Here is a 115343-nt window from a genome sequence, read left to right as displayed (position 1 = left end):
TAAATTTATGCACATGGCGGTCGTAACCAATCCACAGGTCAATGGCCTGCTGACCCCAGCTGGTAATGCGGTCAAGTTTGTTCTGTAAGTCGAACACCAGTTTGTCGACAAAGCTCAAATCGAGCCCGGCCATCGTGGCATCCTGAATGCGCATCAGATGCGCCTGCAACAGGTTACCGGCGGCTTCAAGCGTATCTTGTAATTCACGCAGCGTGCCGGAGGTTTCTGACAGAAGGATTTCACAGCTGGAAATGGCCGCGCGCCAGTCTTTATTCAGCAGTGCGGCGATGTCGTCTTTTACGCCCTGCTGCTGTTCGTCCATGATGCGCTGGGTCATGTCGATGCTGTCAAAAATCTCAGCAACGGAATATTTCAGCGGCGCGTAGACATTGCGATGCCAGTGGAAATCATCGCCGCCCTCTTCTGCCGCATCAGCCGCGCGTTTGAGTTCCTGCGCAACAATCGATAACTGCATAGACAACCGCAACGTGGAAAATTCACGCTGGCGGATATAGTAATCTGAAATGCCGATCGCCAGCGGAGTCAGGCGATAAATGGCATTACCGTCTGCCATTTCACTGACAAAACGGTTGAGCAAGCGCTGACGCACCATGTCATTGATGGCGTTATTGGCACGTAGGGTAATGGTTTCGTTAGTCTGCTCAAATCCTTTGCTGACATGACGAAACGCATCGACCAGTTCACCCTCACTCATTTCCCCGTCAAGGCGCTCGCTGTTTAACGTGGCAATCGCCAGAAGAAAAGCCAGCCGCTCCGTTGGCAGCGAAATTGAGAAATCATTTTTCCGTGCCCAGGCGACCAGTTCGGGTACAGTCTGGGAAAATTCACTCATAATTCGTCCTTCAGAATGGGTTTGTGCGCCATCACATGGATGTAGCGTCCCAAACTAACAAAAGGTTCCTGACGGCAATAACGCTGCTCCAGTGCCAAAAGCTCGTCAAAATCCTGCTTATGTTGTTGTCTGTTTCGCAAATAATCGTGGAACACTCTAACACCGGTCTTGCCGCTTATCTGCATTCCCAGTTCTTCCAGCCACTGATAAACCTGCGCAGGTTCCAGCGGATGATCGGGTAACAGGGAGCTTTTTTTGATTTTTGGCACACCCGCTTCGACATGACCGAAGTTGCCGAGGATCATATGCCGCATGACCAGACCGTGAATATTGTAAAACATCAACGATAATGCGCCACCCGGTGCCAGACAATCGACCAGCGCGGCAAGTGCCTGACGAGGTTCTGCCAGCCATTCAATGACCGCATGGAACAATATCAGATCAACCGGCTGTTCCAAATGTTCTGCGATATGCTGAGCCGGACATTGTACAAATTGCATGTTACCGCTCACACCTTTTTCCACCGCCGCGGCCTCGGCGCGCCGGATCATCTCACCGGAGAGATCGCACAACAAGACCTGATGTCCTAAAGCGGCAAGTTCACAGGCCATTTGCCCTTCACCGCCACCCGCATCGAGAATACGTAATGGCCGCTGCGGCAGCGTTTGTAGCAATTCTTGCAGATCCTGACCCAACACAGCCTGACGGATACGTCCCTTAGTTGTGCCGTAGATATTGCGCGAAAATTTTTCCGCCATATCGTCGAAGTTACGATCCTGCATGAAGAGATACCTGTTCCTGATGGTGCAATCTGTTAAAGGGTTTATCTGCGCGACCTGCTATTTTGGCACATGCTGGCATAGAATAAATCATCCTGACGCCGATTCATGCCCGGATGTCGTTTTTTCACCCAAAAGGACCGGTTTCTGATGTTATTTATCCTAAAAAAAACCTTCGGTGGCCTGTTATTACCGTTACCCTTTATTCTGGTTATCATGGCGGTTGCACTGGTTTTGTTGTGGATGACCCGCTGGCAAAAAACCGGAAAAGTGTTTTTTTTACTGAGTTGGTTGCTGTTACTGCTGCTGAGTGTACAGCCGGTCGCGGACAGTCTGCTGCGCCCGATAGAATCCGGGTATCAGACTTATCAGACACCGGCACATACGCCGGTTAAATTTGTGGTGGTTTTGGGAGGCGGTTATACCTACAACCCGGACTGGGCACCGAGTTCTAATCTCATCAACAACAGTCTGCCACGTGTGACGGAAGGTATCCGGATTTACCGCGCAAATCCGGGTTCAAAAATGATTTTTACCGGTGCGCAGGCGATGACGAATCCGGTCAGCAGCGCCGCGGTAGCGGGAAAAGTGGCGCAAAGTTTAGGGGTGCCTGAAAGCGATATTATCCTGCTCGATAAACCCAGAGATACGCATCAGGAAGCGCAGGAAGTGAAAGCACTGATCGCTGATCAGCCTTTCGTGCTGGTAACGTCAGCGAATCATTTGCCCCGGGCGATGGTGTTTTTCCGGCAGCAGGGATTGCATCCGATTCCCGCACCGGCGAATCAGTTGGCGATAGATTCCCCGCTTAATCCGTGGGAACGGGCCCTGCCGCAGGCCTTGTACTTATCGCACAGCGAGCGAGCGTGGTACGAAACACTGGGGCGCTTATGGCAATGGATGACATCACCCGCGCCCGTAACGCAGTAGTTCAGTTCAGCCACGGCAGCAGCTGTTGCCGTGCAAAATCAAACTGGCGGCGATCAAGTTTGCCGGTGTGGATCATGTGCGCAACGGACTCCCACACCAGATACATCCAGCGGCGGGCAAGGAAACTTTCCGAAACCGGCGCTTTTTGCAGATAGCCGAACAGCAACTGCTCGCTCATTCCTTTTTCCCACAGGCGGAATAAATCAAACTCACGCGGTGCCCACAGTACCGGCCCCGGATTGATCATCGCCAGTAACTGATCGCTGCGCGGATCTTTGAGCATACTGCGTAACGACAGATTGCCGTGAACCAGCACCGGCGTGTCGTCAAAATCTTTAAACAGCGCGGGGATACAGATTCGGGAACGAAACAGCAACGTGCGGTCTTCCGGCGTCAGCTCAGGCGCCTGTAAATTCGTTAACGTTGCCCACAGCACTTCTATTCTTTGCGGATACCAGTTTTCCCAACGATTTTCCTGTGTGCTGTCAACAGAACCGACGCAGCCGTGACTGTCGATGCGGTGCCAGGCAAGCATCGCTTCAACAATTTGCTCCTGCAATATTTTCCAGCGTTCCGGCGAACGCGTCGGGGCTTCCGCAGAAACACCGCGCAGACGCTCTATGAGCAGGATTTCCTGATAAGGTTTCTGGTGAGTGGTTACCATGCCGTAGACCGTCGGAACCCGTACCACACCTTCTCTCGCCAGCATCGATAGTTTATAGGCTTCCTGGCCGGCGATACCCTGACAAATAAAACTTTTCGCCAGCAAAGGCATGGCGTAACCCTGCTCATCATAAAGGGAAAAAAGATGGGCATAAGGCTGCTCACTCACACATTCCAGTCGGGACAAACGCTCGCCCAACACAATACTCAATTCGGCTTTTAGCTGTTCCATAACGTATTCGCAGTGACGAAAAAGTTAACGTTCATGATGAAAGCTTCGGTAACGGAATACCCCGTTTCAGATCAAACAAAAACCGGATAATGGGGGCAGAAAAAGGAAGATGTCGCGCAAAAATCGGGGAAAGTATGAAATGAAGAAACGGAATGCCGGGACATTCCGCCTTATTATTTATGGCTCGGGATCTTTATTTATGGCTCAGGATTGCACGCACGCGTTCTAAATCTTCTGCCGTATCCACACCCACGGACGGAATGGCTTTCGCCACATCAACGTGAATTTTTTCACCGTACCACAGTACCCGCAGCTGTTCTAGCAGTTCGATATGCTCAAGCTGGCTCGGTTCCCATTTTACATACTGGCGGATAAACCCTGCGCGATAAGCATAAATGCCGATGTGGCGAAGGAAAGTATCTCCAACGGTTTCCTTAGAAACGGCAAAACGCTCACGTTCCCATGGAATGGTCGCGCGTGAGAAATACATGGCGTAGCCTTTTGCATCGCGCACAACTTTAACAGCATTTGGGTTAAACGCCTCTTCCGCCGTTTCAATAGGCACGGCCAGCGTCGCCATGCCGGCTTCGCTATTTGCCAGATTATCTGCCACCTGGCGGATGATGACCGGCGGGATCAGGGGCTCATCACCCTGCACATTCACAATGATTTCATCATCGGCAAACTGGCATAACTCAATCACTTCAGCCAGACGTTCCGTGCCGGATTCATGGTCAGGACGGGTCAGGCAGACTTCGCCACCTGCCGCTTCGACGGCTTTCGCCACATCGGGGTGATCCGTCGCAACAATCACTCTTTTTGCCCCGGACTCAAGGGCGCGCTCCATCACATGCACAACCATCGGTTTACCGTTAATATCCGCCAGCGGCTTACCCGGCAAACGGCTTGACCCAAAACGGGCCGGAATAATGGCAATAAAACTCATGGATGCGTCTCATCTACAGAAAGCGGACGGGCTTCATTTTCTAATAATACAGGGATACCGTCACGGACCGGATAAGCCAAACTGTCTGCCTTACATACCAGTTCCTGTGATTCTTTATTAAAGTAGAGCTTGCCGTTGCAAACAGGGCACGCAACGATTTCAAGTAAACGATGATCCATAAGTTCCTCCCGGAGGCGAATACACTGCGTGTTGAGCAAGGTGTACCGCAAAAAACATTGGAATACATAAGACAGCGGTCCCAGAGGATAGCATAACCCCTGCCACCCGTTAATCCTCTGTTCGCCCGCGGGAATCAGTTAAAAGTTAATCTAATGTGAATGAAAAATTTCATCAGGGAGCGATTGCGTTGCAGATTTAGTGGGAGTACAATTTTTTTGTGATGCAAGTCACACTATCAACCCCACATAAGAGCTCGAAAATGAAAACCATTAACAAAATCATCGCAATGTTCGCTAACTTCAGTCAATAAGACTGTCGTGACACCTGCAATCATCGTGAAATAACGGCTGCCTGATGCAGCCGTTTCATTTTGCGGGATGACGTACACGATGACTTTTAATGGGATCAAACCGGCCAGTCAGTGCCCCAGAGCGCCATAAGTGCCTCAGGTACATTTCCAGTCAATACCCTTTCAGCTCCCTGCCACTGCGCAAATCGCGTAATTGCGCTCTGAACATCCTGTGCACGCCGGGCGGTGATGGCGATTTGCGGTTCAAGATGCAGACTCTTTACTTCCAGAATTTTTTCTTTGCGATGCATTTTTGCATCGACACGTCCAATCAGTTCGCCCCGCTGTAATACCGGAAGCGTAAAATAGCCGTACTGGCGTTTTGCTTCCGGCGTATAGCACTCAATACGGTATTCAAAATTAAACAGCACCGACGCGCGTTTGCGATCCCACACTACCGGATCAAAAGGTGAAAGCAGCGTAGTGACGGTTGAGCTGATGGGTGATTCTGTCGCTTGTTGCAGCAGAGATAACTGTTGCTGGTGGACGTAAAAAACACCTTCAATTCCTGTAACTTCTACTGGTGTGATTTCGTTATCCGCCAGCAATTGTGCAATAACGGCTTTAGAATTCACACGCTTAAGGCGGTAGTAGTCCGCGAGCCATTCCGGTTTGAATATACCCAGATATTGCGCAGAGCGACGTAGCATCTGGTATTGTGCCGCCTCCTGCTTAAGAGTCTGAGTGGCATCATCCCAGTCAGGCATCACCCGTTCGGACAGGTCGTAAACCCGGTGGAAATTACGCCGTTCTGACACCATCAGTTTTCCTGAAGTGAACAGCGTTTCCAGATGCTTTTTATGAGGCTTCCAGTCCCACCAGCCACTGGCTGATTTTTTAGCTGCGGTGAAATCTGCCGAACGCACGGGACCGTTTTCTGCAATATGCTCCAGCAATGCCTGAATATCTGACTGATGTTCATCAAACCAGGCCTGCGAAAACTTCCAGCCCATTCCCTGTGGATTCAGCATCCTGTGGCGCAACAATCCGTAATCTTCGCTGGGAATAAAACAGGCCTCATGCGCCCAATATTCAAAGATTTTTCCGGTGGAAAGCGCTTCGTCCAGCCATTGCGGGGAATACTGCCCCAGGCGACTGAACAGAACCAAATAAGGGCTGCGTGCCACCACGCTGATCGTGTCTATTTGCAGTAATCCCATGTCACGGATGGTCTGCACAACATCAGCAGCAGACGGTTTCCGGGTAACGGGTTTTAGGAGATTTTGCGCAGATAAATGCAGGGTGCGGGCTGAAGCAAGAGATATAACCGGGTGAGACATATCGGTATCCATGGCAGCAAGTAAACTGTGGATACCGATAGCATATTTTTACCGGAGCGTAAAATTCAGCTCAACGGGGAACAACAAAAAACCAGACTCAGAACGCAATCACATCAGCCGCTGAAGGGCCATGTGCTACGCTGCGGTAAGTAGTGAACTCGACTTTCTGGCCAGCGCTGAGGGATTTATTTCCGGTATTGGCAATGGAGGTACGCTGAACATAAATTTCAGAAGAACCATCAAGCGGACAAATAAAACCGTAGCCTTTTGCCTGGTTGTACCATTTAACTAAACCCATTTGTAACATCATAATTTCTATCCTTTATTTTGGGCATCCATGAACACACTTTTTTATTATTGTTCGGATGCGTTTGCCCATTTCTAAGTTATTTTTTTATAAAAAACCTCTAATGAGCGAATTATTTAACAATTATTTTTACTGCTTAGTATTGAAATCTAACTGACTTCTTCACACTAAAAACCCGCCATTGGGCGGGCTTTATTCTGCTGATATAAATCACGATTCACGTTATTTTTATATCACCACGTCAGCCTCTTATCAGAGAGCAATAACGTTGGCAGCAGACGGACCGCGCGGGCTGTCCTGAATGGTGTATTCTACACGCTGGCCTTCAGCCAGAGTTTTGAAACCATCAGTTGCGATTGCAGAAAAATGTACGAATACATCTTTGCCGCCATCAGCTTGCTCAATAAAACCAAAACCTTTGCTTTCATTGAACCACTTAACCTGACCATTTTTCTTAGACATATTTAAAACCTTTTAACTCAATATAAAATCCTGCCATTCGGCAATGTTAGCCAATAGTTCAGACAATTACTTATGGGGAGGACTTAGAAGGTTCGTCTTGGAAGCGGAATCATCGGGAAAGAGATAACGTCTGGGAGGAACTGCTTTACTCTACACTCATACATAAATAGCGCTGCAACACAGGCTGCACGCATTTACTCATAAGCACTGTGTAATAGCAAGACACCTTACGTAATTATTTTTAGGAAAACAGTGATTTTGAATATTAACCTTTAAAATCAGTCACCTTCAGAGTATATATTTACGTAAATTTTAAATCAGAATGTGAATTTTAATAAAAAATCCGCACTCAGCGGATCTTTTTCAGTATCAGATCGCTGATTTTTTGCAGTAATTTCTCTGCCAGAACACCTTCAATCTTTGCGTCGACAGGAAGATACCACCAGTTGGGCTGAGCAAATGAGCGGCATTTCACCGCGTCTTTTTCCGTCATCAGAAGAACTTGCCCGGATTGTGCCACGCCTGAAAGCTTATCCAGCGTATAGGGTTGATGATCAGAAAATGCGACTTCATTTTGCACGTTCACATCCAGCTGTTTCAGCGTGGCAAAAAAGCGTGGTGGATGTCCGATCCCTGCCATTGCGACAACATTCTGTAGTGAGGCCGGATCACGATGCTCACCGGTCAGCAGATTAATGGCTTTTCCAGGCTGCAGAATCATCGCCAGCTCACCTGAGTGCGCCGTGCCGCCGTTAGTGATTACGGCATCAACGGAGCGCAAACGTGAACGACGTTCCCGCATCGGTCCCGCTGGCAACCAGTGCCCGTTGCCGAAACGCCGGATGCCATCAACCACTACAATTTCAACATCACGCGCAAGAGCATAATGTTGCAACCCATCGTCGGTAATAATGACATCGAGCTCATGCGACGCAAGAAGCGCTTTTACTGCATCTGAGCGAACCGGAGACACCGCAACCGGCGCCCCCGTTCTCTGAGAAATCAGCACGGGTTCATCACCCGCTTGTGCCGTTGATGTTTCTTCACTAAGCAACAACGGATAGCTTTCCGCTTTTCCGCCATACCCGCGTGAAACCACACCGACACGAAAACCGTGCTGTTGCAGCGTTTCCACCAGCCAGATAACCACCGGCGTTTTCCCGTTCCCCCCCGCAGTCAGATTCCCGACTACCACCACGGGCACCGGGGCCCGCCAGCTTTTTTTCAGCCCGGCTTTATAGCTAAAACGAATGAGATTCGAAATCAATCCGTAAAGCCATGCCAGCGGCAGGAGTAATAAAAATAGCGGTGATTTCCCTGACCAGATGCGATCAATCATTGCCCGAATTGCATCCGGTAGAGTTGTGAGTAAACGCCGCGCTCTTCCAGAAGTTTCGCGTGCGAGCCCCGTTCAACGATACAACCATCCTCAATGACCAGGATTTCATCCGCTTTTTCGATAGTCGATAAACGGTGAGCGATAACCAGTGAGGTGCGGTTTTTCTGCAATTCATCCAGCGCAGCCTGAATTGCGCGCTCAGACTCAGTATCCAGCGCAGAGGTTGCTTCATCGAGGATCAGAACTGGCGAGTCACGTAACAAGGCACGTGCAATGGCAATACGCTGACGCTGACCACCTGAAAGCAGAACGCCATTTTCGCCAATGACGGTATCCAGCCCTTTGTCCATTTTGCTGATAAAGTCCATCGCATACGCCATAGTGGCCGCTTTTTCGATTTCTTCGCGGGAGTACATATCAGTTCGGGCGTAAGCGATATTGTTAGCAATGGTGTCGTTGAATAAATGGACGTTCTGGGAAACCAGCGCCACTTGATCGCGCAATGACGACAGGGTGTATTCACGCAAATCATGTCCATCCATCAGGATTTTACCTTCCTGAATGTCATAGAAGCGTGTCAGTAAATTCGCGATGGTCGATTTACCGGAACCGGAACGTCCCACCAGTGCAACGGTTTTCCCTTCTGGCAGCTCGAAGGAAATATTACGCAGTGCCGGAATATCACGACCAGGATAGGTGAAAGTCACATTTTTGAATTCCACGTCACCTTTAACGCGCTTAACTTCCAGTTTGCCTTCGTCTTTTTCCTGTTCCATATCCAGAATGGAGAACAGAGTCTGACAGGCAGCCATACCGCGCTGGAACTGAGAGTTAACGTTAGTCAGTGATTTCAGCGGACGCATCAGGGCAATCATGGAAGAGAAAACGACTGTAATAGTACCCGCGCTGAGGGTTTCCATTACAGACGGGAAGCTCGCCGCATACAAGACGAAAGCCAGAGCCAGAGAAGCAATCAGCTGGATAATCGGGTCCGAGATTGAAGAAGCAGAAACCATACGCATACCTTGCTGACGCATGCGGTTACTGACTTTATCAAAACGCGCGGTTTCCACTTTCTGACCACCGAAGATCAATACTTCTTTATGGCCTTTCAGCATTTGCTCAGCGCTGGTTGTCACCTGCCCCATGGTGTTTTGCATTGTCTTACTGATATTACGGAAGCGTTTAGACACCACACGAATAACAACAGAAACAATCGGCGCAATCACTAAGAGGATCACCGACAGTTGCCAGCTGTAGTAGAACATCATGACAAACAGACCAATGATCGACGCACCCTCACGTACCACGGTCACCAGCGCACTGGAAGACGATGACGCCACCTGTTCTGAATCGTAGGTAATGCGCGAAAGCAAGGTACCGGTAGATTGCTGGTCAAAGAAAGCGACCGGCATTCTCATCATATGACCGAACAGACGGCGACGCATATGCATTACTACTTTGCCCGACACCCAGGAAATGCAGTAGCTGGAAATGTAGCCACTGATACCACGAACGACCATCAGACCGATAACGACCAGTGGCATCCAGAGAAGAATTGAGCGGTCAGCTTTACCAAAACCGTCATCCAGCAGTGGCTTCAGCAAAGACAGCATGAAAGTATCACTGGCGGCGTTAGCGACCAGCGCAATAGCCGCAGCGATAAGCCCGGCTTTAAAAGGTGTGATCATCGGCCACAAGCGACGGAATGTCTGCCATGTGGAGAGATCTTTATCGTTCATCATGCAATATCAACCAGCATCGAAAGAAATAGCGGTCTATTCTACTCATTATCTCCTGATACTCCAAACTGGCGGTGGTACCAACGTGGGTTTAATTGATCGCGTAACCCTTTAATTGTCCAATAATCGTCATAAATGAACAGGCTCAACTGGCCGGATACAGAGGTCGAATGCCAGTCATAGCGCGCTTTGTTGTATCTGCTAACAACTTTATGAGCAGGAAGATGCCATTTATTGAAGCGGGAAGCAGAAGCGAGCGACGTAACCGCTTTAACTGTTCGCAGAAAGGGTGGAGTCGACGATGTGTTGCTCCCATGGTGGGGTACCTGTAACACCGTCGCCTGTAAATCCTGACGCCATTTCATGATGAGAGCCTTTTCTGTTTGCGCTTCTATATCCCCCGTCAACAGCAAACTAAATGCCCCTTCACTGACGCGAATGACGCAACTTTCGTTGTTTCGCGCATCTGCTTCAGGTCGCTCAGGCCACAGCACCTTGAACATCAGCCCTTGCCAGCGAAATTGCTCGCCAGCAATGCATTTCAAATGGTTCTGTCCCGAAATTGAGCTCTCACGAAGCCGGGCATCGGGATACCGGGTTTGTAAGGGCTCCAGTCCTCCCCGGTGATCCATATCGTTGTGACTGATAATTATCTGCTCAAGCTGAATATCTCGCTGATTCAGGAACGGAATAATATTCTGTTCAGCCGCTGAACCCCCTTCCCACCGGTTGCCGGTGTCATACAAAATCCCCTTTCCATTTCTGCTGATCAGCACGGAAAGACCATGACCGACATCCAGCATATCGACCCGCCACCTTTCCGGCGGTATCCTGATTAACCAGGCCACGGAGAGAGCACATAAAGAACAAATTAGTGAAAGAGAGTGTTTAACAGGGAGGAGGCGCCAGCAAATGATTACTGGCCATCCCAAAAGGCTTAACAACAGAAACGACTCACCAAGCGGAGTCCAGCCTACAGCAAAAGGTTTAATCCCCCACATAGCCAGACTCAACGAAGAATCACTGAGTTGCCAGACAAGAGTTTTCGCATTAATCAGCCAGCAAGCCGGCAGTAAATTGGCCAGTAAGGAGAACAAAACTAAGGGGACGGTGATCAGTGAAACAACCGGAACCGCCCACATATTAGCCAGGAAAGAAAAGACGTTAACCCCGTGAAAAATTCCAATTTGTATCGGTAACAGAAGGAATGTCATGCCTGCCTGTAAGTGCCCCCAGCGCAAAAATGACCAATACCACCTATGCTTGAAACGTGCTGGAAGCGGCGCCCACTGGAACCAAAAAACCAGCGATGCCACCGCAAAACAGGACAACCAAAAGCTGTCCGATAGCAGTTTCATGGGATCTAAAAGTAGCAGCAGAGCCGTCCCCCACAGCCAAATTTGCCATGGATGACAACGGATACGAAAAAAACGAAGTATCAGCCACATTGATACCGCCAGTGCGGCTCTTAAAGCCGGTGCATTCCCACCGGACAGCCAGGTATAGGTCAGCAAAAAGGTGCAACTGACCAATAACGGGAAGCGATAATCAATCATTCTTGCCGGCATAACAAATTGCAGACCACGCGCCAGCCACCAGCCGAATAAGGCGGCAATACCAATATGCAGCCCTGATATTGCCACCAGATGCGCAATCCCGGTTCTCTGCAACAGTAGTTTTTCCGGTCCCTGAATTAACCCTTTCTCCCCAAAAGCCAATGCAACCAACACCGGCGTATTTTCTAGTGGCGGCATCCCCTGCTGTACCCGCTGGATAAATTGCTGACGAAGGGTGCTGTTATTATCCAGCAGTTCAGCACTTTGAATTGTGGCTGTCAGGGGAGCATGTTGAGACAGTGCCCAGCGTTGCGCGTCAAAACCGCCTTCGTTGAGCAGACTATGAACAGGACGCAAGCTGACTTTCATCTGCCAGCGCTGACCGGCGCGAAGGTTCTCCCCTCCCTCACGCCACTTTGTCCTGAACATAACAGGTGGAAAGACTCTTTGGCCTTCAAGATTTTCAATTTTGAAAAACTGGGATTGTTCGCTGGCATTCCCCAGATTGATGGTTTGCAGAGTTGCTGTCACATTCCTGGACATCCCCTGCAATGCATTTATCTGCTCTATCTGGATCCCTCCCTGAAAAGCCCCCCAGCTAAAACTGATCAATGCGATTGCTGATACCATTAATAGCTTTTTCTTTCCCCCAGCTAAAAACCAGGCGAGAGCACATAAAGCCGTCAGTACCCCCACAGAAGGTATTTGTGGGAGAAATATCAGTGGCAACATGCCGGTTATGACGGCTGCAGCAGCCTCATCCGTTGAGATTTTTATTTTTTTACTCCCTGACGTATAACCACCAATACTTTCGGTAGCTTTGTAGCTTTCGGTGCCGGAGTATGATTTTTAGGCGCATGGGGGACAAGCAGAAGACAGAATCAATGCGAGACATTACGCAAAATATCGGAGTGAGACTGGTTATGGAGGGTTAATTTTGGCAAAAAAGAGCAAAAAAAACGGCACCCCGAAAGGTACCGTTTTACGTTCGCTATAGGCAGACATTTATGTCAGGCCGAAACCTTAACCATAAATGTTCGCGCGATCACGCAACTCTTTGCCTGGTTTAAAGTGAGGAACGTACTTGCCGTCCAGCTCAACTTTATCACCCGTTTTAGGGTTGCGCCCAACACGCGGAGCACGGTAGTGAAGAGAAAAACTGCCAAACCCACGGATTTCGATGCGTTCACCATCAGCCAAGGTTGCAGCCATATGCTCAAGCATCTCTTTCACTGCATCCTCAACAGCTTTCGCCGGGATATGAGAGTGCTGGCCAGCAAGTCTTTCAATAAGTTCAGACTTGGTCATAATACCTCCAAGCTTTGCAGCTAAACTACCGTTTCGGGGCAACAGAGTTGCCCCCCGTCATTACTCGCCTTTTGCCGCTTTGAACGCTTCAGCCATAGCGTTAGAGAAGTTGCTTTCATCTGGTTTGTTGTTAACAACAGCGATTGCATCTTTCTCGTCTGCTTCGTCCTTAGCACGGACGGACAGGCTTACTACGCGGTTCTTACGATCAACACCGGTGAATTTAGCTTCAACTTCATCACCAACGCTCAGAACCAGAGTTGCGTCTTCAATACGGTCGCGAGAAGCTTCTGAAGCGCGCAGGTAACCTTCTACGCCACCAGCTAATTCAACTGTAGCACCTTTGGCGTCAACTGCAGTGACTTTACCAGTAACAATAGTACCTTTCTTGTTAACAGACAGGTAGTTATTGAATGGATCTTCAGCCAGTTGTTTCACGCCCAGGGAGATACGTTCACGTTCTGCGTCAACTTGCAGGACCACAGCTGCGATTTCGTCGCCTTTTTTGTATTCACGTACTGCTTCTTCGCCTGCAACGTTCCAGGAGATGTCAGACAGGTGAACCAGGCCGTCGATGCCGCCGTCCAGACCAATGAAGATACCGAAGTCAGTGATTGACTTGATTTTACCTTCAACGCGGTCGTTCTTGTTGTGGGTTTCTGCAAACTGCTGCCATGGGTTGTTTTTGCATTGTTTCAGGCCCAGGGAGATACGACGACGTTCTTCGTCGATATCCAGAACCATAACTTCAACAACATCGCCCACGTTAACAACTTTAGATGGGTGGATGTTTTTGTTAGTCCAATCCATTTCAGAAACGTGAACCAGACCTTCAACGCCTTCTTCGATTTCTACGAAGCAGCCGTAATCAGTCAGGTTAGTAACGCGACCAGTCAGTTTAGTACCTTCAGGGTAACGTTTAGCGATAGCGACCCATGGATCTTCGCCCAGTTGTTTCAGACCCAGTGACACACGGGTACGTTCGCGGTCGAATTTAAGGACTTTAACAGTGATTTCATCGCCAACATTAACGATTTCGCTTGGGTGTTTAACACGTTTCCAAGCCATGTCAGTGATGTGCAGCAGGCCGTCAACGCCGCCCAGATCAACGAATGCACCGTAGTCAGTGAGGTTCTTAACGATACCTTTAACTTCCATGCCTTCCTGCAGGTTTTCCAGCAGCTGATCGCGCTCTGCGCTGTTCTCAGACTCAATTACTGCACGACGGGAAACAACAACGTTGTTGCGTTTCTGGTCCAGCTTGATGACTTTGAACTCAAGATCTTTGCCTTCGAGATGCAGCGTGTCGCGAACAGGACGAACGTCTACCAGTGAACCTGGCAGGAACGCACGGATACCGTTCAGCTCAACAGTGAAACCGCCTTTAACTTTACCGTTGATAACACCGGTAACAGTTGCAGATTCTTCGTAAGCTTTTTCCAGCGTGATCCAAGCTTCATGACGTTTAGCTTTTTCACGGGACAGCAGAGTTTCACCGAAGCCGTCTTCAACAGCGTCCAGCGCAACATCAACTTCGTCGCCAACCTGGATTTCCAGTTCGCCCTGTGCGTTTTTGAATTGTTCTGCCGGGATTGCAGACTCAGATTTCAGACCGGCGTCAACCAGTACGATATCTTTGTCGATAGACACAACAACACCACGAACGATGGAACCAGGACGGGTTTCGATTGTTTTTAAGGATTCTTCAAAGAGTTGAGCAAAAGATTCAGTCATGTTGATAATCTTTAGGTTCTTAAGTTTAACGTCCATCTGGCTTCCTGCTGGATGGGGTTGTTTCAAATGCCCCGCTACAGATCCTTGCGGCGAGGTTAAAAAAAACTATAGCCAAAACTGGCACTGAATATTCTTCAGCACCAGATCAAGGCTCGATTACCGGGTTTGTTTTTGCGGCAATCCTAGAATTTCTGTGGCATAAGCCAGCGCTTTTTCGATGACTTCGTCGATGGACATGCTGGTTGAATCCAGCAATAACGCATCAGAAGCAGCCACTAAAGGCGCAATAGATCTATTACGATCACGATCATCGCGTTCTTTGATCTCGGCTAAAAGCCGTTCAAAGTTAACACTAAAGCCTTTTTCCTGCAACTGTAGCATTCTTCTGTTCGCACGCTCTTCAGAACTGGCATCCAGAAATATCTTTACAGGTGCATCAGGGAAAACCACCGTGCCCATGTCACGACCATCGGCAATCAGGCCCGGTTTATCACGGAATGCACGCTGCCGGCGCAATAATGCCTCACGAACGCGGGGAAATGCGGCCGCCTGAGACGCCGTATTCCCAACCGTTTCGGTGCGGATTTCGTTGGTAACATCCTCACCTTCTAAAATAACGTGTAACTGCCCGTCCTGAGCCACAAAACGAACATCGAGGTGTGCGGCAAGCGGAACGAGCGCCTCTTCTGAGACAATATCAACCTGATGATGCAAAGCCGCCAGCGCTAAAACGCGGTAAATCGCGCCGGAATCGAGCAGATGCCAGTTAAAGGCTTCGGCCAGCGCTTTACATAACGTACCTTTACCTGCACCACTTGGCCCATCAACGGTGATCACCGGGGCTAAAGCCGTCATTTTTGTCTCCTTTCGGTGGGGGATACCCGCTTCATTAGCCTCACAGGACTAATTCAGGAGCGGCATTATACGCTGCCTTTACGACAACTGTTACCCCGCATTTTTTCGGTTGCCTAAAAAGCGGACGGTTCTGAGCCTAAAAACAAAAAACGGACATCGTGTGATGTCCGTTCGCTCAGTGGCATTCACAGTGAAAGACTATGCCAGAGTACTGATTCCCGCCAGACGATCAAAATAGTCCGGGAATGTTTTTGCCGTGCATTTCGGGTCGAGAATAGTCACCGGTGTATCCGATAACGCCACCAGCGAGAAACACATCGCCATGCGGTGATCATTATAGGTTCCGATCTCGGCAAACTTCAGAGATTTCGGCGGTTCAACGCGAATGTAATCTTCGCCCTCTTCTACCGTCGCACCCACTTTGCGCAATTCAGTGGCCATCGCCGCCAGACGATCGGTCTCTTTAACACGCCAGTTATAGATATTACGCAGCGTCGTCGGGCCTTCGGCAAACAATGCAGCGGTAGCAATCGTCATCGCCGCATCCGGGATATGGTTCATATCCATGTCGATGCCTTTCAGCTCGCCACGGGTGCATTCAATATAATCATCAGCCCAGTGAATCGTTGCGCCCATTTTTTCCAGTACGTCTGCAAAACGAATATCGCCCTGCATGCTGTTTTTGCCGATACCTGTCACACGTACCGTACCGCCTTTAATTGCCGCAGCAGCCAGAAAATAGGACGCAGAAGACGCATCGCCTTCGACCAGATAAGAACCTGGAGACACGTATTGCTTACGCCCTTTGATGATGAATTTCTGATACTGGTGATTTTCCACTTCAATACCAAACGTTTTCATCAGATTAAGGGTGATATCGATATAAGGTTTGGAAACCAGATCACCTTTAATCTGAATCGTCGTGTCGTTGCCTGCCAGCGGAGCTGTCATTAACAGCGCGGTCAGGAACTGGCTGGAAACGCTGCCATCAACACTGACATCTCCACCACTAAAACCACCGCGCAGACGCAACGGCGGATAATTTTCCTGCTCCAGATAATCAATCTGCGCGCCGCCCTGACGTAGTGCATCCACCAGATGGCCGATCGGACGCTCTTTCATGCGCGGTTCACCGGTCAGCACGACATCCTGTTCGCCCAGGCATAATGCGGCTGCCAGCGGACGCATTGCGGTACCCGCATTGCCAAGAAACAGTTCCAGACCTTTAGCATTGGAAAAAGCGTTGCCCAGACCATCAATTTCGCATTCGGTACGATCCGCCGATAAACGGTGCGTAACGCCCAATTGCGTCAGCGCATTAAGCATATGGCGCACGTCGTCGCTGTCGAGAAGATTAGTCAGGCGGGTAGTGCCCTGTGCAAAAGCAGCCAGTAAAAGCGCGCGGTTAGAAACACTTTTCGAGCCGGGTAAATTGATGCTGCCGTTAACCAGCGCAACGGGTTGTAATGTCAGGGATTCCACTCTTTCTCCAATTCTTCATTTCATAAAATGACCCCGGACATTGAGCCGGGGTCATTTTTAAGGCTTCTTACTTAAGCATTCTGCTTGCCCGAAAGCCAGCACACTTAGCCGTGGCGTTTTTCAAATTCCGCCATGAAGTCGGTCAGTGCTTTAACACCTTCAATCGGCATCGCATTATAAATAGATGCACGCATACCACCAGCCACACGGTGACCTTTAAGTGCATGCAGACCGGCTTCCTGCGCCTGATCCAGGAACAGTTTGTCCAGAGAAGCATCAGCCATCTGGAAAGGAACGTTCATCCACGAACGGTTTTCCGCAGCGACCGGATTACGGTAGAAACCGGTACGGTCGATAGCACCATACAACAGTTCGGCTTTCGCGCGGTTGCGTTTTTCCATTTCACGCAGACCACCCTGTTCTTTCAGCCACTTGAATACCATGCCTGACAAATACCACGCGAACGTCGGCGGGGTATTGAACATAGAGTCGTTCTCAGCCAGCACGGTATAATCGAGGATAGAAGGCAATTCAGTGCGCGCTTTGCCCAGCAGGTCTTCACGAACGATAACCAGAGTCAGGCCGGCAGGACCGATATTTTTCTGTGCGCCGGCATAAATCACACCAAAACGGCTGACATCAATCGGGCGGGAGAGAATGCAGGATGAATAATCCGCCACGACGATTTTATCACCAAAATCAGGCACTTCATCGATAGCGATACCATCGATAGTTTCATTCGGGCAGTAATGAACGTAGGCAGAATCGGCATTCAGCTTCCATTCATTCATTGGCAGAATGCCACGTTTACCGTCGACGGTCGTCGTGACATCAATGACATTCGGTGTGCAATATTTCTTCGCTTCGTTGACTGCGCTGTGAGCCCAGTAACCGCCATCAATATAATCGGCAGAGGATTTATCACCCAGCAGGTTCATTGGCACAGCAGCAAATTGTGCGCGGGCGCCGCCGTGGCAAAAGAGCACTTTGTAGTTCAAGGGAATATTGAGCAGATCACGGATATCCTTTTCGGACTCTTCAGCAACCTGGATAAACTCCTTACTGCGGTGACTGATTTCCATCACCGAGGTACCCAGTCCGTGCCAGTTACAAAGTTCCTGTTCCGCACGACGCAACACTTCAGCCGGGATCATTGCCGGACCTGCACTAAAATTATAAACCTGAGTCATTTCCCCTCACCACTTCTCTGAGACAGCCACATAGTTACCTTTAATTTACCGGTTTTATCATTCGAAACAAGCCATCTGCAACGGTTATTCCTCATGACCTGATAAAGCGCGTTGAGATCTGCGTCACAAGGTTCTTTCCTCCCTGGAAAGCTAATTTAACAGGATTATCTGTTCACACCCGCACAGTGCTCAGTGCCCTCACCCAGGTGATATTCTGACACCGCGGGCAGGTGGCTTTTTCACCTACTTTGAATGACTTAATCAAGCTGCATCGATGGCAGGCATAGAGCCCGCTGGTCAACATCAGGGTTTCGATATCAATGTAGTCTTCGGGTAAAACGGGCAACCCTGGCTCCACATCGTCATCCTGGCGGAAGTAGACGCTCAGTCCGCCATTGGCTTCCAGAAATGCCAGCCGGACCTGGCCGAGATGTTCGACACCTTTCTGCCGCAGCTCCATATAAAACTCGCCTTTGGTAATATTTTCTCTCGCCATGGTTTCCCACTCGAACACACCGTCGCGAATGATGATCAGCGGTTTACCTTCCATCCAGTTCTGGAAATAGCGGCTTTTATCCATCAGCCAGGTGGAAAGACGATACAGCAGAAGAATGGAGAAAAAGACCGCAAACACAGGCAGGAGGGGCACATCATCATAAAAAGTGACGTCACCGGCCGCGGACCCCAGCGTCAGAATAATCACCACTTCAAATAATGAAAGCTGATTAACCCCGCGCCGTCCGGTGAGTTTCAGAAATATAAACACCACCACGAAGATGAAAAAACAGCGGAATGTTACTTCTCCCAGATACTCCAGTGGGAACTTATCCAGTGTCATACGTTTGATATCAAAAGCCTGCATAGACGCCTCACGGGATGAGAAAACAGCGGCTTAGGGACCGCAGATCTACATACAAGCTTAGCGCGTTACAACGCGATTACATTCTTAACACGAATACATGGAGCTAATACGCAAAACCCCGTATCATTGCGCGTTTTTAGCACGCTCAAAAGTGAACTCAATGACGCAAACTTTTATTCCTGGTAAAGACGCGGCGCTGGAAGACTCCATTTCCCGCTTCCAACAAAAACTCACCGATCTCGGCTTTAATATCGAAGAAGCTTCGTGGCTGAATCCGGTTCCCCACGTCTGGTCAGTGCACATTCGCGACCGCGACTGCCCGCTGTGCTTCACCAACGGTAAAGGTGCCAGCAAAAAAGCCGCTCTGGCTTCTGCTCTGGGTGAATATTTTGAGCGTCTGTCGACCAACTATTTCTTCGCCGATTTCTATCTCGGCAAAGACATTGCCAATGGCGATTTCGTCCATTATCCGAATGAGAAGTGGTTCCCGCAGCCGGAAGACGACAGCCTGCCCGCTGGCATTCTGGATGACCGCCTGCACGATTTTTATGACGCCGATAAAGAACTGGTTGCCAGCGATCTGATCGACCTGCAGTCCGGCAATCCTGATCGCGGTATCTGCGCGCTGCCGTTTACCCGCCAGTCAGATTTGCAGACCGTTTATATTCCGATGAACATCATCGGCAACCTGTACGTTTCCAACGGGATGTCTGCTGGCAATACCGCCAATGAAGCGCGTGTTCAGGGGCTTTCAGAAGTCTTCGAGCGTTATGTCAAAAACCGCATCATTGCAGAATCCATCAGCCTTCCAGAAATTCCTGCTGAGGTTCTGGCGCGCTATCCTGGTGTGGTCGAAGCCATCGCCAAACTGGAAGAAGAAGGTTTCCCTATTCTTTCTTATGACGCCTCTCTGGGCGGGAATTATCCGGTTATTTGTGTGGTTCTGTTCAACCCGGCGAACGGCACCTGTTTCGCTTCTTTTGGTGCGCATCCTGATTTCGGTGTGGCACTGGAACGTACCGTCACTGAGCTGTTGCAGGGCCGCAGCCTGAAAGATCTGGATGTCTTCACTGCACCGACTTTCGATGACGAGGAAGTGGCCGAGCACGCCAACCTTGAAACTCACTTCATCGATTCAAGCGGTCTCATTTCGTGGGACATGTTCAAGCAGGACGCAGACTATCCGTTTGCTGACTGGAGCTTCAGTGGCACCACCGAAGAAGAATTCGCCACTCTGATGGCTATCTTCGATAAAGAAGATGCGGAAGTGTATATCGCGGACTACGAGCATCTGGACGTGTATGCCTGCCGCATTATCGTTCCGGGCATGTCCGACATTTATCCTGCTGAAGATTTGCTGCTGGCAAACAACAGCATGGGTGCGCATCTGCGTGATCAATTGCTGGCGCTGCCGGACAGTGATCTGCCAAAAGAAACCTATCTTGAGATGATTACTCAGCTTGATGATGAAGGTCTGGATGACTTCACCCGCGTGCGCGAACTGCTGGGCATTGCAAGCGGCAAAGACAACGGCTGGTACACGCTGCGTGTCGGCGAGCTGAAATCTATGCTGGCGCTGGCTGGTGGTGATTTAGATCAGGCGCTGACCTGGGCTGAATGGGCGCATGAGTTCAACTCTTCTGTTTACACCGATGAGCGCAACAACTACTACCGTTGCCTGCAAACACTGTTGCAGCTGTCTCTGGAAGAAGATCGCGAACCTGCGCAGTACTATAACGCCTTCGTGAAAATGTATGGTCAGAAAGCGGTTGAAGATGCTTCTGCAGCAATCAGCGGCGAAGTGCGTTTCCACAGCCTGTTTGCTGTCGATCCTGAACTGAAAGCATTGCCGGCTCATCAGGCTCTGCTTGGAGCATACGAAAAACTGCAAGTGGCAAAACGTCGTCATTGGTCGAAAGCGTAATCGCACAGACAATCATAAAGTGATTAAAGCCAGCGGGATCCCCTGCTGGCTTTTTTATTTGTACCTTCCAGGCAGGTTCTTCGCTTGCACTGTTCGGTTTATCGGCAAAGGTTTGACTCAGGCATTAAAATGACGTGTAATTCTGCGCGAAATAATGTTCGTTTGTCATTTTCACGATAAAAATATGACACTTATTTTTATACGTTTTTTTATGCACCGAACCAAAGTTAAAATTACAAACTTAAATTAACGATATTAATTAACATTGAGGCCTTATTATTTACCTAAAAGTGAAAATAATTTTGCGCCACCTCAACTTTATTTGTAAAAATTAAAATGTTTTTACACTATAATTATCAATAAGTTAACACTAAAAGCACCCCTTCAGTAGTACATTGAAAACCACCAAAAACCGCCTCGTATGATCCACGTCAATTTTTACGTTATACTGCTTTGCTAGTATCTCGTTGCGCAGTGCATAGCCCTGAATAAGAGAGTTAATGTGAAAGCTGACAACCCCTTCGATCTCATTTTACCCGCCGCTACAGCAAAAGTTGCTGAAGATGCCGGCGTTTATAAAGCCACCAAACAGCCGTTAAAAACATTCTTTTTAGCCATTACTGCTGGCGTCTTTATTTCTATTGCTTTTGCTTTTTATATCACCGCCACTACAGGCACCGGAACAGTACCTTATGGCCTTGCAAAACTCGTCGGGGGCATCTGCTTCTCACTGGGTCTGATGCTGGTCGTAGTGTGTGGCGCTGACCTGTTCACTTCCACTGTGCTTATCGTGATTGCAAAAGCCAGCGGTCGTATCACCTGGGGGCAATTGGCGCGCAACTGGGTCAATGTCTATATTGGTAACCTGATTGGCTGCCTGTTCTTTGTGGCTCTGATTTGGTTTTCCGGTGAATACATGGTCGATAATGGCTTGTGGGGCCTTAATGTCCTGCAAACCGCTGACCATAAAATGCATCACACATTTATCGAAGCCGTATGTCTTGGGATCCTCGCTAACCTGATGGTTTGCCTGGCGGTATGGATGAGTTATTCCGGCCGCAGTCTGATGGATAAAATGTTCGCCATGATTTTGCCAGTGGGTATGTTCGTCGCCAGCGGCTTTGAACATAGCATTGCTAACATGTTCATGATCCCATTGGGCATCGTAGTAAAAAACTTTGCGACACCAGAATTCTGGCAGGCTGTCGGGGCAACACCGGCACAATTCGCAGAACTGAACATCTCTAACTTTATCATCGACAATCTCATCCCTGTGACCATAGGTAACATCATCGGGGGCGGTTTGCTGGTAGGGTTAACGTACTGGGTTATATATCTTCGCGATGAGAAGCACCACTGATACAACGTGGCAGTCTTGTTACGACAGTTTTACTCGTGATTTTTAAAGAAATCCAAATTAGAAGGTAGGTGCAAAATGTCCAAGCTCAATGAAAAATTGACCAACGCATGGCAAGGTTTTAGTGCTGGTGAATGGCAGAATGGCGTAAACGTCCGTGACTTCATTCAGAAGAACTACACACCGTATGAAGGTGATGAGTCCTTCCTGGCTGGCGCTACCGAAGCGACAACCACCCTGTGGGATAAAGTAATGGATGGTATCAAACTGGAGAACCGCACCAAGGCTCCTGTTGATTTCGATACTGACGTTGCCTCTACCATCACTTCTCACGACGCTGGCTACATCAATAAATCTCTGGAAACTATCGTTGGTCTGCAAACTGACGCGCCATTGAAACGTGCTCTGATCCCATTCGGCGGCATCAAAATGGTGGAAGGTTCATGTAAAGTTTATGGCCGTGAACTGGACCCTGCGCTGAAAAAAGTTTTCACCGATTACCGTAAAACGCACAACCAGGGCGTATTTGATGTTTACACCAAAGACATCCTGAACTGCCGTAAATCTGGTGTTCTGACCGGTCTGCCAGATGCATATGGCCGTGGCCGTATCATCGGTGACTACCGTCGCGTTGCGCTGTACGGTATCGACTTCCTGATGGCAGACAAATACGCTCAGTTCCAGTCTCTGCAAGACGATCTGGAAAATGGCGTAAACCTGGAAATGACCATCCAGCTGCGTGAAGAAATCTCTGAACAACACCGTGCTTTGGGCCAGATTAAAGAAATGGCGGCTAAATACGGTTGCGACATTTCTGGTCCTGCGACCAACGCACAGGAAGCGGTACAGTGGACTTACTTCGGCTACCTGGCTGCGGTTAAATCTCAGAACGGCGCTGCAATGTCCTTCGGCCGCGTATCTACCTTCCTTGACGTGTTCATCGAACGTGATATCAAAGCAGGCAAACTGAATGAAGAACAAGCTCAGGAACTGATTGACCATCTGGTTATGAAACTGCGTATGGTTCGCTTCCTGCGTACTCCTGAGTATGATGAACTGTTCTCCGGTGACCCAATCTGGGCAACTGAATCTTTGGCAGGTATGGGCGTTGATGGCCGTACTCTGGTGACTAAAAGCACCTTCCGCTTCCTGAATACCCTTTACACCATGGGGCCTTCACCGGAGCCGAACATGACCATTCTGTGGTCTGAAAAACTGCCAATGAACTTCAAAAAGTACGCAGCGAAAGTGTCTATCGATACCTCATCTGTACAGTATGAGAACGATGACCTGATGCGTCCTGACTTCAACAACGATGACTATGCTATCGCTTGTTGTGTGAGCCCGATGGTTGTGGGTAAACAAATGCAGTTCTTCGGCGCTCGTGCAAACCTGGCAAAAACCATGTTGTACGCAATCAACGGCGGCGTTGATGAAAAAATGAAAATCCAGGTTGGTCCTAAACAAGCACCAATGATGGATGAAGTGCTGACCTATGACAAAGTCATGGAACGCATGGATCATTTCATGGACTGGTTGGCTAAACAGTACGTGACTGCGCTGAACATCATTCACTACATGCACGACAAATACAGCTACGAAGCATCGCTGATGGCGCTGCATGACCGTGACGTTTATCGCACCATGGCATGTGGTATCGCAGGTCTGTCTGTTGCGGCTGACTCCCTGTCTGCTATCAAATACGCAAAAGTTAGCACCATCCGTGACGAAGACGGCCTGGCTGTAGACTTTAAAATTGAAGGCGAATACCCACAGTTCGGTAACAACGATTCTCGCGTAGATGACATCGCTTGTGACCTGGTAGAACGTTTCATGAAGAAAATTCAGAAACTGCGTACCTACCGTGGCGCTGTAGCGACTCAGTCTGTTCTGACCATCACCTCTAACGTGGTTTATGGTAAGAAAACAGGTAACACTCCAGACGGTCGTCGCGCTGGCGCTCCATTTGGTCCAGGTGCTAACCCAATGCACGGTCGTGACCAGAAAGGTGCGGTTGCCTCTCTGACTTCAGTTGCTAAACTGCCGTTTGCTTACGCGAAAGATGGTATTTCTTATACCTTCTCTATCGTTCCAAATGCGCTGGGTAAAGACGATGATGTGCGTAAAGCTAACCTCGCTGGCCTGATGGATGGTTACTTCCACCACGAAGCGTCCATTGAAGGTGGTCAACACCTGAACGTGAACGTGATGAACCGCGAAATGCTGTTAGATGCGATGGAACATCCTGAAAACTATCCTCAGTTGACCATCCGCGTTTCTGGTTACGCAGTGCGTTTCAACTCACTGACTAAAGAACAGCAACAAGACGTTATTACCCGTACTTTCACCAAGTCCCTGTAATAACTCAGCCTTGTAATCTGGTCTGATAAAAGGCTCCACAACGTGGAGCCTTTGTTTCATCTCTCCCTGCCCTGCACTGTCTGCACGACAGTCTGTTTTGCCAGAGCGCTATAGATTATGGAACTCTGGCAAAGCAGTAGCGCCATTGCTGACAATCAACCTTATTAATTGTCTGGTATCATAAACCTGTGGTTTCCAGTTTATCTCTGCCAGGCCAGCACCCGCATATGTAGACTGCTATTCATTGGTCAATATGGAGAATAACCCGCAATGTCAGTTCAAGGTCGCATCCACTCATATGAATCCTGTGGCACCGTTGACGGCCCAGGTATACGTTTCATTGTTTTCTTCCAGGGTTGCCTGATGCGTTGCATGTATTGCCATAACCGCGATACCTGGGACACGCACGGCGGGAAAGAGATCAATGTTGATGATTTAATGAAAGAAGTCGTGACCTATCGCCACTTTATGAATGCTTCCGGCGGTGGTGTGACAGCGTCAGGGGGTGAAGCCATCCTTCAGGCAGAATTTGTGCGTGACTGGTTCCGCGCCTGCCAGAAAGAAGGGATTAATACCTGTCTGGACACCAACGGTTTTGTCCGCCGTTATGATCCGGTAATCGACGAATTACTGGATGCCTCAGATCTGGTCATGCTCGATCTCAAGCAAATGAACGACGATATTCACCAAAATCTGGTGGGCGTGTCTAACCACCGTACGCTGGACTTTGCCCGCTATCTGGCAAAACGTAATCAGCGCACCTGGATACGTTATGTCGTTGTACCAGGTTGGTCAGATGATGATGACTCCGCGCATAAACTCGGTGAATTCACCAAAGACATGACTAACATCGAGAAGATTGAATTGTTGCCATATCATGAACTCGGCAAACATAAATGGACGGCAATGGGCGAGAAATACGGACTGGACGGCGTTAATCCACCGACCAAAGAAATCATGGAAAGAGTGAAAAACATTCTCGCCAGCTACGGGCATAAAGTTATCTATTAAACACAGATATCCAGCCCATTAAAAAGACGCCATTTTGGCGTCTTTTTTGCTTTATGAGACTTAGATTTTCAATGAAACCATACCCAAAATAATTGGAGTTGCAACAAGGCGGCAAGTGAGGAGATCCCGACGGGCTGAAATAAGTCAGTGATTCGGATCCCGGAGCGTAGCTAACGCACTTGCAGCTGCAAGAATGAAGGGTATTACGCTGCTGCCACAGGATTATGCGTATGATCCGCTTTACGCATCAGCATGACCAGATAGACCAGAGAAACCACCGCGATCATCACGAACAGCAGACGATCAGAATAACTCTGCATCAGCATCGCGGTCATTGTCGGTCCCGCAAGACTGCCGATGGTGTAACTCATTAGTAATGCCTGATTCATCGCCACCAGCTCGTCAGCACTCACTTTCTCACATGCCCATGACATCGCCACCGGATACAGTGTGAAGCCCGCACATCCGAGGATGAACAGCGTCGGCGCCATCGCATATCCGCTGAGCATGGCGATACTGCCGAGGATCACACAAAATATCTGGATGCGTAAAACCATCAGGCGACCATAGCGATCGGCCAGGCGCCCTACCGGCCACTGCCCGATAATCCCCGCGCTGACCAGCAATGCCATCCAGTAACCCACATTCGCATCACTCATTCCCTGATGCGTCAGGAACAGCGGCATCAGACCGTAGAGTGAGCCAAGGACAATACCGGAGATAATACAACCGTTTATCCCAAGCCGGGCATTACGCCGTCTGAACATCGGCATCACCGCATGGCGAGGTTGTTCGCTGTCCTGATCCTCAATGTGCGTTAACAGCAATGGCAGCATCGCAATCACAATCAGCGCGGTCACCCAAGGCAGAACGCTGAAGATTGCCGTGGGTACGGTTCCGACGAGTAATTGCCCTGCTACCGTTCCGATGTAATACATGATCATATACGCCGCCAGTAGCTGACCACGGTTTTTGACGGTTCCGCTACGTAACAGCGCACTTTCCACCACCACCCAGATCAGCGCACAGCCAATCCCCGCCACGAAACGTGCCGTTACCCAGGTCCAGAAACTCATTGAAAGCGCCAGTCCTGCGGTCGCGACCGCGAATATGATGCAGGAGAGATAATAGCTACGGTTGAAACCTATGCTTTTTATCAGCCCGCCTGCAAGCAAAGTGCCCACCAGGTTACCGGTAAAATATGATGAACTGACCAGCCCGACCTGCCAGGTTGGTAGCTGTTCATGGCTGAGCCAAAGGGGTACCAGCGTGTTTAAAACGGCGATAGAAATCGTCAGCAGAAGGAGTCCGCACAAGAGCAGAGAAACGAGGCGAGAATAGGCGGACATAGGACGTTGATGACCACAAACAGGAAGAAATTGCGCGCATCATGCCACTGGCGGATTAAAAGTCAATCTGGCAAAAATTGACCTGAGCACAAACTGCAGGGTGATGATTGAAATCGTTAATCAAGCGCGGGTATCAGGAATCATGATGCCGTAATGACATGTTAATATCGCCATGATAACAAACGAGTTTGCATTTACCGCAACCGTTACATTTGGCACCATCAACGTTGGGTTGATTTTGTTGATTAAAAAATATTGCCGTGCGCGGACAGGCAATTTCGCACATCCTGCACAAGTCATCCATGCGTCCAAGACATTGCGGCAAAATTACCGGACGCAAACCGGTATCCATCATGACAGCAGCATCCAGCGCACCACTCTCGCAAGTTGACGTGCAGGCACCACAGGCATCACATTCCGCATACTCAATGGCCAGTGTCGCCTTCCCTTCACAGATACTCAAGATTCCCACCGGACAAGCCTCTGCACAGCGACCACAGCCATCGCAATTTTGCAAAAACAGCGGCTCTGCGACGGCTTGTGGCGGACGCGGACACTGTCGATGCAGCAATGTTTTCTCCGGACTTAACGTCTGTTCTACAGCCTGTTTTGCCGGCGACAATAAACCGCGGAATAATCCACGGCGGCTGACCGTTCTGCTGCTCATCCAGGTCCGGTAATAGCGGGCATCGCGTGGATCGCTCATCTGAAATAAAGATCCACTGCGTTGACTTCCAGACCTTGCTGTTGTTTCCAGCCACAGAGCGTAGATTCCGCCAGTATTGCCACACCAACGTAAAATGGATGTTCAGCATTCTGACGCAACAATTCCAGATAATGCCCTGCCCATGGCAGCAAATGCATCGTCAGAAATTCATTCAACAATGCCGGAGAGTTTTCCGCCAGCCACGCAGACATCATCAGCAGCAAACCAATATGATCCTCTGGTTCTGCCTGTGTCAGGTGCGGTTCAATGCCGTTTTCGCGCATCCACTGGCGCAGAGCTAACGTTGAATCTCCAAACACGACGGATTCTTTGTCCAGATAGACCGAGCCCCACGGTGGCGCAGGGAGCGCGTAAGGGCCTACGAACAGGCGCTGGTAGGCGTCCCCGAGACTTTCTTGCGCCTGATTAATCTGGCTGAAATATTCAGTGACCTGCACTTTGGCATCTTGACTGGCACACGGCCATAAAGGCGCCCAGTCACTGTCTTGCAGTAGCGAAATTAACGGCTGAACTTCAGGGGAGTCTGGCGGATAAAAGAAAATAGCGCCTAAAATTTTACCGGTTAAACTGATTGATTCTGCTGACATAATTCACTCTTCTTACTGGGAACACGCCACCACAGCGACGTGTTCCCTGATAAATCGGATTACTGTTCTTAACCGCTGACGGCCATTCCCACAGTCATATGCAAACCATAGAAAATGGCGCGACCCATCAACTCACCGGCAAATACCAGCACGAACGCCAGAATCATTGATGCCAGTGCCGGACGCTTACGCATAATCAGCGGGCAGAACCAGCAGCCAAGCCCCAGAGCCACCAGCACCAACCTCCAGACGGACAGCGCACCGTATTGCGGGATCAGTGCTGAAGCAGCCTGAACAGAACTGTTGATGCCTGCCAGACTTGCGCTTTGCAGCACAACGACCGCCATACTCACGACCAGCGCGGCAAGGCTGATGACCGGCAACAGGCGCAGCCCGCAACCATTTATGTTCGCACCACGCAGCAGCAGATAACCGAGAACCGGACCACCAATCAGTACCGTCAGGCCGAAATGGAAGAAGGTATACGCATTATCCCAGGTCGGCACGGTATCAATTTCATAAACGCGGCACATCGCATAAACAAAGCCGATACCCGCCAGCATGGTGACGATCAACCAGATTTTGCCCAGTGCACGCGGCATCTTATTAACCATAGCCAGCAGCCAGTAAATCCCGCCTAAGGCAAAGAAGAACGATCCGCTACCGATTTCATTGCTCAGCGGCGAAGCACCCAGCCGGTTCAGCGAGTTAAATGCACGCAGGGGTGACCCCAGATGCAGAACCGAAGCGATAAAAGCGATCGCCATCAGCGCCCACAGGAAGAACATTGAAAGATGTATCCGGCGGGCCTCTTCTTTACTGCGTTGAGTGAGAAGCGCAATAGCCAGCACGATAAACGCACCAACCACACATTGCCCCAGGACCGTAAAGACCATTAAAGGCCATTCATGCCATCCGTTTCCCATCTCAAACCTCCTTCGGGTTAGCCAGATAACCCGTGGTATCGCCTACAGGACGGCAATTCGCATTGGGTTTGATGACAATATTTGGGTGAGTGAAATGTGAAGCCGGCAGCGGAGCCACCTCAGCCAGATCACCGTATTTCGCACGCAGTTCTTCTATTGGCGCCATATCGAGCGCACGCAGCGGGCAGGACTCCACACAAATCGGTTTTTTGCCTTCCGCAATGCGCTCATAGCAGCCGTCGCATTTGGTCATGTGACCTTTGGCTTCGTTGTACTGTGGCGCACCGTACGGACATGCCATGTGACAGTAACGGCAACCGATGCAAACGTCTTCGTTCACCACCACAAACCCATCTTCACGCTTATGCATCGCGCCACTCGGACACACTTTGGTACAGGCAGGATCCGCGCAGTGGTTGCAGGAAATCGACAGATAATACGCAAAGACATTCTGATGCCAGCCGTCGCCGTCCTTCTGCCAGTCGCCACCAGCATATTCATAAATGCGGCGGAAGCTGACGTCCGGGGTTAAGTTTTTGAAATCTTTACAGGCCAGTTCGCAGGTTTTGCATCCTGTGCAGCGGCTTGAGTCAATATAAAAACCATATTGAGTTGTCATGTTTTACTCCGTTAAACCTTAGCCACTTGCACAAGGTTGGTATGAGAGGGGTTACCTTTCGCCAGCGGTGAAGGTCTTTGAGAAGTCAGTACGTTGATGCTGCCCGCACGGTCGATTTTTTTGCTGTCAGGGGAATACCAGGCTCCTTCACCGAGCGCCACAACGCCCGGCATCATACGCGGGGTCACTTTGGCGGCGATCTGCACTTCGCCACGGTCGTTGAAAATACGGATCATGTCGCCGTTGGTGATGCCACGCTGCGCAGCATCCATCGGGTTGATCCACATTTCCTGCCGGCATGCGGCTTTGAGCACATCAACGTTCCCGTAAGTGGAGTGAGTACGCGCCTTGTAGTGGAAACCGGTCAGCTGTAACGGATATTTGCTGGCAAGCGGATCGTCATAGTTTTCGAAACCAGCGGCATAGACTGGTAACGGATCAATGACATCGTCTTTGGAGAGTTCCCATTCAGAAGCAATCTTCGCCAGTTCAGCGGAGTAGATTTCGATTTTGCCGGAAGGTGTACTGAGCGGGTTGGCCGCCGGATCTTCACGGAACGCTTTGTAAGCGACGTGATGCTGCTCAGGATCGCGTTTTTTGAACATGCCCTGTTTGCGGAAGGTGTCGAAATCCGGCAGTTCCGGCAATGCTTCGCGGGATTGCTGATACAAATGACGCAACCATTCTTCCTGCGTGCGGCCTTCAGTGAACTGTTGTTCAACGCCCATGCGGCGGGACAGTTCGCTGGTCATGTCATAAATGTTCTTGCACTGGAAGCGCGGCGTGATCGCCTGATCGGCAAAAATCACGTAATCCATATTGCCGCACGATGCATCAAGGCAGAAATCCATCTGCTCAGAGGCCGTACAGTCTGGCAGGATAATGTCGGCATATTTCGCCGAAGACGTCATGTGGTTATCAATCACCACAATCATCTCGCATTGCCGGTCATCCTGAAGAATGTCATGGGTACGGTTGATATCAGAATGCTGGTTAATCAGGCAGTTACCGGCGTAGTTCCAGATAAATTTGATCGGCACATCCAGTCTGGCTTTCCCACGCACGCCATCTTTGGTGGCAGTCATTTGCGGGCCACGCACAATCGCGTCCGTCCACATAAACATGGAAATACTGGTCTGAACCGGGTTTTCCAGCGTTGGCATCCGGACAAACGGGATTTCGTAAGACCCTTCGCGGGCACCTGAATTACCGCCATGAACACCGACGTTACCGGTCAGAATTGCCAGCATAGCGATGGCACGGGTGGCAATTTCACCATTAGCATGGCGCTGCGGCCCCCAGCCCTGAGTGATAAATGCCGGTTTCGCCTGACCGATTTCACGGCCCAGCTTGACGATTTTATCAACAGAAATACCTGTAATTTTTGATGCCCATTCCGGCGTTTTTGCCACGCCATCGGGGCCGGTTCCGAGAATATACGCTTTATAATGCGCATTCTGCGGGACGCCTGCCGGTAAGGTTTTTTCGTCATAACCGACGCAATATTTGTCCAGGAAAGGCTGATCGACCAGATTTTCGGTGATCATGACATGCGCCAGCGCCGCAGCCAGTGCGCCATCCGTACCCGGCCGGATCGGCACCCATTCGTCTTCACGACCGGCACCGGTGTCGGTATAGCGCGGATCGACAATGATCATGCGGGCGTTAGAACGCTGACGTGCCTGTTCGAGGTAATAGGTCACGCCTCCCCCGCTCATACGCGTTTCACCCGGATTGTTACCAAACAGCACCACAAGTTTGCTGTTTTCGATATCAGACGGGCTGTTGCCATCCGCCCAACCACCGTAGGTATAATTCAAACCGGCAGCGATTTGTGCCGAACTGTAGTCGCCGTAATGATTCAGATAACCACCGCAGCAGTTCATCAGACGGGCAATCAGTGTTTTACCTGGCGGCCATGAGCGGGTCATAGTGCCACCCAGCGTACCGGTACCGTAATTCAGATAAATGGCTTCATTGCCATAACGGCTAATAATGTCTTTCAGGCTGCCAGCAAGAGTATCGAAGGCTTCATCCCAGCTGATCGGCTTGAATTTACCTTCGCCACGTTTCCCTACACGCTTCATCGGATACTTCAGACGGTCGGGGTTATAAACACGGCGACGCATGGAACGCCCGCGCAGACAGGCGCGAACCTGATGCAACCCTTCATAATTGTCATCACCGGTATTATCAGTTTCGACATAACGGATTTCGTTATCAACGACGTGCATTCTCAGCGGACAGCGGCTGCCGCAGTTTACGGTACAGGCACTCCAGACTATTTTCTCATCTGCGGTTTTAACCGAATCCTGACGTGTTTCAGCACGTATTGATTTAAAAGGCAGTGATATGCCCCCGACGGCAGCCGCCATACCGGCGAGCGTAGTTCCCTTAACCATGTCACGGCGGCTGATCCCTCCGCCTGAACCCGTTTTCTTACAGTTTGAATCCGACATTGCTTACTCCGTTGCGCCCTTATCTTAAGGACGAAAAATTTAACAACCATGTTACTGAGCCAGGCTCCTGGGCCAGGGCTTTTTTAGACTTTTTCTATCTGAATCAAATTCGTATGCTGAGGATTACCTTTCGCCAGCGGAGACGGGCGCTGGGTCGTCAGCGTGTTCATGCAGGCACCATGGTCAATACGGTCACCACTCATATTGGCCTGATGCCATGCGCCCTGCCCCATCGCGACGACACCTGGCATGATGCGTGGCGTGACTTTCGCTGCCACACGTACTTCGCCGCGGTCGTTAAACACTTTCACTTTGTCACCGTTCTCAATGCCACGGGTTTTGGCATCCATTGGATTAATCCACACTTCCTGACGACAGGCCGCCTGCAGCACGTCGATATTGCCGTACGTGGAATGAGTGCGGGCTTTGTAATGGAAGCCGAACATCTGGAGCGGGAACTGACTGCGTTTCGGGTCATCCCAGCCTTCAAAGGTTGAGGCATAGACTGGAAGCGGGCTGATTGTTTCGTCTTTTTTCAGCTCCCATTCACTGGCAATTTTGGCCAGTGCAGAGGAATAAATTTCGATTTTTCCGGAGGGTGTTTTTAGCGGATTAGCGACAGGATCCTGACGGAATTTTTTATAGGCCACGAAATGCCCTGCCGGATCTTTACGTTTATAAATTCCCATTTCGCGCAGTTCTTCATACGCAGGCAATGCCGGGTCTTTCGCCAGCATTTTGGCGTACAGATACTGCAACCATTCTCGCTGGGTACGGCCTTCGGTAAATTTGTCGTAAACATCCGGACCAAGACGACGCGCCACTTCGCTCATCATCTCGTAAATGCCTTTGCGCTCGAATTTGGCGGAGGTCGCGGGCTGGATGAAAATCAGGTATCCCATATTCCCGGCGTAGTCGTTTGGAATAATATCTTCCTGTTCGACAGTCATGAGATCCGGCAGCAGGATATCGGCGTATTTCGCCGAGGATGTCATGAAGTTTTCCAGCACCACGATCATTTCGCATTGCGAGTCATCCTGCAGAATATCGTGAGTTTTATTGATATCTGAATGCTGGTTGGTGATGGTGTTTCCGGCATAGTTCCAGATGAATTTGATCGGCACATCCAGCTTGTCTTTACCGCGCACACCGTCTGCTTTGGCGGTCATTTCAGGTCCGCGCGCAATGGCATCAGTCCAGCTGAAACAGGAGATCTGCGTTTTCACCGGGTTTTCCAGCACCGGCATACGTTCGATAGTAATGGTGTAAGTCGACTCACGCGCGCCGCTGTTACCGCCATTAATGCCAACATTGCCGGTCAAAATCGGCAGCATGGCGATGGCGCGGGAGGTCAGCTCACCATTAGCCTGACGCTGCGGACCCCAGCCCTGAGAAATATACGCCGGTTTGGCTTGTCCAATTTCCCGGGCCAGTTTGACAATACGGTCTGCCGGAATACCGGTAATACGGGATGCCCATGCAGGCGTCTTCGCCGTCCCATCTTCCCCCTGACCGAGAATATAAGCTTTGTAGTGGCTGTTGGCCGGTGCGTCCGCGGGCAATGTTTTTTCGTCATAGCCCACGCAACAGGCATCGAGGAAAGGCTGATCGACCATATTTTCGGAGATCAACACATGCGCAAGACCGGCGACCAGCGCAGCATCCGTTCCCGGACGGATCGGGATCCACTCATCTTCACGGCCAGCGGCAGTGTCAGTGTAGCGCGGGTCGATCACGATCATACGGGCATTGGAACGCTGACGCGCCTGCTCGAGGTAGTAGGTGATGCCGCCACCGCTCATGCGCGTTTCCGCCGGATTGTTACCGAAAAGCACCACAAGCTTGCTGTTTTCAATATCTGACGTGCTGTTACCATCATTACTGCCATAAGTGTATGGCATGGCGCAGGCGATTTGCGCGGTACTGTAAGTACCGTAATGGCTAAGGAAGCCGCCGTAACAGTTCATCAGACGGGCAACCAGAGAGGCGTAAGGGGAAGAACGGGTAATATTGCCGCCCACAATGCCGGAGGTGTAGTTGATGTAAACGGCCTCATTGCCATATTTGGCGACAATCCGCTTCAGGTTATTGGCGATCTCATCAAAGGCCTGTTCCCAACTGATGCGTTTGAATTTACCTTCACCACGTTTGCCGACACGCTTCATAGGGTAATTCAGACGCTCCGGATGGTTCATTCGCCGGCGGATTGAGCGGCCACGCAGGCAGGCGCGAACCTGATGATCACCGTAGATGTCATGTCCGGTATTATCCGTTTCGACCCAGTACACTTCGTCATCACGTACATGGAGACGCAGCGCGCAGCGGCTGCCGCAGTTGACCGAGCAGGCTCCCCAGACCACTTTGTCTTCAGGTGCAGAATTTTTCGCCTCACCCACAGCCTGCGCCAGTGCTTTACGGCTAAATGGCAGCGATACGCCGCCTGCAGCAAGGGCCAGTCCTGCCAGCGTTGATGTTTTCATCAACGTCCGGCGGCTGATACCACTTTTAACCGTGGTGATTTCTGGTTTAATTTCCGACATTTTCCCGCTCCGGTCTTAAAGTAGTTACCCACTCAGAATGCAGGGATACTACTAATAAGGTGGTAGGAAACTTTGTCTGCTATCAAAAAAGGCAAGGTTGGATCAGGGGAAATGAGGAATTCTTAACGCAACGCATGATTTTATGCATAAAAAAAGCGCCCTAAGGCGCTTTTTGGCTATATTAATGCATATACAACGGGGTTAGCCGATATATTCTAAACCCCCCATATAAGGGCGTAATACTTCCGGCACTTCGATACGACCGTCAGCTTGCTGATAGTTTTCCAGCACAGCCACGAGTGTACGACCCACAGCCAGACCCGAACCATTCAGGGTATGAACCAGACGTGGTTTTTTATCGGTTTTGCTGCGGCAACGCGCCTGCATACGGCGAGCCTGGAAATCACCCATGTTTGAACATGAGGAGATTTCGCGGTAAGTATCCTGCGCCGGCAGCCAGACTTCCAGATCGTAGGTCTTGCATGAGCCGAAGCCCATGTCGCCGGTACACAGCAGAACTTTACGGTATGGCAGATTCAGCAACTGAAGCACTTTTTCAGCATGACCGGTCAGTTCTTCCAGCGCGTCCATTGATTCTTCCGGACGAACGATCTGTACCATCTCGACCTTGTCAAACTGGTGCATACGGATCAGACCACGGGTATCACGACCATAAGAGCCGGCTTCGGAACGGAAGCAAGGCGTATGTGCCGTCATTTTCAGTGGCAGAGATTCTTCTTCAAGAATTTCATCACGCGTCAGGTTAGTGAGCGGAACTTCAGCCGTCGGGATCAGCGCATAGTTGCTGCTACCCGCTTCTTCATCCAGCGGTTTGGTATGGAACAGGTCTTCGCCAAACTTCGGCAACTGACCGGTACCGTACAACGTTTCCTGATTGACCAGATACGGAACGTAAGTTTCCAGGTAACCGTGCTGTTCAGTGTGCAAGTCCAGCATAAACTGGGACAGCGCGCGGTGCATACGGGCGATTTGCCCTTTCATCACCACAAAACGCGCACCGGTCAGTTTAACGGCAGCGGCAAAATCAAGACCACCGGCCATTTCGCCCAGCGACACGTGATCACGCACAGCGAAATCGTACTGGCGCGGCGTACCCCAGCGGCTCACTTCCTGGTTGTCGTTTTCGTCTTTACCAGCAGGTACGGAATCATCAGGCAGGTTCGGAATAGCAGAAGCGATATCACGGATATCATTTTGCAATGCTTCCAGTTCAGCCTTCGCGGCATCCAGCTTCTCACCCAGCGTATTCACTTCCAGACGCAGGGGTTCGATGTCTTCGCCACGGGCCTTTGCCTGACCGATAGTTTTCGATCGTGCGTTACGTTCAGCCTGGAGAGTTTCCGTTTCTACCTGCAAGACTTTGCGGCGTTCTTCCTGAGAACGCAGCGTTTCCACATCGAGTTTAAAACCTCTGCGAGCGAGTTTTTCTGCAACTGCGTCTAGCTCATTACGCAGCATATTGGGATCGAGCATGCTAATCCTGTACGTGTCATTATTGAATGTTATTTTGACGATGCACACTGCCTGAAACGGCAGCGTGTCAAAGAGTTATCACGGGTAACCTTACCGCAACGATAAAGTTAGCGGTAGCGTTTTGTCGGGCTATTTTGATCTTGCTCGGCAAGCCATGCCAGCTTTTCGCCGATCTTGCCTTCAAGCCCGCGTGACGTCGGGTAATAATACTGCGTACGGGCCATTTCAGGAGGGAAATAATCTTCGCCCGCCGCGTAGGCGTTGGGTTCGTCATGTGCATAACGATACTCTGCACCCAAACCCATTTCTTTCATCAACTTCGTGGGTGCATTCCGCAAATGTTCAGGTACATCGTAATCAGCCATTTCGCGCGCATCGCGCATGGCCGATTTGAACGCGGTATAAACAGCATTACTTTTAGGCGCACACGCCAGATACACAATCGCCTGAGCAATCGCCCGCTCACCTTCCGCCGGACCGACACGGGTGAAACAATCCCAGGCAGCAATGGCGACCTGCATACCACGCGGATCCGCATTGCCGACATCCTCGGAGGCAATCGCCAGCAAACGGCGCGCCACATATAGCGGATCGCCGCCGGCAGTGATGATTCTCGCATACCAGTAAAGAGCGGCATCAGGCGAGGAACCGCGTACAGATTTATGCAACGCAGAGATTAAATCGTAAAAACGATCGCCTTTATTATCGAAACGCGCACTGCGCTCACCGGCTATTTCCGTGAGCAATTCCGGCGTTAACGTCCGGTAACCTTTGGCGTCAATTTCGGCCATATCGGCCATCATCTCAATACTGTTGAGAGCACGGCGCGCGTCACCATTCACCAGCTCCGAAAGCATGCGGCGGGTTTCTGGCGGGACGCGGATTTTTTCATTGGCATAACCGCGCTCGGCATTAGTCAGTGCCTGATCAATCACTTTCTCGATATCTTCAGCCGTCAGTGATTTGAGCAGATAAACACGTGCGCGGGAAAGCAATGCGGAATTGAGTTCGAACGAGGGGTTTTCAGTCGTTGCACCAATGAACGTTATGGTGCCATCTTCTATGTGCGGCAGGAAAGCGTCCTGCTGACTTTTGTTAAAACGATGAACCTCGTCGACGAACAGGATCGTACGACGCCCGGCATCACGATTCTGCCGGGCACGCTCAATCGCTTCACGGATATCTTTCACGCCTGATGTTACCGCCGAAATACGTTCAACATCGGCATTAGCATAGCGGCCAATCAGTTCTGCCAGCGTCGTTTTCCCGGTGCCCGGAGGCCCCCACAAAATCATAGAATGCAGTTGCCCTGCTTCAATCGCCCGCGGCAAAGGTTTGCCAGGCGCTAACAGATGCTGCTGCCCGATGTATTCTGCAAGGGTTACTGGCCGCATTCTGGCGGCCAGTGGCTGGAATTCATTTTGGGAAAAATCGAGTGACAGATTACTCAAACTAACCTCACTGACGCTGGTCGTCCACCGTCACACCCTTAGGTGGAGTAAATTTAAATTTAGCATCATCAACGGCCGCATTTTGCTCACCCTTCAGTGTGTAAGCACTTTTCTGACCGTCCTGCTCAACCGCAGTAAAGCTTTTGATGGTGCCGGTCGGCGTAACCGTGATGGCAAATTGCTTCAGATTACCGGTTGACGTTTTTGGCGTTAACTCAAAATCATCGCCTTTCTGCTTCACGTTGTATTTAGCCCAGTCGCTGCTGTCGTTACGGGTAATCAGCATGAACGGTGTGTTACCGGTCGCGTTTTTAAGCCAGGTCGCGGTGACCTGCTCTACGAACGGATTGTAGAACCACAGGGTTTTGCCGTCAGAAACCAGAATGCTTTCATCCGGCGTCGTCATATGCCAGTTAAACAGGTTCGGACGCTTGACCCACAGCTGACCTTCGCCCTGCTGAACGGCTGCACCATCATCGCTGGTGACAGTCTGAGTGAAGCTGGCGTGGAAAGTATTAAGTTTGCCCAGACGGGATTTGAGATCGCTGCTGGCGTCCGCTAATACGGAAGCGGAGGTAAATGCGGTCAGTAAACACCCTACCATTAACAATTTTTTCATTCTTATACTTACCTCAGAAATCCATAAACTTCAGACGATGCCTTTTACACAGGCAAAAGACGTATGGTGCGAACTCTATCCGAGGCAGCGCTCCGGTGGTAGCTCAATCATCTGAAAAACATGTGTTTTACGCATCTTTGCAAATATCCTTCATCATTCGAACTGTCTCTGCGTTAGCTGCCTTGATCCAGCCCGAATGATTTTGGATATTAATTTTGAAAGGATTTATTCGTGCGACGGCGGCGCCAGCACTTCACGGTTACCGTTATGGCCCGGCGCACTGACAATGCCCTGCGCTTCCATTTGTTCAACGATACGTGCCGCACGGTTGTAACCGATGCGGAACTGACGCTGAACGCCTGAAATTGATGCGCGACGTTTGTCGACGACGAATGCCACAGCCTGATCAAACAGAGCATCAAGCTCTTCATCGCCGTCCAGACCTAAACCGCCACCTTCACCATCGTCACCACCGGAAACAATGCTTTCGATATATTTCGGACGACCGCGTGCTTTCCAGTCCTGAACCACGGCATGGACTTCCTGGTCACGGACAAACGCACCGTGAACACGCACCGGAATCGAGGAGTTCGGAGCCATATAAAGCATGTCACCCATCCCCAACAGCGATTCCGCCCCGCCCTGATCCAGAATGGTACGGGAGTCAATTTTACTCGACACCGTAAAGGCAATACGGGTCGGGATGTTAGCTTTGATCAGACCGGTAATCACATCGACAGAAGGACGCTGTGTCGCCAGAACCAGGTGAATACCTGCGGCACGGGCTTTCTGGGCCAGACGCGCGATCAGTTCTTCCACCTTTTTACCGACCGTCATCATCAGGTCGGCAAACTCATCGACCATCACTACGATAAACGGTTCTTTTTGCAGATACGGCGGCTCAGCGGCCATACCATCGCCCGGCTTCCAGAATGGATCAGGGATTGGACGTCCCATCGCATCGGCTTCCAGAATTCGTTCGTTATAGCCCGCCAGATTACGTACGCCCAACGCGGACATCAGTTTATAGCGACGCTCCATCTCGCCGACACACCAGCGCAACGCATTCGCTGCATCTTTCATGTCGGTAACGACTTCGGTCAGCAGATGAGGAATACCTTCATACACCGACAGCTCGAGCATTTTTGGGTCGATCATGATGAAGCGCACATCTTCCGGTTTGGACTTGTACAGCATACTCAGGATCATGGCGTTAACGCCGACGGACTTACCGGAACCGGTCGTACCGGCCACCAGCAGATGAGGCATTTTCGCCAAATCGGCGATAACCGGCTCACCCGAAATATCTTTACCCAGCACAATTGTCAGCGGAGACGTACTTTCTTTAAACTTCGCACAGTCCAGCACTTCGCGCAGATACACGGTCTGGCGCTTTTTGTTTGGCAATTCCAGACCCACATAAGGCTTGCCGGGAATCACTTCTACGACACGCACTGCAACGGCAGACAATGAACGCGCGAGGTCACGCGACAGGTTAGAAATACGCGCGGCTTTAACGCCCGGCGCCAGGTCCAGTTCGAAACGGGTAATGACCGGGCCAGGCAATTTGCCGACGACATCTGCTTTGATGCGGTAATCATTCAGGCGAGCTTCGATCAGGTTACCCATCTGTTCCAGCGCGAACTCGTCTACAGGTTCCGCTTCTGCCGGAGGCGAGGTCAGCAAATCCAGTGACGGCAGCGGCGTAGTCGGTTTCACCAGCGGCTGTTCATTACGCATCAGGAACGGGTGGATCAGACTTTCCATATCAGGCTGCGCCGATGGCGATGACTGACGTGGCGCTTCATACTCCTGCGCATGTTGCACCGGCTCTGAAGCCGCAGCGCGCTGGTAAGGTTGCTGAGCAAACGCTGCAGGTTGCGGTTCTTCTTCCGCTTGTGCTGGCAACGTAAACAATGGCTCAGACGGCGTATCGTCCACAAGATCAGCCATTGGCGAGAAGCTGAAAGCATCGTGCTGGCTGAGTTTCATCGCAGCAGCAGCAAAATCATCGGCAGCAGAACGGGAAATTTCTTCCTGATTATCTTGCGAATGATGATGCTGAACCAGACCACTTTGTGGCTCGACTTCTTGCTGATAACGCGCCTGCTCACGCGCAGCGAACGCATTGCGTAATTCAGCTTCCTGTAAGACAGCTTCAGCATCCGGTTCATTTTCAGTCAACGCATCGCCGTAACGCTCTTGCTGCTGCGCGGCAAACGCCTGCTGCAATGCGGCTTCCTGCATAGCTTCCTCGTCGGCCTGAGCCAGAGGATCGTTATGCCAGGTTTCCTGTCCGCCATTCTGCTGTGTCACAGCCTGCGCATTTTCCTGTTGTTCGGCCATACGCTGAGACGGCAATTTAATGCCATACGACGCCAGCTCGCGACGCGTAGGAATACGTACCGGGTTTGGACGCGGCAATTCAGGGCCAAAGCCTTTTTTCACCTGCGGATTTTCATCACTTACAGCACTGAAAGCAGGCATAAAGGTATTAGTAGCTGAAGATGTCGCAGACTGCCCTGCCTGAGCCAGACCGGTCGCGAGGGCAGCCGTAGCGGCAACGCTGGCAGCCTGCGCGGCATCAGGTACCGGCGAACTGAAATCAAAGGGTGAACGGCTAGGTTCAACCGCAGTTTGCCAGTTACCGAGGCTCGGGCCATCGTCATGATTACGTTCAACCGGCGCAGGAGAAGGAGATTGCTGCACGGGCTGCGGATGACGCGGCACCGGTGTTTCTTCCGGAATTTCGAAATTGTAGAGAGGTGGCGCGGTTGAAACTGGCGAAGATGGATAAGGTGAAATCTCCGCCACCGGCGGTTGTGCAGCATAAGGATCTGCTGCTGGCGCCGGGTTCGCGCCAGTAGCCGGTTCAGCGACTGGCGCCGCCGTGTCAGTCGCACCAGGGGCAGGAACAGGGGCCGAAGGTGCCTGTGCTGCTGGATGCTCATTGACTGAAGGCGCAGAGAACAGCACATCGTCGTCATCTGTTTCAGTAGCCACTGTGGCGGCAGCCGGCATCGCTGCTGTTGCAGCAGCACCAGCGACGGCTGGAGCAACTCTGGCCACCGGTTTGGCGTCGTCATCTTCGAGTAACGGATCGTCATGCTCGTCGTAGTCATAATCATCGTCACGACGGGAACGGTTGGTCACGATATTCGTGACACCGAGCACGACACCACCAATTTTCTCGGCAATCGTCAGCCATGACCAGCCGGTAAACAGTGTCAGTCCGGCCGCCCACACGCACAACAACACCAGCGTCGCACCGACGTTGTTAAAATACGGCGTCATCGCTGTACTTAACAAACTGCCGATTACGCCACCTGAAGCAAAGTAGTAAAGGTCATCGATATTGACTGAAGCCAGACCACAAGACGTGACAATAAGCGCCAGCGTCCCGATAAGGCGCAGCGAAAGGGCAAAATAATCGACGAAATCCTGTTTATCCCGCTGACGAAACGCCGCCCAGCAAAGGCACAGAATAATAGGTGGAATAGCGTAACCAAATACGCCAAAAATGAAGAACAGCGTGTCAGCCATCCAGGCTCCCACACCACCGCCCCAGTTGTGAATTGGCCCATGCCATGCGGTCTGAGACCAGCTTGGATCAGAGGGGTTAAAACTCACCAATGCCGCCATTAAATAAGCAGCAAAAATCGCTACCACCACCAGCAAAGCCTCCAGAAGACGGCGACCATTGCTCAGTTTTTTAAGGGTAACTTCTTTATCTTCTGTATATTCCTGGCTCAAGAAAGGCTCTCCAGGTTCCTGTGAACTGAGAAAAAGCAACAGCGCCGAGAGTCCCCGGCGCTATAGCTGTATAGATACACAGGAGTGTAGCTAAAATTACAAGGTTTTGCACCTGAACAATTACCGGGTTTTGATGACCAGGCGATTTGTCTGTTTTACTTCTTCCATGACCACATAGGTACGGGTGTCGTTAACACCTGGAAGACGAAGTAAAGTCTCACCTAACAGCTTACGGTAGGCGGACATATCAGGTACGCGGGTTTTCAACAAATAATCGAAGTCCCCTGAAACCAAGTGACACTCCTGAATATCTTCGAGTTTTTGTACTGCCGCGTTAAATTGCTCAAACACATCCGGCGCGCCACGGTTGAGGGTAATCTCAACAAAAACCAGTAACGAGGCATCCAGATAATGCGGGTTAAGCAATGCGGTATAACCATTGATGAAGCCCTGACGTTCCAGACGACGAACGCGCTCCAGACATGGAGTTGGAGATAATCCCACACGTTTGGAAAGCTCGACGTTTGAAATCCGGCCATCCTTTTGCAATTCGTTGAGGATGTTACGGTCAATACGGTCGAGATCTTTTCCCGGACGTTTTTTGTTGTCTACCATTATTATTGTCTCTCTGCTGTCCTTCCCTGCACCTGCCATACCCCAGCCAACTTCAATGTCTAAGGGTTGTCCCAAGCGAAGACCCGATTATTAAGGTTTACGCATCCAAAAGCCGCGTTGATCCCCTGTCAAAAGGAACACGGCTGTGAAACGGATACTCAAAAGAAATAACCCTATGAAATTAATAGATTGCATACAGCCAACCTGATTCACTAAACCCTGCTGCAACAAAAACGCAAAAAAGCAATACTAGAACGGACCCGGTAGCAGCCAATTGCATAAATTCAAGTCACAGACAGGCAGTTAATTTCTTCTTCCCCTGATGTTTTCGCAAATGCACAGCGGATTGTCAAAGTAAAAGAAGCAAAATCAGAAGAACGTGCCAACCTGAAAAGCTGATCCCCCCTTTTTCGCTGTCTTTTCTCTTTGGACAATAACAACTCAGTGTGCGAAATATTTCAGCCAAAACCCCACAACCTGCCGTGAATTGTGACTAAAAGACCGCACTCTGTTAAACAACATTTACGGGAGATAACTTCCCCGCTGTTGTTTTTTCACTCTGTTCATCAAACAGTTAAGTGTCTGATAATCAGGAACGGAAACCTTTTTACCCGTGTTTCATTGTAAAAACTATCAGACAAATCGTTAACAACATCTGAGTTTGCTTTTTTTACTGCGCCGTTTTCCCTACAATCGGTCTATCGCTTGTCGCTACCGCGGAGATGAATTACGCATGAGTACGGTTAAACACAGTAAATTATTGATTTTAGGTTCCGGTCCGGCGGGTTACACCGCAGCAGTTTATGCCGCACGCGCCAACCTTAATCCGGTTCTGATTACCGGTGTGGAAAAAGGCGGTCAGCTGACCACAACCACCGAAGTCGAAAACTGGCCGGGTGATCCGGAAGGTCTGACTGGGCCGGGTCTGATGGAACGTATGCATGAACATGCGACCAAATTTAATACCGAAATCATTTTCGACCACATCAACAAAGTCGATTTGCAAAACCGTCCGTTCCGCCTCACCGGCGACAGCGGCGAATATACCTGTGACGCCTTGATTATCGCCACTGGCGCATCCGCACGTTATATCGGTCTGCCTTCTGAAGAAGCATTCAAAGGCCGCGGCGTTTCTGCCTGTGCCACCTGTGACGGTTTCTTCTACCGTAATCAAAAAGTCGCTGTGGTGGGTGGCGGGAATACCGCTGTTGAAGAAGCGCTTTATCTGGCGAACATTGCTTCTGAAGTGCATCTTATCCACCGTCGTGACAGTTTCCGCGCAGAAAAAATTCTGGTGGATCGCCTGAATGACAAAGTGGCGAGCGGTAATATTGTTCTGCACACCCACAAAACCCTGAACGAAGTGGTCGGCGATCAGATGGGTGTTACCGGCGCGAGCTTGCTTGATGTGCGCACTGATGAGAAATCTCAGGTGGATGTTGCCGGTGTCTTCATCGCTATCGGTCACAGTCCGAACACCGGCATTTTCGAAGGTCAGCTGGAACTGAAAGACGGCTACATCAAAGTGCAGTCCGGTTCGCATGGCAATGCGACACAAACCAGCATTCCGGGCGTTTTCGCCGCAGGCGATGTCATGGATCATATCTACCGTCAGGCAATCACTTCTGCCGGAACCGGTTGTATGGCCGCACTGGATGCCGAACGCTATCTGGACGGTTTATCGCAAGCACCAGATTTATAAAAATTCTCTCTCCTGATTGCCCTTAAAAGAGGCGGCTTAATTGCCGCCTTCTTCTTATTTTCAGTTTGCGGTCTGAGCATGTAACATAAGCGCCCTCCCATCCGGATTGCTGCACAGACTGAAGCCTGATGAATAAAACACGACAACAAGAACTTATCCGCTGGTTAAAACAACAAAGCTCCCGCGCCAAAGGCTGGATCCGACTGTCTATGATGCTGGGTCTGCTTTCTGGTTTACTGATCCTTGCACAGGCCTGGCTGATGGCCGGATTACTGCACAGCCTGATCATCGAGCACACACCGCGTGATGCGCTGCTGCAAAGTTTTCTGTTAATGGCGCTGACCTTTGTGTTGCGCGCTGTTGTCACCTGGCTGCGTGAACAGGTAGGTTTTATCTGCGGACGCGTTATCCGCCAGGAAATGCGCAAACTGGTGCTGGATCGTCTGGAAAAACTGGGGCCTGCGTGGATCCAGGGCAAACCGGCGGGCAGCTGGGCCAGCATCATTCTTGAACAAATTGAAGATATGCAGGATTACTATTCCCGCTATCTGCCACAAATTGCACTTGCCGGTATTATTCCTCTGCTGATTTTAGTCAGCGTCTTTCCGATTAACTGGGCTGCCGGATTGATCCTGCTGGTCACCGCACCGCTGATCCCGCTGTTCATGGCGCTGGTCGGAATGGGTGCGGCAGATGCTAACCGTCGGAACTTTGTCGCGCTGGCGCGTCTTAGCGGAAACTTCCTCGACAGTCTGCGCGGCCTGGATACGCTTCGTCTGTTCCATCGCGGCACGGCAGAAATTGACCAGATTAAACGCTCAACCGAACATTTTCGCGCACGTACAATGGACGTCCTGCGTCTGGCCTTTTTATCTTCGGCGGTACTGGAATTTTTCGCCTCTATCTCGATTGCTGTTGTCGCGGTTTACTTCGGCTTCTCTTATCTCGGCGAGTTGAATTTCGGCAGCTACGGCACACCCGTGACCCTGTTCGCCGGTTTTCTGGTGCTGATACTGGCTCCCGAGTTTTTCCAGCCTCTGCGTGATCTGGGCGCGTTTTATCACGCCAAAGCACAGGCTGTCGGCGCAGCGGAAAGCCTGGTGACGTTCCTGAGCGCTGAAAGTGCCAATATGGGTGACGGTGACCAGAGTTTTCCGTCAGGAAGGACGGTGGAACTGCAAGCCCGCGATCTGGTTATTCAGTCGCCACAAGGTAAAACGCTGGCCGGGCCGCTGACCTTCAGCATTCCGGCGGGGCAACGTATCGCCATCGTCGGCCTGAGCGGTGCAGGTAAAAGTTCGTTGCTAAACGCCCTGCTCGGCTTCCTGCCTTATCAGGGTTCCGTTACCGTCAGCGGGATGGAGCTGAAATCATTACGCAACGATGAATGGCGTAAACAGCTGAGCTGGGTCGGCCAGAACCCACATCTGCCCGAACAAACACTGCGCGCCAACATTCTGCTTAATCAGCCGGATGTCAGCGAAGAGCAACTGCAGTCAGCGCTTGAACGCGCGTACGTGAATGAATTTCTGCCGCTGTTACCGCAAGGGCTGGAAACCGAGCTGGGTGACAGCGCTGCGCGATTATCGATTGGTCAGGCACAACGCGTGGCCGTGGCCCGCGCCCTGCTCTCACCGTGCAGTTTATTGTTGCTCGATGAACCCACCGCCAGCCTCGATGCGCACAGCGAAAAACGGGTAATGAGCGCGCTGAACGACGCTTCAAAAGAGCAGACTTCCCTGCTGGTGACGCATCAGCTTGAAGACACACGGGACTATGATGAAATCTGGGTGATGAATAAAGGCCTGATCGCCGAGCGCGGAACCTTCGCACAACTGATGGCTCAGGATGGTTTATTCGCCAGCCTGCTTTCTCAGCGGAATAAGGAGCTGTAATCATGAAAACTCTTCTGCCTTATCTCACGCTGTACCGCCGTCACTGGTTCCGCCTGTCTCTCGGTGTCATTCTGGCTATCGTCACTTTGCTGGCGAGCATCGGGCTGCTGACCCTTTCCGGCTGGTTCCTGGCAGCCTCCGCCGTGGCGGGTATTGCCGGTTTATACAGTTTCAACTACATGCTTCCTGCCGCCGGTGTGCGCGGAGCTGCGATATTTCGTACCGCAGGCCGTTACGCTGAGCGTCTGGTCAGCCATGACGCGACATTCCGCGTGCTGGCGCATCTTCGCGTGTTTACATTCACCAAAATCATGCCGCTGTCGCCGGGGGGGATTGCCCGTTTTCGTCAGGCCGATTTGCTAAACCGGCTGGTGGCCGATGTCGATACGCTGGACCATTTGTATCTGCGGGTGATTTCTCCGCTGGTGAGTGCGCTGGTGGTCATTCTTCTGGTGACATTTGGCCTGAGTTTCCTCGATATGAAACTGGCGCTGACGCTTGGTGCGATCATGCTGGTGCTGATGTTGCTCCTGCCGGTAATTTTCTACCGTGCAGGTAAACCGGCTGGCCGTGAGCTGACCGCGCTGCGCAGCGATTACCGCATGCACCTGACGTCCTGGTTACAGGGCCAGTCTGAACTGGTGGTCTTTGGCGCTCAGCTACGATTCCGCCAGCAACTGAACGATATCGAACGCCGCTGGATGTTGCGCCAGCAACAGCAGGCAAAACTGACCGGATTGTCGCAGGCGATGGTGATTGCAGCGGCCGGTCTGACGGTCACGCTGATGCTGTGGCTGGCCGCCGGTGGCATCAGTAAGTTCCCGCAGCCAGGCGCACTGATTGCTTTATTCGTATTTACTCCGCTTGCCGCTTTCGAAGCGCTGGGGCCGGTCGCAGCGGCTTTTCAGCATCTCGGACAAGTTATCGCTTCGGCTCAGCGTGTCAGCCAGATTATCGACCAGCCTGCTGACGTGACTTTCCCGACACAAGGTCCGGTTGCCGCTGAACACGTCAGCCTGTCGCTGCAAAATCTGAACTTCACCTATCCCGGACAGCCGCTGCCTGTGCTGAAAAACATCACGCTGGATGTCCGTGCCGGTGAACATATCGCCCTGCTCGGCCAGACAGGCTGTGGCAAATCTACCTTGCTGCAACTGCTGACCCGCGGCTGGGATATCACCAGCGGCACGCTTGACATCAATGACCATGCGATTGGCGATTACGATGAAGCGACCCTGCGTAAGATGATCACCGTTGTCAGCCAGCGTGCGCACGTCTTTAACACCACGCTGCGTGAAAACCTGCGCATGGCCGCGCCGCACTGCACCGATGAACAAATCGCAGATGTACTGAGACAGGTTGATCTGGATGTGTTGCTGGAAAACGAAGGCCTGAACGCCTGGCTCGGTGAAGGCGGGCGTCAGCTTTCCGGTGGTGAACAGCGTCGTATCGGGCTGGCGCGTGCTTTGCTGCATGATGCTCCGCTGTGGTTGCTCGATGAACCGACAGAAGGGCTTGATGCGGAAACGGAACAACATATTTTGGCACTGCTGCACAAGCATTGTCAGAATAAGACGCTACTCTTAGTGACGCACCGGCTGCAAGGTCTGGAAACTTTCGACAGGATTTGCGTTATGGAGGAAGGTCAGATTGTGGAGCAAGGTGATCATGCGTCGTTAATTGCTGCACAGGGCCGGTACGCGCGGTTTTTGTCACGCACCTGACGTCGTAGTTGCCAGTTTAGCGGCGGCCCGTGAGTCGCCGGATAAGGAGATCTATGCGGTTAGTAAAGCTTGAGGCCAGTTCAGTCAATTTTCCGGATCCTGAAACTGCGTTGCAGGAGCCGAATGGCCTGCTGGCTATCGGGGGTGACCTTACTGCCCCTCGCCTGCTTTCCGCGTATCAGTACGGCGTTTTCCCCTGGTTTGAACCGGGGGAAATGATCCTCTGGTGGTCGCCCGATCCCCGCGCAATTTTAGTTCCCGGTGAACGTCATGTCAGCCGGAGTCTGAAACGTTTCATGCGCAAAATGCCTTTTCGTTTCACGCTTAACCAGCAATTTGAAAAGGTCATACGTGCCTGTGCGATGCAGCGTGAGGACGGCACCTGGATCGGGCCGCTGGTTCAGCGCGGTTATCAGGAGTTGCACGAAGCCGGCCGGGCGCATTCAGTGGAAGTCTGGGAAGAAAATGAACTGGTTGGCGGATTATACGGTGTTTCTGTTGGCGGGTTATTTTGCGGCGAGTCGATGTTCAGTCGCCGTGAAAACGCCTCAAAAGCCGCGCTGATGGTTTTTTGCCAACATTTTTCCCGCAATGGTGGAGAACTGATTGACTGTCAGGTTCTCAACCCTCACACTGCGTCGCTGGGTGCGAGAGAGATCCCCCGCCGCCAATTTTTGCAGCAGTTATCCGAACTTTCGCAACGTGCGTTAGCGCCGGATTGCTGGTTGCCACAAGACTTATCCCCACATGATGAAGACCTGCCGGTGTTCCCGAAGGATAGGGAATAGGTGCGGTCATGGACCATACTTCTTTACATAATGTGGGTTTTTCGGCATTATCTTGCCGGTTAAAAACTATGGTAGTTAGACCTAGAGGATTCGATGGCCAAAGAAGACAACATTGAAATGCAAGGCACCGTACTTGATACGCTGCCAAACACTATGTTCCGCGTAGAATTAGAAAACGGACACGTAGTTACCGCTCACATCTCCGGTAAAATGCGTAAGAACTATATCCGCATCCTGACGGGCGACAAAGTCACTGTAGAGCTGACCCCGTACGACCTGAGCAAAGGCCGCATTGTCTTCCGTAGCCGTTAATAAGCGGCTCACTCATCGCTGATTTTCCGGCGATACCTGAGGATACCCTTTTCGCCCTTCCTGCTGTTGCAAGGGCGTTTTGTGGTATCCGCAATCCGGCATTTGTTCCATTATTTATTCCACTATCCTTTCTGAAATCCCTCACTAATTACTGCAATTAAATAAAGAATTTCGGAAAGAAAAAAGGCGATGTTTTCACATCGCCTTTTGTTTTTTCATCACTGATGAAAATTAATGCACCGCACCTTCCGGTTTTTTCTTCTGCGCACTCATGAAGTGATAAGTCAGCTTGTCAGCCGCTTTGTCCAGGGCAACAGAGACAGAACCACCCTCCACCAGTGAACCAAACAGCAGTTCGTTGGCGAGTGGTTTCTTCAGGTTTTCCTGAACGGTACGGGTCATCGGACGCGCACCCATCGCACGGTCGTAGCCTTTAACGGTCAGCCAGTCGCGCGCTTCATCGCTGACTTCCAGAGAAACGCCCTTAGCATCCAGCTGCGCCTGCAGTTCGACGATAAATTTATCGACAACCTGCTGGATAACTTCCGTAGACAGATGGTTAAACCAGATAACGTTGTCGAGACGGTTACGGAATTCCGGCGTAAAGGTACGTTTGATCTCTTCCATCGCATCAGGGCTGTTATCCTGATGAACCAGACCAATCGATTTACGTTCCGTTTCACGTACACCGGCGTTAGTGGTCATCACCAAAATCACATTACGGAAATCGGCTTTGCGCCCGTTGTTATCAGTCAGCGTGCCGTTGTCCATGACCTGCAACAGCAGGTTGAAGACATCCGGATGCGCCTTCTCGATTTCATCGAGCAGCACCACGGCGTGAGGATGTTTAATGACAGCATCCGTCAGCAAACCGCCCTGATCAAAGCCGACATATCCCGGAGGCGCACCGATCAGACGACTGACCGTATGACGCTCCATGTATTCCGACATGTCAAAGCGCAGCAGTTCGATATCCAGCGCTTTCGCCAGCTGAACCGTGACTTCGGTTTTACCCACACCGGTAGGACCGGCGAAGAGGAACGAACCGACAGGCTTGTGATCCTGACCCAGACCGGCGCGGCTCATCTTAATCGCTTCAGTCAGCGCTTCGATGGCAGGATCCTGTCCGAAGACCAGCATTTTCAGACGATCGCCCAGATTTTTCAGCACATCGCGGTCTGTCGCAGACACGGTTTTTTCCGGAATGCGGGCAATACGCGCCACAACGCTTTCGATATCGCTGACGTTAACGGTTTTCTTGCGTTTGCTGACCGGGATTAACCGGCTGCGCGCGCCCGCTTCGTCGATGACGTCGATAGCTTTGTCCGGCAGATGACGGTCATTGATGTATTTGACCGACAACTCCACTGCCGCACGCACTGCTTTCGCGGTATAACGCACGTCGTGATGCGCTTCGTATTTCGTTTTCAGGCCGTTAATGATCTGAACCGTTTCTTCCACGCTTGGCTCAGTAATATCAATTTTCTGGAAACGACGCGCCAGTGCACGGTCTTTCTCAAAGATATTACTGAATTCCTGATAGGTGGTGGAACCGATCACGCGGATTTTACCGCTGGAAAGCAATGGCTTGATGAGGTTTGCCGCATCCACCTGACCGCCCGATGCCGCACCGGCACCAATGATCGTGTGAATTTCATCAATAAACAGGATGCTGTTCTTATCCTGCTCCAGCTGTTTCAGCAGAGATTTGAAACGTTTTTCGAAATCACCGCGGTATTTTGTGCCCGCCAGCAACGAACCGATATCCAGAGAATACAGGGTGCAGTCGGCCATCACTTCCGGCACATCGCCCTGCTCAATTCGCCATGCCAGACCTTCGGCAATCGCGGTTTTACCTACGCCGGATTCGCCCACCAGCAGCGGGTTGTTCTTACGGCGACGGCAGAGCACCTGAATGGCGCGCTCCAGTTCTTTGTCACGGCCAATCAGCGGATCAATACCACCCACACGCGCTAACTGGTTGAGATTAGTGGTGAAGTTCTCCATACGATCTTCCCCCGCCGACTGCTCTTCGTTAACTGGGTTTTCCGCATTGTTTTGCGCCTGGCTGCCCGATTCATCTTTACGGGTGCCATGCGAAATAAAGTTCACCACATCAAGGCGGCTGACGTCATGTTTGCGCAGGAGATAAGCTGCCTGAGATTCCTGTTCGCTGAAAATCGCGACCAGGACGTTGGCGCCAGATACTTCGCTGCGGCCAGAAGATTGCACGTGGAATACCGCACGTTGCAGAACGCGCTGGAAACTCAGCGTAGGCTGGGTGTCACGTTCCTCTTCACTGGCAGGTAAGGTGGGTGTGGTTTGCTCGATGAAGGCTTCCAGCTCCTGGCGTAATGCCACCAGATCTACTGTACAAGCTTCAAGCGCTTCACGGGCAGCAGGGTTGCTGAGCAACGCCAGCAACAGGTGCTCCACGGTCATAAACTCATGCCGGTGCTCACGGGCTCTTGCGAAAGCCATGTTGAGACTGAGTTCAAGTTCTTGATTGAGCATAGGCACCTCCCAAATAGATTGCCTTAATCAGGCTTTTTCCAGCGTACACAGCAACGGATGCTCATTCTCCTTGGCGTACTCATTTACGTGTGCGACCTTGGTTTCCGCGACTTCGGCTGTATAAACACCGCATATCGCTTTGCCTCTATAGTGCACCTGGAGCATCAGTTGCGTTGCACGTTCAATATCATAAGAAAAGAACTTTTGCAGAACGTCAATCACAAATTCCATTGGAGTGTAATCGTCGTTGTTTAATATAACTTTATACATAGATGGCGGTTTTACCTCATCCTTTTGCTTATCCGCCGCCAAATGTTCAAAATTTAGCCAGTCTTGATTATTGCCCATTGCCTGTTCATCACCTGTGAAGATCGTGTCGGAAGCCAAATACACAAGCATGAAGGCTTTCTGCAGAGCCTCACGCCGTTATTACCGTATTTTACCATCTCTGGCCTCACCTTGCCGCTGCACAAAATGTCTTACGTGCAACAGATAACGCCGGTGAAAATTTAACAAAATATGTCAATAGCGTTACCTGCTTCAAACTTTGGTTATCTGCTCCCCCGGGACAAATGCCGTTTCCTTGACGTCTTTCTCTATTCCACTAGAGTGTAAATTCGTGAGCCGGACGGGGTTTAAACCGGCCTGAACAGGCGCTTATCCGCTTCGTTCTGGCCTACGTGCTCACTCAACTGGCTTTATCTATTTACTACCAGACTAGTCATGAGAGGGATGCAGAAGCATGCAGACGGGTACTGTTAAATGGTTCAATAATGCTAAAGGCTTTGGCTTCATTTGCCCGCAAAATGGCGGTGAAGACATCTTCGCTCACTACTCCACAATCCAGATGGAGGGTTACCGGACATTAAAAGCCGGCCAGCAGGTCAATTTCGACGTTCATGAAGGCCCAAAGGGGAATCATGCCAGCCTCATTATTCCAGTGGAAAGTGAAGCGGTCGCCTGACCGGTTCAGCATTGCCCGGTCCATTACTGATCATTTCAAAACGACATGCCAGTTAACGCTTCAACTTCAAATGCCGGTCACTCACTGACTGGCATTTTTATTTATGGGGGAGAATGACTCAGGCTTCAAGTCCTCTTTACTAAAATAAAGTACATTTTTTAGACACCAATTGCTAAGACACGACATAAACAAAATCAAATCTAAACACAATCTCAACAAACCACGTTCAATTTCTCCATACTTTTCCCCGTTGCACAGTCGTTTATCCATCTCCTGTTGAAATATCGGTAACAAAAACCCGGTTGCAAATAACAGGTAAAGACCATGACGACTCTCCATTATCCTAGCGTAGAAAAAGCCCCGCTTTCAGGCTTGCAGTTGATGAAGGCTTTGCTCACCAACCGCATTACACCGGGACCGTCCTGGAAATTACCGCGCTATCGCCTTAAATTCCTTTTTCGCACCCTGAAGCAACCGCGCAGAACGTTTGCGCTGCTTGATTATCTGGCGCAGCATCCGCAGCGTGATGAAATCCTGGTTGCAATGCCCGGTTTACCGGCGAAGTTACATCGCACTTATCAGGCGGCGAATATCACGCAGGAGCAGGCCCTGAAACGGATCACTGATCATTACGACATGATTCAGGATTGCCTGCCAGACGCCATTAATCACGGCTATCTGAATAAAAAACCGATGGCGATTGCTACCCTGACCGGTAAAGAAGAACAGCGTTACGCCATTACCTTTAACGCGGTCAGCCGTCTGGATAAAGAAGGCGAAGCGACGCTGTCGTTCAATAACCCGCAGGGAGAACCGATTGCTATCGTGACGTTCTCCTTTATTGAGTATCAGGGTCAGCCGACCTTGTTTATTGGCGCATTGCAAGGGCCGCGCGCCCATGTTGATCATCAGGAAATTCAGACTGCCACCAAAGCCTGTCACGGTTTGTTCCCGAAACGTCTGGTGATTGAAGCGCTGACAACGCTGGCGGATGTGACAGGCATGACGCAACTGATTGCTGTCGGCAACCACACGCATATTTATGAAGATCCGCGTTACAAAAAACGCAAAGGGATGGTGTTTGCCGATTACGACAGCTTCTGGGAAACGCTGGATGCAAAACAGGGAGAAGACGGTTATTTCCATCTGCCCCGCCAGATTGCTCACCGGCCACTGGAAGAAATCGCCAGTAAACGTCGTTCCGAGTATCGCCGCCGTTATCAGCTGTTAGATGACCTGGAAAACCAGATCCGCCAGACATTCACCAGCGGACATGGCAACCCGGTTACTGTCGCACAAACCCAGGCGGCTTAATCGGCTCTCCCGCGTGCCAGCCAGGCCACGCGGGAAAACATCTGGCGCAGCAACGGAGGAATCGACGGGGTTCCCCGCAGCGATGCCGCCATCGCCACGTCAATCGCCAGATCAGGTTTTGAACTGCGGTGAATGGCCTTATCAATAATGCGCCTCGGCGACATCGGCACATTGTCCGGTATCGCTGCATGCTTGCGGTAAACGTCTTCAAAACCTTCACGATACAGAAAATGCTCGATGTCCTGTGACGGCAACGCAGTCAGGCGATAGCGCAGCGTATCGTCGTGGCTTTCCACATTAGCCATCACCGTCGCTGCGTATTTGCGCCCCGCTTCATCACCATCGACCAGAGCATGCCATTCAATGCCCATTTGCCGGGCAAAACGCAGTAACGGTTTAAGCCCGCACTGAGCAAACTCGATCACCTTGATCCCTTCAGATTCAAAATGATAACCGCATTGCCGCGCCAGCTGATTCAGCAACCAGACTTCCGTTTCCCCTTCGACCAGCAACCAGCAACGGGCGAACAAAGAAGACGGCCGGTTAAAGCGAATATGAAACGCAATGCGGCGACTGTCTTCCAGACTCAGCCCTTCGGGACCAATGCCGTAAGCCGCCACGCGACCGGACTCACGCACCAGACGACAAATTTGCTCGACCGGCACCAGGGAAAGTAAATCGCCGGAATTGGTGGTAGTGATCCGCTGTAACGGCAGTTGATCCAGCAGGCCCCACGCCACAGAAAGCATGATCGGATGCAGGCGGGTTTCGGGGTCTTCGATAAGCAGCAGCGGTCTGGCATCGGGATGCAACACAACTGAGCCTTTGGCCTGTAATAACGTCGAGAACATCCCCAGCAGCATCACCCGCATACTGCGGCTGTTGGGTTCGGCAATCATACGATTGATGTTATCCAGAGAACGCCATGCGCGGCGGCTTTCTGCGCGGCCATGACGTTTTTGCTGCCACGGCACACTGCTCGACGTACCTTGTTCGGCAAAATAATGTTCCAGCAATTGCTGCATCGCAGAAAGACCGCTGCGCAACTCACTGTTTTTTAGCGTCTGCGGGCTGTGAACCAGTTCCCGCGTCAGTTCATCCAGTTGTTTGGCCAGTTCTTCATTATTAGCCGCCAGCCGTGGCGCCAGTGTTTCACTGCGCAGACGGCGGATAAAACGCGCATCGCGTAAACGTAAGACCGGATTGAGGCGGATCAGCGCCAGCGCCAGCGGATCAATCGTCGTCAGATTTAAAGGCTGACCGTTGGATGACAGGAAACTGCGCAGGGTCATTACGCTGCCATCGTCCTCGAGTTCGCCTTCCAGCCGGTAATAAATCCGGTTGAGCTTATCGGCACATTTCACCCAAAGCGGTGAGAGCGAATTAAACCGCGGCGACATATGATGACCGGCCTGATTCTCACAAAACGTAAATACCACGTGCAGATACTGGGATTTGGATTCCTCCTCACCGGCCGGGAAATAGAAATCCTCTTGTTTAAAGCAGTACAGCTTAGGTTCCGGGGAAAGCAGCAGAGTTAAGGCATCGAGCAGACTGGATTTACCCCAGGCGTTCTCACCGATGAGAACGGTGTTGGTGGGAAAGGACTCGCCCTGTCCCTGCCGGGAGGAGCCGGTAATCGATGCGCCACGTTGAGCGGGCTGGGTCAGAGTTAAAGACAAGCGGTTAATCCCGCGAAAACCGACAATATCAATACGTTCCAGATACATCAGACGCCTCCTGTGCGCTCTGAACTTTCCTGAGCATGGCGTTAAAAAATGGTTCAGGTCAAGCGCGCGACGATATCTCTGCGTGCCGAAGCTGCTTTACAGTCAGATAACTTTTCGTTAGCTTGGCGGGCGGCCTTTTCTGCGCCGCGCTCCACTTATGGGATCTCACTTTTCAGGGACTTTTGCATCATGTATTCCGGGCTGTTAATTATTCTCCTGCCGCTGATCGCCGGCTACCTTATTCCGTTAAAAAACCGGCCCCTGCTGCACATTGTTAATCAGTTACTGAGCTGGATGGTGTACGTCATCCTCTTTATTATGGGCATCAGTCTGGCTTTCCTCGACAATCTGAGCGCAAATTTACTGCTGATTTTCAAATATGCGGCGGTCTGTTTCCTGTGCATTTTTGTGATGAATTACGCCGCGCTCTGGCTGCTTGAACGCCGCCGTCCGTGGAAATCAGAGCATAAGCAGGAAAAACTGCCGTCGCGTATTCACATGGCGCTGGAATCATTGAAGTTATGCGGTGTGGTCATCGGCGGTTTCGCGCTCGGCCTGACCCAATGGCACTGGCTGACCTTCGCCTCGCAGGCCAGCGAAATCGCATTGTTATTCCTGCTGGCACTGGTCGGCATACAGCTTCGCAACAGCAGCATGACGCTACGCCAGATAATCCTTAACCGCCGCGGAATGATGGTCGGGATGGTGGTCGCAGTCAGCGCGTTAGCCGGTGGTGCCATCGCCGCGTTATTACTTGGCCTGCCGCTGAAAACCGGTCTGGCACTCGCCTCCGGTTACGGATGGTATTCGCTTTCGGGTATTGTGCTTACCGATTCCTTTGGTCCGGTCATCGGCAGCGCCGCATTCTTTAACGATCTGGCCCGCGAACTGTGCGCGATTATGTTAATCCCGACGCTGGTGCGCACCAGCCGGTCGACGGCGCTTGGTCTGTGCGGTGCGACCTCTATGGATTTCACCCTGCCAGTGTTACAGCGCAGTGGCGGCCTGGATATGGTGCCTCCCGCCGTTGTTCACGGATTCGTGTTAAGCCTGATAGCGCCTGTGCTGATGGCCTTCTTCTCTGCCTGACACGGGTTTTCCCGCTGCTTTCCGGCAGCGGGCACTCCTCTGCAAAACTTGCGATAAATCAACTCCCCTTCACTTAGTCTTAAAAACCCCTTCATTTCTTTCCCTGCCAGTTTTAGGCTTGCATCAAAACAAGCATTTCAAATGCAACTTTAAAAAGGACCTCATTATGTTTTGTGTGCAATGTGAACAAACAGTCCGTACCCCGGCGGGCAATGGCTGCGCTTATGCGCAGGGAATGTGTGGCAAAACGGCAGAAACCTCCGATTTACAGGACTTACTGGTGGCGGTGCTGGAGGGCTTGTCCGCCTGGGCGCTGACTGCGCGCGGCTACGGGATTATTGATGAAGAGATCGACAGCTTCGCGCCCCGCGCCTTTTTCTCCACCCTGACCAACGTGAATTTCGATTCTGATCGCATTGTCGGTTACGCCCGCGAAGCCATTATCCACCGCGAATCACTGGCCGTGCGTTGCCGCCTAATGGATCCGCAAATTACCGTCAGCCATCCGCTGGCCGCGCTGGAATTAATCAGCGATAACCTTGGCGAGCTGCAACAACAGGCACAGCAGTTTGCGCTGAACGGCGACAAAGCGCAGATTGGCGATGACATTCATGGTCTGCGGATGCTGTGTCTATATGGTCTGAAAGGTGCCGCGGCGTACATGGAGCACGCGCACGTTCTGGGTCAGTCTGACCCCGCCATTTACGCCGAATATCACCGTCTGATGGCGTGGCTCGGCACGCAGCCTGCGGACATGAGTGAACTGCTCGCAAATGCAATGGCGATCGGCAAAATGAATTTTAGCGTGATGGCAATTCTGGATAAGGGCGAAACCGATGCCTATGGTCACCCGCAGCCGACAAACGTCAATGTCCGACCGCTCGCGGGTAAAGCAATTCTGATTTCCGGTCACGACCTGAAAGATTTACAGATGCTGCTTGAGCAAACCGCCGGTACCGGCATCAACATTTATACCCACGGCGAAATGTTGCCCGCGCACGGTTATCCTGAACTGAAGAAATTCCCGCATCTGGCCGGTAACTACGGCAGCGGCTGGCAAAATCAGCAGGTGGAATTCGCGAAATTTCCGGGACCGGTGGTGATGACCTCCAACTGCATCATCGACCCGAACGTCGGCAACTACGGCGACCGGATCTGGACACGCAGCATCGTCGGCTGGCCGGGTGTACAGCATCTGGAAGGTGAAGATTTTGCGCCGGTAATTGCGCAGGCATTGCAGCTTCCGGGCTTTCGTTACAGCGAAATTGAGCAGGAAATTACGGTCGGATTTGGCCGCCAGACGCTGCTCGGCGCAGCGGATACCGTGATTGATCTCGTGGCCGCTAAAAAACTGCGCCACATCTTCCTGATCGGCGGGTGCGATGGCAGCCGCGGCGAGCGGAGCTACTTCACCGATCTGGCGCGCAGCGTGCCGCAGGATTGCCTGATCATGACGCTGGCCTGTGGCAAGTACCGCTTTAACAAACTGGATTTCGGTTCCATCGAAGGCCTGCCGCGCCTGCTGGACGTCGGCCAGTGTAACGACGCCTATTCCGCTATTATTCTGGCGGTCAATCTGGCGGAGAAATTAGGCTGCGGTGTGAATGATTTGCCGCTGAGTCTGGTGCTTTCCTGGTTTGAACAAAAAGCCATTGTGATCCTGCTGACCCTGCTGTCGCTGGGCGTGAAGAATATCGCTACCGGCCCGACGGCACCGGCATTCCTGACCGAAAACCTGCTGACAATCCTCAATGAAAAATTTGGCCTGCGCGCAATCACTTCGGTTGAGCAGGATCTGAAAACCATGCTGCCGGAGTAAACTGAAATGATTTTTCCTTTATTCCCCGATCAGCCGACCGCGTTGTGCCAGAACCGCATGCAGGTGTATTCCGTCACGCAGGAAACGCCGGATGTCCGCACGCTGTCGCTGATTAATCACGACGTGTTTCCGTATCGTCCCGGCCAGTTTGCGCTGGTCAATATCGGTCTGAGTGGCGACGTACAACGTGCGTACACATTGTCTTCCACACCGGGTCAGAGCCGTTTCATTCAGATCACGGTGCGCCGCATCGAAGGCGGCGAAGGTTCAGAGTGGCTGACAGAGCAGGTTAAACCCGGTGATTATTTATGGCTGAGTGACGCGCAAGGGGAATTCACCTGCGACACGGAACAGCCCTTGCTCTTACTGGCTGCAGGTTGCGGCGTAACGCCGGTGATGTCGATCACGCGCGATGTTCTGGCGCATCATCCGGCGCAAAGCGTGCAGGTGTTTTACAGCGTGCGCAGTCCGCAGGACATTATTTTTGCCAGCGAATGGCAGCAGCTGGCAGCGCGTTACCCGCAACTGAATCTGACCCTTCTTGCCGAGCATAATGCAGAGTCCGGGCAAATCGCCGGACGTCTGAGCCAGGATTTACTGCAAAGTCAGGTGCCGGATATTCAGACACGACGTGTGATGATTTGCGGCCCCGCGCCCTATATGCAACTGGCAGGTGACTGGGCGAAAGAACTCGGTGTAACAGCGGAAAACATCGTCAAAGAGCAGTTTCAGGCAACTGAAACCCTGGTGTCTGCCGACCAGCAACTGACACTGACCCGTCTGACACCGTTACAGAATTACCGCGTACCGGCAGGAACGACATTGCTGGCTGCCATGGAACAGCACAGCTTGCCGGTCACCGCAGCCTGCCGTGCAGGCGTCTGCGGCAGTTGTAAAACCCGGATACTTACCGGTGATTACCAGACCACCAGCCGCATGACGCTGACCGATGAGGAAGTCGCACAGGGTTATGTGCTGGCCTGCAGCTGCCAGCTTCAGGGCGATGTCACCCTCGCCTGATCCTTGCGTAAACACACTGCCCGCACATGACTTTTTACAGTCTGCGCGGGCATATTTACAAATCTTCACCTCCCTCCCCCGCATATTTTTGTATGGTTTAAGGCTGAACATTCAAGGATGTAATCAGTGGACTATGCTTAATCCACTTATTTGAAAATTAGCCCTAAATCATTCGAGTGGGATCAAGGCGGCAACTGAGTGAATCGCCGGGAGCATACATAAGTGTGTGACCGGGGTTCGCGAAGGCAGCCAACGCAGAGGCAGCTCGAAGGACGACGGGCGCACCGGAGGGACTATGAAGCAGAGCGTAGCGTCTTATTTAGCAAAAACATTAGAAGCAGCAGGTGTAAAAAGGATCTGGGGCGTCACCGGCGATTCCCTGAACGGGCTCAGCGACAGCCTGAACCGCATGGGAACTATTGAATGGCTGGGTACGCGTCATGAAGAAGTCGCCGCATTTGCTGCCGGTGCTGAAGCGCAAATCACCGGTGAACTGGCGGTGTGCGCCGGTTCCTGCGGGCCCGGCAACCTGCATCTGATAAATGGCCTGTTCGACTGCCATCGTAATCACGTTCCGGTAGTGGCGATTGCCGCACATATTCCGTCGAGCGAAATCGGCAGCGGCTATTTTCAGGAAACCCATCCGACCGAATTATTCCGCGAATGCAGCCACTACTGCGAGCTGATCAGTAATCCTGAACAGTTGCCGCAGGTGCTGGCGATTGCCATGCGCAAAGCCATCCTCAACCGTGGCGTGTCCGTTATTGTGCTGCCGGGGGATGTGGCGCTGAAACCTGCGCCGGAAGACGCCAAAGTCAGCTGGTATCCGCCGGTGCTGCCTAAAGTCACACCACAGCCGACAGAACTGGAAAAGCTGGCCGAACTGCTGAATGGTTCGACGAATATTACGATGATGTGCGGCAGCGGTTGTGCGGGTGCTCATGACGAAGTAATTAAGCTGGCTGAAACCCTGAAAGCGCCGGTCGTCCATGCGCTGCGCGGTAAAGAACATATCGAGTGGGACAATCCGTACAGCGTCGGTATGACCGGACTGATCGGTTTTTCTTCCGGTTATCACGCCATGCTCAATGCCGATACGCTGATCCTGCTCGGTACACAATTCCCTTATCGCGCGTTTTATCCGACAGATGCCAAAATCATTCAGATTGATATCAATCCGGGCAGCATCGGCGCGCATTGTCATGTGGATATGGCGCTGGTCGGCGACATCAAATCTACCCTGACCGCCCTTCTGCCACAGTTGCAAGTGAAGAACGAACGCAAGTTCCTCGACAAAGCACTGAAGCATTACGCAGAGGCACGTAAAGATCTCGACGGTCTGGCGACGCCGAACGACAAGCAGGCCATTCACCCGCAGTATCTGGCGCAGCAGATCAGCCGTTTTGCTGCAGCCGATGCAATTTTCACCTGCGACGTGGGTACGCCAACCGTGTGGGCATGCCGTTATCTGCAAATGAACGGTCAGCGCCGTTTGCTCGGTTCTTTCAACCACGGTTCGATGGCCAACGCCATGCCACAGGCGATTGGCGCGCAGGCCATCGACCGCTCGCGACAGGTTGTTGCGCTGTGCGGCGATGGCGGATTCGCCATGCTGATGGGCGATTTCCTGACGCTGGCGCAGCAAAAACTGCCGGTGAAAATCATTATATTCAACAACAGTGTGCTGGGCTTTGTAGCGATGGAAATGAAATCCGGCGGTTATCTCACTAACGGCACCGAGCTGAAAAACCCGGATTTCGCTGCCATTGCCGAAGCCGCGGGTATCAAAGGGATCCGTGTCGAGAAAGCGTCTGACATCGACACCGCCTTGCAGGATGCATTCGCCTATGAGGGGCCGGTACTGATTGATGTGATCACCGCCACCGAAGAACTGGCAATGCCACCGCAGATTAAATTCGAGCAGGCAAAAGGCTTCAGTCTCTACATGCTGCGCGCAGTGATCAGCGGCCGCGGCGACGAAGTGGTTGATCTGGCAAAAACCAACTGGCTGCGATAACCCTGACAGGGCTATAGTGCATGATTAGACAAACTCTCATATGCAGCCCTAAATAGTCCGGATTGAAGTAAGGCGACAAGTTTGCGAGTCCCCGGGAGCTTAGATAACCAAGTGACCGGGGTGAGTAAACGCAGTCAACGCATCAGCAATTCGAAGTATGACGGGCATTCACCCAGAAGGAAGCCACGTTGATCGACTTACGCAGTGATACCGTAACCCGCCCCAGTGAAGCTATGCGTCAGGCCATGGCCAGCGCTGAAGTCGGCGATGATGTCTACGGCGATGACCCAACGGTAAATGCTTTACAGGATATGGCAGCAAAACTATGCGGCAAAGAAGCCGCGCTGTTTTTACCGACCGGTACGCAGGCCAATCTGGTGGCGTTACTGACGCATTGCCAGCGTGGCGAAGAATATATTGTCGGCCAGAAAGCCCACAACTATATGTATGAAGCAGGCGGCGCAGCGGTACTCGGCAGTATTCAGCCGCAGCCTCTGGACATGGACGCAGACGGTTCTATTCCGCTGGATAAAGTTGCCGCAGCCATCAAACCCGATGATATCCATTTCGCCCGCACCCGTCTGCTAAGCCTGGAAAATACGCACAGCGGCAAAGTGCTTCCGCTGGATTATCTGCAAAAGGCCTACGCGTTCACCCGCGAAAAAGGACTCGCATTGCATATCGACGGCGCGCGCATTATGAATGCGGCCGTGGCGCAGAACGTTGAACTGCGTGAAATTACACAGTATTGCGACACGCTGACCATTTGCCTGTCGAAAGGTCTGGGTGCGCCGATTGGATCTCTGCTGGTCGGCAGTAAAGAGTATATCCAGCGAGCTAACCGCTGGCGCAAAATGACCGGCGGCGGTATGCGTCAGTCGGGCATTCTGGCGGCAGCGGCGATTTATGCGCTGGAAAATAACGTCGCACGTCTGAAAGATGACCATGACAATGCGCAGTGGCTGGCAGAAGAACTGAGCAAAATCGGCGTGGAAATCGCGGAACCCGGCGCGCAAACTAACGTGCTTTACATCAAACAAAGCCCGGAGCTGGCAGCGAAAATGGGCCCGTGGATGCGTGAACGTGGTGTGATCATCAGCGCAGGTCCCGTGACCCGCGTGCTGACACACATTAATATCAGCCGCAAAGACCTGCAAAAAGTGGTCGCACTGTGGCAGGAGTTCCTGCACCAGCACGCCTGATAGTCCGTTACGTCTGCGGCGGTAACCTGCGGGTTATCGCCGTACTTTCTGAATCCCCTCCCTACACTGACTGAGCAAATGGAAATGCCAATCTCGACACAAACTGGCCGGGTCGTCATTCTCGGTGCCAGCGGCTATATCGGACAACACCTTACCGCACACCTGAGCCGGAATGGTTTTCAGGTTACCGCAGCCGCGCGCCGGATAGAGTGGCTGCAACAGCAAAAGTGGCCGCATGTGCGCTGCTGCTTTGCTGATGTTTATCAGAGTAAAACGCTGGCTGCCGCCTTTGAAGGCGCTGACGTGCTGGTGTATCTGGTTCACGCCATGACGGAAGATGATGACCTGCTGGAGAAAGAACGGCAGGCCGCGCAGCATACTTTGCTGGCACTGAAAGATTCTCAGATAAAGCACATCGTTTATCTCGGATCGATGCAGCCGGAAGACAATCATTCCCCGCATCTACAGGCCAGAAAACTGACCGGTGATTTGCTGCGCATGAGCAATATTCCGGTGACCGAACTGCGCACCGGCATTGTCATTGGCGCGGGTTCAGCGGCGTTCGAAGTGATGCGGGACATGGTCTATAACCTGCCGGTACTGACACCGCCACGCTGGGTGCGCTCGAAATCCTCACCGGTTGCGCTGGAAAACCTGCTCAATTATTTACAGGGGCTGGTGACGTTACCGGCCACTGAGAATCTTATTCTGGAAGCCGCCGGGCCGGAGTACATCAGCTATCAGACGCTGTTTGAACGCTTTATCGCCATGAGCGGAAAACGCCGCTGGCTGATCCCCATTCCCCTGCCGACCTCTTTCGTTTCGGTGTATTTCCTCAGTCTGATCACGTCGGTGCCGACCTCGCTCGCAAAGGCACTGATTCAGGGGCTGAATCATGATCTGCCCGCCGACAGCGCGGAGCTGCAAAGATTAATTCCGCAGAACCTGATTGCAATTGATGACGCGATCCGCAACACGCTTGCACAGGAACAACAGCAGGTCATGGATTCGCCGGACTGGGGATATGACCCGGATGCCCGCGCGCGCTGGCGTCCCGGTTATGGTTACTACCCGAAGCAGGCCGGATTTACACTGGAAACGTCTGCATCAAAAGCCTCGCTATGGAAAATCGTGCAGCAGCTTGGCGGTCAGGAAGGCTATTTTTATGCCAACGGATTGTGGAAAACCCGCGCACGTATTGACGATTTACTCGGCGGCGGTGTGAAATACGGTCGCCCGGATCGGGATTTCCTGAAAATTGGCGATAAAATTGATGGCTGGAAAGTGATCGGACTGAAACCTCAGCGCGAACTGGCGTTGCTGTTCGGCATGAAAGCCCCGGGTTTAGGGCGTCTGACCTTCACCATCACCGATAACGGTGAAAGCCGCAGTCTGGATGTCCGTGCGTGGTGGCACCCTGCCGGTTTCAGCGGTCTGCTGTACTGGTTCAGTATGATGCCCGCTCATCAGTTTATTTTTCGTGGCATGGCAAAGCGTATCGCCAGCCTGGCACGTCAGAAAGATCGTTGCGGACGCTAAAGAGGGTTAATTAATCCGCTTTCGCACACAGCTTGCATCCTTTCTCATTGCAACCCGCACAATTTCACGAAAGAATGGCACCCTTATTGCTCTGGGGTGCCAGAACTCCGACGCAGCAAACATTTTTCTCTATTTATGAAGGCATTGGCCTGTATATGAAGGTTTTGGTTACCGGCGCGAGCAGCGGTTTAGGGCGTAACGCTGTCGAGTTTCTGCGGAATAAAGGCATTAAAGTCAGAGCGACAGGCCGTAATGCCGCTATGGGCTCACTTTTGCAGAAAATGGGCGCAGAATTTATTCATGCCGATCTCACCACGCTTATCTCCTCGCAGGCAAAAGCGCTGCTGGCCGATATCGATACTGTCTGGCACTGTTCAGGACTGATGTCGCCGTGGGGCAGCGAACAGGAATTCGAACTGGCGAATGTGCGCGCGACGCGGCGTCTGGGCGAGTGGTCTGCGGCTTATGGCGTGGAAAACTTCGTTCATATTTCATCGCCGGCCATCTATTTCGATTTCCATCATCACCGGGATATTCAGGAAGACTTCCGTCCGCATCGTTTCGCCAACTCTTTTGCGCGCAGTAAAGCCGCCGGTGAGCAGGTGATCCACACGCTGGCGTTGTCTAATCCGCAGACCCATTTCACTATTTTGCGGCCACAAGGGATCTTCGGTCCGCACGATAACGTGCTGTTACCGCGTCTGATGCAAATGCTGAAATACGGTGGAACACTGATGCTGCCGCGCGGCGGTGAAGCGCTGGTGGACATGACGTATGTGGAGAACGCCGTCCATGCGATGTGGCTGGCGACCCAAACTCAAGCCACAGAATCCGGCCGCGCATTCAATATCACCAATCAGCAACCTCGCCCGCTGCGTACGCTGGTCAAACAGCTGATGGAAAATCTGGATATCAAATACCGCATCCGCTCGGTGCCGTATCCGCTGCTGGATATGATGGCACGGGGCATGGAGCGCATCAGTAAAAGCTCGCATAAAGAACCGGTACTGACGCATTACAGTGTGGCTAAACTGAATTTTGACCTGACGCTGGATACCCGACGCGCGCAGAAAGAGCTCGGCTACGTGCCGGTGATATCGCTCGATCAGGGAATTATCCGCACCGCCGACTGGCTGCGCGATCACGGTAAACTACAGGGGCTGCACGGTATCGGGCCAAAACGTGACTAACACACGTGCGGCTGACCGCAAAGGTCAGCCGCGCTGATCAGCTATTTGAATCCGGGAACTGCTGCAACAACGCCTGCGCAATGGCTTCGGTCTGAGCATCTGCATTCCCGCGATAATCACTCTGCCTGAAATGCATCTGGAACGCCGCAATCACCCGCTTTTGTTGCTGCGGTGTCATATTTTCATCCACCGTATATCCGTAGGCTTTCAGCAACGCCAGTAAATGCGCCTGATCCACCGGCTGTTGCGGATTGCGACCCGCCATATACTGCTTCACTAAATTCGCATCTGGCCAGGCGCCCACGCCGCGCTTCGCCATTTCCTGCCACGGGAACAACGGCCCCGGATCGTCCTTGCGCTGCGGCGCAATATCACTGTGCCCCAGCACATTGCGCGGCTCAATCTGATAGCGCGCGACAATCTCTTTGCTCAGATTTGCCAGCAAATCAATTTGCGCGGGCGGGAACGGATAGAACTTTTTGCCGAGCAAATAATGGCTGTAGCCTTTGTTCTCCAGCTCAATACCCACCGACGTATCGTTCAGATTGGTACGCCCGCGCCAGCCGCTGGCCCCCGCGTGCCAGGCACGCATGTTTTCCGGCACCAGTTGCCATGCTACCGGTTTACCCTCTTCCAGCGGCGGTTGTGCCGGAATAAGGTAATGCGCGCTGACGTGCTCATCGGTTAGCGTAGTTAATGCGTTGTGGAAATCTTCAGCAGTGTAGTGGATGACCAGAAAGCGGATCCGCTGATCCGCACCCTGCGCCTGTCGCGTAGTTTCCAGCCGGAACGTTGCATCGTCCGGCTGTTGGCTGGCGTGCTGACAACCGGCGAGCATCAGTAAAGCGGCGGTTAACAGACCACGCCTGATACACTGGCCGATCATTTGCGATGCACAATGACAGCCGTACCGGAGACGCTCACCATCAGCATGCTGCTGTCTTTGCCCACGGTTTCATAATCGATATCAATACCGACAACCGCGTTAGCGCCGCGCTCTTTCGCCTGTTCTTCCAGTTCACGGAAGGCAATTTCACGCGCCTTACGCAGCTCTTTTTCATACGCGCCTGAACGCCCGCCGACGATATCGCGCACACCGGCGAAGAAATCGCGGAAAATATTCGCGCCTAAAATCGCCTCGCCCGTCACTACGCCACAGTATTCAGCGATAGTGAAACCTTCGAGGGTCGGAGTGGTTGAAACTTGCATGAGTATTCCTTATCAGTTGTCGTCCAAAGCCTGCCATTAATTTCATTTACAGCATAAACCATGCGTGCGGGATCGGGGTATCAGCCGGTGACTGATTTTCTCTTCGCCATGCATTAAGCCAAATCGGTTTTATACTGTATGGTAAAGAAAGTCATGGTGAAAATGTTCAATCTTTCAGTAAGGAATACAATGAAAAAGAAAACTCTTGTCGCCGCAATCCCGTTGGTATTCATGTTAAATGCCTGCACCACGGTCGAACCTGCATACAAGGACATTGGCAGCCGTACCGCACCGTGCGTTGACGGTGGCCCGGACAGCGTGGCTCAGCAATTCTATGATTTCCGCATCAAACAAGGTGGCAGCGGTATACCGAACTCCAGCCAGCTTGCCGCTTACCGGCCTTACCTGAGCACGGCGTTGTATAATGCGTTACTCAAAGCGCAGTCACAGCCTAAAGTCGATATCGCCGCCACACCAAATGAAAAAGCCGGTACCGGCGCAGTTGATGGCGACATCTTCTCCAGCCTGTTTGATGGCCCGACGTCCGCTTCCGTAGACAGCGCTTCTACCATTCCGAACACTGACGCCCGCAACATTCCTCTGCGCGTAACCTTCACGCATGAGAAAGACAAAGGCGCATCCACGAGCTGGAAAGATGAAGTGTTAATGGTGCGCGAAGGCAAATGCTGGACCGTCGATGATGTCCGCTACATGGCGAATCTTGATTTTGCTTCCAGCGGAACATTACGCCAGGTTTTAGAACACCAGTAACCCGTTCAGCTTTCTAAAAAACCACGCGAAAACGGTTGGTCAGTGATGAATAACGTCATTGACCAACACCCCCGTCACAGATAGTTAACAATATGTTGTGCTAGACTTTAGCCTTCCTGCGGCAACACATAATTTTTAAGCCGCGATCGTTGCATAACTATGCTGTGGAAGTTACCATCTGCGGCATCAATGGCTATTCACTATTTGCGCATGAGTATTCAACTTAACAGCATCAACTGCTTCTACGGCGTGCATCAGGCGCTTTTTGACATTCAGCTTAACTGCCCCGCCGGTGAGACTTTGGTTTTACTCGGGCCAAGTGGTGCAGGTAAAAGCTCCCTGTTACGTGTTCTGAACCTGCTGGAAATGCCGCGTTCAGGTACGTTGCAAATCGCCGGTAATACCTTCGATTTCACCCGTAAACCGGACGAGAAAGCCGTTCGCGAACTGCGTCAGAATGTCGGAATGGTGTTCCAGCAATATAATCTGTGGCCGCACCGCACCGTGCTCGACAACTTACTGGAAGCCCCAATGCGTGTTCTGGGTCTGACCAAAGATGTCGCGATGCAACGCGCTCAGAAATTGCTGACCCGTCTGCGTCTGACCGATTACGCGGATCGTTTTCCGCTGCACCTTTCCGGTGGCCAGCAACAGCGTGTGGCGATTGCCCGTGCGCTGATGATGGAGCCTCAGGTTCTGCTGTTTGATGAACCCACTGCGGCGCTGGACCCGGAAATCACTGCCCAGATCGTCAGCATTATTCGCGAACTGGCCGGTACCGGAATTACCCAGGTTATCGTGACCCATGAGGTTGAAGTGGCGCGTAAAACCGCCAGCCGCGTGGTGTACATGGAAAATGGCCGTATCGTCGAACAGGGTGATGCCTCCATTTTCGCCCAGCCGCAAACCAAAGAGTTTGCCAGCTATCTTTCCCATTAACTGTATTTTCACCAATACATTGATTGATGTTTTCTACGGAGTTAGCGATGAAAAAATTAGTAATTGCCGCGGTTCTGGCTACCGTCAGCTTGTCAGCCAGCGCTGCTGATACCATCCGTTTTGCGATGGAAGCGTCTTATCCTCCGTTTGAGTTTGTAGACTCCAGCAATCAGATTCAGGGCTTCGACGTCGATCTGGCTAATGCAATGTGTAAAGAGATGCAGGCGACCTGTACTTTTACTAACCAGGCCTTCGACAGTCTGATCCCAAGCCTGAAATTCCGCCGTTTTGACGCGGTGATTTCAGGTATGGACATCACTCCTGAGCGTGAAAAACAAGTGTCCTTCACCAACGCTTACTACGATAACTCCGCTATCTTCATTGCGCATTCTGGTCAGTTCGCTGACGTTGCTGCGCTGAAAGGTAAACGTGTCGGTATGCAAAACGGGACTACCCATCAGAAATACCTGATGGATAAGCACCCGGAAATCACTGCTGTGCCATACGACAGCTATCAGAATGCCGTTCTGGATCTGAAAAATGGTCGTCTGGACGCCGTATTTGGTGATACCGCAGTGGTGAACGAATGGCTGAAACAGAACAAAAACCTGTCCGCTGTCGGTGATAAAATCACTGATCCGACCTACTTCGGTACCGGTCTGGGTGTTGCAGTTCGTCAGAACAATACTGAATTGCTGACTAAACTGAATGATGCTCTGGCAAAAGTGAAAGCAGACGGCACTTACAAAACGCTGTATTCAAAATGGTTCCAGCAATAAGTTTGCCTATCAATGACTGAATTCCAACCTTTAGCAAGCGCCGCCGGGATGACCGTCGGCCTTGCCGTTTGTGCGCTGATCCTCGGCCTGGTGCTGGCGATGATCTTCGCTGTCTGGGAATCCGCGCCGTGGAAGCCACTTAGCTGGCTGGGCACCGCGTGGGTCACCGTGCTGCGCGGCCTGCCGGAAATTCTGGTGGTGCTGTTCATCTATTTCGGTTCTTCTCAGCTGCTGATGGTGCTGGCCGACGGCTTTAGCATCAATCTTGGTCTGTTCGCCATTCCGGTAAAACTGCCGATCGAGAACTTTGAAGTCAGCCCGTTCCTGTGTGGCGTGATCGCCCTTTCCCTGCTGTATTCAGCTTATGCATCGCAGACCTTACGCGGCGCACTGAAAGCCGTGCCGCAAGGTCAGTGGGAATCCGGTCAGGTGCTGGGCATGAGAAAATCGGCAATTTTCTTTCGCCTGATCATGCCGCAAATGTGGCGTCATGCATTACCGGGATTGAGCAACCAGTGGCTGGTGTTGCTGAAAGATACCGCGCTGGTGTCGCTTATCAGCGTGAACGACCTGATGCTGCAAACCAAAAGCATCGCGACCCGTACTCAGGAGCCGTTTACCTGGTATGTAATTGCGGCCTGCATTTATCTGCTTGTCACCCTGTTCAGCCAGTTCGTGATTAAACGCATCGAACTGCGTACCACCCGCTTTGAACGGAGTGCTTCCTGATGTGGGAATATTTACCTGAAGTCCTCAAAGGATTGCACACCAGCCTGACGCTGACCGTGGCGGCGCTGATTGTGGCGCTGCTGCTGGCGATGATTTTCACCGTCATTCTGACGCTGAAAGTGCCGGTAGCCAGCCAGATTGTAAAGGGTTACATCACGCTGTTCACCGGTACGCCGTTGCTGGTGCAAATCTTCCTGATTTACTACGGTCCGGGTCAGTTTCCTTCGATCCGTGAAATTCCGTGGTTATGGGAAGTGCTCTCACAGCCATGGCTTTGCGCGATGTTTGCGCTGGCGCTGAACAGCGCGGCCTATACCACGCAGCTGTTTACCGGCGCGGTGCGCGCTATTCCTTCCGGTCAGTGGCAATCTTGCGAAGCGCTGGGTATGTCAAAACCGCAAACCCTGCGCATTCTGCTGCCGTACGCCTTTAAACGCGCACTGTCGTCGTATTCCAACGAAGTGGTGCTGGTCTTTAAAAGTACCTCGCTGGCCTACACCATCACGCTGATGGATGTTATGGGTCACAGTCAGCTGATGTATGGGCGCACGTATGACGTGATGGTCTTTGGTGCCGCCGGTGTGGTGTATCTGTGCGTGAACGGATTACTGACCCTGATGATGCGTCTGATTGAACGCCGTGCACTGGCGTTTGAACGCCGCAACTGATTAAGCAGAAAACATATGAAGGGACGAGAAATCGTCCCTTTTTTTGTGCGCGTAAAAGCGGCCTTATTTCATTTTATAATTTTTTAATCGAATTTATTGCATATAAATTCATTTAATGGCACCTTAATTACCGGTCTCACTTCCTGCCAGTTACCCGATTATTTTAATAAAATCAGTAAACTGTACCGTGAAGGGAATGTCATTTTTTGAACAGGAATGTATTGCATGAAAAAGCTGATCCTCGCTGCCCTTTTGTCTGCCACTGCTTTTGCAGCCACCGCTGCGGATACTATTCGTTTCGGTACTTCCGCCACCTATCCGCCGTTTGAATCGATCGGTGCTGATAATCAGATTATTGGTTTTGATATCGATCTGGCGAATGCGCTGTGTAAGCAAATGCAGGAAACCTGTACTTTTACCAATCAGCCGTTTGATGGTCTGATCCCGGCGCTCAAATTCCGCCGTTTCGATGTCATTATTTCCGGGATGGACATTACCGAAGAGCGCAGCAAGCAGGTCACTTTTACCCAGCCTTACTACGCCAATACCGCGATGATTATCGGGCCAAAAGGCAAGTTCGCGTCCATTGCTGACCTGAAAGGCAAACGTGTCGGGCTGGAAAATGGCACCACTCACCAGAAATACCTGATGGAAAAACATCCTGAAATCACCACCGTCGGTTATGACAGCTATCAGAATGCGATTCTGGATCTGAAAAGTGGTCGTCTGGACGGCCTGTTAGGCGACACCGCCGTGCTGAATGGCTGGCTGAAATCCAATCCAAATCTGGGTGAAGTGGGCGAACTGATTAAAGATCCGCAATACTTCGGTACCGGCGTCGGTATGGCGGTGCGTCCTGATAATAAGGAATTGCTGGCGAAACTGAACACAGCGCTCGAGGGCATCAAAGCCAACGGTGAATTCCAGAAGATCAATGACAAGTGGTTCCCGTCCCACTGATTCCCCGTCATCCTTCGGGCTGACTCTGCGTTGGCCGCGTTACTCGGCGCGGTCACATACTGATGTATGCTCCCGGGGCTCACTCAGTTGCCGCCGGGATCCAGCTCGAAAGATTTTGGGGAACGGACTAAAAAGGCGACTGTTCTGCGTGACATCTCTCAAAAATGTAATGAGTCACAACTTATTACATCGAAAAAGTGACATTCATCACACTACATTCATGGAATGACTTTTAAACTGTTCAACCGTAATCACTGTCGAGATCGAATGTTTATGCACGCACGTTTTCATACCGCCTTCGCGGCACTCCCTGAAAATTTATCCTCTGCACTTGAGCCATTTCTGCGACATGACGACTTTCCGGCAATGTTCTCTGCGGCGGATGTTGCAGAGATAAAACAAGCGACAGGATTAAATGACGATGCGCTGGCCTTTGCTTTACTGCCGCTGGCCGCCGCCTGTTCCGTCACGCCAATTTCTCATTTCCACGTCGGCGCAATTGCCCGCGGGATTTCCGGCAATCTGTATTTCGGTGCCAATATGGAATTCGCCGGTGCGCCGATGCAGCAAACGGTTCACGCCGAGCAATCCGCAGTCACCCACGCCTGGCTGCGTGGCGAAACCCGTCTGGCTTCTATCACCGTGAACTACACCCCTTGCGGTCACTGCCGTCAGTTTATGAATGAGCTGACCAGCGGAACGGCGCTGAATATTCATTTGCCGGACAGAGACGTCGCAACACTGGGTGATTATCTGCCCCATTCATTCGGGCCGAAGGATCTGGATATCACCACCCTGCTGATGGATAAAGTCGATCACGGTTTCAAAATAGATACGGCTGACCCGCTGGCGCTGCTTGCGCTTGATGCCTGTAACCAGAGTCATGCGCCTTACAGCAAATCGCACAGCGGTGTGGCACTGGAAACATCCACCGGCAAACAGTTTGCTGGCCGCTACGCAGAAAACGCCGCGTTTAACCCAAGCCTGCCTCCGTTACAGGCCGCATTAATCTTACTAAATATGTCAGGAGAAGATTGCCTGAACGTTCGCCGCGCGGTGCTGGTTGAGCAAAAAGAGGCGCTGATCATCCAAAACGATGCCACCCGCGCCACCTTGAAAGCCCTGGGCTGTCAGGATGTCACCACGCTGACCTGCAGATAGTGTGAGCGGGTTAACACTAAAGACTCCATTTCCGGAGTCTTTAGTTACATAACATTGTCATTACATTTGTCATTTGAAATCCTTATTTCCTCTCTGTTACCCTCACCGCTCCGAAATATAAAAAACAACATTCTGAATACCGGAAGAGTAAAACGATGGAACTTGAATACGAAAGTAAACGTCCCCTGTACATCCCTCACGCTGGCCCGATCCTGTTAGAATTCCCGCTGCTCAATAAAGGCAGTGCGTTCACCGAAGAAGAACGCAGCAATTTCAACCTCCACGGGTTGCTCCCGGAAGCGGTGGAAACTATCGAGGAACAAGCCGACCGCGCCTACCGCCAGTTTCAGAATTTCAAAACCGACATCGATAAACACATCTATCTGAGAAACATTCAGGACACCAACGAGACGCTGTTCTACCGCCTTCTCGACAGCCATCTCAGTGAAATGATGCCGGTGATTTATACCCCGACCGTCGGCGAAGCCTGCGAACACTTTTCTGATATTTACCGCCGCGCACGTGGCCTGTTTATCTCTTATCCGAACCGCGCTCACATCGATGACATGCTGCAAAACGCCACCAAACAACACGTAAAAGTTGTGGTAGTGACTGACGGTGAACGCATTCTTGGCCTGGGTGATCAGGGCATCGGCGGGATGGGTATTCCGATTGGTAAGCTGTCTCTTTACACCGCCTGCGGCGGCATCAGCCCGGCTTACACCCTGCCGGTAGTGCTCGATGCGGGAACAAACAATCCGCAACTGCTCAATGATCCGCTGTATATGGGCTGGCGTCATCCGCGCATTACCGGCGAAGAGTACGAAGCCTTCGTCGATCAGTTCATTCAGGCAGTAAAAATCCGCTGGCCAAACGTATTGTTGCAGTTTGAAGATTTCGCGCAGAAGAACGCCATGCCGATCCTTGAACGTTACCGTGATGAGCTGTGCTGCTTTAATGATGATATTCAGGGCACCGCGTCAGTCGCACTGGGCAGCCTGATTGCCGCCAGCAAGGCCGCCGGGGGCAAACTGAGTGACCAGACTGTCGCCTTCCTCGGTGCGGGCTCTGCCGGTTGTGGTATCGCCGAGCAAATCGTTGCACAGATGAAATCAGAAGGCCTGAGCGAAGAAGAAGCCCGCGCGAAAGTCTTCATGGTTGACCGCTTTGGTTTGCTGACCGACAAACTGCCAAACCTGCTGAATTTCCAGAGCAAACTGGTGCAGAAAAGCAGCGCACTGACAAACTGGGGCATGGCGAATGACAGTATTTCATTGCTGGATGTCGTGCGTAACGCAAGGCCAACGGTGCTTATCGGCGTATCCGGCCAGCCGGGTCTGTTCACCGAAGAAATTATCCGCGAAATGCATAAGCATTGTGCGCGTCCGGTGGTGATGCCGCTGAGCAACCCGACATCGCGCGTGGAAGCCACGCCTGCCGACATTCTGAACTGGACTGATGGTGCCGCGCTGGTCGCTACCGGCAGCCCGTTTGCACCGGTGAGCTACAAAGGTCAGATCTACCCGATTGCCCAGTGCAACAACTCCTTCATCTTCCCTGGCATCGGTCTGGGTGTGATTGCCTCAGGCGCGACACGTGTGACTGACGGTATGCTGATGGCTGCAAGCCGCACTCTGGCAGAATGTTCTCCGCTGGCCACTGAAGGTAAAGGTTCCCTGCTGCCGGACGTCGACGATATTCAGGGTGTGTCTAAATGCATCGCGCTGGAAGTCGGTAAAGCTGCACAATTGCAGGGTGTGGCGATGGTGACGTCGGAAGATACTTTGTCCAAAGCGATTGAACACAACTTCTGGGCCCCGCAATACCGCAGCTATAAACGCACCTCTTTCTGATAGCGTTTGCGTCAAAAGCTGACCGGCCATGATCCAGACCAATGCCTCGCGCATTGGTCTTTTTTTTCGGCTAAATTGCAGCGCATTACGCAAATTCGAAAGTAATTACCTGAAAAGTGCTGAAAAAACCCGCGAAGCCGGTCGTTGCAGAGTCCAACGTATTGCGAACCCCGAAGAGGTAAAGTAGCCTTGGATCCGATTTCCATCTGGTCATAACAGGGATACCTATGATTAAGCGACTTATAGCTGGCGTTTTCGGCATCATTGTTCTGATGCTGGCAGTCGCTATTGGGCTTGATCAGTGGATCAGCTTACGCACCCAGCCCTACATTTATGACGAAGTGCAGACCCTGCCGCATCGTCAGGTCGGTGTGGTACTCGGTACGTCAAAATATTACCGCACCGGCGTGATCAACCAGTATTACCTGTACCGCATTCAGGGCGCGATTAATGCCTACAACAGTGGCAAAGTAAAATACCTGCTGCTCAGTGGTGACAATGCGCAGCAAAGTTATAATGAGCCCAGCACCATGCGGCGGGATCTGATTGCCGCCGGTATCCCGGCCAGTGACATTGTGCTCGACTACGCCGGATTCAGAACGCTCGACTCCATCGTGCGCACCCGTAAAGTCTTCGACACCAATGATTTCATCATCATCACCCAGCGTTTCCATTGCGAACGTGCGCTGTTTATCGCGCTGCATATGGGCATTCAGGCGCAATGTTTTGCCGTGCCTTCGCCGAAAAACATGCTCAGTGTACGCAGCCGTGAAATTTTCGCCCGTCTGGGCGCGCTGACCGATTTGTATCTGCTTAAACGCGAGCCCCGTTTCCTCGGACCGCTGATCCCGATCCCTGCGATACACAATATTCCTGATGATGCGCAGGGCTATCCGGCGGTAACACCGGAACAACTGCTGGCGTTACAGCAGCAACTGGAAGCCGAGAAGAAAGCCGCTCTCGCCAAAGCTGCGGCTGACAAGGCAGCAGCAGATAAAGCCGCCGCGGACAAAGCTGCCGCAGAACAAGCGGCAAAACTTAAAGCCGAGCAGGAAGCCAATGAAGCTGCTCAGGCTGAAACTGAGGATACCGAACCTGCCCCGCAACCTGAACCGCCGAAACCGGTGGGCAGAAATCCATTCCGGCAGTGAGAACCGGACTGCTCCCCCCCCTGCGAAGGCAAGTAGCAAAGACCAGCCCTTCTTCACGACAGCAAAAAGGCCGCATAAGCGGCCTTTTGTTTTTACTACCTGATAGCTTATTTTTTCTTGGCGTATTTCAAAGAGTCCAGCGCCACCGCGAAGATGATGATGCTGCCTTTGATGATGTACTGCCAGTAAGGGTTCACACCGATGTAAGTCAGACCGTAGTTGATGACGGTGAAAATCAGTACACCGGTTACCACACCTGCCACAGAACCCACACCACCGGCGAATGACACGCCGCCGACCACGCAGGCAGCGATGGCATCGAGTTCGTACATAAAGCCGAGGTTGTTGGTCGCACTGCCGATACGCCCTGCTTCCAGCAAACCACCGAAGGCATAGAACACACCAGAGAGTGCATAAATCATGATCAGGTTTAAAGGTACGTTAACGCCTGAAACTTTCGCGGCTTCCGGGTTACCGCCGATTGCGAAGATGTTTTTACCGAAGCGCGTTTTGTTCCACAGCACCCAGACGAAGGCGATAGCAATGACCGCATAGAAGGTGATGTAGGAGAGCTTCAGACCGCCCAGATGGATAAAGCCCTGTGCGAACTTCGAGAACGCCGGATCGAAACCGGCAATCGGTGAGGAGCCCACATAGTCGTAATACAGGGAGTTAATCCCGTAAACGATAATCATGGTACCCAGCGTGGTGATAAACGGCGTCACGTTCAGGTAGGCAATAATTACACCGTTAAGCAAACCGATCAGCGCACCGACGATACACACGGTCAGAATGACCAGCGGGATCGGCACGACTTCCAGATGCGGGAAGACTTTGTTGACGTTATCCATCGCCTGCAACATGGTTGCCGCGACGACCGCTGCCAGACCGACCTGACGACCCGCAGAAAGGTCGGTACCTTGTGTGACAATCAGACCCGCCACCCCGAGCGCGATGATAACGCGTACTGAAGATTGCGTAAGAATGTTACTTAAGTTCACCAGACTGAGGAAGCTCGGATCCTGGATGATGATAATGGCCAGTAAGACCAGCAGTACCACATAAATCCCGCCCTCTTTTAAATAAGTGAGCATACTTTTCTTATTTAATGCTTTCATAATAAGAACCCTTAAAAATTAGAGATGCAAGGAAGCCAGGCGTAATATTTCATTCTGCGAAGTCGTTTTTGTTTCAACAATACCCGCAACCTGTCCATTACTCATAACCAATATTCTGTCAGTAATACCCAGCAACTCAGGCATTTCAGAGGAGATAATAATGATCCCCTTCTCTTTTTTAGCCAACTCGGTGATTAACTGGTAAATTTCAAATTTAGCGCCAACGTCAATCCCACGAGTTGGTTCATCCAGCATTAATATTTCAGGATTGGTTAATAACCAGCGCCCGATAATAACTTTTTGCTGGTTCCCGCCAGACAAAGAGCCAATACTGGTTTTATGCCCTGGTGTTTTCACGCGCATGGAGTCGATAACCCACTGGGTATCGCTTTTCATACGCGCGGTGTCGAGCAATCCGGCTTTATTTTTATATTGACGGATGTTCGAAATCAGCGAGTTAAAACCGATATCCAGATACGCATAAATACCGGTTGAACGACGCTCTTCAGTCACCAGCGCAAAACCATGATTAATGGCTTCATTGGCGCTGTGATTGTTAATTTTTTTGCCGTGCAATTTAATGGTTCCGGAAACTTTCTCACGGATGCCAAATAATGTTTCAACGATGTCTGTACGTTTCGCACCGACCAGACCGGCAATCCCGAGGATTTCCCCTTTGTGCAAATCAAAGGAAATATCACGGATCGAAGGCTGACGCAGTGAAGTCAGATTCCGCACTTCGAGGATCACTTCACCCGGGACGTTCTGCCGGTCCGGGAAGCGCTGACTGAGTGAACGGCCTACCATCATGGAAATGATTCTGTCCATGTCGAGGCCTTCAAGCGACTGAGTGGCAATCCACTGACCGTCACGCAGGATGGTGATTTCATCACACAGCTGGAAAATTTCTTCCATTTTATGAGAGATATACACAATGCCGCAGCCGCGATCTTTCAGCTTACGGATAATCGTGAACAGGTGGTTCACTTCCTTTTCCGTCAGGGAAGATGTCGGTTCGTCCATAATGACGATTTTGGCATTGTAGGAAAACGCCTTGGCGATTTCGATCATCTGCATCTGGGAAACAGATAATTTACCGACCTTATCGCGCGGGTCGATATCAATATCCAGCTCATCAAAAATCGCTTTGGTATCTTTGTACATTTTGTCCTGATCGACAAAAATGCCTTTGGTCGGATAACGTCCCAGCCACATGTTGTCCATGACGGTACGTTGTAACACCAGGTTTAATTCCTGATGCACCATCGACACACCTTGCTCAAGCGCTTCTTTGGAGCTTTTAAAATTAACTTCCTGTCCCTGAAAAAGAATCGTACCGGAGTCTTTGCTGTAAATTCCGAACAGACATTTTAATAATGTGGATTTACCCGCGCCATTTTCACCCATTAAGGCATGGATGGAATGCGGACGCACTTTTAAATTCACATTATCTAACGCCTTAACGCCTGGGAATGATTTATTAATGCCGCTCATTTCCAGCAGGAATTCACCTGGCTTTTCTGTTTTTGTGTCAGATAACGAAATATCGGCCATAGTTGTACCTGGCTAAAGATAAAAATAAACGGATGTATTAATACCTGATGTCAGTAATGCAGCCGGTAAGCGAACTTACCGGCTGCATCATGGCATGACGTCCTGTCAGACAAGCATTAACGTCTCAATACCCTTCATACTTATTTTGGGTATAACACTTACTATTTTTACGGCTTAACCGCCATATTAATTGCCACTGCTTAGCTTTGTTTTTCTTTATTGCTGTCTGTCAGTCTTGATGCTTACTACATAAAACTAAAAGTCAGTCTTATTTCGTGAAAGTAGACAGATTATCTTTATCTACAGCCACGTAAGGAATACGAACGACTTTATTTTCAACTTTCCAGTTGGTGCCATCCGCTGCGGATTTGCCTGCAGCCAGATTTTTAGCCAGCTCAAATGTTGCTTTAGCCTGGTTGCTTGCATCGTTCAGCACGGTACCGGCCATTGCGCCAGATTTAACCAGTGCCAGCGCTTCTGGCAACGCATCCACACCGAAGACCGGAATGCTGGATTTGTTATGAGATTTCAGTGCTTCTACAGCGCCCATAGCCATTGCGTCGTTGTTGGCGATAACCACTTCGATTTTATTAGCATTAGGACCGGACAACCATGCGTCCATTTTGTCTTTCGCCTGAGCGGTATCCCACATGGCGGTGTCGAGTTGCAGCTGATCAGTTTTCAGGCCTTCTTTGCCATTCAGGGTGCTGATCACGTATTTGGTACGCGCTTCAGCATCCGGGTGGCCAGGTTCGCCTTTGATCAGCACATACTGGATGGTGCCGTCTTTGTTCAGATCCCAGGCCGGGTTAGCTTTCCAGTGTTTAGCAATCAGCTCACCCTGGATAACGCCGGATTCTTTAGAGTCAGTCCCGACGTAATACGCTTTGTCGTAGCTGTCTAAATCTTTACGGGAAGGTTCTTTGTTATAGAAAACGACAGGAATGCCAGCACCGCGGGCTTTCTCAATGATTACCGGGGCAGCAGCCGGGTCAACCAGGTTGATGGCCAACGCTTTAACACCCTTCGCCAGCATAACGTCAACCTGGTCATTCTGGGTGGACTGGCTGTTTTGCGAGTCATTCATCAGCAGTTGCACATCTGGAGAAGCTTTTGCGTCTTTCTCGATGGCTTTGCGAACTTCGGACATGAAGTTGTCATCATATTTATAGATAGTGACGCCGATTTTAGTATCAGCAGCATGCGCGGCAAAACCAAACATCATGCTTGCAGCCAGAGTCGCCAGGGTGAAGACCTTCTTATTCATTTGTATCTCCGGTTATGTAGGGTGTTACAGAATTTGGCACCGGAAATCCATGCGGGAGCAGTACAGTTCCACGCTATGTTCGCGGGTGCCTGCCATCCTTGACTTATAACGTCCTGACTCGCTGTGAAACAAGTCCGCCAGGCGGACCCAAATTGAATCATATTGAAAACGAATGAATCATAATGTGCTCGATGTTAATAAACTGTGAAAGTTCTCACAGATTGAAAACGGTTACATCGCGTTATTTGATCAATAAGTGACGGGTGCCACATTTTGCCATGGTGACACCGAATGGCGTCTGACCAGCGTCGGCATAAAACAATGTGAAACGCCCGCAGATAGCTGTTCTGCCGCACCTTTTAGGGCCAGTTCGGTCGCCAGCGTCGCCATCGAAACGATGGGATAGCGCACCGTCGTCATCTTCGGACTGGTATAGCGGGCGATGGGAATATCATCAAAACCAATCAGGGAAAAATCGTCAGGAATGTTAATTCCGTTTTCTTTCAACACTGCCATCGCCCCCGCCGCCATCGAATCGTTATACGTAAACACCGCACTCAGATGTAAATTACGGCCGAGCAATTCCACCATCGCCGCCTCCCCGCCCTGCAAATCGGGGGAACTTTGTGCCCGCCACGCAGCAGGCGGCGCGTCACCGGTCTGATGTGCCTGCGTCATTGCCTGTGAATAGCCCTGATAGCGCTGCAAATCGTCTTCAATACCGTGGCTGGATCCGATATAGCCAATACGCTGATGCCCTTGCGAAAGCAGCAAACGGGTCGCCATTTCCGCGCCGCTGACATTATCGAGCCAAACACAACGATGTTCGTAGCCCGGAATAACCCGGTTAATCAGCACCATGCCGGAAACCTGATCCATAAAGCGCGAAAGCTCGTCATCTCCCAGCGCTTTGGAATGCACAATCAGCGCGTTACAGCGTTGACGAATCAAAACCTCAATGGCATGCCTTTCTTTTTCGGCAATATGATAGCTGTTACCTATCAGGACATATTTCTGATGCTGCTGGGCAACGGTATCCACCGCTTTGACCAGTGCGCCAAAAAAGGGGTCGGAAACGTCCATCACGACTACGCCGATAGTGTCGCTGCTTTGTGTCGCCAGCGCCTGCGCATTGGCATTTGGCCGGTATCCCAGCGTGGCGACTGCCTGCAAAACCTGTTCGCGCGCTTCTTTGCTGGCGATTGCCGGGTTGTTCAGAACACGTGAAACGGTGGCGACAGAAACGCCCGCCAGCCGGGCAACATCACGAATGGTGACCATGCGTCGCTCCGTGATCAGCCAGAGAATGGTAAGGAGGAATACGGAAATTTTTGACCCAGGAAGTAAAAAATGCAGACAAAGAGAAGCGAGGTGAAGTGCTCATGGCGTTTCCTTTATTAGTGTAGTGGTCGTCGGACTGGCACGACCGCTATCCTAATCATTTTGTGAAAACGCCTGCGTGAATCTCGTCACAGGAAAGAAAACGTTTACATACAATTCTGCAACCTTCATCCCAAATCTATCATTTAGGATGATGTATCGACCCCAGGCTCAGGCGGTTTTCAGTTCTTCGCCCGCAGCTTTCGCTGTCAGCTTACGCCATAACCACTCCACCGGCCCCTGTCTGAAACGACGCAACCACAGCAGCGTTACCAGTAAATTGCACGCCCAGACCAGCGGCACCAGCGCAACCAGCTGTAGCCGGTCGAAGTGCTGGTAGAAGCCGAAAACATTGAAGAATGTGATGCAGATAAGTGTCTGTAACAGATAGTTGGTCAGCGCCATGCGCCCGACTTGTGAAACCCAGCGCGTCAGGTGCCAGCGGGAGATGTGCGGCCAGAAGCCGTAACACAGCGCCAGATAGCTGACAGCCTGCATCAGGGAGCCGATTTCACGGGGTACCTGCAGCAAAAAACCACTCCAGCGGTAGTCCCAGCCGGTGCGGTATTGCATGTATATCGCCGGAATTTGTATCAGCAATGAAAGCGGTAACAGCACCCCGGCGACTTTACGGTAATGCGAAGGGCGGAACTCGCCTTTCAGCCATCCGCTGCGCATCAGACCGGAACCGATGAGCATGGCGCCCGCCAGTTCCCAGCCATATTGCGCGCCGATCGCCAGCAGACTGGACGACAGCAAATCGAGCCGGTTCTGAATGGCTTCCCAGCCGCCTTTCAGCCGCCAGTATTGTTCATACTGAATTTCTGCCGGTCCCGGAAGCCAGAAACTGCCAGGCTTGGGTGAACTGATCAGCCCGAGCATGGCCAGTACCGCCACGCCAATCAGATACAAAATGATGCCCGTTGAAATCAGCGACTGACTGCTGCGCCCTTCCCGCACCATCCGCCAGCACACCAGGCCGATCAGCCCGTAAGACAGCAAAATATCGCCATCCCACAGCAAGGTCGCGTGTAAAAATCCGCACAGCAACAGAATCGAAAGACGCGCCTGTATCCAGTGCTTGCCTCGCGGCAGCAGCAAATACAGCCCGCCGCCAAACAGCATCGCGAACATCATCAGGAATTTGCCCTGCGCCACGGCGTCGAGCACCGCCCATGTCCAGGTATCAGAAGTCGACGGTGTTCCGGCAAATGCCGGATTCAGGTACGCGGCTTTCGGTAAACCGAAGGCGCTGATATTGAGCAGAAGAATGCCAAAAATGGCGAGACCACGGGCAAAGTCGAGCGTGGCAATACGTGAGCGCATACCTGGCGTTCCTGTTAACGGTAAGGAGCTGATAATTGTGCGGGCTCCAGACAGACTAACGGCACCCTGAAGGTGCCGCAATATTAAAGTGTCTGACCGGTTAAAACGCCGCCCTTAGCTGGCGTGTCTCACCGTTCTTAAAAATTCTTGTCGGGTGTTCTGGCTGGACTTAAATAATCCGCCCAGAGAAGTCGTGGTCGTTGCGCTGGTCGCGTCACGCACACCGCGCGCTTTCACGCAGTAATGCACCGCGTCAATGGAAACCGCCACGTTGGTGGTGCCGAGCAGGGTTTGCAAAGCCACCAGAATCTGCTGGGTCAGACGTTCCTGAACCTGCGGGCGCTGCGAGAAGAACTGCACGATGCGGTTGATTTTCGACAGACCAATCACGGTATCTTTCGGGATGTACGCCACGGTCGCTTTGCCGTCGATGGTCACGAAATGGTGTTCGCAGGTGCTGGTCAGGGTGATATCGCGCACGGTGACCATCTCATCCACCTTCATCTTATTTTCGATGACGGTGATTTTCGGGAAGTTAGCGTAATCGAGCCCGGAGAAGATTTCATCCACATACATCTTGGCGATGCGGTGCGGCGTTTCCGCCAGACTGTCATCGGAAAGATCCAGATTAAGAAGCTGCATAATACCGGTCATATGTTCCTGGATCCGCTGCTTGCGCGTTTCATTGTCGATCGGCAAAGCTTCACGCAGAGGGGTTTCCAGACCACGGGCTAACAGGGCCTCGTGAACCAAAATGGCTTCTTTACTCAGGATTGGCATTCTTTCTTTCTCCGGCAGATGTAATCACTTTGACGCAGATCACGCTAAAGTGAGGTGGCTTACTGTAGAGGAGAGCCGGTTCAGAATCCAGTGATAGTGTTTCATGATGGATGAAATAGCTGCAACTTATCGGTTATCACGTAAGACCAGCGTACCTGCAACAATGAAACCGGCCAGCGCGACATACAGCGCAGGCTCCAGCCGGTGCGTCAGCGCGGTAGAAATCGCCGACAGAACCGGGCCAAATAACTGACCCACGGCATAACCGGTGGTCAGCAATCCGGCCATATAGCGGCTGTGATTGGGCGCCAGTTCGCGGCTGCACTGTAAGGCCAGCTGCACCACGCTGAGGAAACCACCGCCGGTCAGCAATGCCCCGAGTACCAGCCCGGTCACGCCCGGCACCACTTCCGCACATAAAATTCCCAGCCCCTGCGCCCATAAGGTCAGCGCCAGGCGCTTATGCGTCGTCAGACAATGCCGGGTCAGAATACCGATGACGATGCCGACAACCGCTGCGCCCCCAAACACCGGCCAGACGAACTGGGCGAACAGGCTGTCAGGGAAACGCGCACTCGCCATCTGCGATAGAAACGTCGCCGGCAGGATGTAACCAAAGCCCGCCAGACTGTAGCTCCACACCAGACGTTTCAGCGCAGGCGTCATCACCAGCGGTTCCGTCGCCATATGAGAACGGTGCAAATCGCCTTTTCGTGGCAGGTTCGGCGTAATAATTGCCACGAAAATCAGCGCCAGCGCACCGTACACGCACCAGGCCTGTGCCGAGGTCAGTTGTAAACTGTGGATACCCACCGCTAACATACCACTGAGGAAAATCCCCGCGCCCGGCCCGGCGAACACCGCGGCACTCAATGCAGGACGACCATAATGCGCCAGCCGTTCGTTACACCACGCTGACACCATCACCATCGCCCAGCCACTGGTCCAGCCGATGAGAAAGCGCACAATGCTGTGCAGCACTTCGCCGGAAATCACCGCCGACAATAATGTCAGGATCACGCCGCCCCACACGCCCAGCCACAAACGGCGTTCGAGATGTTTGCTGGCACGCATACCATCGAATGCGCCGCACAGATAACCGAGATAGTTGAACGCCGCGACCAGCCCCGCGCCGGTCAGACTGAACTGATGTTCAGCTATCATTAAAGGAACCTGCGGCGTAAAGGCGAAGCGCCCGATACCCATCGCAACCACAAAAGCCAGAAAACCACTTAGCGCAATACGAAAAGCCATAACTGCTCCGTCACAAGAAACCTCGATGCAACATATCAGAAACAATGAATAAACATACTCAAAGCCTGTTGCCGAAAACAGCAGATTTCTTAAAAGAAAGTTAATTGGAAGTTGTGGCTATGATGCCTTATGAGTACAATCACGAAAACTGAATAATACAAACCAAGTTGTTTACGATTAGAGAACACAGGAACCCATCATGGATCTGACTCAGTTACGGATGTTTTGCTGCGTAGCGGAAACCGGTTCGCTGGCGCGTGCGGCAGAGCAGTTACATCGCGTGCCATCAAACCTGACCACCCGTTTGCGCCAGCTCGAACTCGAACTGGGCACTGATTTGTTCATCCGAGAAAAACAGCGCATCCGCCTTTCCGCGATGGGTCACAACTTCCTTAACTACGCCGAGCGCATTCTTGCGCTGAGCGACGAAGCCATGAGCATCACGCATGCCGGTGAACCTGCCGGGAATTTCGCGCTGGGTTCGATGGAAAGCACGGCGGCAACACGTCTGCCGACATTGCTGGCAGCCTATCATCAGAAATTCCCCCAGGTCGCGTTATCGCTGGTGACCGCCACGTCCGGTGAAACCATCGACAGCGTCCGTGCCGGACGTCTCGCTGCAGCACTGGTTGATGGCCCGGTCGATTTTGACGACATCAACGGCTGTATCTCTTTTCGTGAACGGATGGTGGTGATCAGTCCGCTGGGCGAATCGCCACTGGATGTGCCCGCCGGTCGCAGCGGTCATACCGTTTTTGCGTTTCGCCCGAGTTGTTCCTACCGCCAGCGTTTGCAGGGCTGGATCAAGCATATGAGTGTGCCGGTCACCAATACGATGGAGATTCAGTCCTATCATTCGATGATGGCCTGCGTCGCCAGCGGCGCGGGTATCGCCATGATCCCGCGTTCGGTGCTGGAACAATTGCCCGGCCACGAGCGGGTAGAAATTCACGAAATTCCGGATGAGTTCGCCGATACCGCTACCTGGCTTATCTGGCGCAGGGATGCGTTCAGCCCGAATGTCCGGGCGCTGAAAGAACTGATTATCGAACAGAATGACGGTGTGATCCCGTTACTGAAACACCCGCTGGCTGGCGAACATGACCCGGCCTTGCATCCGACTTATTAACCTGAAATCTGATTAAGCTAAAAACACCTGACTGGAGCTACATAATGGAAATGATTAAAACGCGTGCGGCCGTCGCCTGGGGCCCGAATCAACCTCTGTCCATCGAAGAAGTCGATTTGATGCCACCACAAAAAGGCGAAGTGCTGGTGCGGATCGTCGCCACCGGTGTTTGCCATACTGATGCTTACACACTGTCCGGCAAAGATCCGGAAGGTGTTTTCCCGGCGATCCTCGGCCATGAAGGCGGCGGTATCGTTGAAGCCGTTGGAGAAGGCGTCACCAGCGTGGCTGTCGGCGATCACGTGATCCCGCTGTACACACCGGAATGTGGCGAGTGTAAGTTCTGTAAATCCGGCAAAACCAACCTGTGTCAGGCAATCCGTACCACTCAGGGTAAAGGTCTGATGCCGGACGGCACCACCCGTTTCTTCAAAGACGGCAAGCCGATTTTCCATTACATGGGCACCTCGACTTTCTCCGAATACACCGTCGTCCCTGAGATTTCTCTGGCGAAAATCAACAAAGAAGCGCCGCTGGAAGAAGTGTGTCTGCTGGGTTGCGGCGTGACCACCGGTATGGGCGCGGTAATGAACACCGCTAAAGTCAAAAAAGGCGACACCGTGGCGATCTTCGGTCTGGGTGGCATCGGTCTTTCGGCGATTATTGGCGCGGTCATGGCGGGCGCAGGCCGCATCATTGGTATCGACCTGAACACCAGCAAGTTCGATCTGGCGCGTAAACTCGGCGCAACGGATCTGATCAACCCGAAAGATTACGATAAGCCGATTCAGGACGTCATCGTCGAAATGACCGACGGCGGCGTGGACTTCTCCTTCGAATGTATCGGCAACGTGAACGTGATGCGTTCCGCGCTCGAATGCTGCCACAAAGGCTGGGGCGAATCCGTCATCATCGGCGTGGCCGGTGCCGGTGAAGAAATCTCCACCCGACCGTTCCAGCTGGTGACCGGGCGCGTATGGCGTGGTTCTGCATTTGGTGGCGTGAAAGGCCGCAGCCAGCTGCCGGGCATTGTGCAACGTTATCTGGACGGCGAATTCGCCCTGAACGATTTCATCACCCACACCCTGCCGCTGGAAGAAATCAACGAAGCTTTTGACCTGATGCACGAAGGGAAATCTATCCGCACGGTTATTCATTTTAATAAGTAAGGAATGTTTCGATGAGCAGCTCGATTGAACTACTCGAAGAACACCGGATGTTTGGCGGCTGGCAACAGCGCTACCGCCATACGTCTGCGAGCCTGAATTGCAGCATGACGTTCAGCATTTATCTGCCACCGGCGAAGGACGATGCACCGCCGCCGGTGCTGTACTGGCTGTCGGGCCTGACCTGTAATGATGAAAACTTCACCCTTAAAGCCGGGGCGCAGCGCGTCGCGGCAGAGCTGGGGCTGATTCTGGTGATGCCGGACACCAGCCCGCGTGGTGAAGGTGTCGCCAACGACGAAGGCTACGACCTCGGTCAGGGCGCAGGTTTTTACCTGAACGCCACGCAGTCGCCGTGGGCAGCGCATTACCGGATGTACGATTACCTGCTCGATGAATTGCCTGCGCTGATCAGCGGGCATTTCAAGGTCAGCGATCGTCAGTCGATTTTCGGCCACTCAATGGGCGGCCACGGCGCGCTGATGCTGGCGTTGCGTAATCCGCAGCGTTTCTGTTCTGTGTCTGCCTTTGCGCCCATCGTGAATCCGGCTCAGGTGCCGTGGGGGCGTAAGGCCTTCAGCGCGTATCTGGGTGATGACGAAAGCCAGTGGCTGCAATACGACAGTTGCCACCTGCTGAGTACATTGCCGGCGGATCAAAAAACGTTCCCGATTTTAGTCGATCAGGGCGATGGCGATCAGTTCCTGGCGGATCAGTTGCAGCCGTCAAAACTGGCAGAAATCGCCCGTCAGCGCGGCTGGCCGTTACAACTGCGCGCACAGCCGGGGTACGATCACAGTTACTTCACGATTGCCTCGTTTGTGGAAGATCACCTGCGATTCCATGCGGAGTTTTTGCACTCCGGGGCATGAGTGCGTAATGCCTTTTGATGCTGAATGAGAAAACTTCGGTTTCTCAATGGCTGTGATCACCTGATTCATTGCGTCGAAACCGCCCAAAAGGGGGAAGTGCTTTTCCCCTTTTGGATTTCCCCTCGCTTTTTAACTCCCCGCTATCGCTGTCACGACGGACATGTTCAGGTACATCAGTGAGTGGCGCAAAATGTCATTGCTTTGCGATTCCCTCATTTCAGGATTCGAGCCTTGGGTCTCGAACCGTTTATTCGGTGCCATTTTTGATCGCGTCAATCAACTTTTTTAAAAGATGAAAAACTGTCCGCTGTGATTTTAAGATCATGCGGGCGATTCAGAAAGCTTGCTGAATGAGAGGCTGCAGACCCAAGGCTACAATCCCGAAATGAAGGCACCGCCTGGCGGCAAGATTTCCAGCCGGTCTCGGTAATACCTGAAACATTGCCAGCGAGCGGAGCGTGCAGTTTGAGACGTGGAGATTCCAAAGAGGGCTCGTCTTAGCCCTCTTTGGTCGGTTTCAAACACAGCAGGTCATGTGAAAGTTGTTATTAAGAAACCGAAATCTTCGAGATTCAGTTAAAAAGGGGGCTTTGGGGATCCCCAAAATCTCAATTCTTCAATTTCGGATCCAGCGCATCCCTTAATCCATCGCCCAATAAATTAAACGCCAGTACGGTCAGAAATATTGCCAGACTTGGAAAGATTGCCACGTGCGGCGCCATGACCATGTCGGCGCGGGCTTCGTTGAGCATCGCGCCCCACTCCGGCGTTGGCGGCTGTGCGCCCATGCCGAGGAACGACAGGCTGGCAGCAGTAATAATTGACGTACCGATGCGCATAGTGAAATACACCACTATCGATGACAACGTGCCCGGCAGGATGTGACGGAACAATATTGTGGCGTCGGATGCGCCGATGCTGCGCGCGGATTCAATATAAGTTTGCTGCTTAAGCACCAGCGTATTGCCGCGCACCAGACGTGCGAACGCCGGAATACTGAAGATGGCGACCGCGATGATCACGTTAGACATGCCGTTGCCCATCACCGCCACCACGGCAATCGCCAGCAGAATACCGGGGAAGGCAAACAGCACGTCGCAAACGCGCATGGTGATGCGGTCCCACCAGCCTTCGTAGTAACCGGCCAGTAATCCGAATACCGTGCCGATCGCGGCACCGAGCACCACAGACAGTACGCCAGCGGTGAGTGATATCCGCGTACCCATCAGAATGCGGCTGAAAATATCGCGCCCCAGCGAATCCACGCCGAGCCAGTGAACCAGCGACGGGCCCTCGTTCAGACGGTCATAATCGAAATAGTTTTCCGGATCAAACGGCACCAGCCATGGCGCAAACATCGCCGCGACAATCAGAAACAGGATAAATACACCCGCAATCATCGCAATATGCTGCCTGCGGAATCGGCGCCAGAACGCTTTCCACGGTGTCCGGACCGCCTGTGATTGCGCAGTTCCCGGTGTGATTATCGGCAAACTCGCGAGTACGGCATTTCGCCGCCAGTTTTTCATGCGTTGACTCACTTGTATCGGATGGAAGGGTTGATGACGGCGTACAACATGTCCACCAGCAGATTGATGAGGATGAACTCCAGCGAGAACAGCAGCACTTCTGCCTGTATCACCGGATAATCACGCATCTCAACGGAATCGACCAGCAACCGCCCTAATCCCGGCCAGTTGAAGACTTTTTCCACGACAATCGAGCCGCCAAGCAGGAAGCCAAACTGCAGCCCCATCATGGTGACCACCGGGATCATCGCGTTTCGCAGACCGTGTTTGACCACCACCATCGCCTCATGCACGCCTTTGGCACGTGCGGTGCGCATGTAATCTTCCTGCATAACTTCGACAAATGAAGCGCGGGTAAAGCGGGCCATGATCGCCGCCACGGCCGCGCCGAGCGTAACAGAAGGCAGAATATAATGTTGCCAGCCGTCTGCTCCCACCGTCGGCAACCAGCCCAGTTCTACGGAAAAGATTTGCATCAGCAGCATGCCCAGCGCGAAAGCCGGGAAGGAAATGCCCGAGACAGCCAGCGCCATACCAAGACGGTCCGGCCAGCGGTTGCGCCAGACGGCAGATACCACGCCAATCACCAGTCCGAAAATCACCGACCACACCATGCTGGTCAGCGTCAGCCAGAAAGTCGGCATAAAGCGGGAACTGATTTCATCAATGACCGGGCGTTTTGACACCATCGAGTGACCGAAATCACCGGTCAGCGCATTGCCGAAAAAAGTGAGGAATTGCTGATAAAGCGGTTTATCCAGCCCGAGATCCTGACGTACCAGTGCTACCACGCTGGCATCGGCATCCTGTCCGGCCATCAGCCGTGCCGGATCGCCCGGCAGCAAATGCACAAATAAAAACACCAGCACAGCCACAATCAGCAGTGTCGGGATCAGTCCGAGTAATCGTTTTAAAAAATAATTAAGCATGATTCGCTGTCTGTGATTTCACGGTTCGACATCCATGTTCCGGACCCGGAACACATGAGTTCAGGGCGCGCACGCTGTGCGCCACGCGCCCTGAAAGCTTCACCGCGTATTATTTCACGTCTGCATCATCAAAACTGAACGCCGTATCCGGCATGACATAGAACCCGGTCAGGCGTTTATTTTTCGCCGACACCAGACGTTCGGTCACCAGGAATGCCCACGGTGCATCGGTCCAGATTTGTTTCTGGGCATCGGCGTACAGTTTGGCTTTCTCGGCTTTGTCGGTGGTTTTCAGCGCGTCAGACAGATCTTTATCCACCTGCGCATTGCTGTAGAACGCCGTGTTGAACTGCTTCGGTGGCGCAGCCTGCGTGGAGAACAGCGGCGACAGCGCCCAGTCTGCTTCGCCGGTAGACGCCGACCAGCCAGTATAGAACATGCGGATACCCGCCTCTTTCTGCCCGACGTTCTCAACCTGTGCGGCACGCTGCGCGGCATCCATTGCGGTAACCGTTACTTTGATACCGACCTGCGCCAGCTGCTGCTGGGTGAACTGCAACACTTTCTGCGCCGTGCTGTTGTTGTGCGACGACCACAGCGTAGTGGTGAAACCGTCCGGATAACCGGCTTCTTTCAGCAATTGTTTGGCTTTAGCCGGATCATACGGCCACGGTTTAAATTTCGCGGCGTATTCGATTCCCTGCGGCAGCGGCCCTTCTGATGGCACCGCGTAACCGGCAAAGGCCACTTTGATCAGCGCCTGTTTGTTAATGGCGTAGTTGATTGCCTCACGCACTTTGACGTTATCGAAAGGCTTTTGCGTCACGTTAAAACTGATGTAACGGTGCAGAATCGACGGCGCCGCCACCAGATCCAGCTTATCGTTTTTCTCCAGTAATGCGGCCTGCTCGTAAGGCACAGGGAACGCCAGATCCGCTTCACCGGTTTGCAGCATCGCAGCACGGGTATTGTTATCCACTACCGGGCGCCAGGTGATGGTGTCGAGTTTCGGCTCGCCTTTTTTCCAGTAACCATCGAATTTCTTCACTTTCACGAAATCGGTCTGATTCCATTGTTCCAGCGTGTACGGACCGGTACCGACAGGATGGAAGCCGATGTCTTTGCCGTATTTGGTCAGCGCAGCCGGAGAAATAATCACCGCCGACGGGTGCGCCAGAATGTTGATGAACGCGGAGAACGGTTCTTTCAGCGTAATTTTCACCGTGGTATCATCCACCGCTTCGGTGCTGGCGATATTTTTAAACAGGTTGTAGCGTTTGAGGTGGCTGTCCGGATTGCTCGCGCGGTCAAAGTTAACCTTTACCGCCGCGGCGTTGAAATCTGTGCCGTCCTGGAATTTAATTCCCGGATGCAGTTTGATGGTGTAAACCAGTCCATCTTTGCTGACCGTATAGCTGTCAGCCAGCACGTTTTCCAGCTTCATATCTTTATCAAAGCCAAACAGCCCCTGATAGAAAGATTTAGCCACCGCCTGCGACAGGGTGTCGTTGGCGTCATAAGGATCAAGCGAGGTGAAGTTAGAACCTACCGCGACAACCACGTCTTTCGCCGCCCAGGCAGACGCCGAAGCCAGCGAACCGAAAACAGCGGCAGCGAGCACGGCCTGACGGACAACGTTCTTACCTTTGTGTTTATGCTGATTCATATCAGTTCCTTTCCTGTCATACCCGTTAAAAAGTGGTTCAAGATGAGCCACCATAAAAATCAGTAAACGCCTGCAATGGCGTGCCGGGCAACAAAATGCCCTTCCGCCACCTGAACCAGCGGTGCGACAACCGGCTCATCATTAAGCGCACGAATCGGGCTGGGAATGTCATCCACCAGCAGCGCCTGATCTTTGCGCTTATGACCCGGATCGGCCACCGGCACCGCCGCCATCAGTTTGCGGGTATACGGATGCTGCGGATTTTCAAACACCGCGCGGCGCGAGCCGATTTCCACAATCTGACCGAGATACATCACGGCGACGCGGTGACTGATGCGCTCCACCACCGCCATATCGTGTGAAATAAACAAAAAGGCCAGCCCGAACTCTTTCTGTAAATCCATCAAAAGATTAACGATTTGCGCGCGGATCGATACATCCAGCGCCGATACCGATTCGTCAGCGATCACCACTTTAGGATTGAGTGCCAGTGCGCGTGCGATACAAATTCGCTGCCGCTGACCGCCGGAGAATTCGTGAGGATAGCGCTGCGCATGTTCCGGCAGCAGCCCAACTTTTTCCAGCAGCCACGCGACACGCGCCTCTGCCTCTGCGCCCTTTGCCAGGTTATGCACCAGCAACGGCTCCATAATCGAATACCCGACCGTCAGACGCGGGTCGAGTGACGCATAAGGATCCTGGAAAATAAACTGAATATCGCGGCGCAGATGTTGCAGTGCGCTGCCGCTGATGTCCGTCAGTGTCTTGCCGTCAAAGGTGATGGTACCGCCCTGACTTTTCACCAGTTTAAGCAACGAACGGCCGGTGGTGGATTTTCCGCAACCGGATTCGCCAACCAGCGCCAGCGTTTCACCGGGATGCAAATCAAAACTGACTTTTTCAACCGCATGAACACGACGTGTCACGCGGTTAAAAATACCGCTGCGCAGGTCGAAACGGGTCACCAGATCACGCACCTGCAATATCGGCGGCACACCGGGCGTCAGGGTGTTTTGGATCAGCGCCGGATCGCTTTCTGCTTGATCAGGTAACGGGAATTTCGCCGGCAAGGGTTTTCCGGCCATAGATCCGAGTTTTGGCACCGCCGCCAGCAACGTCTGCGTATAGGGTTCTTGCGGCGTACGAAATATCGCGCCCGCTTCGCCGGTTTCCACGCTGTTACCCTGATGCATGACCAGCACGCGGTCGGCAATCTCCGCCACCACGCCCATGTCGTGGGTGATGAAAATCACGCCCATGTGCATCTCTTTTTGCAGAACACGGATCAGCTGTAAAATCTGTGCCTGAATGGTCACATCCAGCGCCGTGGTCGGTTCATCGGCTATCAGTAACGCCGGTTTGCACGACAACGCCATCGCAATCATCACCCGCTGGCGCATACCACCGGAAAGCTGATGCGGAAAGCTGTCGAGAATATTCCGGGCTTCGGGAATACGCACCAGATCAAGCATGCGTAAGGCTTCGGCACGCGCGGCACGGTGATCTTTGTTCTGATGCAGACGGATGGACTCGGCAATCTGTTCGCCTACCGGAAACACCGGATTGAGCGACGTCATCGGCTCCTGAAATATCATCGCCATATCCGCACCGCGCAGGCTGCGCATGGCGGGCTGCGTCGCCGCCATCAGATCAACCACTTCACCGTTACGGCGTCGAAACTGCATTTCGCCCTGCGTGATCTGCCCGCCGCCCTGCTCAACCAGACGCATCAGCGCCAGCGAGGTGACGGATTTACCGGAACCGGATTCGCCGACTATCGCCAGCGTTTCGCCACGTTTCACCTGAAAACTGAGCTGATTCACCGCCGGGATGATTTGCCCTTCATGCGCGAACTGCACGCTGAGCTGGCTTACCGCCAGAACGTGGTCGGAAGGCAGAGTCAGGGAATGGTTCATGAGCGGTAAATACTGACGACAGGTGCTTCGCCCACGCGGGCAAAGCCGCGGTACATACCTTCACTGTTGAAAGGCAGTTCCACGTTGCCAAATTTATCCACGGCAATCATTCCGCCACTTCCTCCCAGCGGGAGCAATTTTTCCTGCACCACTTTGTGCGTGGCTTCTTCCAGCGTTAAGCCGGCGTATTCCATCAGCGCCGCGACGTCGTAAGCAGCGACGGTACGCATAAACACTTCACCCGTTCCGGTGCTGGAAATCGCCACCGTATTGTTGCTGGCGTAGCACCCTGCGCCAATGATCGGCGAGTCGCCAACGCGTCCGGCCTGTTTGTTAGTCATTCCGCCGGTTGATGTTGCCGCCGCCAGATTACCAAGTTCATCTATCGCCACCGCGCCTACGGTGCCGAATTTATGTTCCGGATCAATCGGTTCGCCTGAAGCATTCAGCGTCGCCCCGTCGTGATCGAGCATCACCCCGGTATCAGCGGCGATGGCGCGCTGCAACTGGTCATAACGTTCCTGAGTGAAAAAATACTCCGGCTCCACCATTTCCTGACCATTGGCACGGGCAAAATCTTCTGCGCCTGCGCCGGTAAACAGCACGTGCGGGCTGTTTTCCAGCACCTTACGGGCAGTCAGAATGGGATTGCGGATATGGCTGACGCCGCAAACCGCGCCGGCATCCAGTGTGCGGCCATCCATAATGCAGGCATCTAATTCATGCGCCCCCTGATGGGTGAATACCGCGCCTTTACCTGCATTAAATAACGGGCATTCTTCCAGCAGGCGCACGGCTTCGGTAACTGCGTCCAACGCGCTGCCACCGGCGGCCAGAATAGCCTGTCCGGCGCTGACAATCCTTTCCAGTTCGGCTAAGTAAAGTTGTTCTTTTTCGGCGCTCATTGCCGCACGGGTTATTGCCCCGGCCCCCCCATGAATAGCGATGACCGGACGCTTCTTGTTCGAAACGGAAGCCGCTGAATTATCAGTAGAAGAACTCATTAGCACTGCACCTTTCGATGTTGTATTTATGTATGGAAGATGTTGACCTGTTTTTTGACTATATTTAGCCCGCTACAGTATGTAAAGCAGAAATGCATCGCCACCAAAATGGCGCTAATTGCTTAGATTGTTTAGGAAAAACAAATGCTGCAATTGAATATACATGCGGGACAAATCACCAGAGAACAGCAATAATAAACGTCCTAATCGCGGGAAAAGCACCTCTGGATAAGCTTACCGCGACTTTTTTATTTTCTCTTTTTAGGAAATCAGTTTATGGAAACTGTTTATAACCGCCCGCGTCTTAATGTGATTTCGTGGCTAAGTTACTTTTTTACAGGGGGACTTGTCTCCACTCTGGGTATTGTTATCGGGCCAGTCGCCACCGCGTTTAATAAAGATCCCGCCTTTATCGGCCTCATGTTCTCACTGATGAACATCGGTTTATTCCTGCCGATCATGATCAGTGGCATCCTGATGCGTAAGTTCGATCTGGGTAAGCAACTGATCACGGGTTCTGTTATCACTATCCTGACCTGTATCGCACTGTTCGTGATGCCTTCGATCACCCTGTTTGGCATCGGTGTTTTCCTGATTGGTGCCACAGCTGGCCTGATGATGTCGATTGGCAGCTATCTGGTTGTGCGAATTAATGACGATCCGAAAAAACGTTCAGCCAACTTAATCTTCACCGACTTCTTCTTTGCGCTTTCCGGCATGACGCTGTCTCTGGTGCTCGGTTTCCTGTTCAAGCATGGCGCGAGCTGGCTGGCGATGTACGGCATCATGGGTACGCTGAGCGTGCTGATGATCCTGCTGTGTGTGGGTCAGAAATTCCCGACCGTGGCTCAGCCGGAAAAAGTGGCGAAAAGCGAGCGTGAAGCGAAAGAGCCTTGGGGCTTCGCGGCTTATGTGTTGTGTTTTGCCCTGTTCGCCTTCGTCTTCAGCGAACTGGTTTTCACCCTGTGGATGCCAAGCTGGTTGCATGAGCATTTCGATCTGGACACTGACAAAGCGGCGATTTACATCACCACTTACTGGATGGTGAAAGCGATTGGCCTGTTCCTGAACCAGTTCACCGTACGTTTTGTGAAACTGCGTACCTTCCTGTTTGCGTCAGCCATCATCGGGTTAATCAGCCTGTTTGTGGTGACACACAATGAGAACACCACGCTGGTGATGATTGCGGTTGGCCTGTTCGGTTTCTGTAACTCCGGTATGTTCTCCGGCCTGATGAGCTACGGCAGCCTGCAGGTGAAAAACTCACCGCCAACGCTGACCTCTGCGCTGCTGACAACGGCTTCCGTCGGTACGCTGATTTTCGCCTCGTTCTCCTCCTTCATTTACCGCGAGTACGGCCTGTTCTGGGCGCTGAATATCGCGACCGTCTCATACGTTCTGCTGGTGCTGGCGGTGATCATCGCCGGTGTGCGCAGTAAAGCGGAAAAAATCCACCGCGAGATGGCGGCATAACATTCCGTCACTTCCTTAACAGCGGGGCTCCGGCCCTGCTGTTTCACGCTTTCCTTCCAGTGAATCCAGAAATCGTGCCGCCGCCGGTGTCACCGAATCCAGCGGATAAATCGCATACAAATCTACCGGCAACCGTTCACTCAGGGCACAGAACCGCACACCAGGCCAGTGAATACGCGCATAACTTTCCGGCAACAGCGTGATGCCATAACCGTTCGCCACCAGCGCCAGCGCCGTTTGCGGCTCATTCACCTGCTGAACGATTTTTGGTAAAAAACCGTGCTGACGGCACATCGAATACAGATAACTGCCCAGACTCGATGCGTTCATCGGCATCAGAATAAAATCCTCATGCGCCAGTTCACCGAGCACGACGCTGTTTTTCATCGCCAGCGGATGATGTTCAGAAATCGCCAGCGCCACGTTTTCGCGCCCCATAAGACGGCTCGACAACCCGTGCGGAAGCGCCAATTTTGCCTCGCGCCAGATACCGATATCAATACGCTGCAACTGCAAAGCATCAATCTGCTGCACAGGCGTCAGTTCTGTCACTGTCCAGCTGATCTCGGGCGCAATACGGGCAAAGCTGTTCAGCGCAGGCATCAGCGGTCCCCAGGCGGCGGTGCCCACGGTACCAAACTGAATGTGCCCGACTTCCCCGCGTCCAATTTTGCGTACCTGATGCAGCGAACGGTTAATGCTGTCGAGCATCAGTCCGGCTTCCCGCATCAGCGCCGCACCGGCAGGTGTCAGCGACACTGACCGCGTGGTACGCAGAAACAACGGCGTGCCAAGCAGATTCTCCAGCTCTTTGATATGCAGACTGAGCGGCGGCTGCGACATATTCAGACGCACCGCCGCCTTGCTGAAACTCAGCTCCTCCGCCACCACGCGAAAGTAGTGCAACAGCCGCAGATTAATCTGGCCGAGATCGAAAACGGAATCGGTAAACGGCCGTGTCATACAGGTCTCCGTGGCATCTTTTATCCTTAAATTTCTGAACATTAGATTTATAGGTTTTGACTATAAATCCCTGCGGATATCGGTATTAGACCGCAACAGCCGCCCACACTAGCATTGCCTTCACTCCCACCCTACTGTGAAAAATGAGAGAAGTGATCATGCTCAATAACAATGCTTTTGACTGCGCCGCCCTTATCCGCCAGCGCGCACCCGGCTTTATTCCGAAAGCCGCCCTGATCCTCGGTTCTGGCCTGGGCGCCTTGTGTGACGATATGTCGGACGCCGTCACCCTTCCTTACAGCGAGCTACCGGGATTCCCGCAAAGCAGCGTTGTCGGTCATGCCGGTGAACTGGTACTTGGCACGCTCGAAGGTGTGCCGGTGATGTGCATGAAAGGCCGCGGCCACATGTATGAAGGCCACGGTATGGCGGTGATGACCAGCGCGGTGCGCACCTGCAAACTGCTTGGCTGTGAATTTCTGCTGGCAACCAATGCCGCCGGTTCGATGCGCAAGGAAGTCGCGCCCGGAAGGCTGGTGGCGCTGACCGATCATGTCAGTTTTATGCCGGAATCGCCGCTGGCGGGTCCGAACGATGACCGCTTTGGTCCGCGTTTTTTCAGCCTCGCCAACGCCTATGACAAAGACTTACGCGCTCAGCTGCACACCGTCGCAGGCAAACTTGACATCGACGTCGCCGAAGGGGTTTTCGCTGCCTATACCGGCCCGAACTTCGAAACACCGGCAGAAATCCGCATGATGCAAATATTAGGCTGCGATGTGGTTGGGATGTCCATCGTGCCGGAAGTGATATCTGCACGCCATTGCGGACTTAAAGTACTGGCGGTCTCCGCCATGACCAACTTTGCTGAAGGGCTTTCCGACACCCCGCTTTCCCACGAGCAAACCCTGAGCTGCGCGAAACTCGCCGTCGGTGATTTCACCCGCCTGATCCGCGCCTTCTTCGCCAGCCTGGCTGCGCCGGCTAAATAAGGAACGGCTATGGAACAGACATTTAACCGCCGGCGGATCAATATGATTTCCTGGCTGAGTTACTTCTTCACCGGTGCGCTGGTTTCTACGCTGGGCATTGTTATCGGCCCTGTTTCGCAGGCTTTTGATAAAGACCCCGGTTTTATCGGGCAAATGTTTACGCTGATGAATATCGGCCTGTTCCTGCCGATTATGATCAGTGGCATCCTGATGCGTAAGTTCGATCCGGGCAAGCAGCTGATTACCGGCTCTGCGGTTTCGGTGCTGACCTGCATCGCGCTTTTTCTTATGCCGACGATCACCATGTTTGGCATTGGCGTGTTCCTGATTGGTGCGGCATCGGGGATTATGATGTCCATCGGCAGTTATCTGGTGGTGCGTATTAATGAGGATGCGAAAAAGCGTTCGGCGAATCTTATTCTCACCGATTTCTTCTTTGCACTTGCGGGCGTGGTGTTATCCCTGCTGCTCGGCTATCTGTTCCAGCACGGCGCAAGCTGGCTGGCGATGTATGGCGTGATGGCGGTGCTGAGCCTGGCGATGATTGTGTTGTGCCTGGGGCAGAAATTCCCTTCCATTCCGCAGGCAGCGCAAACCACATCCGAGACTGACGCTCTGCATCCGCGCTGGGGAGTGTCGGTGTGGGTATTGTGCTTCGCGCTTTTTGCGTTTCTGCTGGCAGAACCGATTTTTACCATGTGGCTGCCGAGCTGGCTGAAAGAGCATTTTGGTATGGCTGCAGACCGGGCTGCGTTTTACATCACCACGTACTGGACGGTGAAATCCATCGGCCTGTTCGTGAATCAGTTCACGGTACGTTTCGTGAAACTGCGTACCTATCTGCTGCTTTCAACGGTCGTCGGGCTGGTTTGTCTGGCAGTTGCCGCCAACAGTGCGCACCCTACGCTGATCCTGATATGTGCCGGTCTGTTCGGGTTCTGTAACTCCGGACTGTTCTCGGGGATCATGAGTTATGGCAGTCTACAGGTCAGAAATTCTCCACCGACACTGACCTCAGCCTTACTGACCATCGGCACGATAGGTACGCTGATTTTCTCCACGCTGTCGTCGCTGGTTTACAGCCAGTACGGCCTGTTCTGGGCACTCAATACCGCCACCCTCGCCTACGGTTTCTTGCTGGTGGCGCTGATTTTCGCCTCCGTCAACAGCAAAGCCGAGGCGCTGGAGCAACAACCCGCGCAGTGATCGCTGAACTTTAAACATAAAAAAGGGAAGGCATAAAAGCCTTCCCTTTTCTTATTTAGCTGCGCCTTTAAAGCTGCGGGCAGCGCTGCAAACTGTTTAGCCAGGATGTTTCAGGCTGAGCGGCCAGACGACGCGCGCGTCCATGGCGGCGTAAAATCAATCCCTTGTCCTGCATTTCACTCAAATCACGTCGGATCGTTTCAAGACTCACATCCAGCGATTGTGCCAGTTCGCTAACCTGTAACACTTCATGTTGTTCTACCAACTGAAGGATGGCCTGATGGCGATTTTTTTTAAGCACCGGTTATTCCTGTGTATATGACAGATATGTGACACAAATCACAAATAACGGTAAGTATGATACCCGCGTTACATTCGTAATTTTGGGATCGATCTCAATTTTTCAGAAATCCCCACGAAGTTTTTACGCCTTCAGCGGTTTTTGGTTCGTCCCGATTCTCTGTCATACTATGCTCATGCCCCATTTTCCCGTCCGTCGCCGGTGAGTAAGCCCGCGTCGCCGGGCTGAATCATTAAGGAATTTTGATGGAATTCAACACTGCAGGTTTGATCTCACTTCAGGAAGCGCTGGATAAAATGCGCGCTTACGTTCCCCAAAAAACAGTGCAGGATGCCGAATCTCTGCCACTGGCGACCGCAGCAGGCCGTATTACCGCCGCACCGGTACTTTCCCCGATTTTTGTCCCGCCTTTTGATAACTCCGCGATGGACGGTTATGCCCTGCGCCTTGACGATCTGCACGAGGGGGCCGTCCTCCCGGTGGCGGGAAAAGCCTTCGCCGGTGCGCCTTTTCATGGCGAATGGCCTGCCGGAACCTGTATCCGCATCATGACCGGTGCGCCGGTTCCCGCCGGTGCCGACGCAGTAATCATGCAGGAACAGGCTGAAGTTTCAGATGCAGGAGTACGTTTCACGGCAACAGCGCAAAAAGGCCAGAATATCCGCCTGACCGGAGATGACATTAAGCAAGGCGACAGCGTTTTGCCTGCAGGCGTGCGTCTGGGTGCGGCAGAATTACCGCTGCTGGCGTCCCTTGGCGTAACGCACGTGCAGGTCTGGAAGCCGCTGAAAGTCGCCGTGTTCTCCACCGGTGACGAGCTGCAACCTGTCGGTACGCCTTTGCAGGAAGGCCAGATTTATGACACCAACCGTTTTGCCGTACGTCTGATGCTTGAGCAACTCGGCTGTACGGTGCTGGATTTGGGGATTATCCGCGACGATCCGCAGGCATTACGTAAAGCGTTTGAAGAAGCCAATGAATTTGCCGATCTGGTGATTTCCAGCGGCGGTGTTTCCGTCGGTGAAGCCGATTACACCAAACAGATGCTGGATGAACTGGGCGAAATTGGTTTCTGGAAACTTGCCATGAAACCAGGCAAACCGTTTGCATTCGGAAAACTGAAAGACAGCTGGTTCTGCGGGCTGCCGGGTAATCCGGTGTCGGCTGCACTGACGTTTTATCAGCTGGTTCAGCCCTTCATCGCTCAGCTTTCCGGTCACAGCGCCTGGCAGTTCCCGCCACGTCTGAAGGCGAAGGCCGTTACGCCATTGAAAAAATCGCCCGGTCGCCTCGATTTCCAGCGCGGTATTTTCAGCACCAATGCAGAAGGTCAGCTGGAAGTGCGCACTACCGGTCATCAGGGCTCGCACGTCTTCAGCTCATTCAGCCTGGCAAACTGTTTTATCGTGCTTGAGCGTGAACGCGACAATGTCACGGCGGGCGAAATCGTCGAAATCGAGCCTTTTAACGCGCTGCTGCGGAGCTGAATATGGCGACTCTGCCGGAACTGACGGACGCTGAAACCCTGCGCTATAACCGCCAGATAGTGCTGAAAGGGTTTGATTTTGATGCGCAGGAACAGCTGAAAGCCAGTCATGCGCTGATTGTCGGGCTGGGGGGTTTAGGCTGCGCCGCCGCGCAATATCTGGCGGCAGCAGGCACCGGCACCTTAACGTTGCTGGATTTCGATACGGTATCGCTCTCAAACCTGCAACGTCAGACGCTGCACACTGACGCGCGGATCGGGATGCCGAAAGTCGAATCCGCCGCCATAGCCCTGGCGGCAATCAATCCGCACATCCGCTTAAATCAGATCAATGCTCAGGCGGATGACGATTTGTTGCGTGGGCTGATCGCTGCCTGCGACGTGGTGGTGGATTGCACCGACAATGTCACGACGCGTAATCAGCTGAACAGTGAATGTTTCGCGCAAAAAAAACCGCTGGTTTCCGGCGCCGCTATCCGCATGGAAGGTCAGCTCAGCGTATTTACCTACCAGCCGCAGGAGCCCTGCTACCGCTGCCTGAGCCGCCTGTTCGGTGAAAATGCGCTGACCTGCGTGGAAGCTGGCGTCATGGCCCCGCTGGTCGGCACCATCGGCAGTTTGCAGGCGATGGAAACCATCAAACTGCTGACAAAATTTGGCGAAACTCCGCGCGGAAAACTGCTGATGTTCGACGCCATGACGTTGCAGTTTCGCGAAATGAAACTGATGAAAGATCCGCATTGTGAAGTGTGTGGTGATTGTTGAATCAGTAAATTCTCAGACACAAAAAAACCGCCTTTATCGGCGGTTTTCTATTTTTTGCGACACGCAAAACAATTCGCAAAATCATTCGCGTTTTATCAAGGCGGCAACTGCACGAATCCCCGGGAGCTTACATCGGTAAGTGACCGGGTTGAGTAAAGGCAGCCAACGCCGAGACAACGCGAAGGATGAAGCGAATCAGGTGTTGATGCCCTGGCTACGCAGGTAATCTTCGTAGTTACCGGAGAAATCAATCACACGGGTCGGGGTCATTTCCAGAATACGCGTTGCCAGCGAGCTGACGAATTCACGGTCGTGGGAAACGAAGATCAGCGTACCTTCGTACATTTCCAGCGCCATGTTCAGCGATTCGATGGATTCCATATCAAGGTGGTTGGTTGGTTCATCCATAATCAGGATGTTTGGACGCTGCATCATCAGTTTCCCGAATAACATGCGCCCTTTCTCACCACCGGAAAGCACTTTCACTTTCTTCTTGATATCGTCCTGACCAAACAGCAGACGGCCTAACACACCGCGTACAGCCTGCTCGTCGTCTTTCTCGGATTTCCACTGACTCATCCAGTCGAATACGTTCAGGGTATCGTCGAATTCGTATTCGTGATCCTGTGCGTAGTAACCGATTTTGGCGTTTTCGGACCATTTCACAGAACCGCTTTCCGGCTCATGCTCACCGACCAGCGTTTTCAGCAGGGTCGATTTACCGATACCGTTGGCACCCAGAATCGCGACTTTCTCGCCGACTTCCAGCATCAGGCCAAGATTTTTAAACAGCGGACCGTTGTCGAAACCTTTGGTAATTTTTTCCACTTCCAGCGCATTACGGAACAGTTTCTTGTCCTGCTCGAAGCGCATGTAAGGGTTCTGACGGCTGGATGCTTTAATTTCATCGAGCTGAATTTTATCAATCTGACGGGCACGGGACGTCGCCTGTTTAGATTTGGATGCGTTGGCGCTGAAGCGGCTGACGAAGGATTGCAGTTCAGCAATCTGCGCTTTCTTCTTGGCGTTATTGGCGCTGAGAAGTTCACGAGCCTGCGTGGCCGCCGTCATGTATTCGTCGTAGTTGCCCGGATAAACACGCAGTTCGCCGTAGTCCAGATCCGCCATGTGCGTACACACCATGTTCAGGAAGTGACGGTCATGCGAAATGATGATCATGGTGCTGTTACGTTCGTTCAGCACCTGCTCCAGCCAGCGAATAGTATCGATGTCCAGGTTGTTCGTCGGTTCGTCGAGCAGCAGAATTTCCGGATCGGAGAACAGTGCCTGCGCCAGAAGCACACGCAGTTTAAAGCCCGGCGCGATTTCGCTCATCGGGCCATAATGTTGCTCAACAGGAATGCCTACGCCCAGCAGCAGTTCGCCGGCACGGGATTCTGCGCTGTAGCCATCCATTTCACCGTAAGCCACTTCCAGATCAGCCACTTTGTAGCCGTCTTCTTCGCTCATTTCCGCCATGGCGTAAATGCGGTCGCGCTCTTCCTTCACTTCCCACAATTCGGTGTGGCCCATGATCACGGTGTCCAGCACGCTGAACTGTTCAAAGGCGAACTGATCCTGGCGTAATTTACCGAGACGTTCGTTCGGATCAAGAACGACGTTACCGCCGGAAGGCACTAAATCGCCACCGAGGATCTTCATGAAAGTGGACTTGCCACAACCGTTCGCGCCAATCAGGCCATAACGGTTACCGCCGCCAAATTTCACGTTAATGTTTTCAAATAACGGCTTGCTGCCGAATTGCATGGTGATGTTGTAAGTACTTAGCACAACGCTCGCTCTTAATTGGGAAATGTGATTTGGCGCGCATTATGCCACAACAGCGCCCTGGGATCGCCTCCCCTTGTGTACATTTTTCGCGCAATAGCGAAAAAAGATCTCTGCACACTCAATCATGCGGGGGAAATAAAAACAAAAAACCCGGCCTAAGCCGGGTTTTGCTGGTCAGATTCGGGGATCAGAAGTTGTAGCCGATCACGCCGTAGTAACCCCAGCCGGTGGACTTCACATCGAAGTTACCGTTACCGAAGTTCAGCTCTGCGCCGTCAGCCCACTGGCCGCCGTTGTGGAAGTAACGCGCCACGAACGAGTAATGCCAGTGAGTGTAGTTCAGGGACAGAATATGGCTGGACGCGATAGAGTTGTTAGAACGCGCTTTGTTGCCGTTCAGGTCACGGAAATCGTCATCACCCAGTGAGGAGCCCCAGTCGAAGTTGGTGAACCCGATATAGCTCAGGTTACCGCCCCACAGCTGCGTCAGCGGAACAAAGTATTTCACTTTGAAACGGTAACCGTCCCAGCTGTTTTCGTTGGCAGCGCTGTAGTTTTCCCACTGGTATTTTGCATACACGTTCAGAGACAGGCTCATCGGCAGACCGGTGTCGATATCGGTGCCCAGACCCATGTACCAGGTGTTCTGACGGTTATCGCTGTCCGGACCCATATCGTAGATATAGTTGTTAGCGAAGTACCATTCTTTGAACGGACCAAAGCTCAGATCAGTGCCGGTCAGCTTATCGATTGAGAAACGCGGTTCGATTTCCATAAACAGCGGAGAACCGTTTTTATCCCAGATACCGGTGTCGTTACCGTTACCGGCGCCGAAGGTTTTAGGGATATCGATATAGCCGTAGAAATCAAACCAGTCTTTGTGCGCAAACGCTTCATATTCAAGGTAAACATCGTTACGCAATGTCGGCCCGAAACGGGTATCTGCGCTGCCTACAACGTTAACACTCTGGTGCCACCAGTCAGAAACAAATTCGCCCTTGCTATCATCAGCGAGCACGGTCGCGCTGTAGGACAAAGCCATCAAAGCGCCTGCTGCAATAATTTTATTTTTCATATTTATACCAGAAGCGGGGGTGGGACAACGCCTTGCCACTTTCCGACGTTGCATAAAACAAACCCTAAAACTGTGATCCGCAACCGATTGCTGCACATAGTGCATAAAACCTGCAATTTCCAGTTACTTCCTACAAGAGTCGACTTTTCTTAGCTAATAAATAGATTTGGTCAAGGTTTGTCAATTTCTGTTTCATTCTGATACATCCCTAATGTGATATTGATCACACATATGTTTCACCTCGATTTCATTCACGTGATCAGACGCAAGAAAAAATATCGTTCACAAAATGAACATTCGTTATTTGTCATGCTATAGTAATGACAAATAACGGTAAGGAGGGACGCAATATGAATTCTAAAATTTCCGGGCTGTCTTCCAGCCTTTTGCAAGAACCTGCAACACCGCTTTGGCAGTCTGCGGGACTTCCCGCAAGCAGCGGAATAAGTTTGATTAATGCCATACAAAAGGGATTTCCGGTTGATAGTATCAGCCGTCTTAATACTGAGCTGGGATGGCCGAAAATGGTGTTACTGGAAATAATGGGGATTAACGAACGCAATTATGCGCGTCGTAAAGCCGGGAACGGATTGCTGAAAAGTGAAGAGAGCGAACGTGTCGCGCGGCTGGTACGCATCGTAGATGCCGCCACCGATTTGTTTGAAGGGGATCGTGTCTCTGCGCTCGAGTGGTTCACCCGCCCTGCTCCGGCGCTGGATGGCTCACGTCCGCTGGAACTGCTGTCCTCTGAAGCGGGCGCGGTGGAAGTCAGCCGTCTGATCGGTCGTCTTGAGCACGGTGTTTTCAGTTGAAGCTGTTTCGTATCGTTCAGACACGCCATCTGGCAACAGCCTGGTCGGGTGCCGGTGCGCAGCTTTATGGCGGGCGCTGGAATCCGCCGGGCAGACCGGTAGTTTATGTCACCACCAGTATTTCGCTGGCGATCCTGGAAATCCTGGTGCATTTGCAAAACAGCATGCTGATGCGGTCGTATACCTTACTGAGTATTGAAGTGCCGGAAGACCTGCTGGATACGCTGGAAGTTTCCGAGCTGGCATCTGACTGGCGGAGTGCATCGCCGCCGGACAGCACACAACGTCAGGGTGACGAGTGGCTCGCGGAGGGTGATTATGTCGGGCTGAAAGTACCGTCGGTCATCGTGCCGTCGGAATACAACGTATTGCTGAATCCGCTGCATCCGGCTTTTGTCGATTTACTGAGTTCAGTACAACGCGAGCCGATGATATTTGACCCGCGCCTGCAATAGCCACTATTACAGAGACGGGTCTTTTTACTTTCAGAGATTATTCCGCTTTTCGGTTACTGCGATATATCAGCGCCAGCGCAATGATCAGGCAGGGAATAGCCGCCAGCCGGTGCCATGACAACGCAATTTGCGGATTATCCAGCCAGCCGAAATTATCGATCAACATCCCCATACTCAGCTGTCCGAGGATGACTGCAACAGTTGCCGCTGCGGTACCGACACGCGGGACGGCAGTCACCATCACAATGATATAAGGCACACCAAATAACGCACCCGCAAGTTGCCATTTCGGTACCGTCAGTAAGGTTTCCGGCTGCGGCGTTTGCAGGAATAGCACCAGCACGGCCGTAATTGCTGCGCCGACGCTGAAGGTCAGAAAGGCGCTTTTCAGCACACCGACCTTTTCCCCTAACTGTCCGTTGACTGCCGCCTGCATGCTCAGCGCAGCACCTGCGACAATCGCGAGAATAATCATAATCATTTCAGTCATGTTTCAGCCCCAGGCAATCAGAATTAGTGCGGCAACGATAAACAGCAGAGCCAGCAGGCGTTCACCGCCGACTTTCTTATGCGGCGTACCAAACCAGCCGTAATGGTCGATCAGCACACTTTTTGCAACCTGCCCTGACAAAATCGCAATCATGGTCATGCCGATCCCAATGACCGGCGTCGCCAACGTCAGCACCACGACATAGACCGGGCCAAGCACGCCACCCAGCAGTTTCCAGCCCGGTTGCTCTGTGAACGACGGCGCATTACGCGGGCTGAAAAACAGCACCAGCAAACCGGTCAGTACCGCACCGACACCGAAAATACTCAGTGTTGCCCACAGATGCCCGACTTCTGTTCCCAGCGGACCAATCAGACCCGCCTCCAGTGACAGCCCCATCCCCGCCAGAATGACCAACGGAATTAACATCAGATTCATTTTTACCCTGCTTTTTGTTTTTGAGAGGCGGCGACTATAACGTGACAGAACTATGCGAAAAACCGCACAATGAGGAAAATACCTTTGCAGGAATTGCACAGATGAAAGGTTTTAATCAGATCAACATTCAGGCTTTGCGGCTGTATGTCGCTGTACTGGATCAGGGAAATTTCTCTGAAGTGGCGCGCCGTGAGGCGATGTCGCCGTCAACCGTCTCGCGGGTGATTTCTCAACTGGAACAGGCGTTGCAGACACAACTGTTGTACAGAAATACGCGTGCCGTCAGCCCGACAGAATCGGGCAAACTGCTGGCAGACCATGCCCGTCAGGTATTGGCTCAGTTAGAACTCGCTGCGCTGGATTTGCAGGAACAGGACAGCGAACCCGGCGGGCTGATCCGCATCAACGCCCCGGTAGTATTTGGCCAGCGACACCTTGCGCCGTGGCTGCATGAACTGAACGCGCGATACCCGCGCCTGAATATTGAGCTGATGCAAACCGACGATTTCATAGACCCCCTACAGGACAGCGTAGATTTGCTGATCCGCATCGGCGTGATGACAGATTCCACCTTACAGGCGCGTACGCTCGGTTATCAGAATTTCCGTCTGGCTGCCAGCCCGGCGTATCTGGCCCGGGAAGGAACGCCGAAAACGCCGGAAGATTTAGCCAGTCACAGTTGTCTGGTTTTCAAAGGTTTTGCCGGTTCGCAACGCTGGTACTTTCGCCAGCCTGAACAGGAATGGCGCTCGCTGAGCCTGCGGGGATCACTGACCAGCAATAATGCAGAAACCCTGACGCAGGCTGGGATCGACGGCATGGGGCTGGTGGTGTTTCCTGCCTGGCTGATAGGCGATGCATTGCGAGACGGTCGCCTGGTCCGCGTGCTTGAAGATTATCAGGTATCGACATCGCCGGAGCCGCAGACCATATCCGCGTTGTACCCGAACAGCCGTCGTCCTTCGATAAAAGTTCGGGCGGTGATTGATTTTCTGGTGGAGAAGTACGGAAGCCCGGCGTACTGGGAGTGAGGCAGTTGCACTGAGGGCTCTTTCGATTAGTCCGAGACAATTTCGGTTTTTCAAGTGCTGCGAGCACTTAACTCGCCGCGCCGAAACCGACCAGAGGGGAAAGGCTTTTCCCCTCTGAACTCCCCTCGCTTTTTTCAACACGCGCTCCGCTCGCTGGCTATGTTTCAGGTATCACAGCGACAGGCTGGAAATCTTGCCGCTGCGCGGTTCCCTCTCTCGGTCCTGAAGCCATTGGTCTTCAGGCCGCTCCGTTCGGCAGGATTTCTGAATCGCCCGCACGATCTTAAATTCAACATCAAACTGATGTTTATCTTTTAGAAAAGTGGATTGGCGTGCTCAAAAATGGCACCGAATGAACGGTTCGAGACCTATGGCTCGAAACCTGAAATTCGGGAATCGCGCAGCGATGACATTTTGCGCCACTCACCAATACACCGGAACATGTCCATCGTCCCAGCGGCAGCGCGCAGTAAAAGAGCCGGAGATTCTTAAGAGACGCGGCGACAGGCGCCTCTTAAGGCCGGTGTGGGTGGCAACCCACGGTGTTGACGTTGACGTTGACGTTGACGTTAAAGCTAAAGGCTAACCCTTTACCTCAACTCCATCCCCACATGCGCAATCCCATCTTCATCATAAATCTCCGTATACGCCACAAACCCCAGCCGGCCATAGAACCCCTGCAAATGCGCCTGCGCGGAAATCGCGACGCGCGCGCCCGGCCAGTGTTTCTGGCAGGCTGCCAGTGCCTGTTCCATCAGCTGATATCCCAGTTTCAGGCCACGTGCGGAAGGGGCAACAATCACCCGTCCGATTGCCACCTCATCGTCGAAACGCAGAATACGCGCGTAGGCGGCTATTTTACCGTCCAGCCAGGCGACGATATGACGGTTTTCACCGGCCAGATCCTGCCCGTCGATGTCCTGATAAACGCAGGTTTGCTCTACCACAAACACTTCGCTGCGCAGTGCAAGAATGGCGTAAAGCTGTGCCGTGTTCAGTTCGCTATGATGGTAATCCTGCCAGTGAAGTGATGATGATCCGGTCATGAATAAGTGCCCTGCCTTTTCTGAACGCAAAAAAAAGAGATATTCCTGAGAATATCTCTTTTTAACACAGGTTTTACAGCCAATTTATCAGGCAGATTTCTTCAACGGTGTCGTGCGAACCGGCGCATCGCCCGCGGTGTAATACTCTGCGGTACTGCGCGGTAACGGCTGACGCCCGCGGATTTTATCGGCAATCTTTTCCGCGATCATAATCGTCGTCGCATTCAGGTTGCCGGTAATGATCTGCGGCATGATGGAGGCATCCACCACGCGCAGGCCTTCTACCCCGTGAACACGCCCTTCTCCGTCAACCACCGCCATCTCATCGGTACCCATCTTGCAGGAGCACGAAGGATGGAACGCTGTTTCGGCGTGCTCGCGGATAAACGCATCCAGTTCTTCGTCAGTCTGTACGTTTTCACCCGGACTGATTTCACGACCACGGTAAGGATCCAGCGCTGGCTGGTTCATGATTTCACGCGTGATGCGGATAGCATCGCGGAACTCGTGCCAGTCCTGCTCGGTTGCCATGTAATTAAACAGGATGCTCGGATGCTGGCGCGGATCTTTCGATTTCACCTGCACGCGGCCCCGGCTTGGCGAACGCATTGAACCCACGTGCGCCTGAAAACCATGCTCTTTCACCGCGTTGCTGCCGTTGTAGTTAATCGCCACCGGCAGGAAGTGATACTGAATATTCGGCCAGGCAAACTCTTCGCGGCTGCGGATAAATCCGCCCGCTTCGAACTGATTGCTGGCACCTACGCCGGTACCTTTAAATAACCATTCCGCGCCAATCGCAGGCTGATTGTGCATCTGCAAGGCCGGGTATAAAGACACCGGCTGGGTGCAGCTGTATTGCAGGTACATCTCCAGATGATCCTGCAGATTCTCGCCGACGCCCGGCAAATCATGCACCAGCGGAATCTCCAGACGGTTCAGCAGCTCCGCTGCGCCGACACCCGAACGTTGCAGAATTTGCGGTGACGCAATCGCGCCGCTGCATAACAGCACTTCGCGTTTTGCTTTCGCCGTTTTAGCGTTGTAGTCGTCACCGTGGAAATAGCTGACGCCCGTGGCACGCTTGCCTTCAAACAGAATTCTGTCGGTCAGCGCGTGCGTCACGATGGTCAGATTGGCACGCGGTTTGGCCTGATCCAGATACCCGCGCGCTGTACTTGCACGACGGCCTTTCGGTGTCACGGTTCTGTCCATCGGACCAAAACCTTCCTGCTGATAACCGTTCAGATCGTCAGTTCGCGGATACCCAGCCTGCACACCGGCTTCAATCATCGCGTGGAACAGCGGGTTATTGCCTTTTTTCGGCGTCGCCACACTGACCGGTCCGTCGCCACCGTGAAAATCATTCGGACCGATATCGCGGGTTTCGGCTTTGCGGAAATACGGCAGGCAGTCCAGATAACTCCAGTCTTCCAGACCCGGCGCTTTCGCCCAGTTATCAAAATCCATCGCATTACCGCGGATGTAACACATACCGTTAATCAGCGATGAACCGCCCAGGCCTTTACCGCGCCCGCATTCCATACGGCGGTTATTCATATGCGGTTCAGGATCCGTTTCATATGCCCAGTTGTAACGACGGCCCTGTAACGGGAATGCCAGTGCCGCAGGCATTTGTGTGCGGAAATCCAGACGATAATCCGGGCCGCCCGCTTCCAGCAACAGCACACTGACGTTGCTGTCTTCGGTCAGACGGGTGGCGAGAACGTTGCCGGCAGAACCGGCACCGATAATGATGTAATCGTAATCCATTAAAATCTCCTCTGTTGCGGCGGATTAAAAGACTGAGCTGAATTCGCCCAGTTCGACCTGCACGGATTTGATTTGGGTGTAATGCTCAAGCGTAGTGACGCCGTTTTCGCGGCCAACGCCAGAGTGCTTATAGCCGCCGACAGGCATTTCTGCCGCCGATTCGCCCCAGGTATTGACCCAGCAAATCCCGGCTTCGAGTTTGTGAATAACACGATGCGCACGGTTGAGATCCTGCGTCACCAGTCCGGCGGCCAGACCGTATTCGGTATCGTTGGCGCGGCGGATCACTTCCTCTTCACTTTCATAGGTCAGAATGCTCATTACCGGTCCGAAGATTTCCTCGCGGACAATCAGCATGTCATCGCGGCAGTCGGTAAACACGGTCGGTGCCACATAAGCGCCTTTCGCGTATTCACCGGAAGTCACACGTTCGCCACCGGTCAGTAACGTCGCGCCTTCACGCTTGCCGCTTTCGATATAACGCAGTACGGATTCCATATGCGCGAAACTGACCAGCGGACCGAAGTTGACGTTTTCGTCAGTCGGGTCGCCCAGCCGGATACGCTTCACACGTTCCAGCACTTTGGCTTCAAAGGCTTTATGCAGCGCTTTCGGAATAAATACGCGGGTGCCGTTGGTACACACCTGACCTGAACTGTAGAAGTTCGCCATCATCGCAATGTCAGCCGCCTTATCGAGATCCGCGTCTTCAAAGATGATCAGCGGCGATTTACCGCCCAGTTCCATGGTCACTTCTTTCAGGGTGGAGGCCGACGCGCTGGCCATCACTTTCTTGCCGGTTTTGATGCCGCCGGTGAACGAGACTTTAGCGATATCAGGATGATCGGTTAACGCCTGGCCGACGCTGGCCGCACCGGTAACCACGCTGAACACGCCATCCGGCACGCCCGCTTCGGTGTAGATTTCAGCCAGTTTCAGTGCGGTCAGCGACGTGTTTTCGCTCGGTTTGAATACCATCGCATTCCCGGCCGCCAGCGCAGGAGCAGATTTCCACAGCGCAATCTGAATCGGGTAGTTCCATGCGCCGATACCTGCGACCACGCCCAGCGGTTCGCGGCGGGTATAAACGAAGGAAGAATCGCGCAGCGGAATTTGCTGGCCTTCAATGGCAGGGATCAGCCCGGCGTAATATTCCAGCACGTCTGCGCCGGTGACGATATCCACCGCCAGCGTTTCGGACAGCGGTTTGCCGGTATCGGCAGTTTCAATCGCCGCAAGTTCATCGTTGCGATCACGCAGAATATCCACGGCGCGGCGCAAGATACGTGCGCGGCTCATGGCCGTCATCGCCGCCCAGACTTTCTGCCCTTTCTGCGCAGATTTCACCGCCAGATCGACATCGGTGTGCGTGGCGGATTGCAGCGTGGCAATCACTTCGCCATTGGCCGGGTTCACTGCATCGAAGGTTTCATCACCGGTACTGTCCTGAAAACGTCCGTTGATATAAAGTTTTTGCGTGCCGTAGCGGGACATAAATCTCTCCTCGGTCTGTGCGGTCTGAAGGTTTTCTGCTGGCTTACGTGAGCTGCGATTCAATGTGGCGGCGGGTGATTTGCATCGCCTCGGCGCGGTTAAATTCTTTACCGCTAAGTGCGCCGCGCAGCCACAGGCCATCAATCAGTGCGGCGGTGCTTTGTGCCGCCAGACGTGCCTCACTTTTAGGCAGAAAACGTCTGAATTCAGAACATAAATTTGAATAGAGCCGGCGGCTGTTGACCTGTTGCAGACGGTACAACTGCGGGTGATGCATGCTGCTCGCCCAGAAGGCCAGCCAGGTTTTCATCGCCGCGCTGTTGGTCTGACTGTCGTCAAAATTGGCTTCTGCAATCGCATGCAGTCGCGCCGTCGGTGCGGTATCCGTCAGCTGCGCTAAGCGTAACTGCACCCCTTCCCCCAAATGACTGAGCAAATAACGCATGGTCGCTTCCAGCAGCCCATTCTTGTCACGGAAGTAGTGACTGATGATGCCGTTGGAGACGCCTGCACGGCGTGCGATCTGCGAAATCGACGCATCGTGCATCCCGACTTCGTTGACCGCCGCCAGGGTTGCCTCAATCAATTGCTGCCGTCTGATGGGCTGCATTCCTACTTTGGGCATGGTTCCGGCTCCTGAAAATGAGCGGGTTGAAACGCGCTTAAAAAACCGTTTTTTACGCTTTCGTACAACCTTGTTAACGCTCTTACGCCACCTATTTAACTTTTTTTTGATTGAACGTTCAATTAAAAATGCATATATTTTATTACCAATACGTTAGTAATTTGTATGAATTTTGGAGTTGGTAAGAAGCCAATTTATTGAAAAACAGTGATTAATTAGCAAGACAGGGGAAACGATGGCGATTGCCGATACGACAGATAAACAGAGCGAAAAACCTCGCGACCAGCTGAATAAGGTGGTGTTCTTTACCTCCGCAGGTTTGATTTTAGCCTTCACGTTAATGACCATTTTCTTCACCGATTTATCGGGAAAATGGATCAGCCTGACCCTCAACTGGGTGTCCGCCACTTTTGGCTGGTATTACATGCTGGCGGCGACGCTGTACATCGTGTTTGTAGTGTTCATAGCCTGCTCGCGCTTCGGTTCGATCAAACTGGGCCCTGAACAATCCAAACCCGAATTCAGCATGATGAGCTGGGCGGCCATGTTGTTTGCCGCCGGGATAGGTATCGACCTGATGTTCTTCTCGGTCGCCGAACCGGTGACGCAATACATGCTGCCGCCGGAAGGTAACGGCCAGACGCTGGAAGCGGCGAGGCAGGCAATGACCTGGACGCTGTTCCACTACGGCCTGACCGGATGGGCGATGTATGCGCTGATGGGCATCGCGCTGGGTTATTTCAGCTACCGCTATAACCTGCCGCTGACCATCCGTTCGGCGCTGTATCCGATTTTCGGCAAACGTATTAACGGCCCGATCGGTCACAGCGTGGATATTGCTGCCGTCGTCGGCACCATTTTCGGTATCGCGACAACGCTCGGTATTGGCGTGGTGCAGCTTAATTACGGGCTGAAAGTGCTGTTCCATATTCCGGAAAACCTGACTGTTCAGGCCGCCCTGATCTTGCTTTCGGTGATCATGGCGACGGTATCGGTCACGTCCGGCGTGAATAAAGGCATCCGTATTCTGTCCGAACTCAACGTGCTGCTGGCGCTGGGGCTGATTCTGTTCCTGCTGTTCTTTGGCAATACCGAATTCCTGCTCAATGCGCTGGTGCTCAACATCGGCGATTACATCAACCGCTTTATGGGCATGACGCTCAATACCTTTGCGTTCGATCGTCCGACAGAATGGATGAACAGCTGGACGCTGTTTTTCTGGGCATGGTGGGTGGCGTGGTCGCCGTTTGTCGGCCTGTTCCTGGCGCGTATCTCACGCGGGCGCACCATCCGTCAGTTCGTGCTCGGCACGCTGATCATTCCGTTTGTCTTCACGCTGTTGTGGCTGTCGATTTTCGGTAACAGTGCGCTGTACCAGATCCTGCACGGCAATCTGGATTTCGCCAACGAAGTGATTTCGCACCCTGAGCGCGGCGTTTACAGCCTGCTGGCGCAGTATCCCGGCTTTACGCTGAGTGCTTCAGTCGCCACCATTACCGGCCTGCTGTTTTATGTCACCTCGGCGGATTCCGGTTCACTGGTGCTGGGAAACTTCACCTCAAAACTGGCGGACATTAATAACGATGCGCCGAACTGGCTGCGGATCTTCTGGTCAGTCACCATCGGCGTGCTGACGCTGGGGATGCTGATGACCGACGGCGTTTCCGCGCTGCAAAATACCACGGTGATTATGGGGCTGCCGTTCAGCTTTGTGATTTTCTTCATCATGGCCGGACTGTATAAATCGCTGCGGCTGGAAGATTACCGCCGCGCCAGCACCCAGCAGAATCTGGCTCCGATGCCTTCAACCGGCGACGCGGCGCTTAACTGGAAACAGCGTCTGTCACGGGTGATGAATTATCCGGGCACGCGCCATACGCAGAAAATGATGGATACCGTCTGCCGACCGGCGATGCAGGAAGTGGCGCAGGAACTCGAACTGCGCGGGGCAAAAGTGACGTTCAACGAACATGAGCCACAGGAAGACGAAAAAATCGGGCCGCTGGAATTGCAGGTGGCGCTGGGCGAAGAGCAGAACTTTGTGTATCAGATCTGGCCGGTGCGCTATGCCGTTCCTGCTTTCACCTATCGCGCTCGTGCCGGTAAATCACATTATTACCGTCTGGAAACTTTCCTGCTCGAAGGGACGCAGGGTAATGACCTGATGGACTTCACCAAACATCAGGTGATCAATGACATTCTGGATCAGTACGAACGTCATCTGAACTTCCTGCACATCAACCGCGAAGCGCCGGGGAATACCCTGACCTTCCCGGAACAGCCGGCCTGATCACGTAAACCTGATAACAACGACCTCACAAAAAACCCGCGTAATGCGGGTTTTTTTATGTCCGGAA

General features: G+C 52.3%; 96 protein-coding genes (1 of these 96 cut by a window edge). 40 read left to right on the top strand and 56 right to left on the bottom strand.

Going from position 1 to position 115343, the window contains the following annotated elements; all coding sequences use genetic code 11:
• Together mukF and cmoM are read right to left on the bottom strand one after the other, a co-directional pair.
• On the bottom strand, positions 1-853 hold the 5' portion of the coding sequence (mukF, locus tag J1778_RS22700; RefSeq protein ID WP_217175078.1) for a chromosome partition protein MukF. It extends 470 nt beyond the left edge of the window; the window shows 853 of its 1323 coding nt (coding positions 1-853); its start codon is at positions 851-853; the stop codon falls past the left edge of the window.
• On the bottom strand, positions 850-1635 hold the full coding sequence (cmoM, locus tag J1778_RS22695; RefSeq protein ID WP_132965315.1) for a tRNA uridine 5-oxyacetic acid(34) methyltransferase CmoM: 786 nt from the start codon (positions 1633-1635) through the stop codon (positions 850-852). Before cmoM ends, mukF begins: the two co-directional genes overlap by 4 nt.
• 147 nt (positions 1636-1782) lie before the next feature.
• Here cmoM and elyC point away from each other — a divergent pair, with 147 nt between their 5' ends.
• A complete protein-coding gene (gene elyC, locus J1778_RS22690) occupies positions 1783-2562 on the top strand; it encodes an envelope biogenesis factor ElyC (RefSeq protein WP_217175077.1) in 780 nt (259 codons plus the stop codon).
• A gap of 1 nt (position 2563) precedes the next feature.
• Here elyC and J1778_RS22685 read toward each other — a convergent pair whose 3' ends face one another.
• The 15 genes from J1778_RS22685 to J1778_RS22615 form a co-directional block, all read right to left on the bottom strand.
• On the bottom strand, positions 2564-3457 hold the full coding sequence (locus J1778_RS22685; RefSeq protein WP_217175076.1) for a YcbJ family phosphotransferase: 894 nt from the start codon (positions 3455-3457) through the stop codon (positions 2564-2566).
• Between the two features lie 193 nt (positions 3458-3650).
• Positions 3651-4403, bottom strand: coding sequence for a 3-deoxy-manno-octulosonate cytidylyltransferase (gene kdsB / locus J1778_RS22680; RefSeq protein ID WP_217175075.1), 753 nt, complete (start codon positions 4401-4403; stop codon positions 3651-3653).
• On the bottom strand, positions 4400-4582 hold the full coding sequence (locus tag J1778_RS22675) for a Trm112 family protein (RefSeq protein ID WP_056771818.1): 183 nt from the start codon (positions 4580-4582) through the stop codon (positions 4400-4402). The genes kdsB and J1778_RS22675 overlap by 4 nt, the downstream gene beginning before the upstream one ends.
• A 406-nt stretch (positions 4583-4988) precedes the next feature.
• Positions 4989-6212, bottom strand: a complete 1224-nt coding sequence (locus J1778_RS22670) for a winged helix-turn-helix domain-containing protein (protein WP_217175074.1) — start codon at positions 6210-6212, stop codon at positions 4989-4991.
• A 97-nt stretch (positions 6213-6309) separates the two neighbouring features.
• Entirely contained in the window at positions 6310-6522 is a 213-nt protein-coding gene (locus J1778_RS22665; RefSeq protein WP_112287352.1) for a cold-shock protein, read from the bottom strand.
• 249 nt (positions 6523-6771) lie between these two features.
• Positions 6772-6981, bottom strand: a complete 210-nt coding sequence (cspE, locus tag J1778_RS22660; protein WP_217175073.1) for a transcription antiterminator/RNA stability regulator CspE — start codon at positions 6979-6981, stop codon at positions 6772-6774.
• A 349-nt stretch (positions 6982-7330) separates the two neighbouring features.
• Positions 7331-8320: a tetraacyldisaccharide 4'-kinase gene (lpxK, locus tag J1778_RS22655; protein ID WP_217175072.1), complete on the bottom strand. Its 990-nt coding sequence runs from the start codon at positions 8318-8320 to the stop codon at positions 7331-7333.
• The gene (gene msbA / locus J1778_RS22650) at positions 8317-10065 is read right to left on the bottom strand and encodes a lipid A ABC transporter ATP-binding protein/permease MsbA (RefSeq protein WP_217175071.1); all 1749 of its coding nucleotides are present in this window, start codon (positions 10063-10065) and stop codon (positions 8317-8319) included. Before msbA ends, lpxK begins: the two co-directional genes overlap by 4 nt.
• Positions 10066-10103: 38 nt before the next feature.
• Positions 10104-12350, bottom strand: a complete 2247-nt coding sequence (locus tag J1778_RS22645) for a DNA internalization-related competence protein ComEC/Rec2 (RefSeq protein WP_217175070.1) — start codon at positions 12348-12350, stop codon at positions 10104-10106.
• Between the two features lie 291 nt (positions 12351-12641).
• Complete coding sequence (gene ihfB / locus J1778_RS22640) at positions 12642-12926, bottom strand: integration host factor subunit beta (RefSeq protein WP_013574835.1); 285 nt, start codon at positions 12924-12926, stop codon at positions 12642-12644.
• 60 nt (positions 12927-12986) lie between these two features.
• The gene (gene rpsA, locus J1778_RS22635; protein ID WP_095925166.1) at positions 12987-14660 is read right to left on the bottom strand and encodes a 30S ribosomal protein S1; all 1674 of its coding nucleotides are present in this window, start codon (positions 14658-14660) and stop codon (positions 12987-12989) included.
• A 156-nt stretch (positions 14661-14816) separates the two neighbouring features.
• Positions 14817-15515, bottom strand: a complete 699-nt coding sequence (gene cmk / locus J1778_RS22630) for a (d)CMP kinase (RefSeq protein WP_217175069.1) — start codon at positions 15513-15515, stop codon at positions 14817-14819.
• Between the two features lie 198 nt (positions 15516-15713).
• A complete protein-coding gene (gene aroA / locus J1778_RS22625; RefSeq protein WP_217175068.1) occupies positions 15714-16997 on the bottom strand; it encodes a 3-phosphoshikimate 1-carboxyvinyltransferase in 1284 nt (427 codons plus the stop codon).
• A 104-nt stretch (positions 16998-17101) separates the two neighbouring features.
• Complete coding sequence (gene serC, locus J1778_RS22620; RefSeq protein WP_217175067.1) at positions 17102-18187, bottom strand: 3-phosphoserine/phosphohydroxythreonine transaminase; 1086 nt, start codon at positions 18185-18187, stop codon at positions 17102-17104.
• Positions 18188-18359: 172 nt separating this feature from the next.
• The gene (locus J1778_RS22615) at positions 18360-19049 is read right to left on the bottom strand and encodes a DUF421 domain-containing protein (RefSeq protein WP_217175066.1); all 690 of its coding nucleotides are present in this window, start codon (positions 19047-19049) and stop codon (positions 18360-18362) included.
• A gap of 160 nt (positions 19050-19209) precedes the next feature.
• On the opposite strand from J1778_RS22615, the gene ycaO reads away from it, so the two are divergent.
• The 4 genes from ycaO (at position 19210) to pflA (ending at position 25702) form a co-directional block, all read left to right on the top strand.
• Entirely contained in the window at positions 19210-20973 is a 1764-nt protein-coding gene (ycaO, locus tag J1778_RS22610) for a 30S ribosomal protein S12 methylthiotransferase accessory factor YcaO (RefSeq protein WP_217175065.1), read from the top strand.
• Between the two features lie 502 nt (positions 20974-21475).
• On the top strand, positions 21476-22333 hold the full coding sequence (gene focA / locus J1778_RS22605) for a formate transporter FocA (protein ID WP_217175064.1): 858 nt from the start codon (positions 21476-21478) through the stop codon (positions 22331-22333).
• A gap of 75 nt (positions 22334-22408) precedes the next feature.
• Positions 22409-24691, top strand: a complete 2283-nt coding sequence (gene pflB / locus J1778_RS22600) for a formate C-acetyltransferase (RefSeq protein ID WP_217175063.1) — start codon at positions 22409-22411, stop codon at positions 24689-24691.
• Between the two features lie 270 nt (positions 24692-24961).
• A complete protein-coding gene (pflA, locus tag J1778_RS22595) occupies positions 24962-25702 on the top strand; it encodes a pyruvate formate lyase 1-activating protein (RefSeq protein ID WP_217175062.1) in 741 nt (246 codons plus the stop codon).
• 203 nt (positions 25703-25905) lie between these two features.
• Here pflA and J1778_RS22590 read toward each other — a convergent pair whose 3' ends face one another.
• From J1778_RS22590 to lrp, 12 genes are all read right to left on the bottom strand, one after another.
• Positions 25906-27051 carry an MFS transporter gene (locus tag J1778_RS22590; RefSeq protein ID WP_217175061.1) on the bottom strand — a complete coding sequence of 382 codons (1146 nt, stop codon included), beginning with the start codon at positions 27049-27051 and terminating at the stop codon, positions 25906-25908.
• Positions 27052-27184: 133 nt separating this feature from the next.
• A complete protein-coding gene (locus J1778_RS22585; protein WP_217175060.1) occupies positions 27185-27757 on the bottom strand; it encodes a 4Fe-4S binding protein in 573 nt (190 codons plus the stop codon).
• Entirely contained in the window at positions 27754-28365 is a 612-nt protein-coding gene (dmsD, locus tag J1778_RS22580) for a Tat proofreading chaperone DmsD (protein WP_217175059.1), read from the bottom strand. Before dmsD ends, J1778_RS22585 begins: the two co-directional genes overlap by 4 nt.
• A 68-nt stretch (positions 28366-28433) precedes the next feature.
• The gene (locus J1778_RS22575) at positions 28434-29291 is read right to left on the bottom strand and encodes a dimethyl sulfoxide reductase anchor subunit family protein (protein ID WP_217175058.1); all 858 of its coding nucleotides are present in this window, start codon (positions 29289-29291) and stop codon (positions 28434-28436) included.
• 1 nt (position 29292) lies between these two features.
• Entirely contained in the window at positions 29293-29910 is a 618-nt protein-coding gene (locus J1778_RS22570) for a DMSO/selenate family reductase complex B subunit (protein WP_095922658.1), read from the bottom strand.
• An 11-nt stretch (positions 29911-29921) separates the two neighbouring features.
• Positions 29922-32369 (bottom strand): dimethylsulfoxide reductase subunit A, encoded by a 2448-nt coding sequence (gene dmsA, locus J1778_RS22565; RefSeq protein ID WP_217175057.1) that lies wholly within the window; start codon positions 32367-32369, stop codon positions 29922-29924.
• Positions 32370-32452: 83 nt separating this feature from the next.
• Positions 32453-34909, bottom strand: a complete 2457-nt coding sequence (ynfE, locus tag J1778_RS22560; protein ID WP_217175056.1) for a selenate/tellurate reductase subunit YnfE — start codon at positions 34907-34909, stop codon at positions 32453-32455.
• Between the two features lie 201 nt (positions 34910-35110).
• Positions 35111-36403 carry a serine--tRNA ligase gene (gene serS, locus J1778_RS22555; RefSeq protein ID WP_217175055.1) on the bottom strand — a complete coding sequence of 431 codons (1293 nt, stop codon included), beginning with the start codon at positions 36401-36403 and terminating at the stop codon, positions 35111-35113.
• Between the two features lie 107 nt (positions 36404-36510).
• Positions 36511-37854, bottom strand: coding sequence for a replication-associated recombination protein A (locus tag J1778_RS22550; protein ID WP_217175054.1), 1344 nt, complete (start codon positions 37852-37854; stop codon positions 36511-36513).
• Between the two features lie 7 nt (positions 37855-37861).
• Positions 37862-38473 (bottom strand): outer membrane lipoprotein periplasmic chaperone LolA, encoded by a 612-nt coding sequence (lolA, locus tag J1778_RS22545; protein WP_217150514.1) that lies wholly within the window; start codon positions 38471-38473, stop codon positions 37862-37864.
• 225 nt (positions 38474-38698) lie between these two features.
• Positions 38699-42226, bottom strand: a complete 3528-nt coding sequence (locus J1778_RS22540; protein WP_217175053.1) for a DNA translocase FtsK 4TM domain-containing protein — start codon at positions 42224-42226, stop codon at positions 38699-38701.
• 120 nt (positions 42227-42346) lie between these two features.
• Complete coding sequence (lrp, locus tag J1778_RS22535; protein WP_013574775.1) at positions 42347-42841, bottom strand: leucine-responsive transcriptional regulator Lrp; 495 nt, start codon at positions 42839-42841, stop codon at positions 42347-42349.
• Positions 42842-43574: 733 nt separating this feature from the next.
• On the opposite strand from lrp, the gene trxB reads away from it, so the two are divergent.
• From trxB to infA, 5 genes are all read left to right on the top strand, one after another.
• A complete protein-coding gene (gene trxB, locus J1778_RS22530; protein ID WP_120161190.1) occupies positions 43575-44543 on the top strand; it encodes a thioredoxin-disulfide reductase in 969 nt (322 codons plus the stop codon).
• A gap of 128 nt (positions 44544-44671) precedes the next feature.
• The gene (gene cydD / locus J1778_RS22525) at positions 44672-46438 is read left to right on the top strand and encodes a heme ABC transporter permease/ATP-binding protein CydD (protein ID WP_217175052.1); all 1767 of its coding nucleotides are present in this window, start codon (positions 44672-44674) and stop codon (positions 46436-46438) included.
• Between the two features lie 2 nt (positions 46439-46440).
• Positions 46441-48162, top strand: a complete 1722-nt coding sequence (cydC, locus tag J1778_RS22520) for a heme ABC transporter ATP-binding protein/permease CydC (protein WP_217175051.1) — start codon at positions 46441-46443, stop codon at positions 48160-48162.
• 53 nt (positions 48163-48215) lie between these two features.
• On the top strand, positions 48216-48950 hold the full coding sequence (aat, locus tag J1778_RS22515; RefSeq protein WP_217175050.1) for a leucyl/phenylalanyl-tRNA--protein transferase: 735 nt from the start codon (positions 48216-48218) through the stop codon (positions 48948-48950).
• 93 nt (positions 48951-49043) lie between these two features.
• Positions 49044-49262: a translation initiation factor IF-1 gene (infA, locus tag J1778_RS22510; protein WP_002211347.1), complete on the top strand. Its 219-nt coding sequence runs from the start codon at positions 49044-49046 to the stop codon at positions 49260-49262.
• A 231-nt stretch (positions 49263-49493) separates the two neighbouring features.
• On the opposite strand, the gene clpA is transcribed toward infA, so the two are convergent.
• On the bottom strand, positions 49494-51776 hold the full coding sequence (gene clpA / locus J1778_RS22505; RefSeq protein WP_217175049.1) for an ATP-dependent Clp protease ATP-binding subunit ClpA: 2283 nt from the start codon (positions 51774-51776) through the stop codon (positions 49494-49496).
• Between the two features lie 27 nt (positions 51777-51803).
• On the bottom strand, positions 51804-52124 hold the full coding sequence (gene clpS, locus J1778_RS22500; protein ID WP_013574769.1) for an ATP-dependent Clp protease adapter ClpS: 321 nt from the start codon (positions 52122-52124) through the stop codon (positions 51804-51806).
• 394 nt (positions 52125-52518) lie between these two features.
• Here clpS and cspD point away from each other — a divergent pair, with 394 nt between their 5' ends.
• A complete protein-coding gene (gene cspD / locus J1778_RS22495) occupies positions 52519-52740 on the top strand; it encodes a cold shock-like protein CspD (protein ID WP_015696601.1) in 222 nt (73 codons plus the stop codon).
• Positions 52741-53064: 324 nt separating this feature from the next.
• The gene (locus tag J1778_RS22490; protein ID WP_217175048.1) at positions 53065-54054 is read left to right on the top strand and encodes a VirK/YbjX family protein; all 990 of its coding nucleotides are present in this window, start codon (positions 53065-53067) and stop codon (positions 54052-54054) included.
• On the opposite strand, the gene J1778_RS22485 is transcribed toward J1778_RS22490, so the two are convergent.
• A complete protein-coding gene (locus J1778_RS22485) occupies positions 54051-55784 on the bottom strand; it encodes an ATP-dependent endonuclease (protein WP_217175047.1) in 1734 nt (577 codons plus the stop codon). The two genes, J1778_RS22490 and J1778_RS22485, sit on opposite strands and share 4 nt — an antisense overlap.
• Before the next feature lie 189 nt (positions 55785-55973).
• Here J1778_RS22485 and J1778_RS22480 point away from each other — a divergent pair, with 189 nt between their 5' ends.
• The 7 genes from J1778_RS22480 (at position 55974) to J1778_RS22450 (ending at position 65660) form a co-directional block, all read left to right on the top strand.
• Complete coding sequence (locus J1778_RS22480; RefSeq protein WP_120506951.1) at positions 55974-56873, top strand: LysO family transporter; 900 nt, start codon at positions 55974-55976, stop codon at positions 56871-56873.
• A 166-nt stretch (positions 56874-57039) separates the two neighbouring features.
• Entirely contained in the window at positions 57040-58692 is a 1653-nt protein-coding gene (gene hcp / locus J1778_RS22475) for a hydroxylamine reductase (RefSeq protein ID WP_217175046.1), read from the top strand.
• A 6-nt stretch (positions 58693-58698) separates the two neighbouring features.
• A complete protein-coding gene (gene hcr / locus J1778_RS22470) occupies positions 58699-59712 on the top strand; it encodes an NADH oxidoreductase (protein WP_217175045.1) in 1014 nt (337 codons plus the stop codon).
• A 295-nt stretch (positions 59713-60007) separates the two neighbouring features.
• Complete coding sequence (poxB, locus tag J1778_RS22465) at positions 60008-61729, top strand: ubiquinone-dependent pyruvate dehydrogenase (RefSeq protein ID WP_217175044.1); 1722 nt, start codon at positions 60008-60010, stop codon at positions 61727-61729.
• Between the two features lie 188 nt (positions 61730-61917).
• On the top strand, positions 61918-62931 hold the full coding sequence (gene ltaE / locus J1778_RS22460; protein WP_217175043.1) for a low-specificity L-threonine aldolase: 1014 nt from the start codon (positions 61918-61920) through the stop codon (positions 62929-62931).
• 84 nt (positions 62932-63015) lie between these two features.
• A complete protein-coding gene (locus J1778_RS22455) occupies positions 63016-64470 on the top strand; it encodes a DUF2867 domain-containing protein (protein WP_217175042.1) in 1455 nt (484 codons plus the stop codon).
• 155 nt (positions 64471-64625) lie between these two features.
• Positions 64626-65660 carry an NAD-dependent epimerase/dehydratase family protein gene (locus J1778_RS22450; protein ID WP_217175041.1) on the top strand — a complete coding sequence of 345 codons (1035 nt, stop codon included), beginning with the start codon at positions 64626-64628 and terminating at the stop codon, positions 65658-65660.
• 37 nt (positions 65661-65697) lie between these two features.
• Here the strand turns inward: J1778_RS22450 and J1778_RS22445 are convergent, their stop codons facing one another.
• Both J1778_RS22445 and J1778_RS22440 read right to left on the bottom strand, forming a co-directional pair.
• On the bottom strand, positions 65698-66546 hold the full coding sequence (locus tag J1778_RS22445) for an N-acetylmuramoyl-L-alanine amidase (RefSeq protein ID WP_238484855.1): 849 nt from the start codon (positions 66544-66546) through the stop codon (positions 65698-65700).
• A complete protein-coding gene (locus J1778_RS22440) occupies positions 66543-66869 on the bottom strand; it encodes a heavy metal-binding domain-containing protein (RefSeq protein WP_112287284.1) in 327 nt (108 codons plus the stop codon). Before J1778_RS22440 ends, J1778_RS22445 begins: the two co-directional genes overlap by 4 nt.
• Before the next feature lie 189 nt (positions 66870-67058).
• Here J1778_RS22440 and J1778_RS22435 point away from each other — a divergent pair, with 189 nt between their 5' ends.
• The 9 genes from J1778_RS22435 (at position 67059) to sanA (ending at position 75880) form a co-directional block, all read left to right on the top strand.
• On the top strand, positions 67059-67640 hold the full coding sequence (locus J1778_RS22435; protein WP_217175040.1) for a lipoprotein: 582 nt from the start codon (positions 67059-67061) through the stop codon (positions 67638-67640).
• Positions 67641-67850: 210 nt separating this feature from the next.
• Entirely contained in the window at positions 67851-68579 is a 729-nt protein-coding gene (artP, locus tag J1778_RS22430; RefSeq protein WP_217175358.1) for an arginine ABC transporter ATP-binding protein ArtP, read from the top strand.
• A 47-nt stretch (positions 68580-68626) separates the two neighbouring features.
• Positions 68627-69358 carry an arginine ABC transporter substrate-binding protein gene (gene artJ, locus J1778_RS22425; RefSeq protein ID WP_217175039.1) on the top strand — a complete coding sequence of 244 codons (732 nt, stop codon included), beginning with the start codon at positions 68627-68629 and terminating at the stop codon, positions 69356-69358.
• A gap of 12 nt (positions 69359-69370) precedes the next feature.
• The gene (gene artQ, locus J1778_RS22420; protein ID WP_217175038.1) at positions 69371-70087 is read left to right on the top strand and encodes an arginine ABC transporter permease ArtQ; all 717 of its coding nucleotides are present in this window, start codon (positions 69371-69373) and stop codon (positions 70085-70087) included.
• Entirely contained in the window at positions 70087-70755 is a 669-nt protein-coding gene (gene artM, locus J1778_RS22415; protein ID WP_013574752.1) for an arginine ABC transporter permease ArtM, read from the top strand. Before artQ ends, artM begins: the two co-directional genes overlap by 1 nt.
• 225 nt (positions 70756-70980) lie before the next feature.
• Positions 70981-71715: an arginine ABC transporter substrate-binding protein gene (locus J1778_RS22410; protein ID WP_129638982.1), complete on the top strand. Its 735-nt coding sequence runs from the start codon at positions 70981-70983 to the stop codon at positions 71713-71715.
• Positions 71716-71988: 273 nt separating this feature from the next.
• A complete protein-coding gene (gene cdd / locus J1778_RS22405; RefSeq protein WP_217175037.1) occupies positions 71989-72876 on the top strand; it encodes a cytidine deaminase in 888 nt (295 codons plus the stop codon).
• A gap of 155 nt (positions 72877-73031) precedes the next feature.
• Positions 73032-74729 carry an NAD-dependent malic enzyme gene (locus tag J1778_RS22400; RefSeq protein WP_217175036.1) on the top strand — a complete coding sequence of 566 codons (1698 nt, stop codon included), beginning with the start codon at positions 73032-73034 and terminating at the stop codon, positions 74727-74729.
• Between the two features lie 227 nt (positions 74730-74956).
• A complete protein-coding gene (sanA, locus tag J1778_RS22395) occupies positions 74957-75880 on the top strand; it encodes an outer membrane permeability protein SanA (RefSeq protein ID WP_217175035.1) in 924 nt (307 codons plus the stop codon).
• Between the two features lie 107 nt (positions 75881-75987).
• Here the strand turns inward: sanA and mglC are convergent, their stop codons facing one another.
• From mglC to J1778_RS22360, 7 genes are all read right to left on the bottom strand, one after another.
• On the bottom strand, positions 75988-76998 hold the full coding sequence (mglC, locus tag J1778_RS22390; protein WP_217175034.1) for a galactose/methyl galactoside ABC transporter permease MglC: 1011 nt from the start codon (positions 76996-76998) through the stop codon (positions 75988-75990).
• Positions 76999-77016: 18 nt separating this feature from the next.
• Positions 77017-78552, bottom strand: coding sequence for a galactose/methyl galactoside ABC transporter ATP-binding protein MglA (mglA, locus tag J1778_RS22385; RefSeq protein ID WP_217175033.1), 1536 nt, complete (start codon positions 78550-78552; stop codon positions 77017-77019).
• Positions 78553-78820: 268 nt separating this feature from the next.
• Positions 78821-79819, bottom strand: coding sequence for a galactose/glucose ABC transporter substrate-binding protein MglB (gene mglB, locus J1778_RS22380; protein ID WP_217175032.1), 999 nt, complete (start codon positions 79817-79819; stop codon positions 78821-78823).
• Between the two features lie 249 nt (positions 79820-80068).
• Positions 80069-81100 carry an HTH-type transcriptional regulator GalS gene (galS, locus tag J1778_RS22375; RefSeq protein WP_217175031.1) on the bottom strand — a complete coding sequence of 344 codons (1032 nt, stop codon included), beginning with the start codon at positions 81098-81100 and terminating at the stop codon, positions 80069-80071.
• 270 nt (positions 81101-81370) lie between these two features.
• The gene (yeiB, locus tag J1778_RS22370) at positions 81371-82525 is read right to left on the bottom strand and encodes a DUF418 domain-containing protein YeiB (protein ID WP_217175030.1); all 1155 of its coding nucleotides are present in this window, start codon (positions 82523-82525) and stop codon (positions 81371-81373) included.
• Positions 82526-82639: 114 nt separating this feature from the next.
• Positions 82640-83305, bottom strand: coding sequence for a GTP cyclohydrolase I FolE (gene folE / locus J1778_RS22365; RefSeq protein WP_217175029.1), 666 nt, complete (start codon positions 83303-83305; stop codon positions 82640-82642).
• 126 nt (positions 83306-83431) lie between these two features.
• Positions 83432-84559 (bottom strand): YbfB/YjiJ family MFS transporter, encoded by a 1128-nt coding sequence (locus J1778_RS22360; protein WP_217175028.1) that lies wholly within the window; start codon positions 84557-84559, stop codon positions 83432-83434.
• A 199-nt stretch (positions 84560-84758) separates the two neighbouring features.
• Here J1778_RS22360 and ptrR point away from each other — a divergent pair, with 199 nt between their 5' ends.
• Genes ptrR through fghA form a run of 3 tightly spaced genes read left to right on the top strand, consistent with a single transcriptional unit; the run spans position 84759 to position 87726 of the window.
• Complete coding sequence (gene ptrR, locus J1778_RS22355; RefSeq protein ID WP_217175027.1) at positions 84759-85688, top strand: putrescine utilization regulator PtrR; 930 nt, start codon at positions 84759-84761, stop codon at positions 85686-85688.
• A gap of 44 nt (positions 85689-85732) precedes the next feature.
• On the top strand, positions 85733-86857 hold the full coding sequence (locus J1778_RS22350) for an S-(hydroxymethyl)glutathione dehydrogenase/class III alcohol dehydrogenase (protein WP_217175026.1): 1125 nt from the start codon (positions 85733-85735) through the stop codon (positions 86855-86857).
• A gap of 11 nt (positions 86858-86868) precedes the next feature.
• Positions 86869-87726, top strand: a complete 858-nt coding sequence (gene fghA, locus J1778_RS22345; RefSeq protein ID WP_217175025.1) for an S-formylglutathione hydrolase — start codon at positions 86869-86871, stop codon at positions 87724-87726.
• Between the two features lie 608 nt (positions 87727-88334).
• Here fghA and gsiD read toward each other — a convergent pair.
• The 5 genes from gsiD to J1778_RS22320 form a co-directional block, all read right to left on the bottom strand.
• Entirely contained in the window at positions 88335-89255 is a 921-nt protein-coding gene (gene gsiD / locus J1778_RS22340; protein ID WP_217175024.1) for a glutathione ABC transporter permease GsiD, read from the bottom strand.
• 8 nt (positions 89256-89263) lie between these two features.
• Entirely contained in the window at positions 89264-90184 is a 921-nt protein-coding gene (gsiC, locus tag J1778_RS22335; RefSeq protein WP_217175023.1) for a glutathione ABC transporter permease GsiC, read from the bottom strand.
• 109 nt (positions 90185-90293) lie between these two features.
• Positions 90294-91850 (bottom strand): glutathione ABC transporter substrate-binding protein GsiB, encoded by a 1557-nt coding sequence (gene gsiB, locus J1778_RS22330; RefSeq protein WP_217175022.1) that lies wholly within the window; start codon positions 91848-91850, stop codon positions 90294-90296.
• Between the two features lie 59 nt (positions 91851-91909).
• Positions 91910-93766: a glutathione ABC transporter ATP-binding protein GsiA gene (gsiA, locus tag J1778_RS22325; RefSeq protein WP_217175021.1), complete on the bottom strand. Its 1857-nt coding sequence runs from the start codon at positions 93764-93766 to the stop codon at positions 91910-91912.
• Positions 93763-94770, bottom strand: a complete 1008-nt coding sequence (locus tag J1778_RS22320) for an isoaspartyl peptidase/L-asparaginase family protein (protein WP_217175020.1) — start codon at positions 94768-94770, stop codon at positions 93763-93765. Before J1778_RS22320 ends, gsiA begins: the two co-directional genes overlap by 4 nt.
• A 276-nt stretch (positions 94771-95046) precedes the next feature.
• Here J1778_RS22320 and tsgA (J1778_RS22315) point away from each other — a divergent pair, with 276 nt between their 5' ends.
• Entirely contained in the window at positions 95047-96243 is a 1197-nt protein-coding gene (tsgA, locus tag J1778_RS22315) for an MFS transporter TsgA (RefSeq protein ID WP_217175019.1), read from the top strand.
• A gap of 15 nt (positions 96244-96258) precedes the next feature.
• Here tsgA (J1778_RS22315) and J1778_RS22310 read toward each other — a convergent pair whose 3' ends face one another.
• Positions 96259-97206 carry a LysR family transcriptional regulator gene (locus J1778_RS22310; RefSeq protein WP_217175018.1) on the bottom strand — a complete coding sequence of 316 codons (948 nt, stop codon included), beginning with the start codon at positions 97204-97206 and terminating at the stop codon, positions 96259-96261.
• Between the two features lie 158 nt (positions 97207-97364).
• Here J1778_RS22310 and xapA point away from each other — a divergent pair, with 158 nt between their 5' ends.
• Both xapA and tsgA (J1778_RS22300) read left to right on the top strand, forming a co-directional pair.
• Positions 97365-98198 carry a xanthosine phosphorylase gene (xapA, locus tag J1778_RS22305; RefSeq protein ID WP_217175017.1) on the top strand — a complete coding sequence of 278 codons (834 nt, stop codon included), beginning with the start codon at positions 97365-97367 and terminating at the stop codon, positions 98196-98198.
• 9 nt (positions 98199-98207) lie between these two features.
• Positions 98208-99404 carry an MFS transporter TsgA gene (gene tsgA / locus J1778_RS22300; RefSeq protein WP_217175016.1) on the top strand — a complete coding sequence of 399 codons (1197 nt, stop codon included), beginning with the start codon at positions 98208-98210 and terminating at the stop codon, positions 99402-99404.
• Positions 99405-99471: 67 nt separating this feature from the next.
• On the opposite strand, the gene J1778_RS22295 is transcribed toward tsgA (J1778_RS22300), so the two are convergent.
• Positions 99472-99705 carry a DeoR family transcriptional regulator gene (locus tag J1778_RS22295; protein ID WP_013574728.1) on the bottom strand — a complete coding sequence of 78 codons (234 nt, stop codon included), beginning with the start codon at positions 99703-99705 and terminating at the stop codon, positions 99472-99474.
• Between the two features lie 245 nt (positions 99706-99950).
• Between J1778_RS22295 and moeA the strand changes: the two genes are divergently transcribed.
• Complete coding sequence (moeA, locus tag J1778_RS22290) at positions 99951-101192, top strand: molybdopterin molybdotransferase MoeA (RefSeq protein ID WP_217175015.1); 1242 nt, start codon at positions 99951-99953, stop codon at positions 101190-101192.
• 2 nt (positions 101193-101194) lie between these two features.
• Complete coding sequence (moeB, locus tag J1778_RS22285) at positions 101195-101956, top strand: molybdopterin-synthase adenylyltransferase MoeB (protein WP_217175014.1); 762 nt, start codon at positions 101195-101197, stop codon at positions 101954-101956.
• 195 nt (positions 101957-102151) lie between these two features.
• Here the strand turns inward: moeB and J1778_RS22280 are convergent, their stop codons facing one another.
• Both J1778_RS22280 and J1778_RS22275 read right to left on the bottom strand, forming a co-directional pair.
• Entirely contained in the window at positions 102152-103747 is a 1596-nt protein-coding gene (locus J1778_RS22280) for an ABC-F family ATPase (protein WP_217175013.1), read from the bottom strand.
• Positions 103748-103934: 187 nt separating this feature from the next.
• Positions 103935-104822: a nucleoside-specific channel-forming protein Tsx gene (locus tag J1778_RS22275; RefSeq protein WP_037036097.1), complete on the bottom strand. Its 888-nt coding sequence runs from the start codon at positions 104820-104822 to the stop codon at positions 103935-103937.
• Positions 104823-105172: 350 nt separating this feature from the next.
• Between J1778_RS22275 and parS the strand changes: the two genes are divergently transcribed.
• Entirely contained in the window at positions 105173-105634 is a 462-nt protein-coding gene (gene parS, locus J1778_RS22270) for a type II RES/Xre toxin-antitoxin system antitoxin (RefSeq protein ID WP_217175012.1), read from the top strand.
• Positions 105631-106089, top strand: a complete 459-nt coding sequence (locus J1778_RS22265; protein WP_217175011.1) for an RES family NAD+ phosphorylase — start codon at positions 105631-105633, stop codon at positions 106087-106089. The genes parS and J1778_RS22265 overlap by 4 nt, the downstream gene beginning before the upstream one ends.
• A 37-nt stretch (positions 106090-106126) precedes the next feature.
• On the opposite strand, the gene J1778_RS22260 is transcribed toward J1778_RS22265, so the two are convergent.
• Together J1778_RS22260 and J1778_RS22255 are read right to left on the bottom strand one after the other, a co-directional pair.
• Entirely contained in the window at positions 106127-106579 is a 453-nt protein-coding gene (locus tag J1778_RS22260; RefSeq protein WP_112291479.1) for a DMT family transporter, read from the bottom strand.
• A 3-nt stretch (positions 106580-106582) separates the two neighbouring features.
• The gene (locus tag J1778_RS22255; RefSeq protein WP_112291477.1) at positions 106583-107017 is read right to left on the bottom strand and encodes a DMT family transporter; all 435 of its coding nucleotides are present in this window, start codon (positions 107015-107017) and stop codon (positions 106583-106585) included.
• A gap of 101 nt (positions 107018-107118) precedes the next feature.
• Here J1778_RS22255 and J1778_RS22250 point away from each other — a divergent pair, with 101 nt between their 5' ends.
• Positions 107119-108048 carry a LysR family transcriptional regulator gene (locus J1778_RS22250; protein WP_217175010.1) on the top strand — a complete coding sequence of 310 codons (930 nt, stop codon included), beginning with the start codon at positions 107119-107121 and terminating at the stop codon, positions 108046-108048.
• A gap of 590 nt (positions 108049-108638) precedes the next feature.
• Here the strand turns inward: J1778_RS22250 and J1778_RS22245 are convergent.
• The 4 genes from J1778_RS22245 to betI all read right to left on the bottom strand — a co-directional run bounded on the left by J1778_RS22245 (position 108639) and on the right by betI (position 112986).
• Positions 108639-109094, bottom strand: coding sequence for a GNAT family N-acetyltransferase (locus J1778_RS22245; protein WP_217175009.1), 456 nt, complete (start codon positions 109092-109094; stop codon positions 108639-108641).
• 87 nt (positions 109095-109181) lie between these two features.
• Complete coding sequence (gene betA, locus J1778_RS22240) at positions 109182-110867, bottom strand: choline dehydrogenase (RefSeq protein ID WP_217175008.1); 1686 nt, start codon at positions 110865-110867, stop codon at positions 109182-109184.
• A 24-nt stretch (positions 110868-110891) separates the two neighbouring features.
• Positions 110892-112361: a betaine-aldehyde dehydrogenase gene (gene betB, locus J1778_RS22235; RefSeq protein ID WP_217175007.1), complete on the bottom strand. Its 1470-nt coding sequence runs from the start codon at positions 112359-112361 to the stop codon at positions 110892-110894.
• 43 nt (positions 112362-112404) lie between these two features.
• The gene (gene betI, locus J1778_RS22230) at positions 112405-112986 is read right to left on the bottom strand and encodes a transcriptional regulator BetI (protein WP_112289407.1); all 582 of its coding nucleotides are present in this window, start codon (positions 112984-112986) and stop codon (positions 112405-112407) included.
• A 235-nt stretch (positions 112987-113221) separates the two neighbouring features.
• On the opposite strand from betI, the gene J1778_RS22225 reads away from it, so the two are divergent.
• The gene (locus J1778_RS22225) at positions 113222-115276 is read left to right on the top strand and encodes a choline transporter (RefSeq protein ID WP_217175006.1); all 2055 of its coding nucleotides are present in this window, start codon (positions 113222-113224) and stop codon (positions 115274-115276) included.
• Positions 115277-115343 lie beyond the last annotated feature (67 nt).

It is taken from the genome of Rahnella bonaserana (genome assembly GCF_019049675.1).
Lineage (GTDB): Bacteria > Pseudomonadota > Gammaproteobacteria > Enterobacterales > Enterobacteriaceae > Rahnella > Rahnella bonaserana.
This window is presented reverse-complemented; position numbering and strand designations above follow the sequence as displayed.

Excerpts from the sequence above, each read along its gene's own strand:
- lpxK (WP_217175072.1), bottom strand. The coding sequence starts at position 8,320 with ATGATTGATCGCATCTGGTCAGGGAAATCACCGCTATTTTTATTACTC.
- betB (WP_217175007.1), bottom strand. The coding sequence starts at position 112,361 with ATGTCCCGCTACGGCACGCAAAAACTTTATATCAACGGACGTTTTCAG.
- serC (WP_217175067.1), bottom strand. The coding sequence starts at position 18,187 with ATGACTCAGGTTTATAATTTTAGTGCAGGTCCGGCAATGATCCCGGCT.
- mglA (WP_217175033.1), bottom strand. The coding sequence starts at position 78,552 with ATGGCCGATATTTCGTTATCTGACACAAAAACAGAAAAGCCAGGTGAA.
- kdsB (WP_217175075.1), bottom strand. The coding sequence starts at position 4,403 with ATGAGTTTTATTGCCATTATTCCGGCCCGTTTTGGGTCAAGCCGTTTG.
- artQ (WP_217175038.1), top strand. The coding sequence starts at position 69,371 with ATGACTGAATTCCAACCTTTAGCAAGCGCCGCCGGGATGACCGTCGGC.
- artP (WP_217175358.1), top strand. The coding sequence starts at position 67,851 with ATGAGTATTCAACTTAACAGCATCAACTGCTTCTACGGCGTGCATCAG.
- galS (WP_217175031.1), bottom strand. The coding sequence starts at position 81,100 with ATGGTCACCATTCGTGATGTTGCCCGGCTGGCGGGCGTTTCTGTCGCC.
- gsiA (WP_217175021.1), bottom strand. The coding sequence starts at position 93,766 with ATGAACCATTCCCTGACTCTGCCTTCCGACCACGTTCTGGCGGTAAGC.
- infA (WP_002211347.1), top strand. The coding sequence starts at position 49,044 with ATGGCCAAAGAAGACAACATTGAAATGCAAGGCACCGTACTTGATACG.
- hcp (WP_217175046.1), top strand. The coding sequence starts at position 57,040 with ATGTTTTGTGTGCAATGTGAACAAACAGTCCGTACCCCGGCGGGCAAT.
- J1778_RS22685 (WP_217175076.1), bottom strand. The coding sequence starts at position 3,457 with ATGGAACAGCTAAAAGCCGAATTGAGTATTGTGTTGGGCGAGCGTTTG.
- J1778_RS22245 (WP_217175009.1), bottom strand. The coding sequence starts at position 109,094 with ATGACCGGATCATCATCACTTCACTGGCAGGATTACCATCATAGCGAA.
- ptrR (WP_217175027.1), top strand. The coding sequence starts at position 84,759 with ATGGATCTGACTCAGTTACGGATGTTTTGCTGCGTAGCGGAAACCGGT.
- elyC (WP_217175077.1), top strand. The coding sequence starts at position 1,783 with ATGTTATTTATCCTAAAAAAAACCTTCGGTGGCCTGTTATTACCGTTA.
- artJ (WP_217175039.1), top strand. The coding sequence starts at position 68,627 with ATGAAAAAATTAGTAATTGCCGCGGTTCTGGCTACCGTCAGCTTGTCA.
- mglB (WP_217175032.1), bottom strand. The coding sequence starts at position 79,819 with ATGAATAAGAAGGTCTTCACCCTGGCGACTCTGGCTGCAAGCATGATG.
- tsgA (WP_217175019.1), top strand. The coding sequence starts at position 95,047 with ATGGAAACTGTTTATAACCGCCCGCGTCTTAATGTGATTTCGTGGCTA.
- J1778_RS22225 (WP_217175006.1), top strand. The coding sequence starts at position 113,222 with ATGGCGATTGCCGATACGACAGATAAACAGAGCGAAAAACCTCGCGAC.
- J1778_RS22440 (WP_112287284.1), bottom strand. The coding sequence starts at position 66,869 with ATGCAAGTTTCAACCACTCCGACCCTCGAAGGTTTCACTATCGCTGAA.
- J1778_RS22665 (WP_112287352.1), bottom strand. The coding sequence starts at position 6,522 with ATGATGTTACAAATGGGTTTAGTTAAATGGTACAACCAGGCAAAAGGC.
- cydD (WP_217175052.1), top strand. The coding sequence starts at position 44,672 with ATGAATAAAACACGACAACAAGAACTTATCCGCTGGTTAAAACAACAA.
- cdd (WP_217175037.1), top strand. The coding sequence starts at position 71,989 with ATGCACGCACGTTTTCATACCGCCTTCGCGGCACTCCCTGAAAATTTA.
- J1778_RS22455 (WP_217175042.1), top strand. The coding sequence starts at position 63,016 with ATGCCAATCTCGACACAAACTGGCCGGGTCGTCATTCTCGGTGCCAGC.
- moeB (WP_217175014.1), top strand. The coding sequence starts at position 101,195 with ATGGCGACTCTGCCGGAACTGACGGACGCTGAAACCCTGCGCTATAAC.
- hcr (WP_217175045.1), top strand. The coding sequence starts at position 58,699 with ATGATTTTTCCTTTATTCCCCGATCAGCCGACCGCGTTGTGCCAGAAC.
- fghA (WP_217175025.1), top strand. The coding sequence starts at position 86,869 with ATGAGCAGCTCGATTGAACTACTCGAAGAACACCGGATGTTTGGCGGC.
- msbA (WP_217175071.1), bottom strand. The coding sequence starts at position 10,065 with ATGATGAACGATAAAGATCTCTCCACATGGCAGACATTCCGTCGCTTG.
- moeA (WP_217175015.1), top strand. The coding sequence starts at position 99,951 with ATGGAATTCAACACTGCAGGTTTGATCTCACTTCAGGAAGCGCTGGAT.
- aat (WP_217175050.1), top strand. The coding sequence starts at position 48,216 with ATGCGGTTAGTAAAGCTTGAGGCCAGTTCAGTCAATTTTCCGGATCCT.
- cmoM (WP_132965315.1), bottom strand. The coding sequence starts at position 1,635 with ATGCAGGATCGTAACTTCGACGATATGGCGGAAAAATTTTCGCGCAAT.
- lrp (WP_013574775.1), bottom strand. The coding sequence starts at position 42,841 with ATGGTAGACAACAAAAAACGTCCGGGAAAAGATCTCGACCGTATTGAC.
- cspD (WP_015696601.1), top strand. The coding sequence starts at position 52,519 with ATGCAGACGGGTACTGTTAAATGGTTCAATAATGCTAAAGGCTTTGGC.
- gsiB (WP_217175022.1), bottom strand. The coding sequence starts at position 91,850 with ATGAATCAGCATAAACACAAAGGTAAGAACGTTGTCCGTCAGGCCGTG.
- J1778_RS22350 (WP_217175026.1), top strand. The coding sequence starts at position 85,733 with ATGGAAATGATTAAAACGCGTGCGGCCGTCGCCTGGGGCCCGAATCAA.
- J1778_RS22585 (WP_217175060.1), bottom strand. The coding sequence starts at position 27,757 with ATGAGCGATCCACGCGATGCCCGCTATTACCGGACCTGGATGAGCAGC.
- J1778_RS22480 (WP_120506951.1), top strand. The coding sequence starts at position 55,974 with ATGTATTCCGGGCTGTTAATTATTCTCCTGCCGCTGATCGCCGGCTAC.
- J1778_RS22590 (WP_217175061.1), bottom strand. The coding sequence starts at position 27,051 with ATGTCCGCCTATTCTCGCCTCGTTTCTCTGCTCTTGTGCGGACTCCTT.
- J1778_RS22615 (WP_217175066.1), bottom strand. The coding sequence starts at position 19,049 with ATGCAGGCTTTTGATATCAAACGTATGACACTGGATAAGTTCCCACTG.
- parS (WP_217175012.1), top strand. The coding sequence starts at position 105,173 with ATGAATTCTAAAATTTCCGGGCTGTCTTCCAGCCTTTTGCAAGAACCT.
- J1778_RS22250 (WP_217175010.1), top strand. The coding sequence starts at position 107,119 with ATGAAAGGTTTTAATCAGATCAACATTCAGGCTTTGCGGCTGTATGTC.
- J1778_RS22490 (WP_217175048.1), top strand. The coding sequence starts at position 53,065 with ATGACGACTCTCCATTATCCTAGCGTAGAAAAAGCCCCGCTTTCAGGC.
- clpA (WP_217175049.1), bottom strand. The coding sequence starts at position 51,776 with ATGCTCAATCAAGAACTTGAACTCAGTCTCAACATGGCTTTCGCAAGA.
- artM (WP_013574752.1), top strand. The coding sequence starts at position 70,087 with ATGTGGGAATATTTACCTGAAGTCCTCAAAGGATTGCACACCAGCCTG.
- J1778_RS22320 (WP_217175020.1), bottom strand. The coding sequence starts at position 94,770 with ATGAGTTCTTCTACTGATAATTCAGCGGCTTCCGTTTCGAACAAGAAG.
- J1778_RS22670 (WP_217175074.1), bottom strand. The coding sequence starts at position 6,212 with ATGTCTCACCCGGTTATATCTCTTGCTTCAGCCCGCACCCTGCATTTA.
- cydC (WP_217175051.1), top strand. The coding sequence starts at position 46,441 with ATGAAAACTCTTCTGCCTTATCTCACGCTGTACCGCCGTCACTGGTTC.
- mglC (WP_217175034.1), bottom strand. The coding sequence starts at position 76,998 with ATGAAAGCATTAAATAAGAAAAGTATGCTCACTTATTTAAAAGAGGGC.
- gsiD (WP_217175024.1), bottom strand. The coding sequence starts at position 89,255 with ATGAAAAACTGGCGGCGAAATGCCGTACTCGCGAGTTTGCCGATAATC.
- lolA (WP_217150514.1), bottom strand. The coding sequence starts at position 38,473 with ATGAAAAAATTGTTAATGGTAGGGTGTTTACTGACCGCATTTACCTCC.
- rpsA (WP_095925166.1), bottom strand. The coding sequence starts at position 14,660 with ATGACTGAATCTTTTGCTCAACTCTTTGAAGAATCCTTAAAAACAATC.
- J1778_RS22255 (WP_112291477.1), bottom strand. The coding sequence starts at position 107,017 with ATGAATCTGATGTTAATTCCGTTGGTCATTCTGGCGGGGATGGGGCTG.
- dmsA (WP_217175057.1), bottom strand. The coding sequence starts at position 32,369 with ATGTCGGATTCAAACTGTAAGAAAACGGGTTCAGGCGGAGGGATCAGC.
- xapA (WP_217175017.1), top strand. The coding sequence starts at position 97,365 with ATGCTCAATAACAATGCTTTTGACTGCGCCGCCCTTATCCGCCAGCGC.
- J1778_RS22675 (WP_056771818.1), bottom strand. The coding sequence starts at position 4,582 with ATGGATCATCGTTTACTTGAAATCGTTGCGTGCCCTGTTTGCAACGGC.
- J1778_RS22435 (WP_217175040.1), top strand. The coding sequence starts at position 67,059 with ATGAAAAAGAAAACTCTTGTCGCCGCAATCCCGTTGGTATTCATGTTA.
- J1778_RS22360 (WP_217175028.1), bottom strand. The coding sequence starts at position 84,559 with ATGGCTTTTCGTATTGCGCTAAGTGGTTTTCTGGCTTTTGTGGTTGCG.
- ycaO (WP_217175065.1), top strand. The coding sequence starts at position 19,210 with ATGACGCAAACTTTTATTCCTGGTAAAGACGCGGCGCTGGAAGACTCC.
- cmk (WP_217175069.1), bottom strand. The coding sequence starts at position 15,515 with ATGACGGCTTTAGCCCCGGTGATCACCGTTGATGGGCCAAGTGGTGCA.
- J1778_RS22485 (WP_217175047.1), bottom strand. The coding sequence starts at position 55,784 with ATGTATCTGGAACGTATTGATATTGTCGGTTTTCGCGGGATTAACCGC.
- yeiB (WP_217175030.1), bottom strand. The coding sequence starts at position 82,525 with ATGCGCTCACGTATTGCCACGCTCGACTTTGCCCGTGGTCTCGCCATT.
- clpS (WP_013574769.1), bottom strand. The coding sequence starts at position 52,124 with ATGGGCAATAATCAAGACTGGCTAAATTTTGAACATTTGGCGGCGGAT.
- folE (WP_217175029.1), bottom strand. The coding sequence starts at position 83,305 with ATGCCAATCCTGAGTAAAGAAGCCATTTTGGTTCACGAGGCCCTGTTA.
- J1778_RS22260 (WP_112291479.1), bottom strand. The coding sequence starts at position 106,579 with ATGACTGAAATGATTATGATTATTCTCGCGATTGTCGCAGGTGCTGCG.
- J1778_RS22575 (WP_217175058.1), bottom strand. The coding sequence starts at position 29,291 with ATGGGAAACGGATGGCATGAATGGCCTTTAATGGTCTTTACGGTCCTG.
- J1778_RS22645 (WP_217175070.1), bottom strand. The coding sequence starts at position 12,350 with ATGTTGCCACTGATATTTCTCCCACAAATACCTTCTGTGGGGGTACTG.
- tsgA (WP_217175016.1), top strand. The coding sequence starts at position 98,208 with ATGGAACAGACATTTAACCGCCGGCGGATCAATATGATTTCCTGGCTG.
- cspE (WP_217175073.1), bottom strand. The coding sequence starts at position 6,981 with ATGTCTAAGAAAAATGGTCAGGTTAAGTGGTTCAATGAAAGCAAAGGT.
- dmsD (WP_217175059.1), bottom strand. The coding sequence starts at position 28,365 with ATGTCAGCAGAATCAATCAGTTTAACCGGTAAAATTTTAGGCGCTATT.
- gsiC (WP_217175023.1), bottom strand. The coding sequence starts at position 90,184 with ATGCTTAATTATTTTTTAAAACGATTACTCGGACTGATCCCGACACTG.
- serS (WP_217175055.1), bottom strand. The coding sequence starts at position 36,403 with ATGCTCGATCCCAATATGCTGCGTAATGAGCTAGACGCAGTTGCAGAA.
- poxB (WP_217175044.1), top strand. The coding sequence starts at position 60,008 with ATGAAGCAGAGCGTAGCGTCTTATTTAGCAAAAACATTAGAAGCAGCA.
- betA (WP_217175008.1), bottom strand. The coding sequence starts at position 110,867 with ATGGATTACGATTACATCATTATCGGTGCCGGTTCTGCCGGCAACGTT.
- ynfE (WP_217175056.1), bottom strand. The coding sequence starts at position 34,909 with ATGTCGGAAATTAAACCAGAAATCACCACGGTTAAAAGTGGTATCAGC.
- trxB (WP_120161190.1), top strand. The coding sequence starts at position 43,575 with ATGAGTACGGTTAAACACAGTAAATTATTGATTTTAGGTTCCGGTCCG.
- J1778_RS22450 (WP_217175041.1), top strand. The coding sequence starts at position 64,626 with ATGAAGGTTTTGGTTACCGGCGCGAGCAGCGGTTTAGGGCGTAACGCT.
- betI (WP_112289407.1), bottom strand. The coding sequence starts at position 112,986 with ATGCCCAAAGTAGGAATGCAGCCCATCAGACGGCAGCAATTGATTGAG.
- sanA (WP_217175035.1), top strand. The coding sequence starts at position 74,957 with ATGATTAAGCGACTTATAGCTGGCGTTTTCGGCATCATTGTTCTGATG.
- J1778_RS22570 (WP_095922658.1), bottom strand. The coding sequence starts at position 29,910 with ATGACAACTCAATATGGTTTTTATATTGACTCAAGCCGCTGCACAGGA.
- pflA (WP_217175062.1), top strand. The coding sequence starts at position 24,962 with ATGTCAGTTCAAGGTCGCATCCACTCATATGAATCCTGTGGCACCGTT.
- J1778_RS22410 (WP_129638982.1), top strand. The coding sequence starts at position 70,981 with ATGAAAAAGCTGATCCTCGCTGCCCTTTTGTCTGCCACTGCTTTTGCA.
- J1778_RS22445 (WP_238484855.1), bottom strand. The coding sequence starts at position 66,546 with ATGATCGGCCAGTGTATCAGGCGTGGTCTGTTAACCGCCGCTTTACTG.
- J1778_RS22400 (WP_217175036.1), top strand. The coding sequence starts at position 73,032 with ATGGAACTTGAATACGAAAGTAAACGTCCCCTGTACATCCCTCACGCT.
- J1778_RS22310 (WP_217175018.1), bottom strand. The coding sequence starts at position 97,206 with ATGACACGGCCGTTTACCGATTCCGTTTTCGATCTCGGCCAGATTAAT.
- pflB (WP_217175063.1), top strand. The coding sequence starts at position 22,409 with ATGTCCAAGCTCAATGAAAAATTGACCAACGCATGGCAAGGTTTTAGT.
- J1778_RS22275 (WP_037036097.1), bottom strand. The coding sequence starts at position 104,822 with ATGAAAAATAAAATTATTGCAGCAGGCGCTTTGATGGCTTTGTCCTAC.
- ihfB (WP_013574835.1), bottom strand. The coding sequence starts at position 12,926 with ATGACCAAGTCTGAACTTATTGAAAGACTTGCTGGCCAGCACTCTCAT.